Raw genomic sequence first — 115343 nt, 5'->3', positions numbered from 1 at the left:
TTCGCGGTGGTGTTCAAGAAGACACCTACATGCGCGACCTGGTTTTAAACGCTTATGACATCAATCAAGTAACGGTACCAAGTCGACAGGATAAAGCCCCCGAGGGTGAAAAGCGTGTCGAACTGCATTTGCACACTACTATGAGTACAATGGATGCCACTAACCCGATTTCGGACTACGTTAAACAAGCTAAGAAGTGGGGTCATAAAGCAATTGCTATTACTGACCATGCTGGTGTCCAGGGCTTTCCAGAAGCCTTTCATGCCGCGTCGAAAGCTGGTATCAAAATGATTTACGGGGTGGAAGCCAACCTCGTGGATGACGGTGTACCAATTGGCTATAATAGTGAACACCGGGCACTTGAGGGCGCTACTTACGTGATTTTTGACGTTGAAACAACGGGTCTGTCAGCAATTTATGACCGGGTCATTGAACTATCGGCCGTTAAAATGCAGGGTAAGGAAGTCATTGATCAGTTTGAAGAGTTCATCGATCCGGGCTTTCACTTGTCTGACCAAACGACGGAACTGACAAGTATCACCGATGATATGGTGCACGGCTCAAAAAGCGAAAAAGAAGTCTTTGAACTATTTCGAAAGTTTTATGGTGATGCCATTATCGTTGGGCATAACGTGACCTTTGATATTGGTTTTATGAACGCTGGTTATCAGCGCTATGACATGCCGGAGGTTTCCAACCCGATTATCGACACGTTGACCCTGGCCCGCTTTTTATATCCAGACTTACGTGGTTACCGGCTTAATACACTGGCGAAAAAGTTTCACGTTTCATTGGAACACCATCACCGAGCGATTTACGATGCTGAATCAACGGGTCATTTGAACTATCTCTTCTTAAAAGATGCTGAGGATCGTTATCAGATCAAGTATCATGACCAGTTGAACGATCATATGAGTGACAATGATGCCTTCAAACATGCTCGGCCATCTCACGCCATTATTTTGGCTAAGACTCAGACTGGTTTGAAAAACATGTTCAAGTTGGTTTCAATGTCGAACGTTAACTACTTTTTCCGGGTGCCACGAATGCCTCGAAGTCAAATTGAGAGGTTACGCGAAGGCTTGCTGATCGGTTCCGCCTGTGATTCAGGGGAAGTCTTCACGGCGATGATGCAAAAGGGCTATGCCGAAGCGCGGACGAAGGCTAAGTTCTATGATTACCTGGAAGTGCAGCCGTTAGCAGCTTATAAGCCGCTGATCGATTCAGGCCTGATCCAGAACCGTAAGAACCTTGAAGAGATTCTGACTAACATGGTTAAGCTGGGTGAAGAGCTTGATAAACCAGTTGTTGTGACGGGTGATGCGCATTACCTCAATCCAGAAGACGCCATTTATCGTAAAATTCTCATTAATTCTCAGGGTGGGGCTAACCCGCTGAACCGACAGGAGTTACCAGACGTTCATTTTCGAACTACTGACGAACTCCTTGATGATTACAAGTTTCTTGGTGAAGACAAGGCTCAGGAATTAGTTGTGACCAACACGAATGCCATTGCTGACGAGATCGACGATGTTCATCCGCTGAAAGATAAGCTATATACGCCGCGGATGGAAGGCGCAGAGGACGAAATTCGAGAACGGACTATGAATACCGCCCACGAGTGGTATGGTGATCCGCTGCCGGAACTAGTTCAGCACCGACTAGATCGTGAACTTAAAAGTATTATCGGTAACGGATTTTCAGTGATCTACTTGATTGCTCAGCGTTTAGTGCATAAAAGTAATAAGGACGGTTATTTGGTTGGTTCCCGGGGGTCTGTCGGTTCCAGTTTGGTGGCCACTATGACGGGGATCACTGAAGTTAATCCGTTGCCGCCTCACTATCGCTGTCCAAACTGTCAATACTCGCAATTCTTTACGAATGGTGAATACAGTTCAGGATTTGATTTACCCGAAAAGAAATGTCCTAAGTGCGGTACGTTGATGATTGGCGATGGCCATAACATCCCGTTTGAAACCTTCTTAGGGTTTACAGGAAACAAGGTACCTGATATTGATTTGAACTTTTCGGGTGATTACCAACCGATCGCTCACAACTATACCAAGGTGCTGTTCGGCGAAAAGAACGTTTACCGGGCCGGAACGATCGGCACCGTGGCGGATAAAACCGGTTATGGGTACGTCAAGGCCTATGAGCGTGATACCGAACAGAATTTCCGAAACGCTGAAGTTGACCGGTTAGCTAAGGGTGTCACCGGTGTTAAGCGTAATACGGGTCAACATCCAGCGGGGATCATTGTTGTGCCTGATTACATGGATATTTACGACTTTACGCCGATTCAATATCCCGCTGATGATCAAGATGCTGCTTGGCAAACGACCCACTTTGATTTTCATTCGATCCATGACAACATTTTAAAAATTGATATTTTGGGTCATGATGATCCGACGATGATCCGGACGTTACAAGATTTAAGTGGAATTGATCCCCAAACGATCCCAATGGACGATCCGGGTGTCATGGCGTTGTTTTCCGGGACAGAGTCGCTTGGGGTGACGCCCGAACAGATCCAGTCGAAAACCGGGACCCTTGGCGTTCCGGAATTTGGGACCCGTTTTGTGCGCGGGATGCTTGAAGAAACGCACCCTAAGAACTATTCCGAACTGCTACAAATTTCCGGCTTATCTCACGGGACTGACGTGTGGTTGGGTAACGCAGAAGAACTGATCAAGAACGGGACTGCCACCATCGCTAACGTGATTGGATGCCGAGATAACATTATGACCGACTTGATCCACTGGGGGCTAGATTCTGAGACCGCCTTTCAGATAATGGAGTCGGTGCGTCACGGTCGCGGTATTCCGGATGACTGGCAGGCTAAAATGCGTGAGGCGGAAGTGCCAGACTGGTACATTGATTCGTGCTTGAAGATCAAGTACATGTTCCCGCGGGCGCACGCTGCTGCGTATATTTTAATGGCGCTTCGGGTTGCTTACTTCAAGGTATACTTCCCACTGGTTTACTACGCCGCTTACTTCTCAGTCCGGGCCGATGATTTTGACGTTGTTGCGATGGCTCGTGGCAAGGAGTCGGTAAAGTCGAAAATGAAAGAAATCAACGACGAGGGCATGGACGCCAGTGCCAAGGATAAGAATTTGCTGACGGTGCTCGAATTAGCTAACGAAATGCTCGAACGGGGCTTTAAGTTCAAAATGATCGACATTGAAAGGTCAGCTGCTAGTGAATGGCTGATCGATGGCGATACGTTGATCGCACCGTTCAACGCTGCTCCAGGGCTAGGATTAAACGTGGCTAAACAAATCGTGGCCGCCCGTGAAGATAAACCGTTCTTATCCAAAGAAGACCTAGCCAAGCGTGGTAAGGTTTCGAAAACATTGATTGAATTTATGACTGAAAACGGCGTGTTGGATGGTTTACCGGACGAAAATCAGTTGAGTTTATTCGATATGATGTAGTTGATTGCCGCTTGGGTTACCATAACCACGGGCTTTCAAGTTTGCGTTTATGGTCCATTTGTGATATTATACGAAGTGTAGATATTTCGGAAAGGAGTGAGCAGCGATGCTCGCTCTTTTTAATGGAAAAATGTTATTGGAGGTAAAAGATTGGATAACGTCGTTGATATTGTTACGGCTCTGGCGAAACCGATTGTAGATGCTCATCATTTTGAATTGGTAGACGTTGAGTTTGTTCGTGAGGGGAAAAGTTGGTACTTACGACTCTACATTGATAAACCAGGCGGCATTACAATCGATGAATGCGCACTGGTCAGTGATGAAGTCAGTGAAAAACTGGACAGCTTAGATCCCGATCCAATTCCCCAAGCGTATTTCTTGGAAGTATCGTCTCCAGGTGCTGAGCGACCGCTGAAAAAAGAAGCTGATTATGAACGGGCGGTTGAACATTACATTCACGTTTCCCTCTACCAGAAACTGAATGGTGAAAAGGCATTTGAAGGGACATTGACCTCGGTCAGCGACTCAGAATTGGGACTTAGAGTTAACCTGAAGGGTCGCATGAAAGACCTGGTCATTCCACGAAAAAACGTTGCCAAAGCAAGATTAGCAATTAAGTTTTAATAGCTAAAGGAGACTACAAGTAATGAGTAAAGAACTATTAGGTGCTCTTAACACGCTAGAAACGGAAAAGGGTATCAAGAAGGAAATTGTGATCGACGCACTTGAAGCTGCCTTAACTTCAGCTTATAAGCGTAATTACGGTCAGGCACAAAACGTTGAGGTCACTTTTGACCAGAAAAAGGGTGAAGTTCACGTTTACGCCGTTAAGAAAGTCGTTGACCAAGTATATGACTCCCGTCTGGAAGTCAGTTTGGACGATGCATTACAGGTTAGTCGCGGCTACGAGATCGGCGATGACATTAAGTTTGAAGTGACACCAAAGAACTTTGGTCGGATTGCTGCGCAGACTGCTAAGCAGGTCATTATGCAACGGGTTCGTGAAGCAGAGCGTTCCTTGGTTTATGATCAGTACAGTCAGTACGAAAATGAAATCATCACTGGTGAAGTTGAACGTCAGGATAACCGTTTTGTCTACGTTAACCTAGGTAACGTTGAAGCGGTTATGAGCCGCCAAGATCAGATGCCTAATGAGACTTACCGCATGCACGATCATATTAAGGTTTACGTGACCCGGGTAGAAAACGCACCAAAGGGTCCCCAGGTCTTCGTAAGCAGAACGGATGCCGGTTTGTTAAAGCGCCTCTTTGAACAGGAAATTCCTGAAATCTACGATGGCACGGTTGAAATCATGTCGATCGCCCGCGAAGCAGGTGATCGTGCTAAGGTTGCTGTTCGTTCGAACAACCCGGATGTTGATCCTGTGGGGACGAGTGTTGGTCCTCGTGGGCAGCGTGTTCAAGCCATTGTTTCGGAACTGGACGGCGAAAATATGGACATTGTGGAGTGGACGGATGATGAAGCAAAATTCATTGCGAATGCTCTCAACCCCGCTGAAGTGATCGACGTGATCTTTGACGAAAATAACGAGCGTGCTTGCACGGTGATCGTCCCAGATTATCAGTTGTCATTAGCCATTGGTAAACGTGGTCAAAACGCCCGCTTAGCCGCTAAATTAACGGGTTATAAGATTGACATCAAGTCGGAGTCAGAAGCTGAAACGTTGTTTAATGACCGTTCAGATGATGATGCACCGGCGGATAATGGCGACGATCAAGAGGCCGCTACCGCTGATGATCAGGGTGAAACAGCGTCTGATGCTGCTGATTCAACGGATGATAGTGATGAGACCAACGAAACTAATGATGACGATGCCGCTTTAGATGAAAATCAAAGCAGTGATTCTGATACCGCTGAGGATAACGACGCAACCGATTAAGGAGGCCAGCACAGATGAAAAAACGTAAGGTACCAATGAGAAAAGACATTGTGACCGGTGAAATGGCGCCTAAAAAAGACCTTGTTCGAATCGTTCGTGACAAAGATAAGAACGTGTCGGTGGACCCAACGGGGAAAAAGTCGGGCCGTGGCGCCTACATTTCACTGGACGTTGACATTGCTAAGAAAGCACGCAAGGAACGCACTTTTGATAAGGTTTTTGAAACTAAAATCGATGATCAGTTCTATGACGATTTGGTGGACTACGTGGACCATCAACAGGCGCGCCGTGAGTTATTCCAAGATGGCAAGGCCTGACGCTTTTTTACAGCTTTTAGGGTTGGTTCGGCGTGCTAACCAGTTGGTCAGTGGTGAGGAATTCGTCTTAAAAGCCATTCGCGCCCAGAGTATCTCAGTTGCCGTCGTGGCAAGTGATACTGGTGCAAGCAGTTTGAAAAAGTTACGTGATAAGGCCACGTTTTACCATGTCGACTTAATTACCACGTTTTCAAAGGAACAACTAAGCCAAGCAACCGGGATGAATCGCACCGCCTATGGTGTCAAAAACCCTGGATTTGCTCGGAAACTAATTGAACTAGTTAATGTAAAAGGAGAGTGAAGTTATGGGCAAAAAGCGAATTTACGAATTAGCTAAAGAACTTAACGTATCGAGCAAAACAATTATCGATAAAGCCCAAGAAAAGGGCTTTGACGTGAAGAATCATATGTCAACGCTAGGCGATAATGAGGAACGTCAACTTCGAGAAAGTTTCTCAAATAAGGGCAGTAAGACGGCTAAGCCCGCTGCTAAATCAGCTCAAGCTACCCAAGCTGCTGGTCAAAAGAGCCAGTCAAACAGTAGCTCAGCAACTCAGCGGAATCGGACGCATTCAAATGGCAGTGCTCAATCGTCAAGTCAGACCAATAATCGTGGTCAAAACGGCCACCGTAATCAGAGTTCAAATAACCGTAGTCAAAGCAATAACCGTGTCCAAAGCAGCGAAAACCGCAGTCAAAATAGTGGCAATCGTAACCAGGGCGGAAATCGCAGTACTCAAAGTAATAACCGCACTCAAAACGGTGGCAACCGGACGCAAAGTCATAACCAAGCTAACCATAACCAGAATAATGGGAACCGGAGCCAAAATAATAACCGGTCACAAAGCAATAACAGTAACCGGTCACAAAGTAGCAACAATAATCGTTCACAAAGCAATAACAGCAACCGGTCACAAAATAATAATCGCACTCAAAACAACAGTAACCGGTCACAGAACAGTAACCGAAATCATAGCGGTTCAGGACGCTTTGGCGGCAGCCTGAATAACGGGGGCGGAAACCGCAATAACAACCGCAATAACCGCAATAACAATCGGCGTCGGAACAATAATCGTAAGTACAACAAGAAGAACCAACGAATCAAGGAAACAAATCAGCATAAAGGGGCACCAGAACGGAAAAATAAGGCACTCCCAGAAACGTTAGTTTACCAGGTTGGAATGAATGCTCAAGACCTGGGGAAACTGTTGCATCGTGAACCAGCTGAGATCGTTAAGAAGTTATTCATGCTGGGTGTCATGGTCAATCAAAACCAGTCACTAGATAAGGATACTATCGAGATCTTAGCTTCTGAATACGGAATCGATGCCAAGGAAAAAGTCGAAGTGGACGTTTCTGATATTGATAAGACTTTTGAAGAAGAAGTTAACAATACGGAACACCTTGAAACGCGGCCACCAGTAGTTACAATTATGGGACACGTTGACCATGGTAAGACAACTTTGCTAGATCATCTACGTCATTCTCATATTACGGCTGGTGAAGCTGGTGGGATCACGCAAGCTATTGGTGCCTACCAGGTTAAGCATAACGGCAAGACGATCACCTTCTTGGATACTCCAGGGCACGCCGCCTTTACTGAAATGCGGGCTCGTGGTGCTGATATAACTGATATCACGGTGCTAGTCGTTGCTGCTGATGATGGTGTCATGCCTCAAACTGTTGAGGCGATCAACCACGCCAAGGCAGCCAAGACACCAATCATTGTTGCGGTCAATAAGATTGATAAACCAGGCGCTAATCCGAACCACGTCATGGAACAACTAACTGAATACGGTTTGATTCCAGAAGATTGGGGCGGCGATACGATCTTTGTCCAAATTTCAGCGAAGTTCGGTAAGAACATTGATGAATTACTGGACATGATCCTGTTGCAAGCTGAAGTGATGGAATTAAAAGCTAACCCACAGCAAAATGCCGCTGGGTCAGTGATTGAAGCTAAACTGGATCAGGGTCGTGGTTCGGTTGCAACGCTGCTGATCCAACAAGGAACCATGAACGTTGGGGATCCAGTCGTTGTTGGGAACACCTTTGGTCGGGTGCGGACAATGGATAATGAAAACGGCAAGGCTATCAAGCATGCTAAACCGTCGACACCAGTTGAGATCACCGGGTTGAACGATGTTCCGGAAGCTGGCGACCGTTTCGTTGTATTTGACGATGAAAAGACCGCTCGTGCTGCTGGTGAAGAACGGGCTAAGAATGCTTTGATGGAAGAACGGCGTAATAAGAATACCGTCACTCTTGATAACCTCTTTGATACCATGAAGGAAGGGGAAATGAAGGAAGTTGACGTGATCATCAAAGCCGACGTTCAAGGTTCTGTTGAAGCTTTGGCTAACAGTTTAAATAAGATCGAAGTTGAAGGTGTTCGAGTCAACATTATTCATACTGCTGTTGGTGCCATTAACGAAAGTGATGTCACACTGGCTGAAGCAAGTAACGCCATTATCATTGGCTTTAACGTTCGTCCAACACCACAAGCAAAGTCACAGGCTGACCAGGATAACGTGGATATTCGATTGCACCGAGTGATTTATAATGCAATCGACGAAATTGAACACGCCATGAAGGGTAAGCTTGAACCAACTTATGAAGAAGAAGTGATCGGCGAAGTTGAAGTTCGGGAGATCTTTAAAGCCTCTAAAGTGGGGACAATTGCCGGTGGAATGGTCACTGATGGCCACGTTTCAAGCGATAGTGACGTTCGTTTGATTCGTGATTCAGTTGTGGTCTATGAAGGTAAACTAGGCAGTTTGAAACGCTTTAAGGACGATGTAACCGATGTGAAGCAAGGTCATGAATTAGGTTTGACCATTGAAAATTACAACGACATTAAAGTTGGCGATGTGATCGAAGCTTACGTCATGAAGGAAGTTCCAATCGAATAAAGAGCTAAGGCGGTGTGAAATAGATGGCACATTATCGTGTTGGACGGCTTGAACAAGAGATTCAGCGTGAAGTCAATGATATTTTGCTTAAACGGGTCCGTGATCCGCGGGTTCAAGGTATCACTGTGACTGGCGTTGAGGTGACGGGTGATCTGCAGCAGGCAACAATCTATTACAGCATCTTGTCTGACAAGGCATCCGACGGTGAAAAAGCTGCTCGAGGATTGTCAAAAGCAACCGGCTTGATTCGGAGTGAATTAGGCTCCCGTTTAAATATTTACAAGACGCCAGAATTGACCTTTGAACGTGATCAGTCCGTTAAGTATGGCAGTCGGATCGATGAGTTGTTGAATAAGCTGCATCAAGAAGACTCTGATCTTTAGTCAGATGATCACATGGTCGTTTCAAGTTTCAAACTAAAATAAGCGAAATTTTCAGTGATTCAAACTGAGAATTTCGCTTATTTTTGTTTAGAATCGATTGATTAAAAGTGCATTTATAAGCTCTTTTTGTTATTTATTTAAAGAGAATAACTGTAATTAATTTGCCAGCCCCTTTTTAATCTTTAGTCAATTGCCCGTGGCGTGATATAATGTCAAGGTTAGACAGTTTATACGAAATGGAGTAGTTACTAATGGACGGCATTATTCCACTATATAAAGAGCGCGGGATGACAAGTCACGACTGCGTGAACCAAATTCGCAATATTTTGCACATGAAAAAAGTTGGCCATTCAGGTACTTTGGACCCCAACGTCGATGGTGTACTGCCAATCTGTGTGGGCAGCGCGACGAAGGTCGTTGATTACTTGATGACCCATCGCAAAGTCTATCGAGGTAGTGTGACGCTAGGATTTTCAACTGAGACTGAGGATTTAGATGGTCCGGAAATTGATCGGGTAGTGATGGATAAACCGGTTGATGACGCTAAAATTGATGCTGTGATGGCTAAGATGGTGGGGGAACTTAAACAGGTTCCGCCGATGTTTTCTGCGGTCAAAGTTAATGGTCGCAAACTTTATGAGTATGCACGGCGGGGTCAAAGTGTAGAACGGCCCGTTAGAACGGTAACGATTTCAGCTTTTGACCGGACTGCTCGATCCCACTTTGACGTTGAGACCGGGACGCAAACTTTTGATTTTGAAGTGGTCTGTTCCAAAGGGACTTACGTGCGAACATTGGCGGTTGAAGTGGGCGCTAAATTAGGAGTACCAGCCGTTATGTCAGCTCTGACTAGAATCGAAAGTGGCGGGTTTAAGCTTGAAGAAACCATCTCATTAGCTAAGGTTAAGAGTCAGTTCGAACAGGGCAGCGATAATTTCTTATATCCGATCGATCGCGTGCTTAGTGAATACCCGACCGTCGAGATCGCTGATGACATCTGGGCGGTCGTTCAACACGGTGTTTGGTTGCTACCGGATGAAGTGGGTAGCTCAGCACCAGTGATTTCGCTTAAGTACAATGGGCAGATCAAATGTCTCTATCAACTAGTTAAAAATCGCTATAAGCCCTTAAAAATGTTTAGTATTAAATAGAAAGTTGAGACGATATTATGCAAGTGATTCAAATTCATCACCCCATGACCGCCAGTGACGTGGTTGATCAGCCAGTTGTCCTAGCCATGGGCTTTTTTGATGGCGTCCATCGGGGGCACCAGGCGGTCATTAGGCGAGCCCGGGCAATTGCTGACGAGCGTGGACTGGCGTTAGCCATTCTGACGTATGATCACCACCCAGCAATCGTGTACGAAAAGCTGAGTCCAAAACGAAGCCGCTATTTAACGGTGACTCCAAGAAAATTAGAACTGTTCAAACAGTTGGGTGCTGACATTGTGTATCAGGTCAATTTTTCCAGTCAATTTGCTGCTCAGTCGCCCCAAACTTTCGTTGATCAATACCTTGTCGCTTTTCACCCCCAAGTCGTGGTGGCGGGTTTTGACCATACATACGGTCCTAAAGACGTTGCTACCATGGTTAATTTACCAAAGTTTGCCAAGGGACGTTTTGAAATCGTGACCGTGAGTGAAGCCGATATTGAGGCTCGAAAGATCAGTTCCTCCCGTATTCGACGGAACCTTGATGACGGTGACATTGCCACTGCTAATGAACTGCTAGGTTATCGCTACAAGACCACTGGAACCGTGATTCACGGGGAAGCCCGTGGGCGAACACTAGGCTACCCAACGGCAAATGTCAGTCACGATGCCAAGTACTGGTTGCCTGGAATCGGAGTCTACGTGACCCGTGTTAAGGTTGGCAACCAGTGGTATCCAGCAATGACTTCGATCGGTCGCAACGTGACTTTTGGGACTGGTCGACCGGTAACTGTGGAGGCGTACCTTCTAGACTTTCACGACGCCATCTACGGAGAAGTGGTCACTGTTGAATGGGATTATCGACTTCGGGGCGAGATTAAATTTGATTCCGTTGATGCATTAGTGAAACAATTGAATCAGGATGCAAAGGACACTCAAACATACTTTAAAGCGCATCCAATTAAAAAATTAGCACTCGAATGAATTAATTGCTAAAAAAATTGCCTGAATGCTTGACTTAAAAAACCGCGTTTGATACATTATATATGTGTCTTAGCACTTGGATAACGTGAGTGCTAAAAAGAGGTGATGATCACGTTAACGGACAGACAGAAAATGATTTTGAAGGCAATTGTTCGTGACTATACGAGCAGTGGTGTTCCTGTGGGTTCCAAAGCGCTGGCGGCTCAGTTACCGCTGCATGTCAGTTCGGCGACGGTCCGTAACGAAATGGCAACCCTGGAAGACTTAGGTCTGATTGCTAAGACCCATTCCTCTTCGGGACGGATTCCTTCGGTGAAGGGTTATCGCTACTATGTCGATCACCTAGTTCAGCCGGATCCAATCAAGCCTAACGACATTGACATTATCAAATCTTCACTGGACGGTCAGTTTTTGAAAATTGACGAGATCATTGAAACTTCGGCTCGAATTCTTTCAAACCTCACTTCTTACACTGCATTTACCTTAAAACCGGAACTTAAAGAAAGTCGTTTGAGTGGCTTTCGGTTGGTGCCGCTGGGTAAACGACAGGTAATGGCGGTTCTGGTTACCGACAATGGTGACGTGGAATCACAAACGTTTAACATTGCACCTGGTATTACCGGTGACCAGCTTGAAGCGGTGGTTCGTTTGATCAATGATCAGTTGGTTGGCAAGCCGTTGAAAGATGTTTTGCAGGCGCTGGAGACCGATATCCCAATGCAGGTCACACAGTATTTACAAAAGCCGGAGGGGTTCTTAAAGATTTTTGGTGACGTTTTGACGCAGGCTGCTAAAGAGCGGTTCTACGTTGGTGGTCGCTTGAACCTGCTGAACTTCTCCGATGCCAATGACGTTGACGAGTTGAAGTCGTTGTATACGCTGATGGATCGGACTGATGATATGGCGAGTGTGCTTGGTCAGCCAACTGATCATGTTCAAGTCAAGATTGGTAGTGAAATCACCAACGACATTTTGAAGGACTACAGCTTAATTACTGCCACCTATGAAGTTGGCGACCATGGTAAGGGTGTGATTGCACTGTTAGGTCCCACCCGAATGCCGTACTCACGGATGATCGGTTTAGTTGGTGCCTTTAGGCAGGAACTGGCCCAGCGTCTAATTGATTATTATCGATATTTTGATCAGTAGTAAAGGGGTGTTAGAGTGGCTGAGAAGAAAACGAACCAAGCGACAAATCAAGACGCAGATGATAAAAAGGTAAAAGCATCGTCTGCGGGTAAGCAAGCACAGGCGAGTCAGAAACAACCAGAAGCCAATCCGTCTAAGGTGGCTGATCAAACGGCGTCAACAGCGAAAACGACGTCGACTGACCAAAAGCAACCTGCTGAAGATTCGGAGTTAGTGAAAGCAAAAGCTGAAATTACGAGTTTAAAACAGCAGCTAGATAAGGTTTCTGATCAGTATTTGCGGTCCCAAGCGGAGATCCAAAATATTCAGAATCGAAACAAAAAAGACCAAGCGGCTTTGATCAAGTATGATGGTCAGCAACTAGCGCACGATATTTTGCCCGCTTTAGACAATCTGGAACGTGCTCTCAGCACACCTGTTGAAGGTGAGCAAGCAGAGTCGCTGAAAAAGGGAATTGAAATGGTTCAAAAGCACTTGATGGACGCGTTAACTAGTAACGGTGTCACGGAAATCAAGGCTGAGGGTGAAAAGTTCGATCCGAACATTCATCAGGCGGTTCAGACGGTTCCAGCAGAATCGGAGGATCAAAAAGACCACGTGGCAAAGGTGCTGCAAAAGGGTTACCAATTGAAGGATCGCGTTTTGCGGCCGGCAATGGTAATGGTTGCTCAGTAATCAACTGAATTTGAATCTAACTTTTAATAAAGAAGGTAAATCATACATGGCAAGTAATAAAATTATTGGTATTGACTTAGGTACAACGAACTCAGCAGTCGCAGTTTTGGAAGGTAACGAACCAAAGATCATTCCTAACCCAGAAGGCGGCCGGACAACACCGTCCGTTGTTGCATTTAAAGATGGCAAGCCATCCGTTGGTGAAGTTGCTAAACGACAAGCAATCACCAACCCGAACACGGTTTCATCGATCAAGAGTCACATGGGCGACGCCAACTACAAGGTCAACATTGAGGGTAAGGATTACACCCCGCAACAGATTTCAGCCATGATTTTGCAGTACATCAAGGGCTTTGCTGAAGATTACATTGGTGATGAAGTCACTCAGGCAGTGATCACGGTGCCTGCTTACTTCGATGATTCTCAACGTCAAGCTACTAAGGATGCCGGTAAGATTGCTGGCCTAGATGTTAAGCGAATCATCAACGAACCAACTGCTTCTTCGTTAGCATACGGTCTTGATAAGCAAGACGCTGATGAAAAGATTCTGGTTTATGACCTTGGTGGTGGGACCTTTGATGTTTCCGTCCTTGACTTAGGTGATGGGGTCTTTGATGTTTTGTCAACCAACGGTGATACGCACCTTGGTGGTGACGACTTCGATAAGAAGATCATGGATTGGCTGATTGCCCAGTTTAAAGCTGATAATGGCATTGACCTGTCAAAGGATAAGATGGCCATGCAACGGCTGAAGGAAGCTGCTGAAAAAGCTAAGAAGGACCTATCTGGTGTCAGTGAATCACAAATTAGTTTGCCATTTATTTCGGCTGGCGAAAACGGTCCACTGCATTTGGAAACCAGCTTGACTCGTGCCAAGTTCAACGAATTAACTGCTGACTTGGTTGAACGGACTCGCGTTCCAGTTGAAAATGCTTTGAAGGATGCTGATTTATCAGCCAGTGACATTGACGTTGTCATCCTGAACGGTGGTTCAACTCGTATTCCTGCCGTTCAAGAAGCCGTTAAGAAGTGGACTGGTAAGGAACCAAACCACTCAATCAACCCTGATGAAGCCGTTGCTTTGGGTGCCGCTATTCAAGGTGGTGTCTTGACCGGTGATGTTAAGGACGTTGTTTTGCTCGATGTAACGCCACTTTCACTTGGCATTGAAACCATGGGTGGTGTCTTCACTAAGCTCATCGATCGCAACACGACTATTCCAACCAGCAAATCACAAGTCTTCAGTACGGCTGCTGATAATCAACCAGCCGTTGATATTCACGTACTGCAAGGTGAACGTCCAATGGCCGCTGATAATAAGACCCTGGGGAATTTCCAACTGACAGACATTCCTGCTGCTCCTCGTGGTGTTCCTCAGATTGAAGTGACCTTTGATATTGACCGGAATGGGATCGTCAACGTTTCGGCTAAGGATAAGGGAACTGGTAAGGAACAAAAGATTACCATCAAGAGTTCCGGTGGTTTGTCAGACGATGAAATCGATAAGATGATGAAGGAAGCCCAAGAAAACGAAGAGGCTGACAAGAAGCGTAAGGAAGAAGCCGACTTGAAGAATGAAGTCGATCAACTGCTCTTTACGGTTGATAAGACCTTGGACGAAGTTAAGGGCAAAGTTTCTGACGATGAGATCCAAAAGGCTAAGGATGCGCGTGATGCATTAAAGAAGGCTCAAGAGGATAACAACGTTGAAGAAATGAAGACCAAGAAGGATGATTTGAACAAGATCGTTCAAGATTTGTCCGTTAAACTCTATCAACAAGCACAACAACAAGGTGACGCTAGTGGTGCCGATGGTGCTAAAACTGGGGCTGCAAGTGGTGACCAATCAGGCCAAAATGGCGATGGTAACGGTAACGACAAAGGTGGCAACGGCCAAACCTTTGACGGTGACTTCTCAGAAGTTAATGATGATGACAAGAAATAATCATTAATTTGCTCGTAAGCAAAAAGTCAAGGCTCAAACGCGGGCTTTGGCTTTTTGTTTAGGTCAAATTATGCTATTCTACTGGAGTGAACATTTTTTTGTGAAGTAACGTCACTCTGTTAAGCTGTGACAACTTTGATTGAGCCAAATGTGTCGTTGTGGGTATTTTAACGATTCAGCATTTAGGACAATGAACTCACTAGACACTTATTTTTTAGGAGGTTAACATGGCTGACAAAGATTATTACGAAGTGCTTGGTGTATCAAGAGATGCATCACAATCTGAAATTAAAAAGGCCTACCGACAATTATCTAAGAAGTACCATCCCGATATCAACAAGGCGCCTGGTGCGGAAGAAAAATTCAAGGAGATCACTGAAGCTTATGAAGTATTGAGTAACGAGAAGAAACGTGCTAATTACGATCAGTACGGTTCAGCTGATGGTCCGCAAGGCTTCGGCGGTGCCGGTGCCGGTGATGCTGGCGGCTTCGGCGGCTTTGGCGACGCTGGTTTTGGTGGCGGTGGCTTCGAAGATATTTTCAGCCAGTTCTTTGGTGGCGGGAGTGCTCGGCGTAATCCAAATGCGCCGCAACCTGGTCGTGATCTGCAATACCAAATGACACTGACTTTTGAAGAAGCAATCTTTGGCAAGAAGACCAAGATTAAGTATAATCGCGAGGCACAGTGTCATACCTGTCACGGCAGTGGTGCTAAGCCTGGTACTTCGCCGGTCACCTGTTCAAACTGTGGTGGCTCCGGTTATGTGACCAGTGAAACTAACACGCCACTGGGACGCATGCGTAGTCAGCAAGTCTGCCCAGTTTGTCACGGTACTGGCAAGGAAATTAAGGAAAAGTGCCCAACATGCGGCGGTTCCGGTCATGAAGAAGAACGGCATGAAGTTGAAGTCAACATTCCAGCCGGTGTTGACGACGGTCAGCAGATGCGTCTGCAAAATCAAGGTGAAGCTGGTGCCAATGGTGGTCCTTACGGTGATTTATTCATTGTCTTCACCGTTAAGCCAAGCAAGGTCTTTACCCGAAATGGGGCTGATATTTACTTGGATAAGGACATTAGCTTTACACAGGCGGCCTTGGGCGATGAAATTAATGTTCAGACTGTTCATGGTGATGTCAAATTGAAGATTCCAGCTGGTACGCAGACGGGCGCTGTTTTCCGCTTAAAGGGTAAGGGTGCTCCTCGCTTACGTGGCAACGGAACTGGCGACCAACGAGTTACGGTTCGGATCGTCACGCCAAAGAACTTGAATAAGGCTCAGCGGACTGCTTTGAAGGCTTTCGCTGAAGCTAGTGGCGAAAAAGTTGGGACTGGCAAAGGTAATTTTTTTGACAAGATGAAAGATGCGTTTGATAATTAATGTGTCTGAAGGAGTTCGGAATGTATTTTCCGAACTTTTTTATTAGCCTCAAGGACAGCAGGGGCCTAGTGTTTCTGTTATAATAGCTAAGATGTTTGAAAATAAAAGGTAGGAGAATGCAAATGGATCTTGAACAAATGAAGGCGCATCAACGCGATATCCGGAACTTTTCAATTGTCGCTCATATCGATCATGGTAAGTCGACGCTAGCTGACCGCATATTGGAACTGACGGATACTGTTGATAAGCGCGATATGCAAGACCAAGTCCTAGATAATATGGATCTTGAGCGGGAACGCGGGATTACGATCAAGTTAAATGCCGTTGAGCTCACTTATGATGCTAAGGACGGCCATACCTACGAGTTTCACTTGATCGATACGCCAGGACACGTTGATTTTTCGTATGAGGTCTCTCGAAGCCTAGCTGCTTGCGAGGGCGCAGTTCTAGTTGTGGATGCCGCTCAGGGTGTTGAAGCTCAGACCTTGGCTAACGTATACCTAGCACTGGATGATAATCTTGAGATCCTACCGGTGATCAATAAAATTGACCTGCCCTCTGCAGAACCGGAAAAGGTGCGTCAAGAAATTGAAGACGTGATTGGGATCGATGCGTCAGATGCGGTTTTAGCCAGTGCTAAAAAGGGCATCGGCATTGAGGACTTGCTGGAACAGATCGTTCATAAGATTCCCGCCCCGGATGGTGATTTACAAGCGCCGTTACGGGCGTTGATCTTTGATTCCAAATACGATGATTACCGTGGCGTTGTGTTAAGTGTCCGGTTGTTTGAAGGCACCGTTAAACCAGGTGATAAAATTCGGCTGATGAACTCTGGGACGGAATATGAAGTAACAGAAGTGGGTGTGAACTCGCCTAATCCGCTTAAACGCGACCAATTGATTGCGGGTGAAGTTGGTTACATTACTGCTAGTATCAAGGACATCACCGATACGCGAGTGGGGGATACGGTCACTAACGCTGATGACCCAGCAGAAAAGCCTTTGCCAGGTTACCGTGAAATGTCACCAATGGTTTATGCGGGACTTTACCCCACAGATAATGCGAAGTACCAGGATTTGCGTGAAGCACTGGAAAAACTGAAGCTCAATGATGCGGCATTGGAATTCGAACCAGAATCTTCGCAGGCGCTTGGGTTCGGTTTTCGTTGCGGCTTTCTTGGAATGCTCCACATGGATGTGGTGCAGGAACGTTTGGAACGGGAATTTAACCTGAACTTGATTACGACGGCTCCTTCAGTGACGTATCGCGCTAATTTAACTGACGGAACGGTCAAAGAAGTGGAAAATCCGTCTGAGATGCCGGAAGTTTCCGCCGTTAAAAGTATTGAGGAGCCCTACGTTAAAGCCACAATAATGACGCCTAACGACTATGTTGGACCGGTGATGGAACTCTGCCAACGACGGCGTGGACAATTCATTACAATGGAGTATTTGGACGATTACCGGGTCAATGTGATCTATAAGATGCCGTTGTCGGAGATTATCTTTGATTTCTTTGATAAGTTGAAGTCTTCTACGAAGGGCTACGCGTCATTAGATTACGAGCTGGATGACTATCAACAAAGTGATCTGGTTAAGATCGATATCTTATTGAACGGGGACAAGGTCGATGCTTTGAGCTTTATTTCTCACCGTCAATTCGCAGAGAAACGGGGTCGAGACATTGCCACAAAACTCAAGAAGATCATTCCACGGCAAAACTTTGAAATTCCAATTCAGGCGGCGATCGGGGCAAAGATCATCGCCCGAACAACCATCAAAGCTTACCGAAAAGACGTGACCGCGCGAATTCATACTGGTGATCCGGACCGCCGTGCGAAATTGCTGGAAAAGCAAAAACGTGGTAAGGAACGGATGAAGTCAGTCGGAACGGTGGACGTTCCCCAAGAAGCATTCATGGCCGTTTTGCAGACGGATGAGGATGAGAAACCAAGTAAATAGCAGTCAAAAAAATCCAACTGGCCTTAATGACTAGTTGGATTTTTGAATTTTAGTTGACCTAAATTCGAGGGATAATTTGTTTTCGAATAAAACTTAATAATTGCTGGTACTCATCCTCGCTCTTAGGTGTTGGAAACTGTGAAAAGTCGAATTTTGGCTGCTCTAAATCCTGATTAAGTCGAGTGACAAAGGCCTGCCGCGAAATAAAATCAGTATCACCTTTGGATCCAATTGAGAAAAAATTCATGTGTGTTCACTCCTTGTCAGAACTAAGCGGCCATTGCTCCCAGTCATAATCCCACAGCAGTGCCATGGTTCCCGCACCAACATGAACGCCAATCACGGGACCAATTTCACTATGGGCAATTTTCACGTCCGGAAATTGTTTAGCAAGATCATCTGACCACTGCGCTTGCAATTCCGCATTATCGGCGTCAATCACAGTTAATCGAATTGGGTACTGTGCTTGACCGTAAGCTTTCTGAAATTTTTGCTTGATTCGCTGGTAAGCATGACGCATAGTGCGTTCCTTTTCAATCGCTACTATCTGGGCATTCTCGTTAAAGGTTAGGATCGGTTTAATGCGCAACAACCCCCCAACGATGCTAGAAGCGTTTGATAGGCGACCTGTGCGAACCAAATGAGACAAATCATCGACAACGAAATAAGCGTCGATTGTATCTCGAAAATGGGTCAATGCATCAATAATTCTTTCGGGCGTAAAACCCGCTTCAACAAGCCTAGCTGCCAGCATGACCAGGTCAGCTTCGCCGGCAGAAGCGATTCTAGAATCGAACGGAAAGACTTTAATATTTGTCACACTAGGCAAGAAGTTGACCAGGTTACTGTAGAAACTAGTAATGCCAGACGAAAGGTGAATACTGATCACGGCGTCATAGTGGTCAGCTGCCAACTGGTCGTACATGGCCTTCATTTGCCCAAGTGTGACCTGCGTCGTGGTGGGCAACTGGGAGTCGGTTTTTAGACGCTGGTAGAATTCACTGGTGGTGATCTCCACGTTATCAAGGTATGGCTGACGGCCAAAGATGACAGTAATTGGAACAACATGTATGTTATGATCAGATACTTGTTCAGGTGTCAGGTAACTAGCCGAGTCGGTAACAACAGCAATTTTCATTTGCAAGCATTCCTCCAAATCCATTTAAATGAGTCGCTATGAGCATACCAAAGCGCAACTGGTAATTCAATTGATGAAGCTTTTCTTTACTCAAGTTTATAACTGATGGTGAACTTTGAAGAACAAAAGCAGCCAGCCAATTAGGAAAATTGATAAGATGACAACAAAAATCCAAGCATCGTTGACCGTTTCAAAGGGTAACTTTACGTTCATGCCAAAAAAGCCGGTGACGATCGTCGGCACAGCCATAGTTAGAGACCAGATCGTCAGAAATTTCATGGTGTCGTTCAAATTATTATTAATGATACTATCAAAGGTATCGGTAATCCGGTTAACCACCTGTTCTTCATTTTGAATCATGTGCTGAACTTGATCGGATTCAATTGAGACGTCTTCCAGTAAGTCATTTTCATAACTGGTGGCGTTTACGCCAAAGTAGGTTCGCGGAATACGCGTGAATAAATCGTTATTTGATTCAACAGCGCTGTTGAAAAAGGTTAACGTTTGCCCTAAATAAGATAGTGCCATTAAGTTGGCATTCTTAGGGCTGCGATTTAACAGTTTATCTAACTGGTTGCGCTGTTTAGTGACGTATTTGACGATTGGAATGTAACTATCAATTAGGTCAAACATCGAACCCAAGATGAACGTGGCTGTTGAATTCGTATCGGGATCCACAGCCACGGTTGCAAAGGCTTTGGTCACGAAGTTCAATCGGCTTTCATTAAAGGTAAACAGCACGCCTTGATGGATCAAAAAGCCTACTGGACGCGTAATATAGCGTGGCGATTTGGTGTTTTTAAGCTGGTAAGGCACCAAGACGATCATTAACTGTTGATTATTGGCAGGATCGTAGACGTAATTGGAGGTTTCATCTTTATCGGTAACGTAAGAAATAATATCGTCAGTAATGCCGTAATCAGCCATCAGTTTTTGCTGTTCATCCTTGGTTAGGGCAGTTGTTTCGACCCAGTCAAAGCCTTTAAGATGTTTGATTGGTTTAATCATAAATTAAACTTCCTCTATTTTTATGGAATTATGAGCCTGCTTCAAGAATACTATTTTGAGGGTCAAAAGCAAGGTTGTTTCAGCGAATTTACCTTTTCTGAGAAAGCGGCTATCAACCCGTCTGACGGTGGTATGAATACGACTGTATTTTACAGAAATGCTTGGCAGATGATTTTAAATTGGGATGAAATTAAACCGTGATTAACTCTTGTCACACCAACTGATCACTGAAATAATGAAAATCTAACGTGACTTTTATGAGAAAGTGTTAATTGATTCATTGACATTTTAATGAAAGTCCGGTAGTATAGTCTTTTTAAAAGCAGAGTGGACTGGTTTTCTGTTGATTATCGGCTAAGTATGCTATCATATAAATAATAGTGAATTACGAGATATGTAGTAACCGTTGGGAGGTGATTACCGTGCTTAATCGAACAAAACAATATCTAAGAAATCGGCAGTACAAATATGAAAAATCTTATATTCGTCCACTGATGACGCCAGAAAGCGTGTACGTTTTCAAATTTGGCCGTGAAGCGCTGAATAATCGGGTAATCATCCGATACAGCCACACGTGGACGGGTCGTCAACGGATCAACGAGATTGATTTAAGACTACACAAACAAAAGCACCCAAGAATTTTTAAAACTGAAAGCGAACTCTTGGAGTATCTGGAGACCCACTTACCGCAACGGGAACGTAAAGAGCGGGAAAAGCTGAAGATCAAAGAAGAGCAGGAAGAGAACGCAAAGTAGCGTTCTCTTTTTTGAAATCAAAGATAACACTGAATGTTTTGTTTCAATATTAAAAATGATGTGAGGAGATTTTGCATGGACTGGACAGCAGTAACCGTCAAGACAACGAATGAAGCAGTGGAAGCCGTCAGTAATATTCTAATGGAACATGGTGCCTCAGGCGTTCAGATTGATGATGCAAAGGACTATGAACAGCTTGAAAAAGTTGATTGGGCTAAAAAAGGTGAGATCGTCAACGTTGACGAGATCCCACACGTGAAAAGCGGAGCAGACGTCACCGCCTATTTTCCAGCAACTATTTTCGTGCCGGAAATTGTTCCCGAAATTAAACAGCAGGTTGCCGAGTTGGTTAAATTTGGGTTAAATACTGGTGCTGGTACAGTCAACACTGATAAGGTTGACGAAGCCAATTGGGCTACTGCCTGGCAAAAATACTATCATCCAGTCCGGGTAACCCGGTTCTTAACCGTCGTTCCCAGCTGGGAAGACTATCAGCCTAAAGTAAAAGACGAACGGATCATTCGTTTGGATCCCGGGATGGCGTTTGGTACCGGGACTCACCCCACCACTAAATTGTCGTTGCAGGCATTGGAAATTATTTTACATGGTGGCGAACGGCTGATTGACGTGGGAACAGGTTCCGGGGTCTTAAGCATTGCGGCTAAGCAGCTTGGTGCTGGTGACATTCGAGCGTTTGATCTTGATCAGGTGGCCGTTGAGTCAGCTGCCAAAAACTTAGCCTTGAATCCGGTTGCCAAAGACGTCAAGGTTACCGCAAACAATTTGTTGACGGGAATCAGTGGTGAAGCTGACGTTATCGTGGCTAATATTTTGGCGGAGGTGATTTTGCCGTTAATTCCACAAGCTTGGTCACTATTGCCAGTCCACGGGTATTTCGTGACGTCTGGTATTATCGCTGAAAAAGTTGACAAAGTGGTCGCCGCCCAGCGCAAACAGGGCTTTAAGATCATACAGACCTTAAAAATGGGTGATTGGTACGGTGTGATTGCTCAAAAACCGGGAGAAGACGATTAAATGCAGCGTTATTTTGTAAAACCAATTTTAAAAACTGGCATGACCTTTGACTTAGATGATAATACTGCCAAACACTGGCTGCAGGTCATGCGTGGTGAGCCGGGTGATGAAGCGGAGTTTGTAGATGGTCAAGAAGACCTGTACCTTGGGCGGTTGAATGAAGACCATCGCGTGCAAGTTGAAAAGGCGCTTGAAACGTACGTGGAACTGCCGGTTCAAGTCACGATTATATCCGGATTGCCTAAGCAGGAAAAGGCCGAATGGATCGTGCAAAAGGCAACTGAAATGGGCGCTGACACGGTGTGCTTTTTTGGCGCCGATTGGTCAGTAGCTAAGTGGCAGCCAAATAAAGTGGGGAAAAAACTGACCCGGCTGCAAAAAATTGCCCAAGGCGCTGCTGAACAGGCACACCGAACGCACATCCCAAGCGTGCATTTTTTTACGACGCTGAAGCAAGCGTTGTCCGAGTTATCCGCTGACCATTTGGTGGTTGCTTATGAAGAAGCGGCAAAGCAGGGTGAACAAGCTAAACTGGTGCAACTATTACATCAAGTGCAACCAGGAGAAAGTATTGCAGCGGTTTTTGGGCCTGAGGGCGGTATCTCACCTGCTGAAGTGCAGTTACTGAGTGAACATCACGCGACGGTAGCCGGTCTCGGTCCACGGATCTTGCGGACCGAAACGGCGCCCCTGTACTTTTTAGCGGCGGTTTCAACGATGCTTGAATTACAGTGATGCAATGCTATCCATACGGTGTAAATAATGCTAAAATATAAGTCATTCATTAAATAAGAGAGTGAAGACTATGACAACGATTTTAAAACGGTTGGGCTGGCCTTACTGGTTACTCAGTCTGGTCCTCGGAATTGGATTTCCAATTATGTTACGCAATCTGGCCATCGGCGGCATGTGGCGTTCTGGGATTATTTACGGGTTGCTTTATTCGGTGATTGCCGGTGTCCTGGGATCCCTGGTTAAACGGCGTGGTGACGCTTGGTGGTTACTGTTTGTGTTACCAATTTTATTTGCGATCGGGGTCTTCTTATCGGGGCCACAGTACGCCATTTATTTTGCAGCGGTTTATTTGTGCATCGGCTATTTATCCTATGGTCTAACCACTAAAAAGGGGGAGTGATCGAATGTCAAGAGAACAAACGTGGACGGCAGAAGACGTTATCGCTGCCGTTTCAAAATACATGAATAAAGATCACGTGGCCATTGTTGAGCGTGCTTATAAGTTTGCCGCGGTTGCTCACCGTGACCAGGTTCGCCAATCTGGTGAGCCCTACATTATGCACCCAACTCAAGTGGCCGGGATCTTAGCTAATCTACGGATGGATCCAACCACGGTCGCTTCAGGGTTCTTGCATGATATTGTTGAAGATACCGGCGTCACTTTAGATGATGTCCGTGAATTATTTGGTGATGACGTGGCGATGATCGTCGACGGGGTCACTAAACTTGGTAAGATCAAGTATAAGTCAAATAAGCAACGGTTGGCAGAAAACCACCGGAAATTGCTGCTAGCGATGTCTAAGGATATTCGGGTCATGATCGTTAAACTGGCTGATCGGTTGCATAATATGCGCACCTTGCAGCATCTGCGGCCTGATAAACAACGGCGGATTGCTAACGAAACGTTGGAGATCTACGCGCCGCTAGCTGATCGATTAGGGATCAGTACGATCAAGTGGGAACTAGAAGATATTTCTTTACGTTATCTGAATCCGCAACAGTACTACCGCATCGTTCACTTAATGAACTCTCGGCGGGATCAGCGGGAAGCCTACATTGCGGAAGCCATTGATGACATTCAAAAAGCAATTGCTGATTTGCACATTGACCCTGAAATCTACGGCCGGCCAAAGCACATTTATTCGATTTATCGTAAAATGCGGGATCAGCATAAACAATTTAGCCAAATTTATGACCTGTTAGCGATTCGGGTCATTGTGAACAGTATTCGCGACTGTTACGCCGTTTTAGGTGCTATTCATACGAAATGGAAGCCGATGCCTGGGCGGTTTAAAGATTACATTGCCATGCCAAAAGCCAATATGTATCAATCGTTGCACACCACGGTTATCGGACCAGAAGGCCGCCCGCTTGAAGTTCAGATTCGCACCGAAGAGATGCACCGGGTCGCTGAATATGGGGTTGCCGCTCACTGGGCATATAAAGAAGGCATGACGGATAAGGTTCGCGAAACCAATTCTGGCAATAAGTTGAACTGGTTCAAGCAAATTATCGAGTTACAAGAAGATACAGATGACGCTGCCGACTTTATGGACAGCGTTAAGGGCGAGCTGTTTGGTGACCACGTATACGCCTTTACGCCAAAGGGTGATGTGCTAGAGTTGCCTAAGGGTGCTGGTCCGTTGGATATGGCCTACCAGATTCATACCGAGGTTGGCAACCATACTACTGGAGCGACGGTTAACGGCAAAATTGTCCCGTTGGATTACGAGATCAAAAACGGTGATATTGTTGACATTAAAACCTCCTCGAACTCAGCGGGGCCAAACCGAGACTGGTTGAAACTGGTTTCAACTCGGCGCGCTCGCAATAAGATCAAACAGTTCTTCCGGCAAAAAGACCGCCAAAAAAACATTGAACAGGGACGGCAAATTATTGAACAGCAATTGCGAGACTTTAAGTTTGATCCGAAAGCTTTAATGACTAAGGATCAGCTTCAAAAAGTGGTTGACAAGATGCACTACCAACACATTGATGACTTGTTTGCAGCAGTTGGGTTTGGTGACCTGCAACCAGTTGGAGTGGCCAACCGCCTGACTGAAGATGTTCGTCACCAACGTGAAGAACAGCGGCAGCGCCAAGAGGAACATGAACTGTTAGAGGAACATCAGTCGATCGATAACACTGAAACTGAAACCGGTTCGCAGCGCAAGCGTAAGTTGAAGCCTAGTGAAGGTGTGATTATCGAAGGCGTTGACAATCTGCTAGTTCGATTGAGTCACTGTTGTGCACCGATTCCGGGTGATAAGATCGTTGGCTATATCACTAAGGGCCGTGGTGTGTCTGTCCACCGGTCGGATTGCCCTAACGTGGCGCATGCTGAAGCCAATGGCGAACGCTTAGTGGATGTTTACTGGGATAACCCCCATGACACCACGGCAATGTTCAACGCTGACCTCGAGATTCAAGGGTACAACCGAAACGGCCTTTTAAACGAAGTTTTGCGGGTCGTGAACAGTACCACCAAGCAACTGAACGTGGTCAACGGCCGGGTTGACCATAATAAGATGGTGACCATCTCGATTTCACTGGGGATTCGAAATGCCGAACAGTTAGAGCGTTTGATGGATAACCTAAAGAATATTCAAGACGTTTACGTTGTTAAACGCCCATTTAGATAATCATAGAAATGAGTATCGAACGAGACTTGTAAGCTGGACAAAATTAATTTGGTGTGATCAATTTAGTTTGTCCATTTAAGACGCGGTTGAACTCATTTTTAATACATAGGAGGATTAACTTTGAGGATTGTATTACAACGAGTGGCCTCAGCACAGGTCACAATCGATCAACGGGTTGTTGGTCAGATCAAGCAGGGCTTTTTGATTCTTTTCGGTGCGGCCGACACCGACGGGGAAGATGAACTGGACTATTACGTGCATAAAATTAGTCATTTACGAATTTTTGCTGATGAAGCTGGCAAGATGAACTTATCGATCAAAGATGTTGGTGGTGAAATTTTATCGGTCTCACAGTTCACTTTGTACGCCGATACTAAAAAGGGCAACCGACCCAGCTTCACTAAGGCTGGCGCTCCAGACCACGCTAAGCAGATCTACGAACGGTTTAACCAGAAGCTTCGAGAGGCTGGTTTGACGGTTGCCACTGGTGAATTTGGTGCCGACATGCAAGTTAGCTTGGTCAATGATGGTCCAGTCACCATTTTATTTGATAGCGATGAGCGCTAAAAAAGAGTACTAAGGAGTAGCAAACATGAAGTACAAGGCATTTTTCTGGGACTTTGACGGAACGCTATTTAATACTTACCCAATTATGGTGCAAGCCTTTATGCAGGCACTGACCATGCAACGCGTTTCGGAAATCGAGCTCGATGAGGTCGCCATCTACGAAACGATGCGACGGCATTCCTTGGGTGCAGCACTAAAGCAGTTCAGCGCGGAGTTTAGCATCGACTCTGAGCGTTTAAACCGCGATTACCGCGCTCTTGAAGCACCGATGATCAAGGCGGCTAAACCCTTCGAGGGGATCGTGCCGCTGATTCAGCAACTTTACGATAACGGCGGTCGGCATTATTTACTGACTCACCGTGACCGCAGTTCGGAACGGTTATTGATAAATGCAGGAATCAAAAAACTGTTCACTGATGAAATCACCAGTGAACAGCCCTTTCCAAGAAAACCGGCTCCAGATTCTTTAAACGCACTGATTGCGCGCAACCATGTGGCCCGTCAAACTGCAATTATGATTGGCGACCGCACGTTAGATGTGGATGCCGGGCATAATGCTGGCATTGCGGGGGCCTTATTTGACCCCGGGCACTTGATCGATGCGACGGCCAGTCATCCAGAAATCAGTGTCACAAACGTTTCTGGACTTGCCGAGGCCCTGCTTCAATAAGCACTCAAAATGCGGTCAACGGAGCCACCGTAAGATTCCCCAAACAGGTTTAGGTGAGCCATCAAGTAGTACAGTTGATACCATGGTAAGCGCTCCTGAAAACCAGCTGCGATCGGGTAGGTGTCGTTATAGCCTTGATAGAATTGTTCGCTAAACCCACCGAAAACGGTCGTCATGGCTAAATCGAATTCCCGGTCGCCATATAACACGTCGGGATCGATCAGCGCTGGTTTACCGTCAGCCGTAAACATCACGTTGCCAGCCCACAGGTCGCCGTGAAGCAAACTTGGTGTGCTGTCATGAGTTTGATAATAGTCGAGAATTATTTGGCAGAGCCGCTGAAAGTGGTTCTGCCGTTTTTGATTCCACAGACCATGGTCACTGGCTCGCTTGGCAAGAACTTCTAGTCGCTGATGAACGTAGAACTCACCCCAGTTTGTTTGCCAGGTATTGATTTTAGGCAGCTTGCCGTCCACGTCATGATCAAAGCCGAAACGGTCGTGATGGATCTGGTGAACGTGAGCGACTAACTGACCGAGGTCGGATTGACTACCACGGCCACTTTCCAGCCAGGAGAGAAGGAGGTAAGCGTCGCCCTCAATTTGACCAGATGCAATCACTTGCGGTACTAGAGCAGCTTGAGAAAGCAGTTTTAAGCCCTCAATTTCATGCTGGTAGAATTGCTGATTCTGATTTGGTTGAACCAGTAAAAAGTAATCTTTAGTTGTGGTTGTCACTTTAAATGCTTCGTTGATATCGCCGCCAGAAACGGGTGTTACGTTAGTGATTGAAGAAATCGGTAACTGTTTTAACCATTCTTGATTCATTTTGTCATAACCTTTCAGAAAAAATCAGGAGCTATTTAGAACTGAAGTAAGCCGCCAAACCGTTGGTAACGTCTTTTGCAACCTGATTTTGATAAGCTGGATCTTTGATCGCTTTAAAATCTTTTGCGGTATTAATGTAGCCCATCTCTAATAGTAACGCCGGCCGCAAATTATCGCGAATCACTTCAAAATTACCAACTTCAACGCCCTTATTAGTTAGTGGCAAACCAACCAAGTGTGAATTGATCGTTCGCGCTAATTTCAGTGAGGTATTGGCGTGATAATAATAGGTTGTAAACCCGGATCCGATATTGTTGCCCGGACTGGAGTCAAAGTGAAAACTGATGAAGGCATCAGCGTGGTTATCGGTTGCCATCTCTGGTCTGGCTCCTAAAGAGACACTCTGGTCACCCGTACGCGTCATAATGACGTGAGCACCGCGTGCCAGCAATCGGTTTCGAACCTTCTTTGCTAGTTGCAAGGTGTAGGTTTTTTCATCGTGTTTTTGGTCAATGGAAAGGGCACCAGAATCACTGCCACCGTGGCCAGGATCTAACACGATCGTTGCTTCCGATAGGTTAGTCGCTGTTTTTAATTTGGCCGTTTGATTGATCAGCCAGCTGGCCACCCACCCAAAACGGTGGTCGTCGTAGCGAATTTTATACCAGTTATCAGTTTTTTTAACGATGTAAACAGATTGCCCCTTTTTCAAAACGGCCTTGGTCTTGTAATTGATGTTTGGTCCCGTGCGGACGTTGATGTTAGCAATGGGGGTTGTCAGTCGGTCTTGGCGAACCGTTTGAAATACAGCGATACCAAGCGTGAGTACGATTGCTAGAGCAATCACGATTGGCGGCCAGTGTTGTTTTAAATACTTCAAGTGTGTAGCCTCGTTTAGTTTTTTTCATTATTATAAAATACTTTGTCACAAAGTTACAGGTTGCAATTGAAAACGTGCTTGACTTTTAAGGTTGAACTGAGTAGTCTTATGGGTAGTTAAATATGTGAAACACCGATGAAAAAGATCAGTAAATGACCCGTGACTTTCAGAAAGTACCTGGATGATGAAAAGGTATAGCAGGCGGGAAGTTGAAGACACTTTTGAGGTGAATAAGTGATTATTCGTGTCCAACGTTATGGATGAGTAAAATTAAGGTGGTACCGTGCCAAGCACCCTTGTGGAAACAAGGGTGCTTTTTATTTTCTTTAACCGTACCGAAAATCAGAAAGGAAGTTACTATGCGTTATCAACGACCAAAGGGTACTGCAGATATTCTGCCGGGTGATAGTCAGCACTGGCAATACGTTGAGTCGGTGGCTCGTCAGGTGTTTAGCAAGTATCGTTTCGAAGAGATCCGGACCCCGTTATTTGAGAACTTTGAAGTTTTCTCAAGGACGTCCGGAGATACTTCCGATATTGTGACCAAGGAAATGTATGATTTTAAAGATAAGGGTGACCGCCACATTAGTTTGCGGCCTGAGGGCACTGCTGGCGTTGTGCGAGCCTTTGTTGAAAACAAGCTTTACGGACCGGAAGTTCAAAAGCCGTTTAAGACCTATTACATGGGTCAGATGTACCGCTATGAACGGCCGCAGTCTGGTCGTCAGCGGGAATTTCATCAGATTGGTGTGGAGGCTTTTGGGTCGGACGAACCGGCCTTAGATGTTGAAGTGATTGCCATGGGGATGGACCTCTTCAAGCACTTCGGCATTTCTAACCTTCGCCTAGCAATCAACACGCTGGGCGATAAGGAGACACGGGATAATTATCGGCAGGCACTGATTGATTATCTGGAACCGCACTTTGATGAGCTGAGTAAAGACTCTCAGGTTCGCTTGCACAAGAATCCGTTGCGAGTGCTTGATAGTAAGGACGAAGAAGACCAAAAGTTTGTGGCTAATGCGCCCTCGATCTTAGATTATTTAACGGCTGATGCTAAGCAGCATTTTGAACGTGTCAAGCAGTTACTGGATGCTCTAGGCATCGACTACGTGGTCGACTCGACAATGGTTCGTGGCTTGGATTACTATAACCACACGATTTTTGAAGTGATGGTCAACTCCAAGGCTCTTGGTCATGGTTATACCACCGTTTGTGCGGGTGGCCGCTACAATGGCCTCGTCAAGGAATTAGGTGGGCCAGAGGTTTCCGGTGTGGGCTTTGGCCTGGGCATGGAACGGCTGCTTCTTTTAATGGAATCAGAAGGCGTTGAATTTCCAGAAGAACACCATTTAGATGCCTATGTCGTGGGGATTAGTGATGCCGCTGACACCGTTACTTTAAAGGTTGTGCAAGCTTTACGGCAGCAAGACTTTTCGGCTGACCGTGATTATTTGGCACGGAAACCAAAGGCTCAGTTCAAAACGGCGGACCGTTTAAATGCCGCATACACACTGACAATCGGTGAAGCTGAGATAGCCGTTTCAACGATCCACGTCAAAAATATGGTTTCCGGAAATGAAGTTTCCGCACCACTAAATGATGTTATCAATGATTTTGCCGGCGTTATCAAAGGCATTGACTAAAAGGCGTCACTTATTAGTGGTTTGATTTAGGCATAATCGCTGTTGTGGCAGTCAATTTTTCAAGTGGCTACCACAACTGCGAGAATCATCTTGCGTCAGTATTTTGCACTGAAAGCTCGAACACAGAAAGAAGGAAGATCTGCTACTGGTTTAAACTAGCCAAAACAGAGCAGGAAGTGCAAGGTTTGAAAGACTGAATACTTTGAACGTTTAAAGTCTGTACCGGCGGCTAACCGGGAATTAACGCTTGTGGACTATTAGGACACTGAAATCGTCAGTCATTGATGGATGGGATAGGAAGAAGCAAGAAGGATCTCTAACAATTTATAAGTTATCAGTAGCAGATAACAGGATGAAGCGAACAACATATGCCGGCCTGGTGGACGAACAGTATTTGGATCAGGATGTCGTCCTCAAAGGTTGGGTTCAAAAGCGTCGTGATTTAGGTGGTTTAATTTTTATCGATTTACGGGATCGGGAAGGTATTGTCCAACTCGTGTTTAGCGAGGAATTCGACAAGGATGCCTTGGCCGTTGCCGACCAGCTTCGAAACGAGTACGTGATCGAGGTTCAAGGTCACGTGGTGCCACGGGCTAAAAACGAAGTGAATACCAAGATGCGAACGGGTAAAATCGAAGTTCGGGTCAGCAAGATCAACTTGTTGAATAAGGCTAAGAACCCGCCATTTTACATTCAAGATGGGATCAACGTATCGGATGAATTACGGTTAAAATACCGTTACTTAGACCTTCGGCGGCCAGAAATGCAACGTGGGCTGTTGATTCGTAACCGCATCACGCAATCCGTTCACAGTTATTTTGATTCTCAGGGCTTCATTGATATTGAAACGCCTGACCTAACGAAGTCAACCCCCGAAGGCGCACGGGACTACCTGGTGCCTTCACGGGTCTATCCGGGTCACTTTTACGCCCTGCCACAGTCCCCGCAACTGTTTAAGCAGTTATTGATGGGTGCCGGTTTTGACCGTTACTACCAAATTGCCCGTTGCTTCCGGGATGAGGATCTACGTGGTGACCGCCAGCCTGAATTTACTCAAATCGACATGGAAACCTCATTTCTTGATGCTGAAGAGATTCAAGATCTCACCGAGGGCTTGATTGCCAAAGTTATGAAAGATACCTTAAACATTGATGTTAAACTGCCATTCCAGCGTCTTGACTGGGATGATTCAATGGCTCGTTTTGGGACTGACCAGCCGGATGTGCGCTTCGGAATGGAACTAAAGGACCTGGGCGATCTCGTTGATGATCTGGGCTTCAACGTGTTCAATAACGTGCTGAAGGACGGCGGTCAAGTGAAAGCCATTGCCGTTCCTGGTGGTGCGGATAAGTACTCACGTAAGGATATCGACAAGTTCGTTGAACACATTGACCGTTTTGGGGCTAAGGGTTTGCCATGGCTCAAAGTGACCGAAGATAACTTTACGGGTCCAATTGCTAAGTTCTTCAAGGATAACGCTGAGCTGTACAAAGCGATCACTGAGCGAACCGGTGCTAAGCCTGGGGACCTGTTACTGTTTGCCTGCGACTCCTCACGGGTGGTTGCGCAAACTTTGGATTACCTGCGTCGGACAATTGCCGAGCAGCTTGGCCTGATCGATGAATCGAAATTTGCCTTTTTGTGGATTGTTAACTGGCCATTATTTGACTACGATGTTGATCTAAAACGTTGGGTACCAGCTCACCATCCATTCACCATGCCAAAGGCTGGTGATGAGCACTACCTTGATGAGGGTGAAGATCCACATAAAGCGTACGCTCAAAGTTATGATATTATCTTAAACGGTTTGGAATTAGGCGGTGGGTCGATCCGGATCCACACCCGTGAACTGCAGATGAAGATGCTCAAGGCTCTTGGGTTTACTAAGGAGCGGGCTGAAAACCAATTTGGCTATCTGCTAAACGCCCTGGATTACGGTTTTCCGCCTCATGGTGGTCTGGCGATTGGGCTGGATCGTTTTGCTCGCTTACTGGCTAAGCGCGGAAACATTCGTGATGTGATTGCCTTTCCAAAGAACTCAAAAGCTGTTGAACCGTTAACTTCAGCACCAACCACCGTTTCTGACAAACAACTTCAAGACCTGCATTTATTTGTCACCAAGGATGATGACGAAAAATAGTCCGAGTCGTTGCTGAACCGGCTAAGTAGACTGTCGTTTGTAAGATGGTCAGAAAATAGGATTACAAGCCTTTTTTAAAATCGAATGAAAAACAAGCGATACCAACTGCATTTCCCAAATGGATTATGTTGATATCGCTTGTTTTTTAATTGAGAGCTAATTATTTCACTGCTGACCTCTGAGAATATGGCCTTAGATTCTAGAAAGATTTAATCATCATTAGTCTAATTCAACCTTATTTAATGGCTTTTTTATCGGTTTCAGGCCCCCAAATCAGGATCACAAAGGCGGCAATTATGGCAAGGACTGCAATGCCATAGTAGAGGAAGGCGGCTGAAAAATTGGTGATCACCAACGCCACAATGGTCGGCATCAAAACGTTTAGTAACTTTGAAATGCCGTTGGCAATCCCTGAACCGCGAAAACGATGACTCGTTTCGAACAGTTCATTGGTATAGATACTAACAACAGTTGCAACTAGGATATAAATTGCAACGGTCAACAGGAATCCGTTTAAAATGATTGCCCAAGTTGCTGTTTCATAAGCGTAGGCAATACCCAGAATGGCCACTGCCAGGAAGCTAATGAAAATTAAGCGTTTACGGCCGGTTCGATCGACTAGCAGTGCGCCGATTGCTGAACCAATTGGTGCTCCGATCATCATAATCGCCGAAAAACCGATCGAACTAACGATACTAATGCCCTGCTTTAGCAGCAGTGTCGGAACCCAAGTGGTGAAGGTGTACTGACATAATAAGGTTGCACTAACGGCGATAATGGCAATTGTCAGTCCCTTAGCAAAACTGATGTGACTGACGGGTTCGTTTTGATCCTGTAATTCACCGTTTTCATAAAGTCCACGAGAGGTCAGTTGTTTAATAATGGCGTTGGCCTCTTCAGTACGTCCCTTTGACAATAACCAGCGTGGCGATTCCGGGAAGTGACGGCGAGCGAACCAAAGAATGATTGCTAAAACGCCAATCAGTAGAAACATTGACCGCCAACCCAGTTTCGGAATCAACAAGGTGGCAATCAAAAGGGTAATCGGTGCGCCACTGTTAGCTACGATAGCGGTCATGCCAGACCAGTGGCCACGCCGCTTGATGGGGGCAAATTCGTTCACGATCGCATAGCTCGTTACGATTTCCGCCCCCAAACCAGTGGCGGCAATTAGCCGAAAAATAATGAGGGTGATCATGTTTGGTGCTATGGCCGACAAAAGGGTAAAGGTTCCAAACAGTAACAAGTTATACTGATAGGCCTTCTTGCGGCCGTAAAAATCGCCAATGTAGCCTGCTAACAGGGACCCCATGAAGAGACCAAGAAAGCCAGCTGATAAAAAGATTGACCCTTGTGAGAGGGTTGCAAAGTGGGTGGCGAGCAACGCACTATTGACCGCACTTGCTATGTACACATCGGCAGCGTCTAACATGATACCGGCACCTGCTAAAGCAAAGACTTTATAAAATAACGGGGTTTCTCGAGCTGAATTCAGTTGCGTTTCCAAACTTAATGCGTTAGAAGCCATAAGCATATCCTCCTTGATATCATTTTCGTCGTAAAATCATGCGTTCGTCATGTACTTGGTCATCTTTTCTGGGGCGTACTTGGCATCCCGTGCGTTGACCTTGTCCAAGCCGACAAACTCATTAAAGTGCGGGAAGGTGATCATGTGATCTTTGTAGGCCTTGGTCGTACCATCCCGTTGCAGCGTTTTGATCAACTGTTCTTCGGCGTAAGTTTGCGTGTAGGTCATGGCATTCGGGTAAACAACGATGTTGAAGCCCAATTTTTGCAGCTCTTCCGGTTTGGTCAGCGGTGTTTTGCCATCTTCAATCATGTTGGCCATCATCGGCGTATTTGGAAATGCTTTGTGGATCGTTTCTAGTTCTTCGCTGCTTTGCGGGGCTTCGATAAAGATCAGATCGGCTCCTGCTTCGTGGTATTGCTTGCTGCGGCTGATTGCTTCGTCTAGCCCGTAAACGGCACGGGCATCAGTCCGGGACATGATCAAGAAGTCATCGTGTTTTCTGGCGGCTTTAGCAGCCCGCAGTTTAGCGACTAAAACTTCGGTCGGTTCGACCTTTTTACCGTCCATGTGACCGCAACGTTTTGGCCAGACTTGGTCTTCAATGAAGATGCCAGCAGCGCCAATTGCTTCGTAGCTCTCAACGGTTCTTTTGACGTTTGCCAAGTCGCCATAACCCGTGTCAGCATCGGCAAATACGGGAATATCGACGGCGTTAACGATTTCTCGGCAACGTTCCAATGCCATGCCAAAATCACTGATGCCACGGTCAGGCATCGCCAGAGTCGAAGCACTGGTTGCATAACCAGCGCTAAATACAGCTTCGGCGCCACATGATTGGCAGATTTTAGCAGCTAACGCGTCCGGTGCGACCATCATTTTAACGATGTTGCCACTCATAACTTCGGTTTTAAATTGGTGTCTCATTCGTTCATTTTTCAGCATATTGAATTGCTCCTTCTAATAGTTTGTTTAAGGCGTCTTGCCGTGCTGTTTGGGCCTGTTGAGCCAAGTATCCCGTATCAAGCCAGCCGGCGAGTCCTGTGATTGGCTGAGTGTCAGGCGTCCAAGTCGCTAGAAGCGGTAGTTTCGAGTGCCCATCTAGTAACGCCTGTAACTGTTCTGACTGATAATGACTAATAATGATGGCATCAGCACCTGCATTAGCCAGGTAAGTGATTCGATTTTGAGCTTCCTGGACGCCGTATTCTTTGATTCCCTCTAGTTTGATCCATAATTCGGTAGCGGGATTTTCTAAGGCGTCCTGTGCAGCGCGAGCCTTTCCTAGCAGATCTTCGGCACTGGTTGTGGCCGGGTGATTGGTTGAATGTGACGGATATTTTTGATCATTTAAGAGCAGAATATCAGCGCCTGAACGTTCTAGATCCTGAGCCGCATAGTAGGTGTTTAAAGGGCTGCCGAAGCCTGATTGCAGATCTGCAATCAACTGGCCATGTTTTCTGAGTTGCATATCCCGTAAGAATTTGGCGTATTCAGACTCTGTCAATAAGCCCTGATTATCCTGCGCTAACAGCGTTTTTGCGCTTAGTGTCCCGTCTAAAAGGATTGCCGGGAACGCGGACTGGCTTAATAGCGAGAAAGTTTCACCATCGCCAGCTGCTGGAATGAGTCGATTAGGTGTGGTTGCTAAATTTGTTAATAATGTCAAAATAAAATCCCTCCTGAAATATCATTTAAATTAAAAAGACGCCCTTCGAAAAATTCGAAGGGCGCATATTGGATGCACGGTACCACCTTGTTACGTTGTCGTTTGACAACCTCCGCGAACTCGAAAAACTCGAAGTCGCTGGCCAAATAATGGTGGCTACCAATGGACACTCAAACATCGCGTCCATAGCTCGAAGACTACTTTCAGTTCAAATCACTATCCGCTTTCACCAACCGCGAATTCGCTGTAAATTGAGTTTGAACTTACTCTTCTTCTCATTTCTTTCTAATTACTTTTTAATTTATATGTATACTAGCGGAAATTTTGGCGAATGTAAAGGGCTATTTTTGAAAAAAGCGAACTTGCCGATTTGAGACAGCGTGCAGAACTTGCTTGGAGCCTGATGGGATGGTTAATTGTGCGCTAATTACTTGTGTCGTTGGCGCAAAAGCCATATACTTGGTATTATTAATTTTAGAGGTGAATAAAATGAGTGATAAAAGAGAAAGTGCGATTTTTGCAGGTGGCTGTTTTTGGTGCATGGTCAAACCATTCGACACCCAACCAGGAATCGAAAAGGTGATTTCCGGCTATACTGGCGGTCACGTTGCCAACCCCACTTACGAGCAGGTCAGCAGTCATACGACCGGCCATACTGAAGCGGTCAAAATTATTTTTGATCCGGAAATTATGCCGTATGAAAAATTAGTCCAGATCTATTGGCAGCAAACTGATCCGACCGATGCGATGGGTCAGTTTCAAGACCGGGGAGATAACTATCGTCCTGTGATTTTTGTGAAGGATGAAAACCAGCGCCGTATCGCTGAAAAATCGCGTCAGGATCTAATTGACAGCGGCATGTTTGACGATCCAATCGTAACTAAGATCGAAGATGCCAAGCCGTTTTACGAAGCTGAGGAAGAACATCAGGAGTTCTACCGTAAAAATCCGGCCCGTTACGCCTTGGAAGAGTCAGGTGGTCGTGAGCGCTTTGTTAAAGAACACTGGCAAAAAACGGATACAAAGTGAAGTTCTGTTTAAAATTGTTTGATTTTGCTGTGTTAATTGACCGGTTATGCTAGGATGAATGTTAGGGTAATTAAACTTTAACAAAGAGGGTTCGTTATGGATGATGTACAGCGTTTGATCAAACGCCATCAATCAATTGGGAAAATTTCAACTGCATTTATCTATGCCATTCTCGTTTCCGTTGCGATGAATTTTTTCTGGACGCCGGGACACATTTATTCGTCTGGAATCACTGGACTGGCGCAACTGGTTACCACCGTCACACAGCGGCACCTACCGTTTGTGATTTCTACTGCGCTTGGTCTTTTCTTATTGAACGTTCCGCTGTTCGTTTTGGCTTGGCGGCAAATTAGTCATAACTTTACGGTTTATACGGTTATTTCGGTTTTTCTGGCAAGTTTGATGATCAAGCTGCTTCACCCGGTCCACCTGACGACTGACCCGATTATTTGTGCTTTGTTTGGCGGTGCCGTGAATGGGTTTGGTACGGGTCTAGCACTCAAGAACGGTATCTCCACCGGCGGACTAGATATTTTAGGGTTGGTGATCCGGCGTAAAACGGGCCGATCCATTGGTACAATTAATATTGCGTTCAATTCACTGATCATTTTGGCAGCCGGTTTCATGTACGGCTGGCCATACGCGTTTTATTCTGCCATTGGCTTGGTGGTTAATGCGCGAGTGATGGACATGACGTATACTAGGCAGCAATTGATGCAGGTGATGATCATTACTGACCGCCCGAAAAAGGTGATCGATTCGATTCAAAATCATATGCGTCGTGGCATCACCATTGTTCACGATGCAGAAGGGGCTTACCATCACGATACGAAGACAATTTTGTTTACCGTGATCTCACGGTATGAAATGAATGATTTGGAAGAAGCAATGGATGAGGCGGATTCCAGTGCCTTCGTCAGTATTTCAGAAATTTATAAGGTTTTGGGGCACTTTTACGAGCCGAAACTTTGATTTTAGAGTGCGTTCATTTTAATAGTCGATCCTAATAACGTAGGCGAGTTGAGTAAACTGGTCTACGTTTTTTGATTGAATCGTTGGTTTGAATAGCGATTGCGCTTTTTGGACAAGGAATTGTGCTTGAATAGCTGGTTGGTTTTCCACGCCCGTGAACGAATGATTTCTTAAAATCTCGTTAAAGAGCGTTACGCAAAATATGAATGTGGTATAATACCATGTTGTGCGTTGCAAAGGCGTCAAGAAAGCCTTGTAACACAGGAGAAAGCATAGAATTGGTGGTCTGTTGTGAAAGTTATTTATATCTGGCTGGTGCGATTGATTTCAGCACTGAATTATTTTCGGAAAAGTCGGGTTCAGCCCGTTATTTACCTCATGAGTTTTGGTAATAATTTAAAATTCATTCTGGCATTGGCGGCTCAGCTGCCAGCCAATCAGCACCTCGTGGTGTATTACCGCCCCGATGTGGAAGTCGAAGCAACGCGGCTTGCTGCGTATGGCATTCAAGTAGTCGTTTTTCGCGATAATTTACACTTTGTTTTTACTGGTGTACCGGTTCTGATGCGCTCACACTTGATTTTTTGCGATAATTATTACGCGTTTTTGGGTGGACTTAAGCATCCACGACGAGCCAAAATCGTCCAATTATGGCATGCTAATGGTGCTATCAAGCGGTTTGGTTGGGGTGATCCTAAAACCAAGACTAGGTCGAAGGCTGATCAACGCCGGTTTCAAAACGTTTATAATCAGTTTGACGATTACGTGGTGGCCTCAGATGCGATGGGAACCGTGTTCGAGGATAGCTACCACGTCCCACGCTCGCGGATGAAACTGCTAGGGTATCCGCGGTCGGACCGCTTTTTTTCCACTCAGTGGCAGCAGGCAGCCATGAACCGAATTAATCGGCTGGCACCTGATTTAGCTAATCACCGGGTGATTTTATACGCACCAACCTACCGCGACTCGATGACCTTTGAGTTGACAGCCGAGGTCAAACAAGCCTTAGTTGCTGATTCCAACGCCATCGTGGTGGTTAAACTGCACCCGTTGTTACAAAAGTACGAGCAGGAATTCAGTCAGGTCACAACGGCACAAGTTCGGTTTTACCCACAGCTTTCGACGACGGACCTTTTGATGGTGACTGAAACGCTGATCACCGACTATTCGTCGATTGCTTTTGATTACAGCTTGTTGCCCCATGCACACAGTTTATTATTTTACATGGCGGATCTAGAAGCGTATCAGCAAAATCCGGGCATTCAGACCAATTATTTGCAGTGGCTGCCAACAACTCCGCTCACGACGCCTGAGGCACTAAAAAAGGCAATTTTAGCCGATCAGCCCACGGATTTTACTCAGTTCAATCACTATTGGAATACTTATAATGATGGATACGCAACGCAAAGAGTTGTTCAATATTACTGCCACTATCTCGAAAGTTAGTCGGTTTAAAGGAGTGTTTACCTTTGAAAGAGGTTGAAACCTTATTTAAGGAACAGTTTCAAAGTCTGGGAATCATTTTCCGAATTTCCGGTTATGAAGATCGGGCTAGTTATCAGAGTCATTATTTAGGCCTTGTCTGGGAGTACTTGTACCCCTTGATTCAAATCTGTATTTACTGGTTAGTTTTCGGTGTTGGGTTAAAGCACGGTCAAAGTAATGGTGTTGATTACCTGCCGTGGATGGTCATTGGGATCACCCCATGGTTCTTCATGAACCGGGCAACCCTAGATGCGTCTAAGAGTATTTACCAGCGGGTCGGGATGGTTTCTAAAATGAAGTTTCCCGTTTCTGCGCTGCCAACAATTAAGATCGTATCTAATTTGAGTTCATTTTGGACAATGTTGGTCGTTTCAATAATCGTTGGTCTGTTATATGGCATTCATCCTAGTATCTACTGGCTCGAATCAGTTTACTATTTCTTCTGTATGATCATGTTCCTGATTGCGTTTGGGATCTTTAATTCGGCCGTGTCCGTGCTGGTTCGTGACTATCACGTGTTATTGCAATCTATTATGCGGATGTTATTCTACATTTCAGGAGTGCTGTTTAATTTTGAATCAGGCGCTTTTCCACCATTGGTGATCCGTTTACTACAACTAAACCCGTTCTTCTACATCGTTTCCGGTTTTCGTGAATCGATGCTTGGGCAGGGCTGGTTCTGGCAACGCCCAACGCTGACGATTGAATTTTGGTTGATCGTTCTGTTCTTCCTATTAGTAGGATCACATTTGCACTACAAGTTCCGTTCACGGTTTGTTGATTTGATTTAGGACTAATAAGGAGGAATTACGAACATATGGCCAGCTTTAAAACACAATTGATTCAGGCTGTTAAAATCGTAATTCGCTTTGGACTCATCGTGTTAAACGATGGGTTTATTTGTCTTCGTTCTAAAAAAAGCCTCATTATATTCGAGAGTTTTAACGGCAACGACATTAATGATAATCCAGCGGCTATCTACCAGGCCCTGGTCAAAACTAAACCTGAATTACGACCAAGCGCGTATTTTGGCGTTAAGCCCAAACGATACCGGGCGCTACACGCCAAGTATCCCGAGATCAAACTGGTCAAGCGTTTTTCGTTTAAATGGGTCTGGCTCATGGCGCACGCAGGGTACTGGGTCTTTAACTCACGGCTACCAAACTGGTGGCGTAAAAATAAAGGGACGACGTATATTCAAACGTGGCATGGGACGCCATTGAAGCACTTAGGCGTTGACATCGAACACGTGGCCATTCCTGGAACCAAGACTGAAGATTACTACCGACAATTTACTCGTGAAGCGTCTCGTTGGGACTATTTAATAGCACCAAATGATTATTCAAAACAGATTTTCCGGTCAGCCTTTCAGTTTCATAATCAGTTTTTAGACATTGGATATCCCCGAAATGACGTGCTGTATCAACAGAATCAGCCAGCAATTATTCGGCAGTTAAAACAGCAATTGGTGGGTGATGCGAAGGCGACGGTGGTCACCTATGCGCCGACTTGGCGCGATGATGATGCCATTAAGACTGGTCAATATCACTTCGAACTGCCGTTTAACTTGCAGCGCTTTTTTGAGCAGGTCGATGACCGAACTATTTTGGTATTGCGGCCGCACTATTTAGTTAAGGACCACATTGATATCCATGGGTTTGAAGACCGAGTCAAGATTATTGCCGACGAAGATATTGCCAAATTATATCTGGTTTCAGACTTATTAATTACGGATTACTCCTCGGTAATGTTTGATTTTGCAAATTTAAATCGGCCGATGTTGTTTTACGCTTATGACCTAGAACATTATCGAGACCAGCTGCGAGGATTTTACTTTGACTATCAAGCTGAGATACCAGGTCCCTTAGCGACAAATGAGCGTCAGTTTGATAAGTACCTTAAGCAGTTTTCTACTTCACACGATTTTCAAAATTATCAGTCCCAGATGGCGGGATTTAACCAAAAATACTGTGTCTGGGAGGATGGTACAGCTTCTCAAAAGGTGGCTGATTTAATATTAAGGGGGATTTATAAGTGACTTTTTTAATCGGTTCACACGTTAGCATGAAGGGTAAGGAGATGCTGCTGGGATCTGCACAGGAAGCGGCAGGTTACGGTGAAAACGTCTTTATGATTTATACGGGCGCACCACAAAATACCCGTCGAAAGCCCATTGAAAAATTAAATATTGAAGCGGGGCAGGCGTACATGGCTGACCATGGTCTTCGACAGATTGTTGTTCACGCACCGTACGTCGTTAATTTAGGCAATACAATCAAACCAGAAAATTTTCCCTTCGCAGTCGATTTTTTGCGTGAAGAAGTTAAACGGGCGGATGCCATTGGTGCGACTCAGATCGTTTTGCATCCTGGCGCACACGTTGGTGCCGGTCCAGATGCTGCCATCGCACAAATTGCTAAGGGACTTAACGAGGTCATTGGGCCTGATCAAAAAGTCAAGATTGCTTTGGAAACAATGGCCGGTAAGGGGACCGAGGTTGGTATCACCTTTGAGCAACTGGCCCAGATTATTGACCAGGTTTCAGACAACGATAAATTATCCGTTTGTTTTGATACCTGTCATACAAGCGACGCCGGTTATGATATTAAAGACGACTTTGATGGCGTGCTGAAACAGTTTGATGACGTGATTGGTTTAGAGCGTTTGCAGGTCGTGCACCTGAACGACTCCAAGAATCCTCGTGGAAGTCATAAAGACCGTCACGAGTTACTGGGCAAGGGGACCATTGGCTTTGATGCCCTGAATGCGGTGGCTCATCATCCTAGTTTGGTTAACGTGCCTAAAATAATGGAAACGCCATGGGTTGCAGTCGATAAGAAGCATAAATTGGCGCCTTACGGTTACGAAGTTGAGATGTTGAAACAGCAGCACTTCAATCCCAAAATTGAAGAGGACATTCTGGCGCAAAAGCCATTTAATGCCAATTTAGGTTTTGATGAATAAGGGCTGAATCTAAGCCACGATAAAAAGCGATCAATTCTAGTGCTTGACCTTTGTTGCCTTAACAGCAACTGGGTCGAGAAATTGATCGCTTTTTATTTTCTTCATTGGGCATTGCAACGTTAAAAGTCAGCTGCAAACCTGAATCAGTCGTTAGGGGCTACCAGTGACGCATATTCAAGGTGCTTTTCTAAAAAGGCGTCGGCGTAGGTACACTCAGGGATAATCGTCAAATGGTAAATTTGGGCAAAGCGGATCACCCGCAACATCAGCTGTTTGGCAATTCCTTGCCCCCTTAAACGCTCATCAACAAAGGTTTCCGTGATGGCGATGCGGTGATTTTGACGATCCTCAAAAATAATGTTGGCTAGTGTTGAGCCAGTGTCATCATTAGCGTAAAAGCGGCCAGGTTGAAAGTTTAGCTTCAAGGTGGGAGTAGGCCGGGTTGGAACTGCGGCCAGGCGAGCGTGTAGGGAAACGAAGGCGGTGACAGCGGATTGCAAAAAGGCAATCACATCTGGATTAGTTACCAGATCTTGATCGTTAAACAGATGGTTGACGTGACCCAGATAAACCTCTGGTCGTTGCACAGGATTAACGTTTAAAGTAACTAGAACTTGTCTTAAATGATGATTGGCACCAAAACCGCCGGTAGCCTCTGGCGAACTGGAAACCACAAGTGCCGTTTTGTATTTCCAATGATTACGCGGTTTTGATCCCACGTCCAACGCGTTTTTTAAGGCTCCAGTCATTGAGCGGTTATATTCGGGGGTGACAAAAATCAGGCCAGCAACCTCATCAAGTTGACGACGAAAATCATCCCACGCGGCTACTTGCTGATCCTCTAAATCAGCGTTGTACAGTGGTAATTTGTCGATGGGAATAAATACAGGGGTCAGGTCATTAGGCAGCAAGTTAGCCAGTAGGTTAGCAATTTTCTTCGAGTAGGCGGCCTTTCGCAGGCTTCCGGAAATGAGACCAATTTTAGGCATGCTGATCACTCCTTCTATGCTTGTGATAAACTTAACAGATTCTTTTGAAACTAGTGTACCGCAAAACAACGTCTACGGGCAATCTAATCGAAGTAAAATGGACACTAGTCCTTGATCGTGTCAACTTCTGCCGGTTCCAAATTCAAACTTTCTAAGATCAAAGTAGCGGTTTCTTCAATTGATTTATTGGCAACATTGATCTCCAAGCAACCCAGTTTTCGGTAAATGTCATCAGCATATTTCAGTTCAGCTTTGATTTTTTCAGTATCTGAATAAGCCCCCCCAGCCGGCAAACCGTAAGAAATCATGCGTTGCTGACGAATACGGCGGAGCACTTTTGGACTGTTAGTCAAACCAATAATTTTAGACTTATCTACTTGCCAAAGTTCGTCAGGAATTTGCGACGTTGGTGACAGCGGTAAGTTCGCAACTTTGATCCCTCGGTTAGCCAAAAAGAGGGACAGCGGTGTCTTGGAGGTCCTGGAAACACCAAGAATCACCAGATCAGCTTTTAACAGTCCTGTGGGATCCTTGCCATCATCGTAAGCGACCGCGAATTCCATTGCGCCGATCCGGTCAAAGTAAGTATCAGTCAGACTGTGGTTCATACTTGGAATCGAAGCTGGTTTGACGCCGCTTCGGTTGGCTAATACCTGCATCGCCGGCTGAATGCAGTCAAACGACTGCAGTTGATTTGCTTCGGCAAAGTCGTTAACTTGATCACTCAGCGAATGCGTCACCAATGTATAGTAAATGACGGCATTATGTTTGGCCGCCAGCTTCAAGATCCCACCAAGGATCGATTCAGTTTGAATAAAGGGAAACCGCTGGTATTTAACCTTTAAATCAGGGAATTGTGCGACCGCGGTTTGAGCCACAGTGAGCGCAGTTTCACCAGAGGAATCTGAAATAATAAAAATCTCGATTTCTGAATTGTCAGCCATATGAATGCCTCCGTAAAAATGTATTTGCATTAATTTTATCACAGGTGGAAGCGCATGCACTTCAAATGAATTTATTGATGCAAAAGTTAGTTGAAATGATTGACGGCTCTGTGTTTGGTAGGTATAATTAAAAAGAACTGTTGGAATGGGCTTATTTTGTTGTTTCATTTCAGGCGGTTACTATTTGAGCTCGGAGGGAGGGATTTACATGACAAAGACAGTCGTTCGCAAAAACGAGTCTCTTGACGATGCTCTTCGGCGCTTCAAACGAACCGTTTCTAAAAGCGGTACTTTACAAGAATACCGTAAACGTGAGTTTTATGAAAAGCCAAGTGTTAAACGCAAATTAAAATCAGAAGCAGCAAGAAAACGCAAGAACAAGAAGCGATTCTAGTTGCAGCTTCTAGTTGCTGGGGGCTCCTGTTTTGACAGGGGTCTCTTTTTTGAGTTTGAAATTAAATGAATCCGGTTACCTTAGGAGGGCAATAAATATGTCATTATCAGACACACTTACAGAAGATTTAAAGACCGCTATGAAGGCGCATGACAAGGTTGCATTGAACGTGATTCGCATGATCAAGACTTCCCTGACCAACGAACGCATCAAGTTAGGCCACGATTTAACCGATGACGATGAACTGACAGTGCTATCACGAGAACTTAAACAACGAAAAGAATCTCGAGAAGAGTTCGCCGCGGCAGGTCGTCAAGACCTGGTGGATGGTCTCGATGCGGAGATCAAGCTGGTTGAAAACTATGCACCTAAACAGTTAAGTGAAGATGAAGTGAAGCAGATCGTCACTGATACGGTCAAACAGACAGGTGCCAGTTCAATGGCCGACTTTGGTAAAGTTATGGGTGCTGTGATGCCTAAACTTAAGGGTCGCGCAGATGGCTCAGTGGTCAATAAGACTGTGAAGGCTATGTTAAGTAAATGATTCCAGATTAATGTGTGAAGTCATTAAAAGGCTCTAGAAACGGTAAATAATCCGCTTCTAGAGCCTTTCTGATTATTTCATGAATACGCTAAATGTTGTAAGCTGGCTGTTAAAACTAAAATTCCAGTCTTTAAATCTTCCAAATGAGTAAATTCAGCAGGAGCATGACTAATTCCCTTAACACTTGGAACGAAAATCATGGCGGTCGGGACTGCCTGATTCATCACATAACTGTCGTGCCCTGCGCCTGAGGGCATCATAATTGAACTATAGCCCAGTTGACGAGTCAGTTTGACGTTTTGATCAAGTATTTGACGACTGAATTTTGCTGGAAGATCTTTGACCCAGCGGTGTGCTTGACACGTTAGTTGAGAAGCCGAAAAGAGGGTCAATGAGCGGTTTAGTGCAGTCTCAAAGGCGTCAAGAATAGCGTTGTTAGGGTGCCTAACGTCCACTGAAAACGCGACTTTGCCAGGGATCACGTTGGGTGTATTTGGCAAAACGTTCAGTTGACCGACTGTAAACGTTAAATCAGGACTCAGTTCGCTGGCTATCGCATGCAGGTGTTTGATCAGGTCAACGGCAGTTAAGAGTCCATCATGCCGCTGAGTCATCGGGGTTGTTCCAGCGTGATTGGCGACGCCTTGAACTTGAATTTGCCAACGTCTTTGACCCACAATTCCTGATACGAGACCAACTTGGCGATGTTCGTTTTCTAGGCGGGGTCCCTGTTCGATGTGCAGTTCAGTAAAGGCGCTAGGCAGTTTGGGTCGTTCGTGAATGACTTGAGGCAAAGCTAGAAGTTGTGAGGTTGCGGCTTTTCGTGCCTGATCAAAACGATTGCCATTTTGGTCGGTTAGATTTTTAACTATTTGACCATGAACGTAGTATTTCGAACCACTGAAGGTAGTTGGAAAACGGCTGCCTTCTTCTTCGCTAAACGAAATTAGTCGCAGGGTATGCTGAGGCCTACCGAACTGATTCCGTAAGTTAATGATGGCTTGCAGCCCACCCAGAACCCCATAAAGACCGTCAAAGCGGCCACCATCAACAACCGTATCCATATGTGATCCAGTGGCGATGATCTGATCATCTTGGCCAGGAAAGTCGAGGTAGACGTTGCCATAGTCATCCACAGTGACCGTTAAACCAGCTTGTTGACCAAACTTGATTAGGGCAGTTTGGGCATCGACCCAGTTCTGGGAGTACACAAGGCGATTTTGGCCAGTCTTGGCTGCACTAATTTCAGTGATGAGATCAAACTGCTGTTTAAAAACCGCCCAAGTGGGGTCATCGGCTGTCATTTACTTAGGCCGGTGAGTGGTGATGAGGCTACTGCACCGCGTTCAATAATTCGACCTGGTCCTGCCAAGTAGGCTTTTCGACCAGCTTCGACCCCTAAACGGAAGGCTTCTGCCATTAACGGAATGTTTTTGGCGGTTGCCATGGAGGTGTTTGCCATGATGGCGTCGGCGCCCATTTCCATCGCTGCAGCAGCTTCACTGGGACGGCCAATACCAGCGTCGATGATGATTGGAACGTCAATTTCATCAATTAAAATTTGAATCAGGTCTTTAGTAGCTAAGCCCTTGTTAGTACCAATGGGAGCAGCTAAGGGCATAACGGTAGCGGCACCGGCATCAACCAGCCGGCGTGCAATGTTCAGATCGGGCAGCACGTAAGGCATCACAATAAAGCCTTCCTTTGCCAGGGTCTCAGTTGCTTTGACGGTTTCATCGTTATCGGGCATGAGATACTTTTTATCGGGGACAACTTCTAATTTGATGAAGTCACTGCCACTGAGTTCACGGGCAAGGTGTGCAGTTCTCACTGCTTCTTCAGCGGTGGTTGATCCCGACGTATTGGGCAGGATCGTGACGTCTTCAGGGATAAAATTCAGAATGTTTTCTGCTGATGATTCGGTTCTTCGAAGGGCCATGGTAATAATTTGTGCTTTGGCATGGTTGACTGCTGAATCAATGAGATTGTAGGAATACTTACCCGAGCCGAGAATGAACCGGGAAGTGAACGTGTGACCACCAATAGTGAGTAGATCTTGCATTTTAAAAACCTCCTAGATTGTGGGTTGTCCAAGGATTAAACGTGTGACCATGTTAGCTTCATGACCCGCGGCAATCATGACTCTGGGTGCCATTAAGCCTTCTGCTCCAGTAGAAGTCCCGTCACCAGCGATGTACAGGTTAGGTCGAACTTGTTTGGAAATAATGCTATTGGAGCTATGAATGCCGGCCATTCCGGTGGCCATTACGATTGGCTTGGACGGAAAGGCTTCACTGGCGGCATCAAGCAGCATGGCTTTTGCGCTGGGATCATCAAACGCTTCGCAAATAATATCAGCCGTTTCAAATAGGGTTGCGACGTTGTCGTGATCAATCTTTTTTGCGACCGCGTCGATGGTAACAAACGGGTTGAACTCTTGCAGATTTTGTTTGAGTGCGACAACTTTATCCATTCCAACCTGACTGAGCTTAAACTGCTGACGGTTTAAATTACTGAGCTCCACCTGGTCAAAATCGATCAGGGTTAAGTGGCCCACACCAATGCGTCCTAATGCAATTGCAATGTTTGAGCCAAGGCCACCAGCCCCAGCAATCGTGACGTGGGCATCAGTCAGCTTAGTGGTTGAATCAGCGACGTTTCGGGCTTTCATTCCTTGATAGACATCATCGATCGACATTCCTTGAATGGTTGGTTGCATGTCTTGCGTCCCCCTTAACGACCGCCGCCGACAAACGTGATCAGTTCAAGTTTGTCGTTCGGACTGAGTGTGGTGTTTTCAAATTCTGGCCGATGAATAATGTGGCCGTTTAGTTCAACGACCACGTGATCAACTGGTGTTTGTCGCTGTTCTAAAAATGTCTGGATGTTGAGACCAACTGCCTCAGCTACAGGTTCGCCATTTACAATAACCATAAAAAAATCCCCTTCCAATTTGACTACCAAAGGAAGGGGTGAGCTTAATTGCCGCGCAGTTAACTTTTGGGCGGGAAAGGCTCGAGACAAAATATCATTAGTTAAAGTTGTCTTCCTTCGGTAGTACAAACTACATCAGGTTCGATGGGTATGATCTCAGCCAAAGGGCACCCCAGACGAACTAACGTGATTAAATTATTTGAGTCCATGGACTCGATGCTTATATTTATAAAGCAGTTTATTGTTTTAGTCAAGTAAAATTTATTGTGATTCGTCCCTGTTTTGAATAAATACAGGGTGACTTTTCGTCGGCATTCCGGTACACTTATTCACGATATTAATGCCAGTCGATTTAATTAACAGCAGAGCTGATAGGGGGATTTCACATGCAACTTATTAACCGGCCGTTGTACTTGGTAACTGATTCGCTAACTTATTCCCAAACCGCTTTTTTGACTCAGATCGAAGCGGCGTGCCGTGGTGGGGTTGACATTGTTCAACTGCGAGAAAAACAGCTCAGTTCTAGAGATTACTATCAACGTGCACTTGCTGTAAAAGTAATCACCGACCGTTTTGAGGTCTCTTTGATTATCGATGACCGTTTAGACATTGCTCAAGCAGTCAATGCAGCCGGCGTTCACCTTGGCCAACAAGATCTATCAGTTGCCATTGCGAGAAAAATATTGGGACCAGATAAGCTGATTGGTGCCACCACTAAGAGCGTTGAACAGGCGCTTGAAGCCGCTCAGCAAGGAGCTGATTACCTTGGTGTAGGAGCCATTTTTCCGACAACCACACACGTTAAAACCGTGCACACCAGCGTTGAAACTCTAACTGCAATCAAAAAAGCTGTTCGCGTACCAGTGTATGCCATTGGCGGGTTGAACGCCCAAAATGTTTCAGTGATTCAGCCCGCCCAAGTGGATGGTGTGGCGGTTGTGTCTGCAATCATGAAGGCCGACGATCCGTTACTGGCTGCCCAGCAGTTACGAGCGAAAATTGTTGCGGTAACGGCAAAAAAATAGCACCTCAGAAGGTTATCTCAGATGCTAAATGTATGATACAAATTAATAATTGCTATCTGCAATAATGCTTAACGACGGCGATGTTTTACAACGGTGAAAAAATGTAAGATGCTGGCTAGTAAAACGTAGAAGATCAGGACAAAAGTAATGTATGTCAGCCAAAAAGTACCTGGTGTGATCAAGTGAAACAGAAATTGGATACCCATCGTTAGAAAGGCCATTACAGCAATCATACAGAAGAGTTCAATATAGCGCTTCATAGTGTTATCATCTCGTTTCGGTTTAGTAATTAGTTTGGCGCCTAACTGCTGTGCTTGAGAAAGTTTTTGCTCGGGAATTTTATCCATCAGTAAGGTTCCTGGTAAAACCAGTTCTTTAATTTTGATCAACCCGGCTGCTGACATCACTTTGTCGATGGTGCGAAAACTGTTGTCGGTAACGCCCGTCACCCAGTTTTCAATCGTACTAGCGTAGCAGCTAGTGATACTCATGTAATGTTTATTTTTAAAACGGTCCGGGTGCGTGCCACCTTTGTGATCGAACCGGACTAGGCGACCACGCATACAATCTAAAAAGTCCTTCATTTTTCCGGCTAGGCCACCCCAATATGTTGGCGCAGCTAACACCCAGACATCGCTTTCTAGTAGTTTGGCGGTTAACTCATCAAGTACTGGATCGCGCTGACCAACCTGATCGGGCTGAAAATGGTAATCCTCCAAGTAAATGGTTTCGACCGTGTGCGGGGTTGGCACACCGGCGAGTACTGCAGCCAACATTTGCGCAGTTAGACCGGTTTGCTTGTGGGCCCCCAGAATGCCTAAAATCTTCATTTACACCACTCCTATCTTAGGAATATCATACCTCAAAAATGGCATATTTGGCATGATAATTTTGTTATATAGTGATAAATGAAAACGTCAATTTTGGACGCTTTAACAATCATTTTGGAGTTGGCCTATCGCTTGTGTAACACTTGTTCGAGCTTTTATGTGCGCTTTGTCGTATAATGGTTTTTGGAAGACTAATTTAATAGTAAAGGAGTCAATTATATTTGGCTGACAATTCTCAAACTGAAAAAGAATATATCTTAGCAAAACCAGAGCAGGAAGTAGCTATTTTGGGCGCTCAAGACCAATTTGTTTCCCTTCTTGAAGAGGGACTTGAAGTGTCTGTGCGGCCATTTGGTAACTCTATTAAAGTCTCTGGTGCACCTTTTCAAGTTGAAAAGGCAATGGCAATCTTAAAAAATATGGATCAGCTGGTGCAAAAGGGCATTCAGTTAAATAGTGCAGACGTGGTCAGCGCAATGAAAATGGCTGATCGCGGTACCCTTGATTACTTTATGGATCTCTATACGGAAACGCTGATCAAAGACGCTAAAGGGCGGGCTGTGCGAGTCAAAAATTATGGTCAACGGCAGTATATTGATGCCATTCGGCACAATGACGTGACGTTTGGCGTCGGTCCAGCTGGGACCGGGAAAACCTACTTGGCTGTGGTCATGGCAATTGCGGCTTTGAAGCGTGGCGACGTTGAAAAGATTATTTTGACACGGCCGGCTGTTGAGGCGGGTGAGAGCCTGGGCTTCCTACCTGGTGACCTCAAAGAAAAGGTTGATCCGTATTTGCGGCCAATTTATGATGCTTTATATGCTATTTTAGGTGCCGAACACACAAATCGATTGATGGAACGTGGCGTAATTGAAATTGCACCGTTGGCCTATATGCGTGGGCGAACTTTGGATGGCGCGTTCGTTATTTTAGATGAAGCGCAAAACTCAACCAATTCACAAATGAAAATGTTCTTGACTCGACTGGGATTTGGTTCAAAGATGATCGTTAACGGTGACGTAACGCAAATTGATTTACCGCGAAATAGTCAGAGTGGGCTGGTTCAGGCCATGAGTATTTTGAAGGATGTTAACCATATCGAATTCGTACAGTTTACGGCTGATGATGTGGTTCGTCACCCCGTGGTTGCAGCAATCATCAACGCTTATGATGCGGTTGAAAATAATTAAGGACGAGTATAAAAATGGATCTAGAAATATACGATGAAACCAAGAATGGTGTGCCTGAAGAACACGTTCAGCTTGTCAAGGACGTTCTTGAGTATGCGGGCAAATACATCAAACTTAAGGAAAATACCGAGATGTCGGTGACGTTTGTCAATAACGATTGGATTCAAGAGATTAACCGTAAATATCGCGGGGTTGACCGGGCCACTGACGTTATCAGTTTTGCAATTGAAGATTCTTCAGACGAAGATGCGGAATTTCCACTTGTGATGGATGATGAACTAGCTGCTGAGATTCCCGAAAACATTGGTGATATTTTTGTTTCGGTGGACAAAGTCGGTGAACAAGCTGAGTATCTGGAACACTCGTACGAACGCGAACTGGGCTTTTTAGTGGTACATGGATTTTTGCATTTAAACGGTTATGACCATATGAAACCAGAAGACGAAAAAGTGATGTTTAAATTACAGAGGGATATTCTCGATGCTTATGGGCTTAAACGATAAACAGCTTAATAAAAATAAGTCTTTTTTACAGTCTGTGATTCACGCACTCAGCGGCGTTTACAGTCTGATATCTACGGAACGTAATTTTCGTAAGCACTTAGTGATGGCACTAATGGCTATTTTACTGGGTATTTGGCTTGACCTGAGTATCACAGAGTGGCTTTGGATCACGCTGGCAATTTTTGTGGTCGTGGTGGCGGAAGTGTTGAACACGGTGGTGGAGTCCATTGTGGACTTGATCGTTGGTCACCACTACGACAAGTCAGCTAAAAAAGCCAAGGACGTGGCGGCTGGTGGGGTTTTGATCGCCGCCATTTTTGCCGTGATTATTGGCTGTTTAATTTTTATTCCAGAATTGATACAACAATTTCACATCGGAGGTAATTAAATTTGGATAATCCAAACTATCGGAGTGGGTTCGTGGCCATCGTCGGCCGTCCCAACGTGGGAAAATCGACGCTATTGAACCGTGTGGTGGGTCAAAAAGTGGCCATTATGTCGGATAAAGCACAAACGACCCGCAATAAGATCCAGGGAATCTACACAACTGACTCGGCTCAGATCGTTTTTATCGATACGCCAGGGATTCATAAACCGAAGACCGAGTTAGGCGATTACATGGTTAAGTCAGCGCTATCATCACTAAATGAAGTGGATGCTGTTCTCATGATGGTCAACGCTGAACAGAAGCGTGGTGCGGGCGATAACTTCATTATTGACCGTTTGAAAACCGTCAAAAAACCTGTTTATTTGATTATTAATAAAATCGATCAGATTCATCCTGATGATCTGCTGGTCGTCATTGATCAGTATAAGGACGCACTACCATGGCAAGAAGTGATTCCAATTTCAGCGTTGGAGGGTAATAACGTTGATGAATTAATGGAAGAGTTGACTGGCAAGTTACCCAAGGGGCCTCAGTACTACCCCGATGATCAAGTGACCGACCATCCTGAACGCTTTATCGTTTCTGAACTGATCCGCGAAAAGATTCTTCAGCTTACGCGTCAAGAAATTCCTCACTCTGTCGCGGTGGTGGTCGATAAAATGAGTCGGCAAAACGAACAGAAAATTCATATTCAAGCAACGATTATTGTGGATCGACCTAGTCAAAAGGGCATTTTAATTGGCAAGGGCGGTTCAATGCTTAAAAAAATTGGGACGCTGGCCCGACAAGATATCGAAAATCTACTGGGAGACAAAGTTTATTTGGAGCTGTGGGTCAAAGTTGTCCAAGGCTGGCGTGATAAGTCTTCTGCCCTTCAGTCATACGGATATCGAAAAGACGATTATTAGAATGTGGTGATGGTAATGGCTGGACAAATCATGGATTTTCACGGTATCGTCATGTATCAAAAAGAATACCGTGAGCGTGATATGCTGGTGAAGTTTTTTACTCAAGAAGCGGGTAAGCGGATGTTTTTTATCCGCGGTGCCAAAAAACGCGGGTTTAAAATGACGGCTGACCTGTTGCCCTTCACTTTTGGCGAGTATGTCGGCGATATCCGTGATGGCGGACTATCGTACATTAATGCGGCCAAGGACACGACTAATTTGACCCATATTTCAGAAGACATCATTAAAAACGCTTACGCCACTTACATGATGTCGTTGCTGGACTTGGCAATCCCTGATAATCAGCTATTAGGCGGCTGGTACTCGCGTTTATTTCACGGTTTATCACTGATCAATGATGGTTTTGATGAAGCCATTATTACCAACATTTTCGAGGTGCAAATGATGAGCCTGTTTGGGGTCCAGCCTAATTTACGCGGCTGCGTGATCTGTGGGCGAACGGATCTACCATTTGATTATTCGGAGTCCTACGGCGGTTTGCTTTGCCAACAACATTGGCATCTTGACCCCAACCGGCTGCACTTAGACCAGCGCACGATTTACTATTTGCGGCAGTTTTCAGCTGTGGATCTTACCAAATTGAAAACGGTGACCGTGCATGATGAGACGAAGAAAAATTTACGCCGGGCACTAGATATGATCTATTCGGATACGATTGGCGTTTATCCAAGGAGTAAACGGTTTTTAGATCAGATGTTGACTTGGAATGGGTCTCGTCCTACCAGCAATAAATGATCAATGCTGCTGACCAGTTAACGCGTCAGTAGTGTGGCACAAATGGTTAATTACTTTTTAAAATCAATCAAAACGGCTGTTGCCGACGCTTAACGTCAGCTAACAGCCGTTTTGATGTTGACTGAGAGGCTTAAACGATCGAGGCTTCAAATCACAATAATCAGCCATTTCAAGTTATAATCATGCCAATAAGAGTAGCATTGGGGGTTGAAATGATGAGTGAAGTGGAACCACGGCGCTGGTGGATCCTGCTTTCAATTGGGATCTTCGCCTTTATGAGTAATTTGGACTTTAGCATTGTAAACATTGCCATGCCAATCATGGCCAAACAGCTTGATATTCCCATGAATCAAATTGAGTGGGTAGTCTCGATCTATTTGATTATTGTGAGTGCGCTCCTTTTGTTTTTTGGTAAGTTAGGCGATATGTATGGCAAAATTAAAGTCTTTCGGATCGGAACGGCGATTTTTATTATTGGTTCTTTTTTATCCGGTCTGCAATGGACCTTTAGCTTTTTGCTTCTAGGTCGAATTATCCAAGGAATCGGCTCTGCCATGACCTTGTCAAATACTTACGGAATCACCACCGCGACCTTTTCGCTTAAGGAACGGGGGCGGGCAATGGGTTTGATTGGCACTTTCGTGGCCTTCGGCGCCGTGGCTGGTCCTGGGATTGGCGGCTTAGTACTGTCCCGGTTGAGCTGGGGATACATTTTCTGGATCAACGTACCCTTAGGAATCTTTGCCGTGATCCTTGGTCAAATTGTCTTACCCAAATCAAAGCCTCAGTCTACAAACAAGGGGATTGATTGGCCTGGATTTTTATCCTTCGCGTTACTGATCGTCAGTTTTTTTCTCGCCATTTTCTGGGGTCAAGAAGTTGGGTATTTAAAACCGGTTCCAATCATTGGTTATGTCATTGCAATCCTGTCGCTAATTTGGTTCATCCGAGCAGAAAAGCGTAGTTCGTCTCCACTAATGCCGTTAGGAATCTTTAAAATTAAGGCTTTTTCGTACGGTGTTGGCGCAGCCATTTTAATTTTTCTGTCTAATTTCTTTACCGTTGTACTGATGCCGTTTTATTTGGAAGATGCTCGACAGCTAAGTGCGGGTCAGGCCGGTTTGTTACTGGTGATTTTTCCAATTGTGATGATGGTCATCGGTCCCGTTGGCGGCGTGTTAGCCGATCGTTTTAACCCGGCTAAAATTGTGGCTTTAGGGTTGAGCACCGTCGCACTATCTCAATTAGGGTACTGGTTCTTAGATTTGCGCAGTCCGCTTTGGGTCTACGTGGTGATCACCGTTATCATGGCGGTCGGAACTGGTTTATTTCAATCACCTAACAGCGACATTGTGATGTCAGTGGTCGGTAAAGATCAGTTGGGTAGTGCAGGCAGTATTAACGCGTTAGCGAGAAACGTTGGGATGGTCTCCGGTACGGCGCTGTCAACTTCAGTCCTGTTTACCGTCATGAGTCTAATTGCGGACACTAAAGTGACCACCTACCTGCCCAGTCGCCCAGAATTATTTATATCCGGGATGCACGTTGCATTTACCGGCTCATTTCTACTGATCCTTGGTGCCATTTGGCTCTCGGCAAAGCAGGGTTCAGTCAATCTAAAATAGTGGTTGGTTAGGTGTTAAATACCTGGTTCAAGCACGGTTTGACATTTGCTGGTCAGACGCTTAGAATAATGAAGAATTAAATAGTGATCGGCAATGAAAAAAGAGGGTTGATTCCGTAATTATTAAGCGACTTCAGGGTTGGTGCAAGCTGGAGTGATTGGGAATCGATTGGCACTTTTAGAGCTGATGTAAACGAAGCTGCTGGGACTTTCCCAGAAGTAGGGTGGAACCGCGAAGATATTTTCGTCCCTATGTATGTCTATCAGACTACATTGGGGCGTTTTTTTGTGCTTATCTTGACCCACATTGTCGTCACAAATAGGAGGATTTTGGTTTATGACCAAGAAATTGTCAATGCAACAAATTATTTTGACCTTGCAACAGTATTGGTCCGCACAAGGTTGCATGCTAATGCAGGCCTATGATACGGAAAAGGGTGCCGGAACGATGAGCCCCTATACGTTTTTGCGAGCAATTGGTCCAGAACCCTGGAACGCTGCTTATGTAGAACCTTCACGGCGACCTGCAGATGGCCGTTACGCGGAAAACCCGAACCGGTTGTATCAGCACCATCAGTTTCAAGTTGTTATGAAGCCGTCACCTGAAAACATTCAGGATCTTTACTTGAACAGTTTAAAGGAATTAGGGATCGATCCCCTAGAGCATGATATCCGGTTTGTGGAGGATAACTGGGAGAACCCATCAATGGGATGTGCCGGAGTTGGTTGGGAAGTTTGGCTGGACGGTATGGAAATTACCCAGTTTACGTACTTTCAAATCGTTGGCGGTTTAGAAGTTGATCCTGTGACTTCCGAAATTACTTACGGTTTGGAACGACTTGCTTCCTATATTCAAGACGTGGATAGCGTTTTTGACTTGGAATGGGGCGACGGCGTCATGTACGGTGATATTTTCCGTGAACCCGAAATTGAACACTCGACCTATAGTTTTGAAAAGAGTAATCAAAAGATGCTGTTACAGCTTTTTGATGATTACGAGTCGGAGGCTAAGCAACAGATCAAAAACGGCTTAGTCCACCCAGCCTATGACTATGTTTTGAAGTGTTCACATACGTTTAATTTGCTTGATGCGCGGGGGGCCGTCTCGGTTACTGAACGGGCTGGTTACCTTTCTCGAATCCGTAATATGGCGCGCAGCATTGCCCGTGCTTTCGTTGCAGAGCGTAAGAAGTTTGGCTTCCCGTTGATCAAGGATGAAGCTAAACGGCAGGCATTATTAGCAGACGGGGAGGATAAGAAGTAATGGCACATACCTTTTTACTTGAAATTGGACTGGAAGAGATGCCGGCACACGTGGTGACCCCTAGCATCAAACAACTCGTTCAAAAAACCAAGCAGTATTTGAAGCAACAACGAATCAGTTTTGCTGACATTAAGTCGTTTTCAACGCCACGTCGATTAGCTGTTCAATTGACTGGTTTAGCTGATAAGCAGCCGGATATCGATGAAGAAGTCAAGGGGCCAGCTAAAAAGATCGCTCAGGATGCTGACGGCAACTGGACCAAGGCTGCTCAAGGCTTTACTCGCGGTCAAGGTGTGACCGTTGATGATATCACTTTCAAAGAATTGAAGGGCACCGAATACGTTTACGTTGAAAAGCACATTGCTGGTGAACCTGTGGAATCCGTTTTGGCTGGTTTGAAAGACGTTGTTACGGGGATGACTTTTCCAACCATGATGAAGTGGGGCAGTTACCACTTCGAATACATCCGACCAATTAAGTGGTTGGTAGCCCTGTTAGATGACAAGGTGATCCCGTTTGAAATCTTGGATGTGTCAACAGGCCGTGAAACTCGGGGTCACCGCTTCCTAGGCAAAACCATTACGCTAGAGCAAGCTTCAGATTATGAGGCCGCATTAACCAGCGAATACGTCATTGCTGACGCGGTTAAGCGAAAGGCTCAAATCAAGAAGCAGATCGATCGAATTGCTGAACAAAATCACTGGGTGGTTAAAGTCAATCCGGACCTGCTGGAAGAAGTGACTAACTTGGTCGAATGGCCAACGGCATTTGCGGGTGGCTTTGATGAGAAATACCTGACGATTCCAGACGAAGTGTTGATCACTTCAATGCGTGATCATCAGCGCTTCTTCTACGTACTAGATGAGAAGGGTAAGTTGCTGCCACACTTTATTTCCGTGCGAAATGGGAATGAAGCTCACCTTGAAAACGTGGTGGCCGGGAATGAAAAAGTGCTGGCCGCTCGTTTATCGGATGCCATGTTCTTCTACCAAGAAGATCAAAAACAAACGATCGATGAATACGTAGAACGGCTGAAATCAGTTAGCTTCCATGATAAGATCAGCACCATGTATGAGAAGATGCAGCGAGTAGCAGTGATTGCCAAACAGCTGGGGCAAACTCTGGGCTTAAATGATGCGCAGATCAAAAACCTTGTCCGCGCTGCTCACATTTATAAATTTGATCTGGTCACCGGTATGGTGGGTGAATTTGCTGAATTACAAGGCGTGATGGGTGAAAAGTACGCCCTCTTGAATGGTGAAAATGCTGAGGTGGCACAGGCCATCCGGGAACACTATATGCCAATTTCTGCCGATGGTGATCTGCCTGAGTCAACGGTTGGCGCGGTACTGGCAATTGCCGATAAGCTGGACAGTATTTTAACCTTCTTTGCCGCTGGCATGATTCCAAGTGGTTCCAACGACCCTTACGCATTACGTCGTCAAGCGACTGGAATCGTCCGGATCATTCGTGAGAATAACTGGCACTTTGACCAGACGATGGTTGAAAATGCCATTCAGGCCGAAACTAGTGAAAACGTGGCACCTGATTTAGACCAGAATGCACAGATCAGTGATGTTGAAGCCTTCTTAAAGGACCGGATCAAGGTGACCTTACTGGGTGAAAAGGTGGAACATGATATCGTCGATGCGGTGATTCAGGGACCCAATACTGATCTTTTAGATAATTTTGCGGCTGCTAAAGTTTTAAGCGATCATCAAAATGATGAAGACTTTAAGGGGACGATTGAGTCCTTAACTCGAGTCTTGCGGTTAGCACAAAAAGCGGATCCTAATCAAATTGCACCAGTGGATCCAGCACTATTCAACAATGACAGTGAATCGAAACTTCACGAAGCTGTTGACGGTGTTGCAAAGCAAGCTGCCGAACTTGATATTCCAGGCTACTACAGTGCCTTAGCAGCATTGAAGCCAATTATCAATAACTATTTTGAAGCTACGATGGTGATGGACAAAAATGAGCAGATCAAAAATAACCGTTTGAGTCAACTCAAACAGTTATCTGATTTGATTTTACGGCTGGGTGATTTGAATCAATTAGTTGTGAAATAGTTTTTTGGTTAACTTGAATTCAATTTTCAAGGTCGCATAGACTTAGTCTTGATTTGAGTTTATTGGATAGTTCTATATGTTGAAAAACATTTTAAATCGATAATGAATAGTGCCACTCGACAACCTATTGAATAGTGATATAATATGGGTATGCTATTAATGAAACTGTAATCAAATACCAGCTCTGAGCGCCGGAGGCTCAAGCTGGTTTTTTGTGTCTTATTCGATTCTGCGGAGTTTGGGCGCTTTTAAGGTCAGGTGCCTGCAGGTTTAAATAGCACAAATTAACGCCAAAGCGAAAAATGAAGTTCAAAAGGACGGAAAACCAAGCTACTGAGAGTGAGACAAAACTGGTTAGATTCTAGAATGACAGCAAAGAGCGCCGTGGATTCCTGATTTGGAATCTGCGGCGCTCTTTATTTGCATAGACGGGATCTGAGTTTTAACGCACGTTTAGGTCATGTACAGTCTCGGGGATGAGTGATATTTTTAACGACCTCTGCGTTAAGATATCAGTTCGATACTTACCAGTACTAACTTTTGGCCACTCTTTTTTTGTGGCTTAGAGTTGATCATCATTTGATGGTTTCATTTTTAAGCTGTCGTCTGTGAGCCACTTGGCGATTCTTCTTCAGTATGTGCCACTGCGGTCGACCGATGAGGATGCCAAACGGGGGTACTTTGTAGCAGAACCAAGCAACGATAAATGAAACACCGATCACAAAAAGGTAGCTGATCGGCAGTGCCCAAAAGAAAGCCCAATCGGGAGCTTTGATCAGCATCAAGGCCCGATCCAAGATATTGAGCCCTAGTTCCTGGTCAAGGTAGATGCCAAAACTGATCAATGCACCATTTTTAATAAGCGTTTCCGCCCATTGCCAGATGCCGTGTTGGCGCCAGTAAGCATACTTTCTGCCCAGCCAAAAAACCAGGATGATCATCATCGTATCATAAACCAGCATGTAAGGCTGATGCGGGGAAACGGATTGGCCTTCACTCAATCCAAGTACTGATTCGTTATACCACAGAAAGTAGGGAATTGTCCCCAGGCCTAACCCAATCGTGATCAATGCAATTGCCTTGATGTGTTTTTGGATCCAGGCTGAGACCTCCTGATAGTGCAACATGGTATAGGCTCCAAAAATGAAATAAAACTGGTATGTAAAAACATTATCGCCATAGTTATTGAACCACCAGAGCCAGTGAGACCGATCAATGCGTGACACCCAGTATTTAATGAGAAACATTAGCATCATTTGGATAAAGAAGCTACTGACTAAGATCAAACGATGGTGGTTCACGGTTTTAAAGAGCTTCACGATTAGAGGGAAAATGACGTAGAGCTGTAACGTGATCAAAATGTAATAGAGATAAAAACGATCCCCGTGGATAATGGCATCCCAGTAAGTCTGTGAGAATACGGACAGGTTGGCTAGGTGAGGATCTGAGAACAACATCATCGCAAACAACAGTAGAAAGTTCCACAATAAATAGGGCCAGCCAGAACCCGCAAACCGCTTCTTAAAAAAAGTGGGCCAGGCGTTTCGATTATAATAACTAAGGGTCAAGACGAGACCAGTCATGAACATGAAGCCCATCCGTGTAAAATGGAGCATTAAATGGGTGGAAATCAGTGTCATGTAGGGCCAACCATTTTTGTCCACCATCCGGGTTAGAGAACTGGTCGTTGTATGGTTCAGCAGCACACCACATATGAAGAAGATGCGCATAAAGTCGACGCCGTAAAGGTGCGGGCGCTTCTGAGTGGCACGATTAACCAAAGCAGGTTGTAACTGCAACTCTATCACTCCAATCGAAATAATCCTTGATTTTACTAGCTTAGCAAAAGTAACTTAAAGGCGACTTAATTCACTATATGCCCTGAAACAGCCTTTAATTTGCGGGTATTTACCCTGTTTCCAAATCGCTTTTGAGCGCCAGTTAAACGCTGAATGACCAATTAAAATGGCTGTACACTATAAAATTGCATACAGCCACTTATTTATTATAATGATATTGCTTTAACACTCAGTGATTGGTACTGATTAATTGAGATAAACTTTAACCGGCAACTTTAGTAATCGGCCTAACGCTTTTAAATCTTCAACGTAGTCGCCATAAGCAATTGCAAAGTGGGATTCATAACCGTTTTCGACCAAGTCATCCACTAATTTAGTCACGTTTTCTTCCATTTGAATGCGGCCTGAAGCACCATTGAACTGCGGTTTAGTGTCTAGAACTGTCCCGCGTGAAACAGCTAGTGAATACCCGTCCAATTCGGTGTAGTGGACCCGCAGCAAGGTCACTTGGCCAGGCTTCAACGACATATTAGGACTGACCGGCATCTTTCGGTTGGGATGCACGCTAGCTTCGACCCCGTACTTCGGGTTTGCTAACGAAAAAGCGCCATAGTCGTGCCAGGTGGTTAGAGTGTTATCGGTTGGGTCCATACTTGCAAGGTCGCCCAGAAAGATGGCGTCGTGATCAGCTGTCATTTCCTGGAGGATGTACATGGACAGGGCACCATGAATATCACATTCCATGGCGGTTGGTAACAGCTGGTCGCAGAGTTGTGACCAAACGGCACCCGGTGCACTGTGATACTTATCAAAAAAGTCTGGCCAGCAACGCGAAGCGAGGGCCCCTAAGTGATCGGTTGCTTGATACTGCTGCATCAGTGTGGCAAATTTTACGTAGCGAATGGTCTCTTCCGCCTCTGGATTTAGACCTGTAAAATGAGCATTAGCGTAGTCGAGTTGTTCAGCATACACGGCTGGGGCTAAGGCTAAAGCACGTTCAAATGCATCGTCGATGTTGTAGTGAATTAAGGTTGCGCCAAAGCGTACGTGAAGTTCGTGAGCGTTGGCATCTGAGAAGAAAAAGCCGGGTGGATAAGTGCCAACGACACCAATGTTTAGATGGGCGAGCGCATCTTTTACGGTAGCAGCTTTCACAAAGCTGCCAATTTGGCTTCGAACAGCTGGCTCGTCAGGGTTACCATAGACATGGTTAAATTGATGGTGCTGACTGGCTAAATAGTTGCCAGAACTCATCAGGCCGGTGAGTGCGTTTAAGCGTAACCACCCACCAACGCTAGGTTCGTGCGGAGCCAGGAGTAGGATTGGCGTAGTCGGATACCATTCGTGGACCAGTTTGATAAATTCAGCATCCGTAAAGGTGGTGTTGTGAAAAATAATGCCGGCAATTTGTTCATGCTGAACCGAACTTAAATAATGACTCAATTCCGTAGGGTCACCAAGTGCTGATTCTGGTGTGAGCACTTCGTATGGCTTTAGCTGCTGGCGCGTTGCCTGCATGATTTTTTCAGCAGTATCAGCGTCAAACTTTCGTCTAACAACGGGAAGATAGATGATTTTACTCATAAATAGTTGCCTCCGTAACTGGGTTAATGTAATAATTCTCGCCTGATAAACCGACGAAAGCGCCTTTGTTGACCATTTGCTGGTTATCAGGATGGGTCAGTAACCATTTGTTGTGCTGAAATAGCAGGTCGTCTGGTTGACGCTGACCTTTCAGTGGGCTATTGGTCTGTGCCGTCAGAATAACGAGGCACTTGAAGCCACTTGCTAACACCCGGTTAGGCGCAAAGTGCAGGGTGGTGGGATAAACTTCGATTGCCGTGCCATGCGGGACAAAGAAAGCTCGGGCATAGGCAGTACTTGTTTGATTGTTCACGAGGTTTCGACGGTGGGTGAGCCACAGAATCAGGTCTGTACCTGCCAGGTTAAGTTCAGAGCAATTATGGAATTCAAAAGCGTTGATTCGATTGCTATTGCCATTGCAGTAGCCGATCTCGATCGGTTGTTCACCGTAAAAATTTCGGCTGATGATCTCACGTTGGCCAGTTAATAAAAACTGTGAATCATCACGCACGTAAACGTTATTTTGCTTAGGGATTTCAGTTCGATCAATCAGTATCCGGTTAAGTTCGGTTTGGTAAGGTAATTGAATGACGCGTCCATAATTGGCGAAGCTTAAATCAGTGACGCTTTGTATCTGAATCTCTGGGTTTTCTAAACGAATTCGGTCAAGAATGGTCAAATTAATCCCCCGTTTCTGTGTGATCCCAAGCATTTTGAAAAATTTGCAATCCGAGGTCAGTATAAGGATTACGAAAACTATTTTGATAAACCGCTAGCGAGCAGGTGACAATATCAGCACCGTAGATGGCTGCTTGTTGAATCTGCGTAGCGTTGCGAATGGCAGCCACAATGATTTCGGTGTCAAAGCCGTAATTATGATAAATCGTCATGATATCTTTCACGTAGCTCATGCCATCATCGCCATAGTCTTCTTTCCAGCCAACGAATGGTGAAACGTACTTAGCGTGAATCTTGCCAGGCATGATTGCTTGGGCAGGTGAAAAGACCAGCGTCATATTGGTTCGAATTCCAATTGCCTCCAGGTGGCGAGCCGCTTTGATACCTTCGGGATTAGTGGGAATTTTAATCACGAAATTGGGTGAGATCTGGCTGATTTTAGTGGCCATAGCTACCATGTCGTTAGCCGTCTTCAAATGTGGATCGATCTCAACGGAGACTGGAAAGTCGGGTTTATCAGCGACGTAGTTAGCGATATCTTGGATCGCTGTCATAAACGACTTGCCACTGGCCATGATGTGCTTTGGATTGGTGGTCACACCATCAAAGCCGTAATCTTCGTAAGCAATTTTGATTTCATCTAACTTGGCACTGTCTAAAAAGTATTTCATCGGAAAGACTCCTTTAATTTAATTGGTTTCCAGCCGTTCGCTGCCACGTTTTTGCAGTAACTCGGCAACGATCCGTCCGTAACGTTGATCAGTCAAAGAGTAAGCATAGTACATCAGCACAATAGTGGCGATCGATAGAGCCGCAGAATACAGAAACATCAAACCGCGGATACCTAACAGGGCTTGAGCTGTCTGGGTCTGACCCGGCGCGTAACCCACCCAGGCCAAAATGATTCCCGGGACAAAGCCAGCGATGGCCTGGGAGAGTTTTCTAAAGTAAGTAAAGAACGAGTAGACCATGCCTTCCGAACGGATACCCGTTTGCCACTCGCCGTACTCGACACAATCGGAAACTAACGCCCAGTTCAAAGCGCTGGTAAAGCCATCCCCTAAGTACGCTACAGCAGTGAAGAAGACAAATAACAAGGTGTTGTTAGCAAAGAAGAAACCTAAAATATCTGCGATCGCCCAAATCGCACAGCCCAGCATGTAGACGTATTTTTTATCGAACCGCTTAGTGAGAATGGGTGCTAATAGAACCGAGACGAAGACCATGCCAATACTGAAGAAGCCAAGAAGGGAGACGGCTCCTGTGTCCTTCAAAATGTACTTGGCATAGTAAACTTGGACGGTCAGCTTTAAGTTAAAGGCTGAAAAAGTAAAGAGGTTCACTAAGCTCAAGGTCATCAGCGGTTTATTTTTTAACAGGGCTTTAAAGGAGGCCTTTAAGGTCTTCCGTGAGACTTTATCACGAGCTGGCGAAGAGTAATTTTCCTTGATGTTGGCGTAGGAAAACCATTGGGAAGCTACGCCCAGGATGGCAAAGATGACCACTGCGATGGTATAGCCGGTGCCTTCGTTAGTGAAACTGTTGACGATTGGCATAAAACCAATCGTGGCCAGCATCAGTCCCATGTTTGACCCGGCTTGCCGCCAGGAAGCCAGTTCGGCTCGTTCCTGACTGTTTCGAGTCATGGTTGGAATCATGGAGCCAAAGGGGACGTTGGAAATACTGTAACAAGTGCCGAATAGCATATACGCAATATAGGCCCAAATTAATTTACCCGTCACCGAAAAATTGGGCGTGGTAAAGTTAGCAATCAGTAACATGGCTAACGGAATGGCGGCCCACAGAAGAAACGGGCGAAACTTGCCACGCTTGCTAATGTTGGACCGGTTGTCGATCCAAGTTCCGACCCCCATGTCTGCGAAACCATCCCAGATTTTTGCAACCAAGAAGACGGTACCGGCTGCGGCACTTGGCAGTCCTGCTTGGTCAGTGAAGTAGTTCAATAAGTAGAGCTGTCCCATGTCAAATAAGAAGTTATTTCCCATATCGCCCACAGCGTAAGCAATTTTATTTCGAAGCGTTACCGTTCGCGGTGCATCCTGGTTTTTAACGGTGGCAGCTTTGGTTTCTGAAGTCTCCATCAAATGCCTCCTTAATTTTTGGTGCCCTTAGCAATCATTTTTTCATTGGCAAATTCATACAGTGCCAAATCACTCATTTCACGGCCGTAACCCGAATTTTTAACGCCACCAAATGGCAGCTCCGGATAGCCATTAGAAGGCTGGTTGATAAAGATCTGCCCAGTTTCTAACCGTTGTGCTACGGCAAAAGCTTCGTCAGTTGAGCCAGCATAAACGGATCCGGCTAGACCATATTGGGATTGATTAGCCCGCGTGATCGCTTCTTCAGTCGAATTGACCACCTCAATCTGACCAACTGGCCCGAAAAATTCCACATCGTACATCGGGTTGTCAACCGTTAAGTTGGTTAATAGGGTCGGTCGAAATGCATTTCCTAACACATCGCTATCAACACCGCCAGCAACTAACTCTTTGGCGCCGTTTTCAAGCGCAATTTTAACCTGTGTCTGCAGTCTTAATTGCGCAGTTTTTGACGATAACGGGGCAATGGTTGTGGTATCAGCCATGGGATCACCCATAACCTGGGATTCAAAAACCCGAGTCATTTTACGGATAAATGTTTCGGCTACGGCTGCCTGGACGATGAAGCGCTTCGCTGAGGTACAGACTTGCCCAGCGTTGCGTAACCGTGATGTGGCCCCATCTTTGACGGCCTGATCCACGTTGGCACTGTTCAGTACAACGAAGGCGTCGTTACCACCCAGTTCCAACGTGGATTTTGTCAGTGATGCGGCAGCTTCAGCGCCCACAGTACGGCCGGCTTTGGGTGAACCGGTCAGCGCAACACCTTGAATCCGTGGATCAGCAATCGCTGTAGCAACCTGGTCGTTAGATAAGAATAGGTTTTGGAAGGCGCCATTTTCGACGCCAGCCGACCAAACTAGTTTTTCAAATAAACTGGCACATCCGGCTACTATAGCTGCGTGTTTTAAAATGACCGGGTTGCCCAGTAAGAAGTTCGGTGCAAAGACGCGCATAACTTGCGTGTACGGAAAGTTCCAGGGCTCGATAGCTAACACGATTCCGGTGGCATCGTATTCGAGAAGGGCTTGCTTGCCATTTTGATAGGTGTAAGGTTTGTTTTGAAGGGCTGTGGCACCGTGATTGACGTAGTACTGGGCGATTTTAGCGGCGGCCTTTGCTTCACCCAAGCCCTCGCGATAAAGCTTACCCATGTTGGTAGTGGCGGTTTGAGCAAGCTCAACCGTGTGTCCCGCAAAGGTATTCGCGATATTTTGCAATTGCTGTCGCCGAACTTCTAAGGGCTCACTATAGTGGCTATGGTAGTAATCATCACCAACGTGCAGGGCGACTTCTAATTGGGCGTCTGTCGTTTGAGGATATTCAGCAACCCGCTGACCGGTATAGGGATTAATGACTTGATAATTCATTGCAGACCTCCTAGAGTTTGAAATAATTTGGTATATGGCGATTGTTGACGGTAGAAAACGGGTGGCTGCCCAAGCGGAGCCGCAACCTGATGAGTGCCACTGCCATATGCTTTACCAGACCAGAGATGAACCCATTGATCGTCTGGCAGAAATACCGGCCAAGTTTTCTGGGCTGGTTGGGCAACGGGCGCTACTAGCAGGTCCCGCCCAAACAGGTATTCGGACTGGCAGCGCATCGCCTGTGAGTCGTCGTAATACATCATTAGCGGCCGCTGAGCGGGTAAGCCCAGCTTAACGGCGTCGCGAACCACGGCCTGGCGATACGGACTAAGGGTCACAAACCAATCAGTGCATTTGGCCAAATGATTCATGGCCTCCGGGTCATCATAGACTTGGAAGTTCTGATCAGGCCGGTTGCCTTCATGGGTTCGCATGATTGGCGTAAAGGCCGCCATTTCAGCCCAGCGCATGAAGAGTTCCTTGGTTCGGACGTTGCCATACATACTGGTATAGCCGCCAATATCGCTGTGACTGAGGCTATTGCCGATCAAACCACTGGAAAGTGCTGCTGGGATGGTGAAGATCAGCCCATCGTCACGGCTCCAATTCACACTTTGATCCCCGGCCCAGAGCAATTGGTTATAATGCTGGCTACCAGTGGCTCCAGCACGCATGAAGTAGAGGAGCTGATCGGCGTTGGGGGAAGCACGGACTGCCTCATAGTTGCATTTAGCCCACAGTACCGGCCACTGATTATGCCGCGCCATGGGGTCAGAGTGGTCGAAAAGGACCACGTCGGTGGGTAAGTATTCACCAAAGTCAGCCATCCAGCCGGCGAATCCTTCATTGATCAATCGTTGCTGAATCAGCTGCTTGAACCATTCAAAGGCGGTTGGATTTGTAAAGTCCACTACGCCGCAGTTGAATTCCCCGAAATCCACTAGATAAACGTCGCCAGCTTTGTTTTTGGCAAAGTAGCCGTTGTGAGTACCAATTTTAAATAAGGCTGAATCCGAGGCCACGTATGGGTTGATATAGCCTAGAAAACGGATACCGGACTGGCGCCAAGCGTTGATTTGATCCTTCAGGTTCGGATAAAGAGAAGTGTCAGGCTGCCAGTCCCAAAATAAGCGTTTCCCAAAGCTAGTCATACGGACACCTTCCCAGTCTTGGCACCAGAGACCCGCAATTTTAACGCCGTGAGCTTCAAGACGGGTCTTAATTTCGTTGACCCGTTTGGTACCCCCTTGCAGCCCCAGGATGACACCGTTATTCGTCCAATCAGGCAACCCACGAGTCCGGCCTAATAACCGGCTTAATTTAGACGTTAAACTTTCAAAATCAGTTGCGGTTTCAAACGTCAGCTTAGTTGGGATCCCCCAAAACTGCAGTTCGTGGTGATCAGGAGCTCTAAAGTCAAAATCGGCGTAGGTATATGTATCCGCGTGGCAATAATACTTTTGACTTGAAATAAAGGTTGCCTCCGGATAGTTTGTAGTGTAGTAATCACCACCGGCATGTTCTTGGTCCGCCTGGAAAGTCGTCAAGGTGTGTTTATTGCGGCCAATACCAGGTTCTGACGACCATAGCGGAAAGTGGTGACCCCGCAGATCAAAATAGGATAGTTGCTCGCCGCAACCATATATCTGTTCGTTGGCTTGCGCGTTCAGACGCAGCCAAAGTCGATTCCAATTGCCTTTAAGGATGGTTGGGGTGACGACGAGTCGATCTTGTGCCGAGAGTAAAAATTTTAATGAGAGATAAGCGATACTTTCATGCCCAAGTAACAGAGTCCAATCGGATTTATTTTGGGTGATCTTGATGGTTTGGAGAGGAATCTTTTCACTTAATGTATCTCTCATCTCAAAGTTTCCCCGGTGCATCTGAACGGATGCGGTACCGCGACCCAGAGAGGCAAGCGGGAACGAAGTGAGCTGGTTAAACAAAACGATCTGGTGGTATACCAGCTTATCTTGAATAATGTTTAATTGCTGCAATTGATCAGTAGTCATAGAATTCCTCCGTTTACTTAATCGTTAATGGTTCTGTGGAATGGAAACTCAAACGGCCTAAACCATTTAATTTAAATATATGCCAATAATAATTTAAGTGCTAAAAAATGCATAAAATAAGCTGTTTAATAACTATACCAATTCAAAAATTATTTTTGTGATAATAAGTATACCATTAGTAATTAATAAATCAATATACTGTTATAAGCACCGAATAATTAGTATCCGTGCTTTCACAAATTAGCTATACCATTTGAAAACAAAAGCTGAGTTATCCGAGGACTAATTTATCAGGAGGCGTTTTAAAATGAATCACGAGACTTATTTTCAAAAGAAATTTGTTGAACTTTCATTTAGCATGTCATTTAGAACTAAAGCGTTTAATCCATAACCGGTTAAGTTTGGTTTAAGGCCATTAAAAATAGTTGAATGCGGTCAAATCTTCGTACCAGATCCAGTTCAGTGTCATTTTTAGTGTATTTTGCGACCATTATGTTTTCGGCTGAAGGGTGTCAAAACGCTCTTCGAAAAGCTATCAGCGATGTGAACGTTTCAACGACGATGTTAGGACAGTCATTAACGATGTTCATGAGAGATGATTTTGATTATCAAGCCTCTTTGTCAGCTTGTTTTTTCATTAACAGTTCCCTCAATTTCGGGCGTAAGACTTTACCGGTAATGTTACGCGGAAAACTCGGCAAAAATTCGACTCTGGTAGGAGATTCAAAACGTGCTAAGTGGATTTTGCTGTAGTCAAAGATGGCTTTTCGCTGAGCATCCTCATTTTGACCTGGCGTGGTGGAAACAACGACCGCCGTGACTTCTTCACCGTAGAGATCATCAGGCATACCAATTACGGAGATTTGCTCGATAAAGGCGAGTTCACTCAACGTATTTTCTACTGCCGCTGGAGCCACCTTTTCACCACCGTGGGAGATGATTTCTTTTTTGCGGCCCTTGACGAATAAATAGTTATCCTCGTCTAGGTAGCCTAAGTCACCGGTTAAGAACCAGCCGTCCTTAAAACTGTCCGGGTTAGGATCCATATAGTGGGTGATAATGTGATTACCGCGCACTGCGATTTCACCCATAACGTGCGGGGCTTTAGTTAAATGACCATCCACCATTAAACTCAGCTCCGTACCAAATGGTTTACCCGCTGAACCAATTTTGGGAGCGTCAAAGGGATTGATGGTGCATTGACTAGCAGCTTCAGTCATGCCATAGCCTTCGATGATTGGTGCTCCAAAACGGTTTTGGAAAGCCTTAAGCCGTTCTTCAGCTAGCGCAAATGAACTGGAACGAATGTAACGCAGGTGAATGCCGTCTTTTAAACGGTTATAGGCCGCATTAGCCTTTTCGTTTAAGAGCAGAAACGACACGATGGTGGGTACGACCGACACCCAAGTGACGCCATTATCATAGATCTGTTGCCAAAAATGGCTGGCGGAAAACTTTTGGGTGACAAGCACTTTACCGTCCGATACTCTAGTTGATAGGGTGGTCATGACCTGGGCATTGATATGAAACATCGGCATCGTCACCATCGCGACGTCGTTTTCATCCATGTGGTTACTGATTGCATCGTTGGTAGCAGCGTTTAACATCATTTCATGGGTGAGGCCAACACGCTTGGGTTCGCCCGTAGTTCCAGAAGTATTTAAAATCAAACCGAGGTCTGAGTCGGCTACCGGGGTCCGATCGGCGGGTGCAGCGGTTAAGTGCGGATCAGCCAGAAAATCAAGATGGGGGCTGGTATGTAACGGAAGTTGTGTATGGTGCCAGTCATCAGTGTCCCAATTGTCTAGCAGGGTTGGCGCAAGTAACATCGCTGGGTATTGGTGTTGCTGCCAGTCTTCACGAAGTTTAGCAATCGGCGTCGACGGTGAAATGGGGTGAACAATGATGCCAAGATCCCAAGCTGCCTGATTGATGACTGGAAAAACTGCAGAATTTGGTAAGCAAACTAGAATTTGGTCGCTGTGACCAAGATTGCTCTTGATAAAGGCTAGTTTAAACGTGTCAACGTCTTCTTGGAGGTCGGCACCGGTGAACCATTTTCCCATGGCATCGTCTTTAATGAGGTTGTCGTGTCGGTGTCTAATCAGCTGATTCGTTAAAATAGTTGTCAATTTGGTTGTCATTAGCATGCTCTCCTTAAGCGGTTATAGTTTGATAATTGAAATCAGTTTAGCGATGACATCTTAAGCAAGACTTAAAGACGTTCAAATATTTGTTCGGGTAGAAAATAGTTAGGCCTTTTTGATTTTGCCTGTTAAACGGTCGATCAATGGTTGGATCTCGAATGGTGGCGTCCTGCAAATTTTTGAGTGAAGAAATTTTTAAAAATGCAAAATCAGCAGAGTTTGAGCATCGCTAAAAACCGCCTATCGACAAGATAGACGGTTTTTGTGGACTTTCGATTTTTAAAAGGGAATCTAGGTTTAATTAGTAATGATCGGAATCTCGATTCATATTCACGTTTAAAATCATGATTGTTGACTAGTTAAATAGCTTAGTAGATACTAATCTCTAAGCAAAAGTTATGATTTTACGGTTACGCCACCTGAGAGCTGACAAAGTACTTGTTGATGACAAACTGGTGATGTTGATTAAAATGGCCGTAAAGTGCAATCCGTGATTCTGCATGCGCTCGGTATAAAAAGTCCAAAGCGTGCTGGATAACTAAGCAGTGCAGTTTCTGTCCAGTTGTGGTCATGATGGGCACATAGAGCATGGTTGGAAATTGTTTGATCACTTTCGGTTCAGCCTGTACAACACCCGTGAAATTATTGAAGTGAGTCATTTTATCACCGCCTTTGAATGATTAAGTTGATTATACAAACATATGTTCGGATAGTCAACGCCTTTTCAGTTGCGTTCAATTCATGAAACTCAGGCGTATTAGTTGCACCTTTACATCAAACTTGATATTATATAACTACGTACGCTATACATGCAGAAGAGAAAGATATTTACTATGTCATCAATCGTTCTGATAGTGTAATGCGCCCATTGCTGAATGTTTTTAGTTCAGGTCAATTACTTTCCGTTGTTGATTTATATATTGAAGGGGGTTGCGCCAGTGGCGAGAATACCCGAAGCCGTGATTGAACAAGTCCGCGATGCAACCGATATCGTGGATTTTATTAGTCAATACGTCCAATTACAGAAACAAGGGAAAAACTTCTTTGGCCTTTGTCCGTTCCATGAAGAGCGAACGCCTAGTTTTTCAGTCACGGAGGATAAACAAATTTTTCACTGCTTTAGCTGTGGTCGTGGGGGCAACGTTTTCAAGTTTTTAATGGAGCTTGAAAATTTAAGCTTTCAAGAAGCAGTGGTTAAAGTCGCAGAATTCTCTCACGTCCCACTTGATGAAAAAATCGTCAATGCTGCCACTGGTGCTGGTCAGTCTGGGGATCCACAGTCACCAACTAACCAACTTATTAAGCTCCATCAAGATGCGGCAAAGTTATACGCCCACATTTTGATGAATACCGAAATGGGACAGCCGGCACTTGATTATCTTCATCATCGCGGGTTAACTGATCAGACCATTTCAGACTACGGTTTGGGGTTCGCACCTGATCGTCAGCTGCTGAAACCATTCTTTGATGAACGTCAGATTGATTACCAGATGTTGCGGCATTCTGGACTGTTTATTGAAAACCAGGATGGTGATTTGCGTGACCGGTTCGTGAACCGGATCATGTATCCGATCCGTAACCAGTCAGGACAAGAGATTGCGTTTTCGGGTCGAATTTTGAAACAGGCGCCTGATCAACCGAAGTATCTCAACAGTCCTGAAACTGAGATTTTTAATAAGCGACGGGTTTTGTTTAACTTCGATCTCGCCCGCGGTGCGGTACGCAAACAGGGTAATCTGATTTTGTTTGAGGGCTTCATGGACGTGATGTCAGCTCACCAGTCTGGGGTTGATAATGGTGTTGCGTCAATGGGGACTAGCTTAACTGAAGAACAGATTTATGCGATTCAGCGGATCACCGGTCAGGTCTTTGTCTGCTACGACGGCGATACACCCGGTCAAAAGGCGACCCAGCGGGCACTGACGATTCTGCGCGATAATTCGAGTTTAAAACTGGGTGTCATTCAGATGCCTGAAGGTTTAGATCCCGATGAATACCGGCAACAGTATGGTGAACAAAAGTTAGCCGACGCTTTGGAGTCCGCGCGTGAAACACCGGTGGCGTTTGAAATGCGCTACTTAAAAACGCAGTATGATGTGGCTACGGATGCCGGCCGACTTCAGTACCTCGACGAGATTTTAGCAATCTTAGCAACGGTTCGTTCACCAGTTGAGCAAGATGTGTATCTTACCCAGCTTGCAGACACGTTTGAGCTTGATAAAACTAGTTTGCGTCAGCAGTTAGCCATGGTTAAACCGGTGCCTCGAACCGTTAAAAAGCCGGCAGTGACTTCAGGAGTTACTGACGGGCAGAATTCGGCTGAACCGCAGCAGCGTCAAGTTGTGAAGTATTCGTCAATTGAAAAGGCTGAACGGGCGTTATTGTTTCGGATGTTACACGACCGTGACGTTTGGCTACGGGTCACCGGAACGCCGAACTTCAGTTTTGTCGACGATGATTACCAGCTGATTTTTACCTTAGCACAGGGGTATTTTGAAACGCATCAGGAATACGCACCAGCCCAGTTCATTGATTTTATCCGCGATGATCACTTACAACGCTTGGTGGTTGAACTGGAATCACTACAGTTAAGCGATTCGATCGGTGAAGGTGAAATTGACGATTACATTCAGTTGATTATGCACGTTGCACCGCTAACCAAACAGATCAAGGCAACTGAGCAGGCTTTGCAAGAAGCACGACGGTTAGGTGACAACGACCAAGTGCGCAAGTTAGTGATCGATTATATTAAGTTGCAACAACAAAAGCAGTCTCAAAAACAAGCTTAGGGGGCTTTCGAATGGCAAAAGAAACAAACAGCAAGACATTTGATCAAAAGGGTTACGATAAAGCTGTTAAGGACCTAGTGAAAGATTTTAAGAAAAAGGGTCAAGTTACCTATGATGAGCTCTCCGATAAAATTGCATCACCATTTGGCTTAAACGCGAAAAAGATGGACGGGTTACTTGAAAAAGTTGAAGACGCTGGGATCAGCGTGGTCGATGAAAATGGTGATCCAGACTCACGGGCAGTTAAGGCTGCTAAAAAAGTCAGTGCCAGTGAATTAAAGGATACGTCTGCGCCTTCCGGTGTCAAGATCAACGACCCAGTTCGGATGTATTTGAAGGAAATTGGCCGGGTTAAGCTGTTAACTGCCGATGAGGAAGTCGCCTTAGCACTTCGGATCGAGCAGGGTGACGAGGAAGCCAAGCAGGAATTAGCCGAAGCTAACTTACGGCTGGTGGTTTCCATTGCTAAGCGGTATGTTGGCCGGGGCATGCAATTTCTTGACCTGATCCAAGAAGGTAACATGGGTCTGATGAAGGCCGTTGAGAAATTCGATTACCGTAAAGGTTTCAAATTTTCCACTTACGCCACTTGGTGGATTCGTCAAGCCATCACCCGTGCAATTGCCGACCAGGCACGGACCATCCGGATTCCGGTGCACATGGTGGAAACCATCAACAAACTGATCCGGATTCAACGTCAATTATTGCAGGACCTTGGTCGTGAACCAACGCCTGAAGAAATTGGTGCTGAAATGGATATGCCAACGGAAAAAGTCCGTGAGATCTTGAAGATTGCTCAAGAGCCCGTTTCGTTGGAGACGCCAATTGGTGAAGAAGACGATTCTCATCTGGGTGACTTCATTGAAGACGATGATGCCACTAGTCCAGCTGACCATGCCGCTTATGAGTTGTTGAAGGAACAGCTTGAAAGTGTTCTGGACACGTTGACTGATCGAGAAGAAAACGTTTTGCGGCTTCGTTTCGGTTTGGATGACGGCCGGACGCGGACCTTGGAAGAGGTCGGTAAGGTCTTCGGCGTTACGCGCGAACGGATTCGTCAAATCGAAGCTAAGGCGCTTCGCAAGTTGCGTCACCCATCACGGTCGAAGCAACTGAAGGATTTCTTGGAATAAATCGATTTAAATAAAGTTTAAGAGCCGGGCTCGCTTGCAAATGCAGGTGGGTCCGGTTTTTTGATGCCCTTTAATCAGCGTCAGTTTGTGGGTGAAAAGGTAACTAGAACTAAAGGATTAAGCGATGAACTCGGTATTTATTAAAAGTTTATTAATTTTAATGCTCAAAAAACCTTTACTGCACATAAATGGAGACTTATAATTATTGGTGTTAAACAATGTATGAATCAGGAGAAGTACAAGTTTGATACGCCAAAGGTTGTCTATGACGTCTTTGAGAGGTTTTAAGAGGGATTAAATTTTTTACAGTGGTTAATTGACAGTTTATGGATTTAGTTAAGGGGGAACACTATTTATGGTTGGAAAAAACAATCGAATTAGGTTGGTAAAGGCTAATTCGCGGGAACATTATAAGGCATATAAAGCTGGAACGAGATGGTTATATGCCAGTTTAGCTAGTCTAGCTTTAAGCGCGGGGTTATTATTCAGCTTGAATCCCACTGCAGTCCATGCTGATGCTCAAGGTTCAAGTGATCATGCGCAGTCGGTTAATGTGCAGACCAAAGTTCCGTCCGCAACTGATTCGACTAGCAAACAAACTGTGCTACATACCAGTCCGAGTGCAGCAAATGATGTGCCAGCAAGCGTCGCTGCTAGATCTGCAAGCACTTCTAATAGCACTGCTAGCGCAACTTCTGCAGCGTCATCTTTAGTCGAAAGTCAGAGTCAGTCGGCACTACCCGCTAGTAATTCAGCTGTAAACGAACCTCAGTCTTCTACTGCTGACCAGTCTAGCAATCATCCGTCCGTGCAGTCATCAACTGCAGCCAGTTCGGAGAGTCAAACAGGGGACTCAAAGACTTTAGTGGATCCAACCCAAGCTCAACTGAATGAGGCCAAAGCAAGTGCCAAACAGGTTTATGAAGCGACCAGGCAAGCCCAGCAAATCACCGCTGCTGCAAGTGATCCGGTGACTGAGTCGACTGGCACTTTAAGCCTTTCGGCGACTAAGGTGGGGTACAAGACAGGTGAAGGCAATCAGTTAACGCTAACGTTACAAGCGAATGCTAAGGCTGGTGACGTTTACGCGATTACGCTGCCTGCTGATTCGGGGGTCTATCAATTTTCATCGGTCAATCCGTTAGACGCTTCAGCGGGGACTACAACAGTCACTCACAATGTTGATAAATCAGAGACGGTGACGGATACTTTTGCAGCGGATACGACCACGACTCAGTTGATCTCGTTTAATCTAAACAACAACTATGTCTACGTTGACGACGGCATGAATGACGTCGGCAAAACAGTGACCAAAACGGTCGGTTTTTCAATCAATGGTGTTAAACAGCCAGGCGTGACATTTACCCAAACGATTCAGCCAACTACCAATTTGTCATCGGTATCCATGGTTTACCCTGATGCCACGAAAGTCACCAAAATTTTACCCGATCAGGATTACGTCTTTTCACTAAATGTCAATGAAACTGATGGTGTTCAGGATGACAGCTATCCTGTGTCACGGGTTCACAGTGGTGATAACTATGGCGGAACAACCATTACCATTCCCGTGCCAACAGGTTTTGTGTTAAATGCTGCCAGTACAAAGCAAATTAATGCTTTTGGAGATGCAACAACGATTACTCAGCCCGGGGGCAAGGGAACTAATGTTGTGATTAACGTGCCTGCTAAGTCGGGTGCTCAGTACGAAAGTTCAAATGCCCAGGCTGGCTACAAACTTATCGGTGATTTCGATGTTGCACAGACAAATGAAGATCAGACGCTCACAGCAAATGGCAACACAACGTTTTCTCAGGTGATCAATTCAGACGGCGATACGTTAACCGATTCTGCCAGTCCTTGGAGCGTGATCATTCAAGCGACTGGTCAGCCGAGCCAAGTCAGTGCTACTCCGACAATCAAGGGTAATTCCGGAGCTGACGCTTCCAAACTCGTACTAGATAATAATACTGATGACGATCCAGCTTACATCGATAGTTTTGGCTTTGCCTTGAATGATGCAAGTCCGGTGGATCATTTTCAGATTCAAGTTACCATTCCAGATGGTCTGGATGCAACGGAAATTAAGGTCCCTGTCCAAGATGTTAGTCCATCGGGTTATCTGCCAGATACGAGTAGTTGGGCCTATACGCTGACACTTGCGGATGGCAGTACGGAAACTGGCACCGTCAACGCCGGCGGTACGGCTACACCAACAGCAGATTCACCCATTCGTTCAGCAGTCTTTGTTCCGAATAAAATCGCCGTTGGTACCTATGCAAACAATTTGGGCACAGCTGATAGTTTTGAAGTTCTGGGGCACCTTTCTAATACCTATGATAACGGCACAAAGGCGGTTGTAAATGGTGATCAATTGACCTCGACTGCTTCAGTTAGCCTTGACGCTAACGGTGGCACGCCGACTGCTGACTCGTCCGTTATCCAGCAGGTTACGGAAGGCTTGGCGCTCGCTTCTAATTACACGGTCGTTAGAAGCTCTGATCCAGGCAATTCGAATGCGGGGACACTTGAGGTCCGCTATTTGGACAGCATTGGTCAAAATACAAATGACGTTTATGAACCCACATTTTACTTTGTCATTCCTAAGACGACCACGGTGGCGTCAATTAATAGTCTGCCGTGGTACACAGATGTGCCAGGATCAACGACTGGGATCCCAATAACTCCCGATGGTTCTCAATTAACCGAAACAACCCACGCCAAAGTTTCTGAATTTACAGCTGATGATGGTCAGACAGTGGTTAAGATTGATTATTCAGGTACTGGGGAAACGGTCGATTTTAGTCAAAAAACTGGTTATTGGGGTGCTGTCACACTGGCTAACGACCCCGACGCTCTTCCAGGGAAATACCCCTATGCTGTTTACATTGTGTCACCAACCACTAAGTTAAAAAATACCACTCAACCAAGTGACCTTTCATTTGTTGAAGGTCATACGGATGCTTACTTGATGGATAGTGAAGTTGATGACCCGGCATGGCTGTGGACGATCGCCACTGCAAGCTCGTTTTTCACCACTTCGATGGCCAAGGGCAACCAAGGCACTCAGGCGAGCAAGTCAGGTGCCAGTGGCAATCATGGTTCGCCAGACATGACCTTCTACGATTCCATTGTCTATACGGCTGTTGACGACAACGCCGCCGACAGTAATGCGTCAGTCGCGATTAACTTACCAACAATTGGTGATTCAAAGGGTTCTACGTTCACCATTGACCTTACCGGACCAATTGAGATGCCAACCCATTATACCCTTGCTAATAGTACTGGTGATCCGATCAAGGCCACCGTACTTTATTCCACTTCACCGCAAGTCTTTTCCGCCACGGACACCGCACCAAATACGACTGGGTACGTGACTGCAGATCAAGTGTCTGACTGGTCAGCTATTCGGTCGATCATTATTCAGATCAGTGGCATCAAAGCGAATAGCTCAACGGGCCGGATCGCAATCAACGGTCAAGTTGCTAATCAAACGGTCGGTGATCAGACGATTACAATCGAGAAGATGGTTGGCGACACCGGAACATTGCAGACCGCATTCTATGGCAACGGTGGTAAGGTCAACATTAGCTCGGACGATGCTTCGATTAACATTGTTGGTACTGCCATCATTCCGGCACGTTATCACTATGTAGATGCCACTGGCACTGACAAATATGTTGATTTGACTGATTTACAACAAACGTTGAAGGATGGTGACACGTTCACCAACAATTACCCAACACAATTGTCCGACTTTTCTGCAGCTGATCAGAAGTTATTGCCGGCCGGATATGAATTAGTCACTGATTCAACTGGTAAAGTGACCCCAACTATTGTCGACAGTACAGGGGATGGTGCCGCTGCTTTCGGTCAACCCGTTGACAATACTTTCGATGGTGACTTCGTTCAATACGAACTTGTCGCGCAGCAAAGTGCCAAAATCGAGTATGTAGATGATGATAATAACGGTGCCATCGTGGACTCAAAGACGGTTAATGGTGATACCGGGCAGGCAATTGGTTGGAACACGGACGGGATGACATTACCTGCCGGTTATCAACTTGCTGATGGGGCGACTGCTAGTGGGACGTATACCTTCACGGCTGAGTCAAATCAAGTTGTGCCCGTCCACGTTATTCACGCGGTTAAGGACAGTCAGCAAACAACGACTCGGACGATTCACTACGTGGTTAATGACCCCAGTTTTACTGGTAAAGTGCCAGCTGATAAGGTACAAACGACGACTTGGAATATTACCACCGATGAAGTGACCGGTGAAAGTATTGCGACTCCCGTCAATGGCTATTTTGCAGTCACTTCACCAACGCTTGCGGGCTATACGCCAGATCCGGACACTGTCGCGCTTGAGGCTTACAAGCCAGGAACAACGAGTGCAATGCCAAAGAATGAAACGGTGACAGTAACTTATTCTTTAGCTCCGCAAAGTGTGACCGTGGAATATGTCGATGACGCAAATAATGGCAATGTATTAAAAACGACAGCTACGATCACTGGAAAAACGAATGGGACAGCTTATTGGAATACCAATAATTTACCAGCTGGATACGTTCTAGCAAAGGGCCAGGCTGATAACGGCACCTATACATTTACGGCCAATGCGAATCAAGTTATCCCAGTTCACGTGGTTCACGCAGTAAAGAATAGTCAGCAATTCACAACTCGAACCATTCATTACGTTGTCCAAGGTGCAACTAACACTGGCTTAGCACCAGCTGACAAAGTACAAACGACGACCTGGAATATCACCACCGATGAAGTAACCGGTGAAAGTATTGCGACTCCCGTGAATGGTTATTACGCAGTGACTTCACCAACTGTTGCGGGCTATAGGCCGGATCCAAGCAGTGTTGGTAAGAAAACTTACCAGCCAGGACTAGCGAGTGCAATCCCGCAAAACGAGCAGGTTACCGTGACGTACACAGCTAATAAGCTGACTGTGAGTGTCACTTATGTCAATACCAAGACTGGTCAACCAATCAGCACAATTCAACTCACTGGAAACACTGGCACGGCAATTGTGGTGCCGAATCTACCCGGATATATCTTGGACCGGACTGGTGATCCAACGTCATTTGAACCTGATTTAACACACTTTAACGTTCCCGCCACACCAGTTAATCCCGGTAATCCAAGTAATACCGGCACCCAAGGTAATCCCGGTAATCCTGGTAATTCAGGGAATTCAACTGTACCGACAAAGCCTAAGGGTCCTCAGACGATAACGGGTCAGGGTAATTCTGGTAAAAAGACGAAGCCTAATTCACCGAAAACCCCAACAGTACCTGGTAAGTCATCCCGACCGGTTAAAGCAAAGAAGCCAACTACTTCAGGCTCAAGCCAGTCGAGTGATGTCACTTTCGGCCTTCGAAAGGGTCAAATGAATGCTGAAGCAAATGGTTCATTTGGTAGGGATTCTGCTAATGGCAGCGTCGCCGATGAAAGTGCATTTGCCAAGAACCGCGCCGTTACCCTTGAAAGTCAGAATGCAGTTTCCGGTCATGCAAACTCCGATTCAACGGTTGAACAGAATCGATTACCCCAGACGGGTGAGCAGGATTATGAAGCTGGTGGCTTGTCGCTGTTAGGTTTGATCACTGGGTTGTTTAGTTGGCTCGGTTTCAGGCAACGTAAGCGGCACGAAGATTAAACGATGCTAGTTTTGAAAATGATGATAGTTAAAATGGTTAATTAAATTAAAATCTGTAAAAAAATAGTTAACAGAGGCTCAAGTGACTTTCCAAGCACTTGTGCCTCTTTTTTTAATTTTTGAAGCATTTCTTTTAAAGTATGTGTTTATATCGGTTTAAATTATCTATTATAACTATCTAAAGAGAATTATAAATTTATATTATAATTTTAATTTACCCAATTTAATTAGCTAATATTATAAATCACCATCTTTCCTTTTATACGGGAAATTTTAGCATTATAATGTGCTTATGGGCGATGGAAGAGTAAGTTCGAAATAAGCATTTATTTAAATCTATTATTGAGGTATCTGGTAATGTGTTTGCTGATACGGAGATAAAATAATAAGCCCATGGGGAAGGGGAAAATCAAATTGGTAGGAAAAAATAATCGAATTAGAACTATCAAGAATAATTCTAAGGAGCATTACAAAGCATATAAAGTTGGCAAAAGGTGGGTTTACGCCAGCCTTGCAAGTTTTGCTTTGGGGGCAAGTCTGCTATTTGGTTTTAATTTAAATGTCCAGGCTGATACAACTGCTACGGAGACTGAGGCACAGTCCAGTTCCGTAAGTAATGAGCCAAGTCAAGTGTCAAATCAGAAGAATGCGGTGCTCAAAACAGTACCGTCAGTTGCTGGTCAATCGGATGCTAACCAGGTGAGCGATGCCACAACCTCCAAGGAGTCAGCTCAGGTAGCTTCAAAACCAGCCGAAAATGCGAACACTTCTAAAACTAGTAGCAGTGCTGCTGCAAGTGTCACTAAAGCGGCTACAAAAGCTGACTCAACTACGATAACCAGTACCCAAGAGACCAATTCAGACCAAAATGGCTCGGCTAACACTGCGAGTGCTAGCAACCAAACGAGTTCTGCAAACGCTGAACAAACGGTCTCGAAGCAAGCCAATACTAAGCAGTCTAGCGCTGCTCAAGAGGCTTCAAATCAGACTAGCACAACTAAGACAAATTCTAATCAGACCACTGCAACGCCATCAAGTGTGCTGCAGTCAACAAGCAATCAGTCAAACGCTGATCATCAAACGGCCACCCAGGTTGATACAACACCGGTCAGTGTCGCACAGTCAGGTGCAAGCCAAACGCAAGCACCGCTAACGGCGGATGTTCAAACGCTGATTGATCCAAGCAGTGTGGACATTACTAATGCTGAAAATAAGGCGCTTCAAGTCTATGCGCAAACGCTGCGGCCACAAGAAGTGGATTCATTAGGTGATCCGACGGCGGATGCGACTTTAACCTTGTCTTCGAAGACTGTCGAAAGTGGGACAGATATTACAAATTTAACGGCCACTCTGACAGTGACGGCTAAGGCTGGCGATAAATACGTGATCGTTGTTCCATCTGACGAGCTCGTGAGTTTTGATTCCGTTGAACCATTACCAGCTGATGTTGGGACGACAACCACTGTCACAAGCGCGGATAATTTATCGACAACGATCACCGATGTCTTTAAAACGCCGTCGATAACGACTCAACGAATTCAATTTGCAATTGTTCCGGGTGTTAGTGCACCATTGACCCACATGGATAAGGAAGTTACTCAGACAATTACGTGGTCTGAAAATGGGGTTGACCAGACGCCAGTTTCGTTTGTTGAAAAACTTGTTCCTAGCATCAAAATAACACCGGTCCAAATGGTTTCTCCAGATCCAAAGGAAGTCTCTAAAGTTGTTCCTGGTCAAAACTATGTGTTTGAGACGACGATCAGCGAAGATAGTGGCATGCCAAATGCCAGTTTCGGTACTGGGATGGTTAATGCATTGTTCAACTATGGTGGCACAACGGTGACAATTCCAGTGCCGGCTGATTTTAAACTTGATGCGGCCGATACCAAGTTGATCGATGGTTTTGGTGACCAGACATCGATTACGCAGCCTGGTGGCGTTGGTACAGCTATCATTCTTAGCGTGCCGGCTGGCAGCGGGATGCAATATAAGGATAATTACGGCCAAACCATTCCATATAAATTCATTGGTTCCTTTAACGTTACGCAACCGGAAACCGATACTGACTACAGTGCCAGTTCTGGTACTTCGCTTAGCCAAATCGTCAATCCGGATGGCAGTCAGGTGACTGCCAGTGCTGATGCTTGGAAGGTTAGCATTTTAGGCGTTAATTCTGGTGGTACGTCAATCGGCGATCCTGAAGTTGTTGTGACTGCTAAAGCTGCTTATAATGAAGAATCAATATCACTTGATAATGATTCCACAAATGATTCGATTAATCTGACTAATTTTGGTTTTCAACTAAATTCGATTACCGATACTAGTGGTGCTCAGCTTTCATTCAAGATTCCAGACGGCTTAAACGTTACCAGCATGGAAGTGCCAAAAAGCGGTGTCTCACCGTATCAGTATCTGCCTGGAACGACCAGTTATGGATATACAGTTACTTTAGCTGATGGTTCAACGGAGACTGGAACGGTCGCGGAAGGTGGGATAATCAAACCAACGAATGCTTCGCCGATCAGATCAGTTGTCCTGACACCTAATTACCTGGCTGCAGCCGCTTATTCAGGGACTAGTTTTGGCACGTATGGCAATGTGTCACATACCTATGATGACGGTTCGGCAGTTAAAATTGGAGATGCATTAACTTCAAGCGTTAGTTTGACGTTTGCAGACGGCCAAAACGCTGCTTCAGCCTCGACAACTCAAACCGTCACCGGTGTGTATTCGGTCGCGCCCGCTGGTTACACACAGTTAAGCTCGGCTCCTGGTGCAGCTGATGCTGGTTTTATGTGGATCAGAAGTGGCGATTACGGTCAGAAAACAGATCAAATAATTGAACCCACCTTTTATTATGTTTTGCCAACATCTATGGCCGCGACTAGCGTCACTGCTTTGCCAAGCGCAAAAATCAGTAGTTTCAAGTCAGATGACGGTCATACGGTCATTAAAATCGATTACTCTGGAACTGGTACCGTCATTAACACCGCTGATGATAAAGCAAACGCAACGGTTTACTTAGCAAACAATCCAGATGCTTTGCCAGGTGACTATTCTTTCTATATGTACATTGTGTCGCCTCAAACGCCGTTGCTCAATCCAGAGAAGGTGGTCGATACCTCGTATACAGAGGGCAATGCTAATGCCTACTTGCTTGAGTATGGTTCCGGTAGTTGGCCAATTGTGACTGCTAGTTCCTTCTATAATACTTCTCTTGCACAAGGGAATAGCAATCCGGATCCCGTAAAGGCGGCCACTAGTGATGACAAAGGTGATCCAACACTATCGTTTTATGATGACGTTGTTTATACGTCAACGGCAGCAGATGCTAAAAATAGTAAAGCGGCCGTGGCGATCAACTTGCCAACGTTGGGTGATAGCAGCGGTTCTCAATATACCTTTAATTTAAATGGACCGATTACCGTCCCGACCAATTATACGATTCCTGGAGGCGCAGCTGGCACTGGTGATCCCATGTCGACGACCGTTCTCTACTCAACGGAACCGCAAACGATCACAGGTAATGAAACGGCCCCAGATGAGACTGGTTATGTGCCTGCATCTGAGGTGACAGACTGGACGGCGATCCGTTCGGTGATCGTTAAAGTGTCAAATATTAAGGCTAACTCCGAAACGGGCCGGATTCAGTTAACTGGGACGACGGCGGATGACTTTCACCTGGACACTGGTAAAATTGGTTATTTACAGACGGCCTTTTATGGCGACAACAGTAAAGTCAGTGTGACAGCTAAATCAGATGAACCGTCGCTCGAGATCACTGGGACTTCGACCATTAAGGCACGTTACCACTATGTTGATGCAAATAGTCACAATCGGTACATTTATTTGGATGATTTGTCACAATCGGCAACCGACGGTCAAGGCAAGTTTAATAACATCTATCCAACCACAGCAACCGGCTTTTCAGCCACGGATCAGGCTTTGGTTCCTAAGGGCTATCTGTTAGTTACTGATGATTCTGGCAATGTTACCCCGACTATTATGAGTTCACCTGCAACTAAATATCACGATTCAGTTACACCAACATTTGGTTCGACTGTCAATTACACTTTTGATGGTGCTGCCGTTCAGTATGAGTTGGCGGCTCAGGTTAGTGCTACAGCTGAATATGTGGATGATGATGCCAATGGCGCAATTGTTGGCACACCAGTGACGATTTCTGGAGAGTCAGGTAAGAGTGCATCATGGAACCTTGGTAGTGTTCCTACTGGTTACGTTTTGGCAGCGCCATCGACAACCACTAGTGGCACCTACACGTTTACAAATGGTGACAACCAAAAGATAGAGATTCATTTAAAGCACCATGTTTCAACAACTAACAAGACAACGACCCGAACGATCAATTACGTGGTCAATGATTCAAAGTTTAGTGGCACGGTGCCAGCTAGTCAGATTCAAACGATCAACTGGACGATTACAACTGATGAGGTCACGCATCAAACCACGGTAGTGCCAGCGGAAGCGAGTTATGCTGGCGTAGTTTCCCCGATCATTGCGGGTTATACCCCCGACCAACTGGCGGTTCCTGTGCAGACCTTCAATCAGACAACGGCTTCCAATCTGCCGAATGACAGTACCGTCACAGTCACTTATAGCGCTGCACCGCAGACGGCCGTCACCCAATTTGTGGATGATGATGCTGGTGGTGCTGTCGTGGGTACACTAGGTAACTTAACGGGTCACACCGATGGTACGGCAAACTGGGATACTGCTAACCAGATTCCGGCCGGTTATGCTTTGGCACCCGGACAAGCAGCCAGTGGCACCTACACGTTTACTGCTGCTCAAAACCAGACGGTCAAGATCCATCTGGTTCACCAGCAAACAAAGACCACTGCGACGACGACGCGGACGATCAATTACGTAGTTAATGATCCACATTACACTGGCACGGTGCCAGCTAGTCAGATTCAAACGATCAACTGGCAAGTCACTACCGATAACGTGACTCGCGAGGGTACGGCAGTTCCAGATGGTGGCTACGCAGCCGTGACAGCGGTGCCAGTCATTACCGGCTACACGCCGGATCAAAAATCGGTACCAGCGCTGTCATATGGCAGTCTCAGCGCTAATGATGTGCCGCGAAACGTGATTGTTACGGTCACCTACACGGCAGCTGATCAAACCGCAGTCGCCCAGTTTGTGGACGATGACAACGATGGTGCCGTGGTCGGCAAGCTGGCTGACTTAAGCGGTCAGACTAACAGTACAGCTGACTGGAATACGGCGGATAAGATCCCCGCTGGATACGTGTTAGCGCCAAATCAAGCAGCCAGCGGCACCTATACGTTTACAGCGGATCAAAATCAGACGATTGACATTCACTTAATTCACGGAACAACGATTGGTTCAGCGACTACTACCAGAACGATTACCTACATCCTTGCTGATGGCGACAAGTCAAAGACACCGTCGCCAGTCGTTGAAACGATGAATTGGCGCACCGTCAAAGATAACGTGACTGGAAGCACTTATGCCACACCGCTAAATGATTATGCCGCTGTGCCAAATCCAGTTGTGCCGGGTTACACTGCGCACACGCCAGGCAATGAAGTGCCGGAATTATCTGCAGGACCGATGCTTGTCAGTCAGCTGGGTCAAATGAATTCTAACCGAATCGTCATTTACACGGCCGACAAATTAACCGTGACCTACACTTACGTCAACACCGTCACTGGTGAACCAATTAAAACCGTGACAATCACTGGTAATACTGATGACCCAATTACAGTACCTGATTTGCCAGGTTATACGATCGATCGAACAGGGTTACCAACTCAATTTGAGTCAGGATTGACCCACTTTGATGTCCCAGCAACGCCAATTCCTGTGAATAATGGCGGCGGTAACCCAGGGACAACCACTGGCACACCGCAACCAGGTACCGCTACTGGTACACCTGGTACGACTGGGCAAACAACGGTGCCAGTGCAACCAGGCGGTCCAATGACCACAACCCACTCCAATGATCGAAGTACTGTCCCAGGGCAAGGTAAGGGTTCAGGCACAAGCAAGAGCGTTGATACGACAACTACTACAGCACCTGCAACCGTTAAATTGAATGCTAGAACGAGCGCTTCAAGGACAACAGCAACCCATGTTGAAGCTAACGCCGTTGTCGCTAAGTCTAGTCGCAAGCAAACTGCCAATCAGGGCCAGTTACCTCAGACTAATGAACAATCTGATCAAGCAGCCACGCTTTCAATTCTTGGCTTAATGACTGGGATGCTTAGCGTACTGGGTATCAAGCGTCGTAAACGGCACGACGATGACTAATTGGACGGTAAAAAATTAATCAGCTCATTGAATTTAAAGGTATGAATTCACTAGAATTGGCCTTTGAATCCACCAAAAGGTGTGAGAAAAACAACCATCAGGATTGTTATTTCACGCCTTTTTTGGCGTCTCGAGTTGTGTTGCTACCAGCAGTTAGCCTATAATAAAACTACGATTATGATGACAAAGGAGATTGAAAATGAACGGAACGCACTTGTCACAACGGCTCCAAACGGTGGCTGATTTTGTCCGACCGGGGGCGCGGCTGGCTGATATCGGCTCCGATCATGCATACCTGCCAGTGTATTTGGCTAAAAATGGCGTCATAACTGCGGCTATCGCTGGTGAAGTGGTGACCGGGCCCTTCGAAAATGCAGTTCGAGAGATTCGAGACGAACATTTAACGGGCGTGATCGTCCCGCGAAAAGCGGACGGATTGGCGGCAATTAAGCCGGACGACAACATCGACACCATTACGATTGCGGGCATGGGTGGTACGCTGATTGCCGAGATTCTTGAGCAGGGTAAAGCACGGCTGACCCACCGGGAACGGCTGATTTTACAACCGAACGTTGGTGAGGATAACGTTCGGCGTTGGTTACAAGCTAATCAGTATGGCATCGTTGCGGAACGGATTTTAGCCGAAGACGGGCATATTTACGAAATTATTGTGGCTGACCCGCTAGATGAACCGGTGCAATACTCGGCTGATGAACTGACATTTGGTCCGTTTCTCCTGCGAGAAAAAAGCCCCATTCTTAAAGATAAGTGGCGTCGTGAACAGATGCGTCTTGACGAAGTGATCAAAACGATGCAGCAGGCTGACCACGCACCGGTTGATAAGATTCAAGAATTTAAAGCACAACGACAACGAATCCAGGAGGTTATTCTCAATGAAAATTAGAACTTTAATTGAACGATTTGAACGGTTTGCACCTCAAACGATTGCCGAGCCAAAGGATCCAGTTGGGCTGCAGCTCGGGTCACTGGACGCCGATTTTCACAAGGTGTTAGTTTCTCTGGACGTCCGCCCAGAAGTCGTCGATGAAGCGGTGGCAGTGGGGGCTGACTTTATTTTTGCCCATCATCCAATGATGTTTCATCCCGCACGCAATCTGGACTTGAGTGATCCACAAAATCAAATGTATGCGACCTTGTTACAGCATCACATCACGGTTTATGCCGCCCACACGAATTTGGATAGTGCCAACGGCGGGATGAACGACTGGCTGGCAAGCGCCTTAGGACTGTCAAATACCATTGGGATGGTCGACGGTGTCCGGGAAACGACTTATTTGCTGACAACTCACATTCAATCGGTGTATGCGGATGCGGTGCGCCTCGCCATGGTCGGTGCTGGTGCTGGCAACATTGACCACTTTTCCGGGGCCAGTTTTGAATGGAGTGGGACCACTTGGTTTACGCCGCTTCAAGGCGCGGATCCCAAGCTGGGGGCAGTCGGCGAACGCAACCACCAAGAAGAGCTGAGTCTGCAGACCCAAGTACCAGCTTCCAAGCTCCAAGCCGTGATCCAAGCCATTACCGAAGTTTACCCGGGCGGTCAGCCGGCCATCGAACTGACCCAACTAGCCAATAGTGGCCAGCAGTTTGCGATGGGTCGCATTGGTGATCTGCCGAATACAATGACGGTCCGCGAATTTGCTGAACACTGCAAGCAGGTCTTTCACGTTAAGGGCTTGCGGGTGGTTGCAGACGATATGAATAAACCGGTGCAGCGAATCGCTGTGCTGGGCGGTGACGGCGGTAAGTTCTTCAAGATTGCTCAACGAAAGGGTGCTGACGCATACGTGACTGGTGATGTTTACTACCATACCGGCCATGATATGATTGCTGCCCATTTTCCGGTGATCGATCCTGGCCACCACATTGAAAGTATTTGTAAGCCACAGCTGACGGCACTGTTTCAACAGTGGCAAAAACAAAATGACTGGCAGTTTGAGATTCAGCCATCAACACTGAACACTGATCCGTTTACCTTTATTTGAAAGGATGAAGACCTAATGAAATATGCAAACTTAATCCCGCGATTTTTAAAATACGTTCAAGTTGAGACCCGTTCTGATGAGACCAGTAAGACGATTCCTTCCACTCAGACACAGGTGGCGTTTCTAAAAGATTTAGCGAATGAACTGACCGAAATCGGTATGACTGACGTGCATGTCAGTCCCGCGAGCGGCTATGTGTTCGCCACTTTGCCCGGCAATATTAAACAAACGGTGCCTACGATCGGCTTTATTTCCCACGTTGATACTGCGGATTTTAACGCTCATCACGTGCAGCCCAAAATCGTTGACCAATACGACGGCCATTCAGTGATCAAATTGGATGCAGAGGGTCAATATACACTGGATCCAAAGGTTTTTCCAAGCCTGCGGAAGTATCAGGGACAAACCCTGATCACCACGGATGGTTCAACCCTTCTGGGCTCAGATGACAAGTCAGGGGTGGCAGAGATCATCACCGCGATGGACTACTTGGTACAGCATCCAGAGGTTAAGCACGGCACAATCAAAGTCGGACTGGGACCAGATGAAGAAATTGGCACTGGCGCTGACCATTTTGACGTTGCCGATTTCGGTGCTGACTTTGCTTACACCGTCGATGGGGGTCCACTTGGTCAGTTGGAGTATGAGACCTTTAACGCGGCGGATGGCCGGGTGCACATTACCGGTACCAACGTTCACCCGGGGGATGCCAAAGACACAATGGTCAATGCCAATCAATTAGCAATTGATTTTCACAATGCTCTGCCCGCGCATGACCGACCCGAAAAAACGGCCGGTAGAGAGGGCTTCTTCCACCTTTATAAAATTAGTGGTGACGTTGATACGGCTGATCTCGGTTACATTATTCGTGACCACGACCGGGACCGGTTTGAGTCACGAAAAAAACTGTTTCAAGGAATTGCGGACCAAATGAACCGACAGTATGGTGATGGCACAGTTAAGGTCACTTTGAAGGACCAGTACTATAACATGCGTGAAATTATTGAAAAGGATATGAGCGTGGTCGAACTAGCAAAACAAGCCATGGAAGATTTGGGAATCAAGCCGGATATTGCGCCGGTCCGTGGTGGTACTGACGGCTCCAAAATCTCTTTTCTGGGGCTGCCAACTCCCAATATCTTTGCCGGGGGTGAAAACATGCACGGCCGGTTTGAATACGTTTCAGAACAAACGATGGAAAAGGCAACGGATGTCATCTTAAAGATCATCACATTGAACGTTAAATAGCGTTTAACAGGGTTGATAAAGAGCTTTAGCAGGGGCCCAATGCCCAGCTAAAACTCTTTTTAACCAGATTTTGTGTCAAAAGGAGTATCACAATGACGGATTACGCGATTTTATGCGAAAAAGCGAGTGCCGCTAAGAACTTTGCTAACGCGCTGGGCGGAACCAGTGGTGAATTTGCCGGTCACAGCTACCGAATCGTTCATTCCCATGGTCACTTAATGGCGTTCGTGGATCCCAAGGAACAGGTGCCAGCAGAAAAGGCATCGCAATACCGTTCTTGGAAACTCGACTATTTGCCCTGGCAGATTGAAGACTTTAGCTGGGAAAAAGCGCCGATCGTTGCTAAGAATCCACGAACGGGCCGCCAAAAATCGACTAAGTCGGATCTAGCGGCGATCAAACGAGACGTTCAAGACTGTGACACGCTGGTGATCGCCACCGATGTTGATCCTTCCGGCGAGGGTGAGTTGCTGGCATGGGAGATCATTAACGCCATCAACTGGCAAAAACCGGTTAAACGACTGTATTTTGCCGACGAAGAAGCGCGTTCGATTCAAGCTGGTTTTCGACAAATTAAACCATTGACTAGTCAAATGCAGGATGGTGACTACCTTAAGTCGGACGCGCGCAGTAAGTGGGATTTCCTGTCCATGCAGTTGACCCGGATCGCCACCACGGTGACCAAACAAGCCGGTTATCCGGTCAGAGTTGTCCGTGAGGGTCGACTGAAATCGCTCATGGTCCGCCACGTTTACGAACAACTTTTAGCGATTAAGAACTACCGCCGGACGCCCTTTTACGAGGTCAAATTTCAGGACCAAAATCAGCACGTTTTTGCCCGTAAATTTAAGGATCAAGAAGAAGCAGCTAGATGGCGGCACACACAAGGGCAGGCCGCCGAAACTGAAATGGCTGAGTACCATGACAGTGCAATTACTAACGTGAAGACCAGTCGGCGACATTCGGCACCGCCGAAGTTACTCGACCTGTCAAATTTGGCATCGATTCTGGCACCAAAAGGTTACGGTGCCAGAGAAGTGCTGAGTACTTATCAAAAAATGTACGAGGCTAAGATCGTGAGCTACCCACGGACGGATGATAGCAAAATTTCCCTAGCTCAGTTCCAGCAGTTATTGCCATTGGTTCCCAAAATTGCAAACGTGGTGGGCGTTGATTCCAAGCTACTAACGCACCGGCAGCCACGGCGCACCCACGTCACCACAGGAAACGTTGACCATGGGGCTAACCGGCCGGGCGAAAAGGTACCAGCCTCGCTGGCGAGTTTGAGCCGCTTCGGAAAGTCTGGGCCAGCGATCTACTCAGTCGTGGCCAAAAACTATTTAGCGATGCTGGGTGAAGATTATCAGTTTGACCATACCACAGCCCAGTTGGCGGACTACCCAAAGTTTAAAACGGCTTTTGACGTCCCGGTGGCGCTCAACTATAAATTGATCTTTGATAGTACTAGGCAGATCAGTGATGATGAAGGTCAGTCGGCAGCCAAAGCACAGTTAGGCAAAACTGCTGCGCCGTTTATTTTTGAGGGTGCCAATAAAAAACCGGTTAGACCGACAATGAAATGGCTGATGAACTACTTACAACAGCATAATATTGGTACTGGGGCGACGCGGGTCTCCACCTTGTCTGATATCACCTCGGGCACCATGGCACTGATGCGAGAACGTCGCGGTGCACTGTCGATGACCAATACGGGAACGATCTCAGCCGTTTTGACTGAGGGTACCATCATTAGTAGTACCAACGCTACGAAACGGCTCATGAGCTTAATGGAAGAAGTCGGTCAGTTTAAGCTGGCACCAGACCAGTTGCTTACCACGGCGACGCAGACGGTTGAGCACGACCTGCCGATCATGGTGGCCAACGCTGAAAAATTGGCAACTACCGTGGGTAAACCTGAAAAACTAGTTAAGCACTATCCGAAGAAGGCTAAGGCGGTCGGACAAACTCAGCAGGGCGAAGAAGTTAACTTTAACCAGGTCTGGGGAGGTCATCAATTTTCTGAACAGGAAGTCAGTGATCTTCTAGCTGGTAAGGAGATTGCCTTTCAAATCAAGACTAAACGTGGTAAAGAAATGGCCGTTCACGGCAAGCTTGCGAAGCAAACCTATCGGGGGCATCAGTTCTGGGGGTTTAAACCAGCAGGAGACGTCTTTACTAAGCGAACCCGAACCAATCGGAAACGGCGTTAAAATAATTTGGTCAAGAAAGGTCAAATTATTTTTTAAAGGCCCTCAGCTATGCTAAAATGAAGCAAGTAAATTGATCTTCGTGCCAATGATTGAAGGAGAATGTTGCTATGAACCCAGATATTTTAACGCAATCGGTTAGTGATGCCATTGCGGAAGCCCAACAAATTGCCGTCAACCGGAAACAACAATCGATTGGGGTTGCCCATCTGTTCAAATTTTTGATCCAACCTGGGCAATTGGACCGGCAGATCTTTAGTGACTTGGGGTTAAACCTCGACCAGTTAAACGCTGAACTGGACCATGAGATCGATTTGATCAGTGAGGTAGCTGGTGAAAACGTTCAGTACGGTCAAAATTTGTCACCTGATATGTATCGGTTACTACAGAAGGCTGATGAAGTCCGCAAAGAGCTGGGTGACGACTATGTGGCCAGTGACACACTGGTGATTGCCATTGTGCAGATGACTGGCAGTCGATTGGGCGATTATTTGACCCAGCAGGGGCTGACGGTTCAGCAGGTTAAAAATAAAGTTGCTGAGATTCGCGGAGGTGAAAAAATCACGTCAAAGAACCAAGAGGAGGGTTTTCAAGCCCTGGAAAAGTACGGCACCGACCTAGTAAAGGCCATGCGCAGCGGCGAACGGGATCCGATCATTGGTCGCGATGAAGAAATTTTATCAGTGACCCGGATCCTATCGCGAAAAACCAAGAATAATCCGGTCTTGATCGGCGAGCCCGGTGTGGGTAAAACGGCGATCGTCGAGGGGCTGGCACAGCGGATTGCCCGCGGTGATGTGCCGGAAAACCTTAAGGATAAATCGATCTTTTCACTGGACATGGGTTCTTTGATCGCCGGCGCAAAGTACCGTGGTGAATTCGAGGAACGTCTAAAGGCCGTTTTGAACGAGGTTAAAAAGAGCGATGGCGGTATTATCATGTTCATCGATGAGATCCATAACATCGTGGGTGCCGGCAAGACCGAAGGCAGTATGGATGCTGGTAACTTGCTCAAGCCAATGCTGGCACGCGGTGAACTGCATTTGATCGGAGCTACAACCACCGACGAATACCGCAAGTACATGGAAAAAGACCGGGCACTGGAGCGGCGTTTTCAAAGAGTCCTGGTGGAGGAACCCTCCGTTGAGGACACCATCACGATCCTGCGGGGATTACGGGAACGCTTTGAAATCCACCATGGGGTTCGAATCCACGATAACGCGCTGGTTGCCGCTGCTAAACTTTCAGACCGTTACATTACCGATCGGTATTTACCAGACAAGGCGCTAGATTTGATCGATGAGGCGTCAGCTTCGATTCGGGTGGCCATGAATTCCGCGCCGACCGAACTTGACCAGGCTCGTCGTCAGCTGATGCGACTGGAAGTTGAGGAGGCCGCCTTAAAGCAGGAAACCGACGACGCTTCAGAAAAGCGGTTAGCGGAGGTTCAAAAAACCTTAGCTGATGTCAAGGAGAACGTCGCCAACCTTAACGCCCGCTGGGAAGACGAAAAACAGGCGTTGGACGCGTTAAGTCAAAAAAAGACTGAATTGGATAAAGCAAACCGTGAGCTGCATGATGCCGAAGCCCAGTACGACCTAGATAAGGCGGCGGTGCTGCAGCACGGGACGATTCCGCAATTGAAAAAGGAACTGGCTGCCATGGAACAAAAGGACCATTCTGGTGACTGGCTAGTAGAAGAATCAGTGACCGCGCAAGAAATTGCTGCCGTGGTGGCTAAAATGACTGGGATTCCGGTTAACCGGTTGGTGGCTACTGAACGGGAAAAACTCCTGCACTTAGCTGATAACCTTCACCAGCGAGTGGTTGGCCAAGACGAGGCGGTTCAAGCCGTTTCAGACGCGGTTTTGCGATCGAGAGCGGGACTGCAAGACCCGAGTAAACCACTGGGATCGTTCCTGTTTCTAGGTCCAACCGGCGTCGGTAAAACGGAGCTGGCAAAGGCACTGGCCGAATCGCTGTTTGATTCCGAAGATGAAATGGTTCGAATCGATATGTCCGAATACATGGAAAAGGAATCAGTCTCACGGTTAGTTGGGGCAGCTCCAGGCTACATTGGTTATGAAGAGGGTGGCCAACTGACCGAAGCGGTTCGGCGACACCCGTATTCAATTGTTCTTTTCGATGAAATTGAAAAGGCCCATCCAGACGTCTTTAACGTTTTACTGCAGGTCTTAGATGACGGCCGTTTAACGGACAGTCAGGGACGGACGGTCAACTTTAAAAATACCTTACTGATCATGACCTCCAACCTTGGGTCAGATATTTTACTGGAGGGTACCAGCGATCAGGGCGTGATCTCCGACGATGCTAAAAAACAGGTTGCCACACTGCTACAACGGTCATTCAAACCGGAATTTCTTAACCGGATCGATGATACGATCATGTTTAAACCACTGACGATAGCGGATGTGGAACAAATCGTGGGTAAGCTGATTGCCCAGTTATCTAACCGCTTAGCGGAACAGCAAATTAAACTGACGATTACGCCTGAAGCGACTAATTGGATCGCCCAACGCGGTTATTTACCGGCATATGGTGCGCGACCGCTACAGCGGACAATTACTAATATTGTGGAAACCCCGTTAGCGAAACTGATCATTAAGGGTGATGTGAGCGCTGAGGATACCGTTGAATTGGCCTTAAACGATGCGGGTGATGGCTTGATTTTTAACACCCAGCCAGCCCCGGCAGTCGAAAAATAGCATAAAAAATAACCGGTCATTTCCTTTGGTTTGGAAATAACCGGTTATTTTTTCAAAATTTATTTGCTTGTTTTCGTGTCTGAGGCGGAAACCAGCTTGATGCCGTTGACAAAAATTAGACCAACGATGGCTGCAATGATGCCAATCGACATCGGGCTGTACGTCATGACTTCCAGGGCGCCGCCGATGTAGCCAATTACTTCACCGAAAATCACGGCCCAGAAAATGACAACCAGATTTGCTTCTAAAGTTTTCAATGTTGACACCTCACAATCAATAGAAATTTTAGCATATTGACAGCCAAAATGGAAGCTTTCGAATGGAAGTCTCTGTTATAATGTAGGTTAGCATTTACGAGAAAGGAAGCCGGATGACGATGGGATTTGTTCCGCTACAAGTCATGAGCAGCTATAGTTTGCTGCAGAGTACCAACCAGTTAGATGAGCTGGTTAAAACGGCGGCCGAGCGAGGTTATCAGGCTTTAGCACTGACTGACCGAAACGTGATGTACGGGACCGTCGCCTTTTATCAGACTTGTTTGAAGTACCACATTCAGCCAGTGATCGGTCTAACCGCACAACTAGCAGGTATTTTTGCAACTGAGCAGACGTTTCCAATGGTTTTACTGGCTAAAAATCAAACCGGTTATCAACATTTAATGGCGATTTCATCGTTCATTCAGACCCGCACTACCAGTGAACCGGTTACCGTGGCTCAGATTCAGGCCTGGCTGAGTGATCTGATGGTGATCCTGCCCAGTGAAAGTGAATTGCAATACTGGCTGGATCAGGGACAGCAAACCAACGTGACTCAATTGCTGGCCCAACTCAAAGCGTTGGTGGATACTGACAGTTTGCTTATCGGTGTTGCCCTTAACCAGTCCGCTGCTGTCCGTCAGTTGCTGACAAAATTGGCGGCTGATGAGCGGGTAAAGCTCGTTGCGCTGCCAGAAGTGCGTTACTTGAACGCCACTGACCGCTTTGCCGTCAGTGTTTTGCAGGCCATCAAAGATGGCACCACGATCAGCAACCTTTCTGAGGCGCAGACCAAGACCGGCCAATACTGGCTTCGGCCGGCTAGCGAGTACGAAAGCCTTTACACTGAACTCGGCTTAAAAACTGCGGCTCAGTTAACTGAGTCGGTGGCGGCAGCTTGTCAAATCGAGCTTAAATTTCAGCGCCCAAGGTTGCCAAAATACCAGACACCGGATGAACAACCCGCCAAGCAGTATTTGAAGGCTCAGTGTGCCACCGGATTGACTCGGCGATTAAGGGAAAATCAAATCACGGATGCAGCACCATATCAAAAGCGGCTCACGCACGAACTGGACGTTATCGACCGAATGGGATTCGACGATTATTTCCTGATTGTTTGGGACGTCATGCAATTCACCAAAAAAGCTGACATTCAAACCGGGCCTGGTCGTGGTTCCGCTGCCGGTTCGCTGGTGGCTTACGTACTGGGAATTACCGATGTTGATCCGTTGCGCTATAACTTGCTGTTTGAACGTTTCTTGAACGAGGAACGGGCTCAAATGCCTGATATTGATCTGGATATTCCAGATAATCGGCGTGAAGAAGTCCTGGAATACGTCCACCAGACGTACGGGCACGAACGAGTTGGCCAGATCATTACCTTCGGCACACTGGCTACTAAGCAAGCCATTCGAGACGTTGGCCGGGTGTTTGGATTACGTCCTTACGAATTAAACGAATGGAGCAAAACGATTCCTAACGTGCTGCACGTGTCCTTGAAAGAGGCCTACGATCAGTCGCAGCCGTTACGAAACTTAGTTGCAGATTCACCGCTGAACAAGTTGCTGTTTCGGACAGCTTCTCAATTGGAAGGCCTGCCACGGCACTATTCAACTCATGCGGCTGGCATTGTGCTCAGTGACCAACCGTTGACCCAGATCGTCCCGGTGCAAAACGGCTCCGAGACGATGCTAATGACCCAGTATACCAAGGACTATGTCGAACAAGTCGGCTTGCTCAAGATGGATTTTCTTGGGCTCCGTAATTTGAGCTTGCTGGCGGCAGCCTTAAAGTACGTCCGTGTTCAGACTGGTAAACCGTTAGCTATCAGCCGCATCGACCTCAATGATCCGGCCACTCTAGCACTATTTCAGTCTGGAGATACTAACGGAGTGTTCCAATTTGAATCCAGCGGCATTAAGAACGTGCTGCGGCGTCTGCACCCTGATGATTTTGAACTGGTTGCGGCCGTGAACGCCCTTTATCGACCGGGGCCGATGGAAAACATTGACCACTTTATCAAGCGGCGGTTGGGACAGGAACCAGTGACTTATCCGGATGACTCGTTAAAATCGATTTTAGCGCCGACCTACGGAATCATCGTTTATCAAGAACAGGTCATGCAGGTGGCAAGCACCATGGGTGGTTTCACCCTTGGTCAAGCCGATTTACTGCGGCGGGCGATGAGTAAGAAAAAGCGGGCTACGATGGACGCCATGCAAAAACGCTTCATAGACGGTGCAGTGGCCAAAGGGCATGATCAAAAGGTCGCCGCTGCAACCTTTGATTACATCGACCGCTTCGCCAACTACGGGTTTAATCGTTCACACGCGGTCGCCTACAGTAAAATGGCGTTTGAACTGGCGTATTTAAAGGCTCATTATCCAGCGGCCTTCTTTACTGCTCTGTTGAATTCCGTCCTTAATAATAGTACGAAAACCAAACTTTACCTAATGGAAGCAAAGCGTCATGATGTCAAGATCCTAGCACCAAATATCAACGCCAGCGGCCCGTATTTCCGCCTGGAAAAGGGTCAGATCCGCTTTGGTTTAGCCTCGATCAAAGGCATGCGTCGAGATATGCTGCAAAGTATCATCGAGGAACGGAAAACTAATGGGGCCTTCAAATCCTTTCACCAGTTTTTGCTGCGCCTAGATCCTAAATGGCTCAAGTCCGATTTGATCGAAGGGCTGATCTATGCCGGGGCGTTTGACGGCTTTGGTAATAACCGGGCCGAGCTAATTGCTAGTTTGCCCGAGTTTTTAAGCAGTGTGGAACTAAGTGGCAGCAGCCTAGACCTGTTTAAAGCCTTAGCACCTAAAATCGTTTCTAAGCCGGATTTTTCGCTGAATGAACGGCTGGCAAAGGAAAACGAATATCTGGGTGCGTATCTATCGGGTCATCCTGTGGAGCAATACGCCGATTTGGCTCGGGATCGCAACACCGTTACAGTTGCCGACCTAAGTGTGAATGAGCAGGTCAGCATGTTGGTTTACGTGACGCGAATTCGTACCATCCGTACTAAACATGGCGATCAGATGGCCTTTTTGACCGCCAGCGATCTGACTGGCGAAGTCAGTATCACTGTATTTCCAAATACGTATCGACAAATTGTCACCTGGCTCGAAAATGAGCAAGTCCTGTTGGTGATTGGAAAAACTGAAGCCAACCGTGGCAGCGTGCAGGTAGTTGCCAATTCAGTGGTCTCAGCAGCCCAACTGGCATCAAAAAAGCCGGCTTCGGCGTCTTCGCCAGCCGCCCGCTGGTTCTTGCGACTAACGCCCGACACCGATACGTCGACCATCCGTGACCAGCTAATGCGGTTTTTAGCTGAAAATGCAGGTCAGACTCCGGTCATCATTTACCGGGTGGCTGATGATAGTAAGCGGGTGCTTAAACGGCAATATTGGTTGCCCGAAAATGAGCAATTAGTTCAGCCATTAGAAAAAATTTTAGGCGACCATAATGTGGTTTTGCAGGCTAAAAATTAAATTTCACTGTTGATTTAGACTGAATAAAACCCATGAAAACGCTTTTATATCAGAAAAGAGCGGATTTTAGGAAAACACAGCAGACAATAAAAATGAAAAGTGATAGAATAACTATCGGAATCCAAATTGGCCGTTTTTGATGTGGTAATCATCACAAGGTGACACTGCAACTCAATCGGTCTCAAACTCAAAGGAGAGATTTTTCTTATGAAGAAAACCAAGATCGTAAGTACACTTGGTCCTGCAAGTACCGATGTCGATACAATCGTAAAGCTGATCGAGGCCGGCGCAAACATTTTCCGGTTTAACTTCTCTCATGGGGATCACGAAGAACACTTAGGTCGTCTTCAAAATGTCCATGAAGCAGAAAAGATTACTGGCAAGACAGTCGGTATCATGCTTGATACCAAGGGTGCCGAGATTCGGACCACCGTTCAAAAGGACGGTAAGATCCAGTATCATACTGGAGACAAGCTCCGCATTTCAATGGATGAATCCTTAGAAGGTGTTAAGGATAAGATCGCGGTTACCTATCCTGGGTTATTCGATGACGTTCACGTTGGCGGCCACGTTTTGTTTGACGATGGTCTGCTTGACATGGTCGTTGACGAAAAGGACGAGGCTAACAAAGAATTAATTGGTACCATGCAAAACGATGGTATGCTTGGTTCACGGAAAGGTGTTAACGCACCTGGCGTTTCAATCAACTTACCAGGGATCACTGAAAAGGATGCCTCAGATATTCGTTTTGGTTTGGATCACGAAATCAACTTTATCGCTGCTTCATTTGTTCGGAAACCACAAGACGTGATGGATATTCGCGAACTGTTGGAAGAAAAGCACATGGAACACGTTCAGATCTTCCCTAAAATCGAATCACAAGAAGGAATCAACAACTTTGACGACATCATCAAAGTCTCCGATGGTTTGATGGTTGCTCGTGGTGACATGGGTGTTGAAATTCCAACTGAAAACGTACCGTTGGTTCAAAAGCATTTGATTCGTGAATGCAACATTTTGGGCAAGCCAGTGATTACCGCTACTCAAATGCTTGATTCAATGCAAGAAAACCCACGTCCTACCCGTGCCGAAGCATCTGACGTTGCTAACGCCGTCTTTGATGGCACCGATGCAACCATGCTTTCTGGTGAAAGTGCTAATGGTGAATACCCTGTTGAATCAGTCGCAACCATGAACCGGATCGACTTGAAGGCTGAAAATGCTTTGAAGGACTTCGGTACTGATCACGTTGATTTAAAGGGTGGCGACGTGACCGAAGCCATTGGTGCTTCAGTTGCTCGTGTTGCCAAGAATTTGGGTGTTAAGACGATTGTTGCAGCCACTGAATCTGGTTACACTGCACGGATGATCAGCAAGTACCGTCCCGATGCTGATATTTTGGCCGTTACGTTTGACGACCGTACTCGTCGTGGCTTAATGGTTAACTGGGGTGTTTACCCAATCGTTGCTGAAAAGCCAGCTAACACCGATGAAATGTTTGATCTAGCTGCAGCCAAAGCGGTTGAAACTGGTTTGGCCAAGGAAGGCGACTTGATCTTGATCACTGCCGGTGTTCCCGTTGGCGAACGCGGTACGACTAACCTGATGAAGGTTCAATTGATCGGTTCAAAGTTAGTTCGCGGCCAAGGTGTCGGTGATGACACGGTGATCGGCAAAGCGGTCATTGCAAGCAACGCTAACGAAGCAAACAGCAAGACTACTGAAGGTAGTGTCTTGGTTACTAAGAACACTGACAAGGACTACTTGCCAGCCATTGAAAAGGCTAGCGCAATCATCGTTGAAAACGGTGGGTTAACTTCACACGCTGCCGTAGTTGGTATTTCCATGGGAATTCCAGTTATTGTTGGTGCTGAAGGCGCAACTGACAAGATTTCTGACGGTGAATTGATCACTGTTGATTCGCGTCGTGGTGTTGTTTACCATGGTGCTTCAAACGCACTGTAAACTTAATTTACGATTCAAGAGCTCGGCATTTGTGCCGGGCTTTTTATTTTCGTAAAAGTTGATCTGTAGTTATCGATCCACCTAATTGTTTGATGTTATTTGATGTTACCAAGTACCGAGCGGAGAATTGCAATTGGAATTGTGTACTAACGACATTCAAAACTTAAGCTTCATGATAAAGGGTAGCCAGAACTGAAATCACTTAATTTATACCTAGCTCACAAACCGCTACCACCTGATGTCAATATGTGCGATAATATCATGAGGTATGTTAACTTAAATGAACGGAGTTACAAGGATGAATAATGAAGGAGAACAGCTACTTGGCCGACTAATCAGTGGGGAAGTAACTGATGAAAATGATAAGGAATACTTTGTGCAGGTCAGTGGACTGACTTTTCAATTGGATAAGACAGAGATTAAAAAGCCACTCAAGCATGGCAGTCATTTCACTGGCTTCGCGTATGAAAACGAAGGTCACCACCTGCAAATGACGCGTAACGCCCCCAAAGTGATGGTGGATCACTACGCTATTGGTGAGGTGGTACGTGTCCAGCATGGTCTAGGTGTCTTTGTCAACATTGGGTTACCTAATAAAGACCTAGTTGTTTCACTGGACGACCTGCCAGAAATGGCATCGTTATGGCCACAACGGGGTGACCGATTGATGCTAGCCATTAAGCTGGATAAAAAGGGCCGGATGTGGGGCGATTTAGCTGACGAAGGCTTATTTCGCGTCATTGCACAGCCGGTCACTAAGAAGATGAACAACCAAGACGTGGTGGCGACTGCTTACCGGCTAAAGTTGGCTGGGACAATGGTGATCACCAGTGATTATCACCTGGGCTTCATTGACCCGTCTGAACGGGATCAAGAACCGCGCCTGGGGCAGCAGCTTCAGGCTCGCGTTATTAGTCAGTATCCGGATGGTACCTTGAAATTGTCCTTGCGTCCACGGGCGTACGAAGCCATTGGTGATGATGCGCTGATGTTACTGGCAACTTTACAGCACGCTCCTGAGGGCAAAATCAATTTTACAGATAAGAGTGCCCCGGAGGACATCCAGGATTATTTTGGGATCAGCAAGGGGCAATTTAAGCGTGCCGTTGGCCATTTGATGAAGGAACGGTTCGCTGCACAGCACGACGGTTACTTATGGTTAACAGAAGCGGGACGTGATCACGATGGACGAACTGATTGAGGATTACCTGCACGATTTAAAGATCGAGCGTGGTTTATCAGCCAACACCATTGCGTCTTACCGACTGGACCTGCAGGAATTTGCGGTTTTTTTGAAGCAGCAAAAAATCAGTCAGATCAAGCAGGTCGATCAGCTGACGATTCTAAACTTCCTTAAACAACAGCAAGCTGCGGGTAAAGCGCGTAGCAGTGTGACCAGAATGGTGTCCACGTTACGTCGCTTTTTCCAGTATCAGGTTCAAAATGAACGGCTTCAGGTGGATCCAATGGCCGAGGTTAAGGCGCCCAAGAAGGGTCGTCCTTTGCCGCAGGTCTTAACGGTTGCAGAAGTGACTGCCTTACTGGCTGCACCGGATACCACTAACAAATACGGAATTCGTGACCGAGCGATATTAGAAGTCATGTATGCGACTGGTCTGCGGGTCAGTGAACTCGTGCATTTAAAAATGGGTGAATTACACCTGGAAATGGGGCTGATTCAAACCATCGGTAAGGGCAACAAAGAACGCATTATTCCAATCGGTGACGTAGCCATTGACTGGATCAACCGTTATTTGAACCAGAGTCGACCGTTCTTACTCAAGCAGCGCACCTCACCATACCTATTTTTAAATGCCCATGGCGGTGGCTTGAGCCGTCAGAGTATTTGGCAAAAAATTCAAACTTACGTGAGTGTTGCGGGGATTCGAAAGCACGTGACGCCGCATACACTTCGTCATTCATTTGCCACCCACATTTTGGAAAACGGGGCGGACTTACGGATCGTGCAAGAACTTCTGGGGCACTCAGACATTTCGACCACTCAGATCTACACTCATATTTCTCAAAAACGCTTAGCAGAGGTTTATCGGAAAGCCCATCCACGGGCATAAAGTGACAGGAGGGATCAATTTGTTACTTAAATATCGAGCAGATTATGAAAAAGTGGCAATGGGACTGCTCTCCTTTGTACCAACGTTGAAGAAGATCGATCGCTTACAGGCAGAATTGCAGTGGTATCAAGATAGTGATGCGCGCCAGTTGCTGCTTTGGAAGGATATGAACCAGGATTTTTCAGGAATCGTCGGCGTTGAGATTCGGCCCAAGTTTGTCATTGTGCGGCTGATTGCTTTAACGCCGGCCGTCAGAGATGAGAATCAGACCAACACGATCCTCGATGAACTGCAGGACATGTACCCTGATCAGCGCATTATGGGGACGTTGGAAAATACGGCGGTGATTGCCAGATGGGAGGCTCGACATGAGTGAACAGCCAGTGTTGATTCACGTTCAAAACTTTGAAGGGCCGCTGGACCTGTTACTGCATTTGATCAAATCCGCCTCCATTGATATTTACGATATTCCAATTGTGGCGATCACTGATCAGTACATGAAAGCCTTACGGCAGATGCAAGACCATCAGCTCGATGTCGCTGGTGACTACTTTGTAATGGCCGCGACGCTCATGAAAATGAAGGCCAAGTTATTGTTGCCGGAACCAGAAGTACCAGCTGATGATGACGATGAACCCAGCTTGGCTGACATGCAGGATCAACTGGTCAGTCAGCTGATTCAATACCAGCGCTACAAACAGGCAGCCAGCTGGTTTAAACAGCAATCTGAGGCGCGGCAAAAGTTTTTTACGCGTCCTGAGATGGCTGTTCCTGCCGGTATTCGTTTAGGTAAGCTTGCACCAGGTCTAAAGATTTCTGATCTTCAGCGGGTGCTGGTAGATCTGCTGCAACGACAGCGTCAGCCGGAATTACCGATGCGGCTGATCCATGCTGAACAGTATACTGTCAAAACCCAGATCAAAAAAATTCGGTTCAAACTAAGTCAAGTTAAGGTGGCAGTGCCATTTGGTCAGTTATTTGATCAGCAACCGGATAAGGAAGAACTAGTGACCACCTTTTTGGCCCTACTAGAAATGACGAAGCAGCATGAGGTGGCTATCGATCAACCCAACCGGGTGCTGCCAATCACGGTCAAACCGGCAAATTTGGGGGCTCAAGCATGACAAAGATTCAACAATTAGAGGCGCTGCTTTTTGTGAGTGGCGAATCTGGTCTGACCATTCAGGAATTAGCAACGTTGACGGGTTCGATGATCCCCGCGGTCAATCAGTCATTGACAAAGCTCAATCAAAAATACGCTAATGACCAAGATTGCGCGCTAGTTATTTTAAAGAGTGGCGATCGGGTTCGTCTGGCAACAAAGGAAAGCCTCGCCAATACGGTCAGTCAGTATTTTGAAGCACCGAGTTCCACCGGACTTTCTCAGGCCTCTCTGGAGGTTTTGGCGATCATTGCGTATAACCAACCGATCACGCGAATCGAGATTGACGAGATTCGTGGGGTTCAAAGCTCAGGGACGCTTAATAAACTGCTCCTTCGACAGTTGATCACGGAAGCGGGCCGGCGGAAAACTCCTGGGCGGCCGAAACTTTATAAGACAACGGACTACTTCATGGACTACTTTGGTTTACATGATCTGTCTGACCTACCACCGTTGCCCGAGGCCCAAACCTCAGAGGAAGAAGTTACTTCTGGCGACCTATTTATGAAACGATTTAATAAACAGCTTAATGCGGAGGAAAAATAACCTATGGAACGATTGCAAAAAGTCATGGCGCACGCTGGTGTTGCGTCCAGACGAGGTGCCGAAAAATTAATCACTGCTGGCCACGTGAAAGTCAATGGTGAGACGGTAACTGAGTTAGGAGTCAAAGTTGGTCACCACGACCATGTGACCGTGGATGAAGTGCCGATTCAAACCGAAGCGCCAGTCTATATTTTAATGAATAAACCTCGTCAGGTCGTGTCAACGGTATCGGATGATAAGCACCGTAAAACAGTGATCGACCTCCTCAATGACGAGGTTAAAGAACGGGTCTATCCAGTGGGTCGGTTGGATTACGACACAACTGGCCTGCTGTTACTAACAAATGACGGTCAGTTGGCTAATCAGTTGACCCATCCGCGATACGAGGTTGATAAAACTTACGTCGCAAAAGTCCAGGGCATTCCTACTAATGACGAGCTGAAACACCTTCGTCAAGGGGTGACTATCGAGGGTAAAGTTACAGCACCGGCAAAGTCAAAACTTTTATCAAGTGATCAACAGAAACAAACAGCTATCGTTTCAGTTACGATCCATGAGGGTAAAAACCATCAGGTGAAAAAGATGCTGCAAGCGGTTGGCCACTCGGTGATCAAGTTAAAACGGGAAAGCTATGCCTTTTTGACGCTAAAGGGTGTCCAGCCGGGTGACTTTCGCGAATTAAAGGCTGACGAAGTTAAGGAACTGAAACGACTAGTGAAGCTAGACAAATGACTTGCAATTTGTAAGTAAACCCCTTACAATTATTATTGTAAATTAAATAATAAGGTTTCATCTTCAGGGCAGGGTGCAATTCCCGACCGGCGGTAAAAGTCCGCGACCTACTTTGTTAAGTAGTTGACTCGGTGTAATCCCGAGACCGACAGTAAAGTCTGGTATAAAGAAGATTGGGTTAACGCAAATAAATTGTGCGACCGAATTGGTTTTTTCTCTGGAGAAAATTAATTCGGTTTTTTGTTTGGGTTTTCGGATGAAGATGGCCGCCTTTTGGGAGGAATTTCTAATGGAACATAGTCAAACATTCAGTATTCGTCAAGTTGTGATCATGTCGTTATTTGCTGGTATTTCGTACTTGCTCTACTTTATTTCGTTTCCGATAATCCCGATGGTCTCATACATGAAAATTGATTTTTCTGACATTCCGATTCTTTTAGGAATGGTCATGTTTGGCCCGGTAGGAGGCATTTTAATTGCCGCGATCAAGGGTCTGTTATACTGGCTGATCACTGGTGTCGGCCTAGGTAATTTAATTGGTGTCGTTGCTAATTTCATTGCTTCAGTCAGTTTTATGATGCCAATCTACCTGGTTTTGAAGCACGTTACCGGTAAAAAACTTGTGACCAGACTTGTTTTAGGGGTTGTGGGTGGAACGATCACTTTGTCAATTGTGATGGCACTGTTAAACTGGCTCGTTTTGATTCCGATGTACATGGCTGTTTTGGGCATGAAGATCACCGTGCCATTGGCGCAACTGGTATTGTTTGGTGTAGTACCATTTAATTTGATCAAGGGCGTTGTGGTTGGGCTGGTATTTGTGTTGTGCACCGACCGAATGAAGCACTTCTTGCGTCAGCAGTCAGATCTGCTGTGAGCGTAGTAATTAAAACTGAATTTAATCCATTTTAGACGAAAATGAAGGAAGATCTGCAGCTAAACGGCCGTGGATCTTTTTAATTGTTAGCTGTTGATCGTCACTAGACAGTCCTTGCTGCGTGTGGGAAAATGAGAACAGACTTTTGTGGAGTCCAGTGGTGGTTTGCAAACGGACTTTGATGGTAGGTGAAGAAACGATGGATGCGGCAGAACTGATTGGTTACTTATCGCCAACCAAACCACGGCGTCTGCGAGTGATTGAAAATATTTTAATCGGTAAGCGGACGGTTTCAACTTTGTACTGGGGCATGCGTTACCACCAGCTAGCATGGCTGGGATATGATAAGCAGCTGACGCGTCAAACAATGGACGGCCACGTTGAACGCTTGGTGCATGACGGTTTGCTGTCAGTAACAGACACGAACGCGGTGTTGACTAAAAAGGGAGCTGAGCGACAGCAAGTGCTCAGACAGACTCGGTATCAGCCGAAGGCACTGCCGGTTCGGCTGACGGTTGACTTAGACACCTTTTGGCAACGTTTTTTATTGGCTACTCAAGTGGTATCAGAGCAGAGTTATCAAACCCGAAAGTATTATCCGTTGCAGGTTGCCTGGCCAGTTAAACAGATGATCAAGAAGTGGTACCAGCAATTTTATAGCGCCGACTTAAGTGCTGAATTCAATGCCGTACTGACTCGGTTTTTGAAGCAGTTGGCGGTGCGTGAGGCCACCTTTTTTAGTCGCTTGCTGGTTGGCCATGATCGACCAGGCGAAACTCTGCTGCAGTTAGCCCAGCAAAATGGGCTTTCAAGTAGTGAAGCGCACCTAATGTTAACTGATCTAGCGTGCCAGTTCGTGCACTTTTTACGCGCTCAGTCAGACTCTAGTGTTAAGGCATTGTTGGCGGGTCTATCGCGCCAACCAATCAGCGAAAGTGCACTGAATACTTTAAACCGGTTTCAGGCAGGTCAAGCACTCGAAGAAATTGGTCATCAGCGCCGTTTGAAGGTCAGTACGGTTAAAGAACATCTCTTGGAAGCCGCAATTATGCTACCAGTCGATCAATTTCCGTATGAGAAACTCTTAACACCGCAGTTGCAAAACGAGCTATCGGATCAGTTTGCCACTCAGAACTTAGACGACTGGCAGTTCAACCAGTTGTCCAACACGCAAGTGGCATTTTGGCAGTTTCGATTATTTGAAATATTAAGGAGTAAACAAACGGATGATCAGCAATGACCAATTCTATCAAACACTACGACTCCGGTTTGGTTTTGACAGCTTTCGACCGGGGCAGCTGGAAGCTTTGACGTCGCTTGCCAGTGGTCAAAACACGTTAGCAGTACTGCCAACTGGTGCGGGGAAAACACTCATCTATGAACTGTACGGTGCGGTTACTCACCAGTTAGTGTTAGTGGTTTCACCACTCATTTCACTGATGCAAGACCAAGTGATTTCTCTGAATGTCCGGGGTGAAAAGCGCGCCGCGGCGTTGACCTCTCAAATGAGCCGATCAGAGCACCAGTGGGTCGTGAATCATTTAAAGTTTTACCGCTACTTATTCGTGTCGCCCGAAATGTTGAGTCAACCACAGGTATTAGCAGCAGTCAAAGCGGTTAAACCCGGGTTATTGGTCGTCGATGAGGCGCACTGCATCTCAACTTGGGGGCCCGATTTTCGTCCTGAATACTTATTGTTAGGCCAGATTCGCCATCAACTTGGTGACCCGCTGACGTTAATGACGACGGCAACAGCGACGAACCGTGTAAAAGCAGATATTAAACGAAAAATGCAGTTGTCGAAAGCAGCTGAGATCATTCAACCAGTCGACCGGCCAAATATTTTTTTGGATGTGGAACGTTTTGAAGCCGCAGACGATAAAGACGCCCGTTTAGTTGAACTGGTCAGTGAGCTGCGAACTCCCGGTGTGATCTACTTTTCTAGCAAGAAAAAGGCCAATGAAATGGCTGAATTGCTGAATGCCAAAACGTCCTGTAGAGTGGCTGCTTATCACGCTGATCTAGATGCGGAAACGCGCTTTAAAGTTCAGCAGCAGTTCATGCAGGATCAACTGGACGTTATTTGCGCCACAAGTGCATTTGGCATGGGGATCGATAAAAATAATATCCGGTTTGTGATCCATTACCACCTGCCTGGGGATCTGGAAAGCTACTGGCAAGAGATTGGCCGCGCTGGCCGTGATGGACAGCAAAGTGTGGCGATCCTGCTTTATTTATCTGGTGACGAGCAGCTGAGTCAGTTTTTAAGTGACGCAACGGTGCCCCAAGATGATGAGATCAGTTATTATTTTAAGCATCAGCCACAAGAAAACAGTGCCGAAAAGGCCAATCTGATCTGGTTTTACAAACAGCATGGTTACCGTGAAGAGCAGATCAAGTTGGCGTTTACTAAGCGACGTGAACAGCGGGCCTTGGCACTGAGTCAACTGATGACTTACGTTCGAATACCGACGTGCAAGCGCGCCTTTATTCAGGGCTATTTTGGTCAACCGATAGCTTCCAAGGTCTCGCAATGCTGTGTGAATGATTCGGAAGGATTAGATCTTCAGCAACTGGGATTGTTAGTGAGCACCCCAGTCTCATCAGGGACTCAACAGGCTGACTGGCAGACGATCATTGCACAATTATTTAATTTCTCATAACCTTTGCTAACCGGTTTTAAAAAAATTACCACTCGGTGATGAGCTATGGTACAATTTCTTATGAAAGTTTTTGAGGAGGTAAAATGAGATGGATCCAAAGAAAGACGATCAATCGAATGGCACGAAGCCTTGGGATCAATCGTTTGCGGACGATCGAGACGACCAGGGCAATCTGTCTCGAACTAAACGGCATCGCCAGAGTCATAATAATCGGCTGGTCACCATTATTTTAGTTGCAATCATTATTATTATTGCGGTGGGCTCATTAATTTATGGCCTGGCACGTCAAAGTGCGATGAATAAGCCGGAAAGTTCAATGAGTGTTTCCAGCGAACAGACTAGTTCACAATCATCAGTTTCGCATAAAAAAGCCGCTAAATCAGCGTCGGAAAAGGCATCGTCTGTCAGTGCTGCCTCTTCTTCCAAAGCTGCTGAATCCGCTTCGACGTCGTCTGTTAAAGCGGCAAGAGTGGCACGTGCGAGTTCCAAACAAGCCGCAAGTGCAGCTCAGCAGCAAACTACCCAGGCTAGTTCAACTAGTCAAGCGACAAGCAGTGTTAAGTCTAGTACTGCTTCATCAGCGAAAAAGTCGACCAGCAAGGCCTCTGGGTCTAGCAGTCAATACGCGACTGTCGGTCAAGGGCAAGGCATGTATCGGGTGGCTGTTAATAACGGTATTTCGGTGCAGCGACTTAAAGAGCTGAACGGGTTATCAGCTAACGCAACTTTAACCCCGGGACAAAAATTACGCGTTAAATAATTAGTGATATAGGTGGTTAGGATGTCAAAAAAAGAATTACAAGTCGCAATTGACGGCCCAGCTTCGGCTGGTAAAAGTACGGTGGCAAAAAAGATTGCACACCGTTTTAAGTATGTCTACTGTGATACGGGGGCAATGTATCGCACGGTAACTTTAAAGGCCATGCGTGAAAACGTTGCCCTTGATGATCCCGAGGCATTAGCTAAAATGTTAACAAAAACCGAAATTACCTTTAAACCTGGAAATCCCGAACAATTAGTTTTTCTTGATGGTCAAGAAGTTACGATGGCTATTCGGCAGCCTGACGTGACCAATAACGTGTCAACAGTAGCGGCACAGGGCACTGTGCGCGCTGATTTGACGAACCGTCAGCGACAAATTGCCGAAGCGGGTGGGATCGTCATGGATGGTCGTGACATTGGCACCTCGGTACTGCCCGATGCCGAAGTTAAAATCTTTTTGGTGGCCAGTGTTGAGGAACGCGCTCAGCGACGGTTTAAGGACAATGCTGAAAAGGGAATCCATACACCGATCGAGACCCTGAAAAAAGAGATTGAAACCCGTGATCATAAGGATTCGACGCGGGCCATCTCACCACTGACCCAGGCTAAAGATGCCATTCGTTTGGACACCACTGCACTGTCAATTGACGAAGTGGTGGCTAAGATTAGTGACATAATTGTACAAAAACGAAAAGAAATCGAATAAATGTGCGTCATGCTACTGGTATTATTAACAGTTTTCGGATAAAATCTATATTAGAGTTGTCGCAAGGAGGAAAAGTTCGTATGAGTGAAAACAATAACAATGAGAACAACGATTTATTAAATGCTTTAAACAGCATTGAAACGGTGAATGTTGGTGACGTCGTAAAGGGTGAGGTTCTCGCCATTGATGACGACAAGCAAGCAATCGTTGGTATCGAAGGCACCGGTATCGAAGGTGTGGTACCACAAAAGGAACTTTCAACAAAGCCCGTTTCGGATATCAATGATGTCGTCAAGGTTGGCGATACTCTTGATTTGGTTGTTATCTCAAAAATTGGTAATGACAAAGAGGGCGGCAGCTACCTGTTATCTGTTCGTCGTCTTGAAGCCCGCAAAGTTTGGGACGAAATTCAAAAGAAGTATGAAGCTGGTGAAAACATCGAAGCACCTGTTACCCAAGTGGTTAAGGGTGGCTTAGTTGTTGATGCTGGGGTGCGTGGCTTTGTGCCTGCCTCGATGATCAGTGACCACTTTGTTGAAGATCTGAACCAGTTTAAGGGCCAGACAATGACCTTTAAGATTATTGAAATTGAACCAAGTGAAAACCGTTTGATCTTGTCCCACCGTGCCCTGGTTGAACAAGAAAAGGCTGCTAAACGTGAAGAGATCATGAGTACTTTAAAGGCTGGCGATACGGTTGAAGGTAAGGTTGCTCGGTTGACCAACTTTGGTGCCTTTGTTGACCTTGGTGGTGTTGATGGTTTGGTTCACGTTTCTGAAATTGCTTACGAACGGGTTGAAAAGCCTTCCGATGTTTTGAAAGTCGGTCAAGAGGTTAAGGTGAAGGTCTTATCAGTTGATCCAGACCGTAACCGGATCTCCCTTTCAATCAAGCAAACATTGCCTGAACCCTGGGATGGGATTGAAGAAAAGGCGCCAGAAGGGGCTGTTCTTGAAGGAACCGTTAAGCGTTTGACCAGTTTTGGTGCGTTTGTAGAAGTCTTCCCTGGCGTTGAAGGATTAGTTCACATTTCTCAGATTGCCCACGAGCATATTGCCACACCAAATGATGTCTTATCCACTGGTGAAAAGGTTAAGGTCAAGGTCTTGGAAGTTCATCCAGACGCTCACCGTTTGGCACTCTCAATCAAAGCATTGAAGGAGAAGCCGGCTGGCAGCAATAATAACAACGATGAGCAGCCAAAGCATCGTGCACCTCGTAAGCAATCGGCACCTAGTCAGATGTCAACTGATGATGATGACTCTGGCTTTACGTTAGGTGATTTGGTTGGTGACCAACTGAAAAACGCCCAAAAGGGTTCAGATTCAGATAACAACTGATCAAACGTTAAGTTTCAAAACCGAAATTTGTGATTAAATAAAGAATGTCATTTTGGAACGGAATGCCAGTTTCAAGATGACTTTTTTATTGCTATCATGATAAGTAAAATGATTATGGAAAAGAGGGATGTTGTATGAGTATGCCAACAATTGCCATTGTCGGCCGACCAAATGTAGGGAAGTCAACGATTTTTAACCGAATTGCTGGTGACCGCATCTCAATCGTGGAAGATACACCAGGGGTTACGCGAGATCGAATTTACGCCCATGGTGAGTGGCTAGGAACGACTTTTAGTCTGATCGATACCGGTGGTATTGATATGGGTGACGAACCGTTTTTAAAACAAATCACTCAGCAGGCTGAAATTGCCATTGATGAAGCAGACGTCATTGTATTTGTCGTTAGTGTTCGTGAGGGGATTACTGACGCCGATGAAAAAGTTGCCCAGATCCTATACCGAGCTAATAAACCGGTGGTCCTGGCCGTTAATAAGGCTGATAATCCTGAACTACGTCAGGAAATATATGATTTCTATTCACTGGGATTCGGTGATCCATACCCCATTTCTGGTGCTCACGGACTCGGACTAGGTGACCTACTGGACGCTGTGATCAAAGCCTTTCCTGATAAAACGGGTGAGCCTGATGACCAGAGTATTCGTTTCAGTTTAATTGGCCGGCCAAACGTTGGTAAGTCCTCGTTAGTGAATGCGTTACTGGGAGAAAATCGGGTCATCGTTTCTGAAATTGCGGGGACGACCCGTGACGCCATTGATACAAAATTTGTGGCTGATGGCACTGATTTTACGATGGTCGATACCGCTGGGATCCGAAAACGTGGTAAAGTTTACGAAAATACTGAACGTTACAGTGTCATGCGCGCAATGAAAGCCATTGATAATTCTGACGTGGTCTTATTTGTGTTGAACGCCGAGGAAGGCATTCGGGAACAGGATAAACGGGTGGCTGGATACGCCCATGAAGCTGGCCGCGGAATCATTATTGTGGTCAACAAGTGGGATACACTAAAAAAGAATAACCAAACCCTCCATGATTTTGAGGTTCATGTCCGCGAAGAATTCCAGTATCTGGCCTATGCACCGATTGTTTTTGTGTCAGCCAAGACCCATCAGCGACTCAGTGAACTACCAAAATTAATTAAAACAGTTGCGACTAACCATGCTAAACGCGTTCAGTCATCAACCTTAAATGACGTTTTAATGGACGCAATCGCCATGAATCCAACCCCAAATGATAACGGTCGGCGTTTGCGGGTTTACTTTGCGACTCAGGTGGCAATTCAGCCGCCAACTTTTGTCCTTTTTGTGAATGATCCAGAACTGATGCATTTTTCATATGAACGTTATTTGGAAAATCAAATTCGGGAACACTTCGATTTTACCGGCACACCGATTCACATTATTGAGCGTCATCGAAAGTAGTCGGATGCTTAATCTATCGTGGTTTTCCGCCTCTTTTTCAGGTTTGTACGAGAAAAATCGCGTTTTTGGCATAATAAATGCTTATAAACGGCAAAAAACCTTGCCCTGATAGGCTTTGTGTGCTATCTTGGAAACAGAAATGATGCGGGAACCCGTTATTATTTCATGGCCTGATTGACTTGTTGATCGGCTAGATGAGATGAACGTGTACTCATCATATTTTATCCAAGGAGGCGAATCATTCATGGCAAATAAAGCTCAACTTGTCAACGATGTTGCTGCTGCAACCGGCTTAACTAAGAAGGATGCAACTTCAGCAGTTGACGCAGTATTTGATTCAGTTCAAGCAACTTTGGCTAAGGGCGAAAAGGTTCAACTGATCGGCTTTGGTAACTTCGAAGTTCGCGAACGTGCAGCTCGTAAGGGTCGTAACCCACAAACGGGTGCTGAGATCCAAATCCCTGCAAGCAAAGTACCAGCATTTAAGCCTGGTAAAGCTTTGAAGGATGCTGTTAAATAATTTGATTATTAACAGTTTTAAACCAGTCCGATTTTTCGGGCTGGTTTTTTGATTACTGATCTTTTGAAACTATCGGTGTTTTGTTCTGGATAGCTGAACATTTTATCTGAAGGGTTACTGCTTGAGGTAGCGCCACTAACGTGCTAACATGGATTGTCATGAATAAGGATTGGGAGGTTCATATGAGCTATTCACAGCAAGCCCTTGACCAACTTGAACGCGGTCAGGTGGATGAATTTAAAAAAACATACGCGAGTGCTTTGCGCCATGATGATGACGAAACACTCTATAATTTGGCGGAAGAACTCTATTCTTTAGGGTTTTTAAATCAAGCACGTCGAATTTATGAAAAACTACTGGAACGTTATCCTGATGAAGATGATGTTAGGGTCAATTTGGCTGACGTCCTGATCGATGATGATCAAAACGATCGGGCATTAGAATTGCTGAACGAAGTATCGAAGGATTCTCCTGCCTACGTGCGGGCACTGATGGTGGCGGCGGATCTTTATCAAACTCAAGAGCTGTTTGAAGTGAGTGAACAAAAGCTGTTAGAGGCGCTGGATCTGGCTCCTGATGAGCCGGCAATTCAGTTTGCGCTGGCCGAATTATACTTTACCATGCGCGAATTCAAGCGTGCTATTCCGCTATATCTCGGTTTGATCAAGCAGGGGATTCCCGAATTCAGCAGTGTTAACTTGGTAGAACGAATTGGGGTTGCCTACGCTAACGCCGGCCGTTTTGAACAGGCAATCGGGTATTTGAAGCAAATTCATTCTGGTGATATGACACCTGATGTTAAATTTGAGACTGGTTTCACGTATTTGCAGTTAAAGGATTATAAGCCGGCCATTTCGCTGTTAGAAGAATTGAAGGATACCGATCCGCAGTACACGAGTCTTTACCCGTACCTAGGTCAGGCATTAGTGGCTGAAAATCGGCTAGATGATGCCCTGAAGACCCTTCAAGAGGGGTTGGGTGTTGACCAGTATAACGAAAAGCTGTGGTCTTACGCGGCAGATATTGCTGCTCGACTGGATAACGAAGAACTTACAGAAACGTATCTAAAAAAGGGCCATGACCTTGATGCGGAAGATCTAGACATTGTTATTAAGCTATCTAATCTCTACGTGAAGCAGGGACGTTTCCAGGAAAACGTTGATTTCTTGGCCGATTACGTGGGGCAGGATAATGTTGATCCCCAACTATATTGGAATTTAGCAGTTTCGGATACTCATTTGGAAAAATACGATGAGGCTGACCGCTATTATCAAGCAGCCGCACCGTACTTTATGGATCAGCCGGACTTCTTAAAACCAGCGATTTATTTCTTCCGTGAGATGGGTGAGCACGATCAAATGATGTCACTGTTAAAGGCGTACGTTAAAGTGGTACCTGATGATGTCGAAATGGCAGATATGCTGGCTGAAGAACAGTTGAACGATTTTTAATGAGTTAGATTTTAAAGACGAAGACTGTCGGCGAAGGTCGATGGTCTTTTTGTTATGTCTTGAAAGGAAAAATTCAGGTTGTCGTTAATGTTAGAGAATAATAAAAAGTTACTTTAACTTAAAAAACCAAAAACAAACCCACAACTAGCGGGAACGTTTGAAAATCGACCTTCTAGCGGGACGTGAATAAGTAAAGCCTTCACCAATCGCTTCGTTGACGTCAAAAATGGTCATAAATGCATTTTTATCGAGATCACTCACAATCATCTGTAAATCGTGCAGTTCACTTGGACTGACCACCACGTACAGGATGGGACGATCCTGATGAGAATAACCGCCTTCACCGTGTAAGATGCTAACACCGCGTTCCAAATCATCCATCACTTCATCAATGATTCGCTGGGACTCTTTGCTGACGATGAGCACGCCCTTGGCAGCATAAGTTCCACTTAACAAGAAGTTAACGATGCGCGAGAATACGTACGTGCAAAGCAGGGTATAGGCCATATGGCGAATATCGATGTAGACCAATGAGGCAAATAAAACGATCACATCAAGCCACAGCAGGGTCTGTCCCATTGGCACACCACGTAGGCGCTCAAATATTCGCGCCACAATATCAGTTCCGCCAGTGGTGCCGCCGTACCGATAGACCAAGCCGCTTCCAGCACCGCCGGTAATGCCAGCAGCCATTCCGGCCAAAAATAAGTCGTGATGCAGATCAATGCTGATTGGCACCCGTTGCCAGACCCACAAAAATACCGCTAGCATAATCGTTCCATAAAGCGTGTAGATGACTGATCGCCGCCCCAGGAAATGGTACCCGATCCAAATTAGCGGGATGTTAATCAAAATGGTTGAGTAGGCTGGATCAAAATGGAATAATGCGCGTAAAATCAGGGTCACGCCACTGATGCCACCGTCAGCTAACTGATTGGCAATGTTAAACATGATCAGTGCAAATGCATAGGCTGCACAGCCAATCGTGATCATTAATAAGTCGAACGGCCGAATTTTTTCTTCTACACTATTTGTCACATTGATCCCTCCCAACTGTATTTGTTATCTGCATGGCTATTCGTTCATTATCATATCATATTCAAATCGCTAGCAGTTGGTTCTGTTTCCGTTATCTGGTAAACTGAAATAGACTGAAAATTGAATCTAATTATCTAACTCAAATAAAGGGTCGATTAAAAATGAAAATTGAAACACTTCCAGAAGAATTTGTTAAGGCGCAGCCAATCATTGACACAATTGAAGCTGCCGGTTTTGAGGCCT

At 46.0% G+C, this 115343-nt stretch carries 93 protein-coding genes, 2 riboswitches and 1 other annotated feature (2 of these 96 running past the window's edge); of the genes, 67 read left to right on the top strand and 26 right to left on the bottom strand.

Annotation, left to right across the window (positions count from 1 at the left end):
- The 14 genes from GM612_RS01290 to lepA form a co-directional block, all read left to right on the top strand.
- Window positions 1-3437, top strand: partial view of a PolC-type DNA polymerase III gene (locus GM612_RS01290; protein ID WP_343031737.1) — the 3' portion only. 892 nt of this gene lie to the left of the window's left edge; only the last 3437 of its 4329 coding nucleotides appear in the window; the start codon falls outside the window, past its left edge; the stop codon is at window positions 3435-3437.
- A gap of 150 nt (window positions 3438-3587) precedes the next feature.
- A complete protein-coding gene (gene rimP, locus GM612_RS01285) occupies window positions 3588-4061 on the top strand; it encodes a ribosome maturation factor RimP (RefSeq protein WP_155430560.1) in 474 nt (157 codons plus the stop codon).
- 22 nt (window positions 4062-4083) lie between these two features.
- Window positions 4084-5337: a transcription termination factor NusA gene (nusA, locus tag GM612_RS01280; protein WP_155430559.1), complete on the top strand. Its 1254-nt coding sequence runs from the start codon at window positions 4084-4086 to the stop codon at window positions 5335-5337.
- 14 nt (window positions 5338-5351) lie between these two features.
- Window positions 5352-5654, top strand: a complete 303-nt coding sequence (rnpM, locus tag GM612_RS01275; RefSeq protein WP_155430558.1) for an RNase P modulator RnpM — start codon at window positions 5352-5354, stop codon at window positions 5652-5654.
- The gene (locus GM612_RS01270; protein WP_155430557.1) at window positions 5641-5955 is read left to right on the top strand and encodes a L7Ae/L30e/S12e/Gadd45 family ribosomal protein; all 315 of its coding nucleotides are present in this window, start codon (window positions 5641-5643) and stop codon (window positions 5953-5955) included. The genes rnpM and GM612_RS01270 overlap by 14 nt, the downstream gene beginning before the upstream one ends.
- A gap of 4 nt (window positions 5956-5959) precedes the next feature.
- The gene (gene infB, locus GM612_RS01265) at window positions 5960-8566 is read left to right on the top strand and encodes a translation initiation factor IF-2 (protein ID WP_155430556.1); all 2607 of its coding nucleotides are present in this window, start codon (window positions 5960-5962) and stop codon (window positions 8564-8566) included.
- Between the two features lie 23 nt (window positions 8567-8589).
- A complete protein-coding gene (gene rbfA, locus GM612_RS01260; RefSeq protein ID WP_155430555.1) occupies window positions 8590-8949 on the top strand; it encodes a 30S ribosome-binding factor RbfA in 360 nt (119 codons plus the stop codon).
- Window positions 8950-9200: 251 nt separating this feature from the next.
- Entirely contained in the window at window positions 9201-10100 is a 900-nt protein-coding gene (gene truB / locus GM612_RS01255) for a tRNA pseudouridine(55) synthase TruB (RefSeq protein ID WP_155430554.1), read from the top strand.
- 17 nt (window positions 10101-10117) lie between these two features.
- Window positions 10118-11083, top strand: coding sequence for a riboflavin biosynthesis protein RibF (ribF, locus tag GM612_RS01250; protein ID WP_155430553.1), 966 nt, complete (start codon window positions 10118-10120; stop codon window positions 11081-11083).
- Window positions 11084-11188: 105 nt separating this feature from the next.
- Window positions 11189-12232 carry a heat-inducible transcriptional repressor HrcA gene (gene hrcA / locus GM612_RS01245; protein ID WP_155430552.1) on the top strand — a complete coding sequence of 348 codons (1044 nt, stop codon included), beginning with the start codon at window positions 11189-11191 and terminating at the stop codon, window positions 12230-12232.
- A gap of 15 nt (window positions 12233-12247) precedes the next feature.
- The gene (grpE, locus tag GM612_RS01240) at window positions 12248-12907 is read left to right on the top strand and encodes a nucleotide exchange factor GrpE (protein WP_343031736.1); all 660 of its coding nucleotides are present in this window, start codon (window positions 12248-12250) and stop codon (window positions 12905-12907) included.
- Between the two features lie 46 nt (window positions 12908-12953).
- Complete coding sequence (gene dnaK, locus GM612_RS01235) at window positions 12954-14852, top strand: molecular chaperone DnaK (protein WP_155430551.1); 1899 nt, start codon at window positions 12954-12956, stop codon at window positions 14850-14852.
- Between the two features lie 227 nt (window positions 14853-15079).
- On the top strand, window positions 15080-16231 hold the full coding sequence (dnaJ, locus tag GM612_RS01230; RefSeq protein ID WP_155430550.1) for a molecular chaperone DnaJ: 1152 nt from the start codon (window positions 15080-15082) through the stop codon (window positions 16229-16231).
- A gap of 122 nt (window positions 16232-16353) precedes the next feature.
- Window positions 16354-18192 (top strand): translation elongation factor 4, encoded by a 1839-nt coding sequence (gene lepA / locus GM612_RS01225; RefSeq protein WP_155430549.1) that lies wholly within the window; start codon window positions 16354-16356, stop codon window positions 18190-18192.
- A gap of 58 nt (window positions 18193-18250) precedes the next feature.
- Here lepA and GM612_RS01220 read toward each other — a convergent pair whose 3' ends face one another.
- From GM612_RS01220 to GM612_RS01210, 3 genes are all read right to left on the bottom strand, one after another.
- Window positions 18251-18439, bottom strand: a complete 189-nt coding sequence (locus GM612_RS01220; RefSeq protein WP_155430548.1) for a hypothetical protein — start codon at window positions 18437-18439, stop codon at window positions 18251-18253.
- A gap of 6 nt (window positions 18440-18445) precedes the next feature.
- A complete protein-coding gene (locus GM612_RS01215) occupies window positions 18446-19330 on the bottom strand; it encodes a DegV family protein (RefSeq protein ID WP_155430547.1) in 885 nt (294 codons plus the stop codon).
- 96 nt (window positions 19331-19426) lie between these two features.
- Entirely contained in the window at window positions 19427-20338 is a 912-nt protein-coding gene (locus GM612_RS01210) for a magnesium transporter CorA family protein (protein WP_155430546.1), read from the bottom strand.
- A 413-nt stretch (window positions 20339-20751) separates the two neighbouring features.
- Here GM612_RS01210 and GM612_RS01205 point away from each other — a divergent pair, with 413 nt between their 5' ends.
- The 7 genes from GM612_RS01205 to GM612_RS01175 all read left to right on the top strand — a co-directional run bounded on the left by GM612_RS01205 (window position 20752) and on the right by GM612_RS01175 (window position 26742).
- Window positions 20752-21093, top strand: coding sequence for a hypothetical protein (locus tag GM612_RS01205; protein WP_343031735.1), 342 nt, complete (start codon window positions 20752-20754; stop codon window positions 21091-21093).
- Window positions 21094-21168: 75 nt separating this feature from the next.
- On the top strand, window positions 21169-22128 hold the full coding sequence (gene prmA, locus GM612_RS01200; RefSeq protein WP_155430545.1) for a 50S ribosomal protein L11 methyltransferase: 960 nt from the start codon (window positions 21169-21171) through the stop codon (window positions 22126-22128).
- Window positions 22129-22863, top strand: coding sequence for a 16S rRNA (uracil(1498)-N(3))-methyltransferase (locus tag GM612_RS01195; RefSeq protein WP_155430544.1), 735 nt, complete (start codon window positions 22129-22131; stop codon window positions 22861-22863). It abuts the gene before it with no gap.
- Between the two features lie 70 nt (window positions 22864-22933).
- Window positions 22934-23263 (top strand): hypothetical protein, encoded by a 330-nt coding sequence (locus GM612_RS01190; RefSeq protein ID WP_155430543.1) that lies wholly within the window; start codon window positions 22934-22936, stop codon window positions 23261-23263.
- 4 nt (window positions 23264-23267) lie between these two features.
- A complete protein-coding gene (locus tag GM612_RS01185; RefSeq protein ID WP_155430542.1) occupies window positions 23268-25505 on the top strand; it encodes a RelA/SpoT family protein in 2238 nt (745 codons plus the stop codon).
- A gap of 120 nt (window positions 25506-25625) precedes the next feature.
- Window positions 25626-26072: a D-aminoacyl-tRNA deacylase gene (dtd, locus tag GM612_RS01180; protein ID WP_155430541.1), complete on the top strand. Its 447-nt coding sequence runs from the start codon at window positions 25626-25628 to the stop codon at window positions 26070-26072.
- 25 nt (window positions 26073-26097) lie between these two features.
- A complete protein-coding gene (locus GM612_RS01175; protein ID WP_155430540.1) occupies window positions 26098-26742 on the top strand; it encodes an HAD-IA family hydrolase in 645 nt (214 codons plus the stop codon).
- Here GM612_RS01175 and GM612_RS01170 read toward each other — a convergent pair.
- Window positions 26736-27569 carry a fructosamine kinase family protein gene (locus GM612_RS01170; RefSeq protein ID WP_155430539.1) on the bottom strand — a complete coding sequence of 278 codons (834 nt, stop codon included), beginning with the start codon at window positions 27567-27569 and terminating at the stop codon, window positions 26736-26738. The genes GM612_RS01175 and GM612_RS01170 overlap by 7 nt on opposite strands.
- Before the next feature lie 31 nt (window positions 27570-27600).
- Window positions 27601-28449: an N-acetylmuramoyl-L-alanine amidase family protein gene (locus GM612_RS01165; protein WP_155430538.1), complete on the bottom strand. Its 849-nt coding sequence runs from the start codon at window positions 28447-28449 to the stop codon at window positions 27601-27603.
- Between the two features lie 359 nt (window positions 28450-28808).
- Between GM612_RS01165 and hisS the strand changes: the two genes are divergently transcribed.
- Together hisS and aspS are read left to right on the top strand one after the other, a co-directional pair.
- Entirely contained in the window at window positions 28809-30095 is a 1287-nt protein-coding gene (hisS, locus tag GM612_RS01160) for a histidine--tRNA ligase (RefSeq protein WP_155430537.1), read from the top strand.
- A gap of 352 nt (window positions 30096-30447) precedes the next feature.
- Window positions 30448-32235, top strand: coding sequence for an aspartate--tRNA ligase (aspS, locus tag GM612_RS01155; protein WP_155430536.1), 1788 nt, complete (start codon window positions 30448-30450; stop codon window positions 32233-32235).
- A 235-nt stretch (window positions 32236-32470) separates the two neighbouring features.
- Here the strand turns inward: aspS and GM612_RS01150 are convergent, their stop codons facing one another.
- From GM612_RS01150 to GM612_RS01140, 3 genes are read right to left on the bottom strand one after another with little or no spacing between them, the layout of a single operon-like run.
- Window positions 32471-33763, bottom strand: coding sequence for an MFS transporter (locus GM612_RS01150; RefSeq protein ID WP_425500319.1), 1293 nt, complete (start codon window positions 33761-33763; stop codon window positions 32471-32473).
- Between the two features lie 36 nt (window positions 33764-33799).
- A complete protein-coding gene (locus GM612_RS01145; RefSeq protein ID WP_173021181.1) occupies window positions 33800-34708 on the bottom strand; it encodes an isocitrate lyase/PEP mutase family protein in 909 nt (302 codons plus the stop codon).
- The gene (locus GM612_RS01140; protein WP_155430534.1) at window positions 34695-35432 is read right to left on the bottom strand and encodes an isocitrate lyase/phosphoenolpyruvate mutase family protein; all 738 of its coding nucleotides are present in this window, start codon (window positions 35430-35432) and stop codon (window positions 34695-34697) included. Before GM612_RS01140 ends, GM612_RS01145 begins: the two co-directional genes overlap by 14 nt.
- Window positions 35433-35486: 54 nt before the next feature.
- Window positions 35487-35720 (bottom strand) — a binding site (T-box leader).
- A gap of 201 nt (window positions 35721-35921) precedes the next feature.
- On the opposite strand from GM612_RS01140, the gene msrA reads away from it, so the two are divergent.
- The 6 genes from msrA to GM612_RS01110 all read left to right on the top strand — a co-directional run bounded on the left by msrA (window position 35922) and on the right by GM612_RS01110 (window position 41882).
- The gene (gene msrA / locus GM612_RS01135) at window positions 35922-36461 is read left to right on the top strand and encodes a peptide-methionine (S)-S-oxide reductase MsrA (protein ID WP_155430533.1); all 540 of its coding nucleotides are present in this window, start codon (window positions 35922-35924) and stop codon (window positions 36459-36461) included.
- Window positions 36462-36557: 96 nt separating this feature from the next.
- Entirely contained in the window at window positions 36558-37433 is an 876-nt protein-coding gene (locus GM612_RS01130) for a YitT family protein (protein ID WP_155430532.1), read from the top strand.
- A 291-nt stretch (window positions 37434-37724) separates the two neighbouring features.
- Window positions 37725-38879, top strand: a complete 1155-nt coding sequence (locus tag GM612_RS01125; RefSeq protein ID WP_343031734.1) for a CDP-glycerol glycerophosphotransferase family protein — start codon at window positions 37725-37727, stop codon at window positions 38877-38879.
- A gap of 23 nt (window positions 38880-38902) precedes the next feature.
- Entirely contained in the window at window positions 38903-39709 is an 807-nt protein-coding gene (locus GM612_RS01120; protein WP_155430531.1) for an ABC transporter permease, read from the top strand.
- Between the two features lie 26 nt (window positions 39710-39735).
- Window positions 39736-40956 carry a CDP-glycerol glycerophosphotransferase family protein gene (locus GM612_RS01115; protein ID WP_155430530.1) on the top strand — a complete coding sequence of 407 codons (1221 nt, stop codon included), beginning with the start codon at window positions 39736-39738 and terminating at the stop codon, window positions 40954-40956.
- Window positions 40953-41882, top strand: coding sequence for a deoxyribonuclease IV (locus tag GM612_RS01110; protein ID WP_343031733.1), 930 nt, complete (start codon window positions 40953-40955; stop codon window positions 41880-41882). Before GM612_RS01115 ends, GM612_RS01110 begins: the two co-directional genes overlap by 4 nt.
- A gap of 143 nt (window positions 41883-42025) precedes the next feature.
- Here the strand turns inward: GM612_RS01110 and GM612_RS12200 are convergent, their stop codons facing one another.
- Entirely contained in the window at window positions 42026-42871 is an 846-nt protein-coding gene (locus tag GM612_RS12200) for a GNAT family N-acetyltransferase (RefSeq protein ID WP_173021180.1), read from the bottom strand.
- A 104-nt stretch (window positions 42872-42975) separates the two neighbouring features.
- Window positions 42976-43815, bottom strand: coding sequence for a pyruvate, water dikinase regulatory protein (locus GM612_RS01100; protein ID WP_155430529.1), 840 nt, complete (start codon window positions 43813-43815; stop codon window positions 42976-42978).
- A 208-nt stretch (window positions 43816-44023) separates the two neighbouring features.
- On the opposite strand from GM612_RS01100, the gene rpsU reads away from it, so the two are divergent.
- Both rpsU and GM612_RS01090 read left to right on the top strand, forming a co-directional pair.
- Window positions 44024-44209, top strand: coding sequence for a 30S ribosomal protein S21 (gene rpsU / locus GM612_RS01095; protein ID WP_054659587.1), 186 nt, complete (start codon window positions 44024-44026; stop codon window positions 44207-44209).
- Between the two features lie 97 nt (window positions 44210-44306).
- Window positions 44307-44753 carry a GatB/YqeY domain-containing protein gene (locus tag GM612_RS01090; RefSeq protein WP_155430528.1) on the top strand — a complete coding sequence of 149 codons (447 nt, stop codon included), beginning with the start codon at window positions 44307-44309 and terminating at the stop codon, window positions 44751-44753.
- Window positions 44754-44830: 77 nt separating this feature from the next.
- Here the strand turns inward: GM612_RS01090 and GM612_RS01085 are convergent, their stop codons facing one another.
- Genes GM612_RS01085 through thiS form a run of 4 tightly spaced genes read right to left on the bottom strand, consistent with a single transcriptional unit; the run spans window position 44831 to window position 47687 of the window.
- The gene (locus GM612_RS01085; RefSeq protein WP_155430527.1) at window positions 44831-46057 is read right to left on the bottom strand and encodes a M20 family metallo-hydrolase; all 1227 of its coding nucleotides are present in this window, start codon (window positions 46055-46057) and stop codon (window positions 44831-44833) included.
- Complete coding sequence (locus GM612_RS01080; protein WP_155430526.1) at window positions 46054-46815, bottom strand: thiazole synthase; 762 nt, start codon at window positions 46813-46815, stop codon at window positions 46054-46056. The genes GM612_RS01085 and GM612_RS01080 overlap by 4 nt, the downstream gene beginning before the upstream one ends.
- Before the next feature lie 12 nt (window positions 46816-46827).
- Window positions 46828-47472: a sulfur carrier protein ThiS adenylyltransferase ThiF gene (thiF, locus tag GM612_RS01075; RefSeq protein ID WP_155430525.1), complete on the bottom strand. Its 645-nt coding sequence runs from the start codon at window positions 47470-47472 to the stop codon at window positions 46828-46830.
- Window positions 47473-47486: 14 nt separating this feature from the next.
- Entirely contained in the window at window positions 47487-47687 is a 201-nt protein-coding gene (thiS, locus tag GM612_RS01070; RefSeq protein WP_155430524.1) for a sulfur carrier protein ThiS, read from the bottom strand.
- A 95-nt stretch (window positions 47688-47782) separates the two neighbouring features.
- Window positions 47783-47872, bottom strand: a riboswitch (TPP riboswitch).
- 201 nt (window positions 47873-48073) lie between these two features.
- Between thiS and thiE the strand changes: the two genes are divergently transcribed.
- Window positions 48074-48712 (top strand): thiamine phosphate synthase, encoded by a 639-nt coding sequence (gene thiE, locus GM612_RS01065; RefSeq protein WP_155430523.1) that lies wholly within the window; start codon window positions 48074-48076, stop codon window positions 48710-48712.
- A gap of 68 nt (window positions 48713-48780) precedes the next feature.
- Here the strand turns inward: thiE and GM612_RS01060 are convergent, their stop codons facing one another.
- On the bottom strand, window positions 48781-49542 hold the full coding sequence (locus tag GM612_RS01060) for a flavodoxin family protein (protein WP_155430522.1): 762 nt from the start codon (window positions 49540-49542) through the stop codon (window positions 48781-48783).
- A 221-nt stretch (window positions 49543-49763) separates the two neighbouring features.
- On the opposite strand from GM612_RS01060, the gene GM612_RS01055 reads away from it, so the two are divergent.
- From GM612_RS01055 to glyS, 8 genes are all read left to right on the top strand, one after another.
- Window positions 49764-50732 (top strand): PhoH family protein, encoded by a 969-nt coding sequence (locus tag GM612_RS01055; RefSeq protein WP_155430521.1) that lies wholly within the window; start codon window positions 49764-49766, stop codon window positions 50730-50732.
- Between the two features lie 14 nt (window positions 50733-50746).
- Window positions 50747-51235 (top strand): rRNA maturation RNase YbeY, encoded by a 489-nt coding sequence (gene ybeY / locus GM612_RS01050; protein WP_155430520.1) that lies wholly within the window; start codon window positions 50747-50749, stop codon window positions 51233-51235.
- Entirely contained in the window at window positions 51219-51623 is a 405-nt protein-coding gene (locus tag GM612_RS01045; RefSeq protein WP_155430654.1) for a diacylglycerol kinase family protein, read from the top strand. The genes ybeY and GM612_RS01045 overlap by 17 nt, the downstream gene beginning before the upstream one ends.
- A gap of 2 nt (window positions 51624-51625) precedes the next feature.
- Entirely contained in the window at window positions 51626-52531 is a 906-nt protein-coding gene (gene era / locus GM612_RS01040; protein WP_155430519.1) for a GTPase Era, read from the top strand.
- A gap of 15 nt (window positions 52532-52546) precedes the next feature.
- A complete protein-coding gene (gene recO, locus GM612_RS01035; RefSeq protein WP_155430518.1) occupies window positions 52547-53326 on the top strand; it encodes a DNA repair protein RecO in 780 nt (259 codons plus the stop codon).
- A gap of 215 nt (window positions 53327-53541) precedes the next feature.
- The gene (locus tag GM612_RS01030) at window positions 53542-54951 is read left to right on the top strand and encodes an MFS transporter (RefSeq protein WP_246147456.1); all 1410 of its coding nucleotides are present in this window, start codon (window positions 53542-53544) and stop codon (window positions 54949-54951) included.
- Between the two features lie 336 nt (window positions 54952-55287).
- Window positions 55288-56214, top strand: a complete 927-nt coding sequence (gene glyQ, locus GM612_RS01025) for a glycine--tRNA ligase subunit alpha (RefSeq protein WP_155430516.1) — start codon at window positions 55288-55290, stop codon at window positions 56212-56214.
- The gene (gene glyS / locus GM612_RS01020; RefSeq protein WP_155430515.1) at window positions 56214-58286 is read left to right on the top strand and encodes a glycine--tRNA ligase subunit beta; all 2073 of its coding nucleotides are present in this window, start codon (window positions 56214-56216) and stop codon (window positions 58284-58286) included. The genes glyQ and glyS overlap by 1 nt, the downstream gene beginning before the upstream one ends.
- A gap of 575 nt (window positions 58287-58861) precedes the next feature.
- Here glyS and GM612_RS01015 read toward each other — a convergent pair.
- The 9 genes from GM612_RS01015 to GM612_RS00975 all read right to left on the bottom strand — a co-directional run bounded on the left by GM612_RS01015 (window position 58862) and on the right by GM612_RS00975 (window position 70658).
- Window positions 58862-60085: an acyltransferase gene (locus GM612_RS01015; protein WP_246147455.1), complete on the bottom strand. Its 1224-nt coding sequence runs from the start codon at window positions 60083-60085 to the stop codon at window positions 58862-58864.
- A gap of 246 nt (window positions 60086-60331) precedes the next feature.
- The gene (locus tag GM612_RS01010; protein ID WP_155430514.1) at window positions 60332-61669 is read right to left on the bottom strand and encodes a hypothetical protein; all 1338 of its coding nucleotides are present in this window, start codon (window positions 61667-61669) and stop codon (window positions 60332-60334) included.
- Window positions 61662-62348 (bottom strand): DUF4867 family protein, encoded by a 687-nt coding sequence (locus GM612_RS01005; protein WP_173021179.1) that lies wholly within the window; start codon window positions 62346-62348, stop codon window positions 61662-61664. The genes GM612_RS01010 and GM612_RS01005 overlap by 8 nt, the downstream gene beginning before the upstream one ends.
- Window position 62349: 1 nt before the next feature.
- Window positions 62350-63018, bottom strand: coding sequence for a transaldolase family protein (locus GM612_RS01000; protein ID WP_155430512.1), 669 nt, complete (start codon window positions 63016-63018; stop codon window positions 62350-62352).
- Window positions 63019-63036: 18 nt separating this feature from the next.
- On the bottom strand, window positions 63037-64449 hold the full coding sequence (locus tag GM612_RS00995; RefSeq protein WP_155430511.1) for a glycoside-pentoside-hexuronide (GPH):cation symporter: 1413 nt from the start codon (window positions 64447-64449) through the stop codon (window positions 63037-63039).
- An 11-nt stretch (window positions 64450-64460) separates the two neighbouring features.
- Window positions 64461-65840: an aldehyde dehydrogenase family protein gene (locus tag GM612_RS00990; protein WP_155430510.1), complete on the bottom strand. Its 1380-nt coding sequence runs from the start codon at window positions 65838-65840 to the stop codon at window positions 64461-64463.
- A complete protein-coding gene (locus tag GM612_RS00985; protein ID WP_155430509.1) occupies window positions 65837-67852 on the bottom strand; it encodes an alpha-glucosidase in 2016 nt (671 codons plus the stop codon). The genes GM612_RS00990 and GM612_RS00985 overlap by 4 nt, the downstream gene beginning before the upstream one ends.
- 608 nt (window positions 67853-68460) lie before the next feature.
- Entirely contained in the window at window positions 68461-69996 is a 1536-nt protein-coding gene (locus tag GM612_RS00980) for an AMP-binding protein (protein ID WP_155430508.1), read from the bottom strand.
- A 413-nt stretch (window positions 69997-70409) separates the two neighbouring features.
- The gene (locus tag GM612_RS00975; RefSeq protein ID WP_155430507.1) at window positions 70410-70658 is read right to left on the bottom strand and encodes a hypothetical protein; all 249 of its coding nucleotides are present in this window, start codon (window positions 70656-70658) and stop codon (window positions 70410-70412) included.
- Between the two features lie 279 nt (window positions 70659-70937).
- Here GM612_RS00975 and dnaG point away from each other — a divergent pair, with 279 nt between their 5' ends.
- From dnaG to clpB, 9 genes are all read left to right on the top strand, one after another.
- Entirely contained in the window at window positions 70938-72788 is a 1851-nt protein-coding gene (gene dnaG, locus GM612_RS00970) for a DNA primase (RefSeq protein ID WP_343031732.1), read from the top strand.
- Window positions 72789-72799: 11 nt separating this feature from the next.
- The gene (gene rpoD, locus GM612_RS00965) at window positions 72800-73921 is read left to right on the top strand and encodes an RNA polymerase sigma factor RpoD (RefSeq protein WP_155430505.1); all 1122 of its coding nucleotides are present in this window, start codon (window positions 72800-72802) and stop codon (window positions 73919-73921) included.
- 355 nt (window positions 73922-74276) lie between these two features.
- Window positions 74277-79589 carry a mucin-binding protein gene (locus GM612_RS00960; RefSeq protein WP_155430504.1) on the top strand — a complete coding sequence of 1771 codons (5313 nt, stop codon included), beginning with the start codon at window positions 74277-74279 and terminating at the stop codon, window positions 79587-79589.
- 414 nt (window positions 79590-80003) lie between these two features.
- Window positions 80004-85892 carry a mucin-binding protein gene (locus tag GM612_RS00955; RefSeq protein ID WP_173021178.1) on the top strand — a complete coding sequence of 1963 codons (5889 nt, stop codon included), beginning with the start codon at window positions 80004-80006 and terminating at the stop codon, window positions 85890-85892.
- A gap of 199 nt (window positions 85893-86091) precedes the next feature.
- The gene (locus GM612_RS00950; protein ID WP_155430503.1) at window positions 86092-86796 is read left to right on the top strand and encodes a tRNA (adenine(22)-N(1))-methyltransferase; all 705 of its coding nucleotides are present in this window, start codon (window positions 86092-86094) and stop codon (window positions 86794-86796) included.
- A complete protein-coding gene (locus GM612_RS00945) occupies window positions 86786-87898 on the top strand; it encodes a Nif3-like dinuclear metal center hexameric protein (RefSeq protein ID WP_155430502.1) in 1113 nt (370 codons plus the stop codon). The genes GM612_RS00950 and GM612_RS00945 overlap by 11 nt, the downstream gene beginning before the upstream one ends.
- A gap of 15 nt (window positions 87899-87913) precedes the next feature.
- On the top strand, window positions 87914-89146 hold the full coding sequence (pepT, locus tag GM612_RS00940) for a peptidase T (protein ID WP_155430501.1): 1233 nt from the start codon (window positions 87914-87916) through the stop codon (window positions 89144-89146).
- A 92-nt stretch (window positions 89147-89238) separates the two neighbouring features.
- A complete protein-coding gene (locus GM612_RS00935; protein ID WP_155430500.1) occupies window positions 89239-91356 on the top strand; it encodes a DNA topoisomerase in 2118 nt (705 codons plus the stop codon).
- A 107-nt stretch (window positions 91357-91463) separates the two neighbouring features.
- The gene (gene clpB / locus GM612_RS00930) at window positions 91464-94079 is read left to right on the top strand and encodes an ATP-dependent chaperone ClpB (RefSeq protein WP_155430499.1); all 2616 of its coding nucleotides are present in this window, start codon (window positions 91464-91466) and stop codon (window positions 94077-94079) included.
- Window positions 94080-94138: 59 nt separating this feature from the next.
- On the opposite strand, the gene GM612_RS00925 is transcribed toward clpB, so the two are convergent.
- Window positions 94139-94345: a YjzD family protein gene (locus GM612_RS00925; protein ID WP_425500318.1), complete on the bottom strand. Its 207-nt coding sequence runs from the start codon at window positions 94343-94345 to the stop codon at window positions 94139-94141.
- 110 nt (window positions 94346-94455) lie between these two features.
- On the opposite strand from GM612_RS00925, the gene dnaE reads away from it, so the two are divergent.
- From dnaE to GM612_RS00840, 17 genes are all read left to right on the top strand, one after another.
- The gene (gene dnaE / locus GM612_RS00920) at window positions 94456-97824 is read left to right on the top strand and encodes a DNA polymerase III subunit alpha (protein ID WP_155430651.1); all 3369 of its coding nucleotides are present in this window, start codon (window positions 94456-94458) and stop codon (window positions 97822-97824) included.
- Between the two features lie 207 nt (window positions 97825-98031).
- Complete coding sequence (pyk, locus tag GM612_RS00915) at window positions 98032-99789, top strand: pyruvate kinase (protein WP_155430497.1); 1758 nt, start codon at window positions 98032-98034, stop codon at window positions 99787-99789.
- 298 nt (window positions 99790-100087) lie between these two features.
- On the top strand, window positions 100088-100990 hold the full coding sequence (locus GM612_RS00910) for a CvfB family protein (protein WP_155430496.1): 903 nt from the start codon (window positions 100088-100090) through the stop codon (window positions 100988-100990).
- On the top strand, window positions 100974-101861 hold the full coding sequence (xerD, locus tag GM612_RS00905) for a site-specific tyrosine recombinase XerD (protein WP_155430495.1): 888 nt from the start codon (window positions 100974-100976) through the stop codon (window positions 101859-101861). The genes GM612_RS00910 and xerD overlap by 17 nt, the downstream gene beginning before the upstream one ends.
- 19 nt (window positions 101862-101880) lie before the next feature.
- Window positions 101881-102237 carry an N-acetyltransferase gene (locus GM612_RS00900; RefSeq protein WP_155430494.1) on the top strand — a complete coding sequence of 119 codons (357 nt, stop codon included), beginning with the start codon at window positions 101881-101883 and terminating at the stop codon, window positions 102235-102237.
- Complete coding sequence (locus tag GM612_RS00895) at window positions 102230-102985, top strand: segregation and condensation protein A (protein ID WP_155430493.1); 756 nt, start codon at window positions 102230-102232, stop codon at window positions 102983-102985. The genes GM612_RS00900 and GM612_RS00895 overlap by 8 nt, the downstream gene beginning before the upstream one ends.
- Window positions 102982-103569, top strand: coding sequence for an SMC-Scp complex subunit ScpB (scpB, locus tag GM612_RS00890; protein ID WP_155430492.1), 588 nt, complete (start codon window positions 102982-102984; stop codon window positions 103567-103569). The genes GM612_RS00895 and scpB overlap by 4 nt, the downstream gene beginning before the upstream one ends.
- Before the next feature lie 3 nt (window positions 103570-103572).
- The gene (locus tag GM612_RS00885) at window positions 103573-104301 is read left to right on the top strand and encodes a pseudouridine synthase (protein WP_155430491.1); all 729 of its coding nucleotides are present in this window, start codon (window positions 103573-103575) and stop codon (window positions 104299-104301) included.
- A gap of 55 nt (window positions 104302-104356) precedes the next feature.
- Window positions 104357-104479, top strand: a riboswitch (FMN riboswitch).
- 111 nt (window positions 104480-104590) lie between these two features.
- Entirely contained in the window at window positions 104591-105178 is a 588-nt protein-coding gene (locus GM612_RS00880) for an ECF transporter S component (protein WP_155430490.1), read from the top strand.
- 145 nt (window positions 105179-105323) lie between these two features.
- Complete coding sequence (locus tag GM612_RS00875; RefSeq protein ID WP_173021177.1) at window positions 105324-106418, top strand: helix-turn-helix domain-containing protein; 1095 nt, start codon at window positions 105324-105326, stop codon at window positions 106416-106418.
- Window positions 106405-107841, top strand: a complete 1437-nt coding sequence (locus GM612_RS00870; protein WP_155430488.1) for a RecQ family ATP-dependent DNA helicase — start codon at window positions 106405-106407, stop codon at window positions 107839-107841. The genes GM612_RS00875 and GM612_RS00870 overlap by 14 nt, the downstream gene beginning before the upstream one ends.
- 88 nt (window positions 107842-107929) lie before the next feature.
- Window positions 107930-108601 carry a LysM peptidoglycan-binding domain-containing protein gene (locus tag GM612_RS00865; protein WP_155430487.1) on the top strand — a complete coding sequence of 224 codons (672 nt, stop codon included), beginning with the start codon at window positions 107930-107932 and terminating at the stop codon, window positions 108599-108601.
- A 21-nt stretch (window positions 108602-108622) separates the two neighbouring features.
- Window positions 108623-109309 (top strand): (d)CMP kinase, encoded by a 687-nt coding sequence (gene cmk / locus GM612_RS00860; protein ID WP_155430486.1) that lies wholly within the window; start codon window positions 108623-108625, stop codon window positions 109307-109309.
- An 80-nt stretch (window positions 109310-109389) separates the two neighbouring features.
- The gene (gene rpsA / locus GM612_RS00855; RefSeq protein ID WP_155430485.1) at window positions 109390-110649 is read left to right on the top strand and encodes a 30S ribosomal protein S1; all 1260 of its coding nucleotides are present in this window, start codon (window positions 109390-109392) and stop codon (window positions 110647-110649) included.
- A 134-nt stretch (window positions 110650-110783) separates the two neighbouring features.
- A complete protein-coding gene (gene der, locus GM612_RS00850; protein ID WP_155430484.1) occupies window positions 110784-112091 on the top strand; it encodes a ribosome biogenesis GTPase Der in 1308 nt (435 codons plus the stop codon).
- Between the two features lie 244 nt (window positions 112092-112335).
- On the top strand, window positions 112336-112611 hold the full coding sequence (locus GM612_RS00845) for an HU family DNA-binding protein (protein WP_155430483.1): 276 nt from the start codon (window positions 112336-112338) through the stop codon (window positions 112609-112611).
- A 182-nt stretch (window positions 112612-112793) separates the two neighbouring features.
- Window positions 112794-114062, top strand: a complete 1269-nt coding sequence (locus GM612_RS00840; RefSeq protein WP_155430482.1) for a tetratricopeptide repeat protein — start codon at window positions 112794-112796, stop codon at window positions 114060-114062.
- A 144-nt stretch (window positions 114063-114206) separates the two neighbouring features.
- Here GM612_RS00840 and GM612_RS00835 read toward each other — a convergent pair whose 3' ends face one another.
- On the bottom strand, window positions 114207-115055 hold the full coding sequence (locus tag GM612_RS00835; RefSeq protein WP_155430650.1) for a YitT family protein: 849 nt from the start codon (window positions 115053-115055) through the stop codon (window positions 114207-114209).
- Between the two features lie 206 nt (window positions 115056-115261).
- Here GM612_RS00835 and GM612_RS00830 point away from each other — a divergent pair, with 206 nt between their 5' ends.
- Window positions 115262-115343 carry the 5' portion of a CCA tRNA nucleotidyltransferase gene (locus GM612_RS00830; RefSeq protein WP_155430481.1) on the top strand. The gene runs 1133 nt beyond the window's last position, so only the first 82 of its 1215 coding nucleotides appear in the window; its start codon is at window positions 115262-115264; its stop codon lies beyond the right edge, outside the window.

This window comes from Secundilactobacillus folii, assembly GCF_009720675.1.
Classification (GTDB): Bacteria; Bacillota; Bacilli; order Lactobacillales; family Lactobacillaceae; genus Secundilactobacillus; species Secundilactobacillus folii.
The sequence above is the reverse complement of the archived record's forward strand: the minus strand, read 5'-3'. Positions and strand labels throughout refer to the sequence as shown.

Coding starts and splice junctions, on each gene's coding strand:
- GM612_RS01090 (WP_155430528.1), top strand. CDS start 44,307: ATGTCATTATCAGACACACTTACAGAAGATTTAAAGACCGCTATGAAG.
- GM612_RS00865 (WP_155430487.1), top strand. CDS start 107,930: ATGGATCCAAAGAAAGACGATCAATCGAATGGCACGAAGCCTTGGGAT.
- GM612_RS01080 (WP_155430526.1), bottom strand. CDS start 46,815: ATGCAAGATCTACTCACTATTGGTGGTCACACGTTCACTTCCCGGTTC.
- GM612_RS01175 (WP_155430540.1), top strand. CDS start 26,098: ATGAAGTACAAGGCATTTTTCTGGGACTTTGACGGAACGCTATTTAAT.
- rbfA (WP_155430555.1), top strand. CDS start 8,590: ATGGCACATTATCGTGTTGGACGGCTTGAACAAGAGATTCAGCGTGAA.
- GM612_RS00990 (WP_155430510.1), bottom strand. CDS start 65,840: ATGAATTATCAAGTCATTAATCCCTATACCGGTCAGCGGGTTGCTGAA.
- GM612_RS01115 (WP_155430530.1), top strand. CDS start 39,736: ATGGCCAGCTTTAAAACACAATTGATTCAGGCTGTTAAAATCGTAATT.
- der (WP_155430484.1), top strand. CDS start 110,784: ATGAGTATGCCAACAATTGCCATTGTCGGCCGACCAAATGTAGGGAAG.
- prmA (WP_155430545.1), top strand. CDS start 21,169: ATGGACTGGACAGCAGTAACCGTCAAGACAACGAATGAAGCAGTGGAA.
- GM612_RS00845 (WP_155430483.1), top strand. CDS start 112,336: ATGGCAAATAAAGCTCAACTTGTCAACGATGTTGCTGCTGCAACCGGC.
- GM612_RS00980 (WP_155430508.1), bottom strand. CDS start 69,996: ATGACAACCAAATTGACAACTATTTTAACGAATCAGCTGATTAGACAC.
- GM612_RS00840 (WP_155430482.1), top strand. CDS start 112,794: ATGAGCTATTCACAGCAAGCCCTTGACCAACTTGAACGCGGTCAGGTG.
- ybeY (WP_155430520.1), top strand. CDS start 50,747: ATGGATCTAGAAATATACGATGAAACCAAGAATGGTGTGCCTGAAGAA.
- dnaE (WP_155430651.1), top strand. CDS start 94,456: ATGGGATTTGTTCCGCTACAAGTCATGAGCAGCTATAGTTTGCTGCAG.
- dnaK (WP_155430551.1), top strand. CDS start 12,954: ATGGCAAGTAATAAAATTATTGGTATTGACTTAGGTACAACGAACTCA.
- GM612_RS01215 (WP_155430547.1), bottom strand. CDS start 19,330: ATGAAAATTGCTGTTGTTACCGACTCGGCTAGTTACCTGACACCTGAA.
- GM612_RS00870 (WP_155430488.1), top strand. CDS start 106,405: ATGATCAGCAATGACCAATTCTATCAAACACTACGACTCCGGTTTGGT.
- GM612_RS01170 (WP_155430539.1), bottom strand. CDS start 27,569: ATGAATCAAGAATGGTTAAAACAGTTACCGATTTCTTCAATCACTAAC.
- GM612_RS01185 (WP_155430542.1), top strand. CDS start 23,268: ATGTCAAGAGAACAAACGTGGACGGCAGAAGACGTTATCGCTGCCGTT.
- msrA (WP_155430533.1), top strand. CDS start 35,922: ATGAGTGATAAAAGAGAAAGTGCGATTTTTGCAGGTGGCTGTTTTTGG.
- GM612_RS12200 (WP_173021180.1), bottom strand. CDS start 42,871: ATGCCTAAAATTGGTCTCATTTCCGGAAGCCTGCGAAAGGCCGCCTAC.
- GM612_RS01010 (WP_155430514.1), bottom strand. CDS start 61,669: ATGAGTAAAATCATCTATCTTCCCGTTGTTAGACGAAAGTTTGACGCT.
- GM612_RS01060 (WP_155430522.1), bottom strand. CDS start 49,542: ATGAAGATTTTAGGCATTCTGGGGGCCCACAAGCAAACCGGTCTAACT.
- GM612_RS00885 (WP_155430491.1), top strand. CDS start 103,573: ATGGAACGATTGCAAAAAGTCATGGCGCACGCTGGTGTTGCGTCCAGA.
- GM612_RS00985 (WP_155430509.1), bottom strand. CDS start 67,852: ATGACTACTGATCAATTGCAGCAATTAAACATTATTCAAGATAAGCTG.
- GM612_RS00960 (WP_155430504.1), top strand. CDS start 74,277: ATGGTTGGAAAAAACAATCGAATTAGGTTGGTAAAGGCTAATTCGCGG.
- ribF (WP_155430553.1), top strand. CDS start 10,118: ATGCAAGTGATTCAAATTCATCACCCCATGACCGCCAGTGACGTGGTT.
- pepT (WP_155430501.1), top strand. CDS start 87,914: ATGAAATATGCAAACTTAATCCCGCGATTTTTAAAATACGTTCAAGTT.
- GM612_RS00935 (WP_155430500.1), top strand. CDS start 89,239: ATGACGGATTACGCGATTTTATGCGAAAAAGCGAGTGCCGCTAAGAAC.
- rpsA (WP_155430485.1), top strand. CDS start 109,390: ATGAGTGAAAACAATAACAATGAGAACAACGATTTATTAAATGCTTTA.
- GM612_RS00945 (WP_155430502.1), top strand. CDS start 86,786: ATGAAAATTAGAACTTTAATTGAACGATTTGAACGGTTTGCACCTCAA.
- recO (WP_155430518.1), top strand. CDS start 52,547: ATGGCTGGACAAATCATGGATTTTCACGGTATCGTCATGTATCAAAAA.
- GM612_RS01195 (WP_155430544.1), top strand. CDS start 22,129: ATGCAGCGTTATTTTGTAAAACCAATTTTAAAAACTGGCATGACCTTT.
- GM612_RS01150 (WP_425500319.1), bottom strand. CDS start 33,763: ATGGCTTCTAACGCATTAAGTTTGGAAACGCAACTGAATTCAGCTCGA.
- nusA (WP_155430559.1), top strand. CDS start 4,084: ATGAGTAAAGAACTATTAGGTGCTCTTAACACGCTAGAAACGGAAAAG.
- dnaJ (WP_155430550.1), top strand. CDS start 15,080: ATGGCTGACAAAGATTATTACGAAGTGCTTGGTGTATCAAGAGATGCA.
- GM612_RS00895 (WP_155430493.1), top strand. CDS start 102,230: ATGAGTGAACAGCCAGTGTTGATTCACGTTCAAAACTTTGAAGGGCCG.
- thiE (WP_155430523.1), top strand. CDS start 48,074: ATGCAACTTATTAACCGGCCGTTGTACTTGGTAACTGATTCGCTAACT.
- aspS (WP_155430536.1), top strand. CDS start 30,448: ATGAAGCGAACAACATATGCCGGCCTGGTGGACGAACAGTATTTGGAT.
- GM612_RS00910 (WP_155430496.1), top strand. CDS start 100,088: ATGAATAATGAAGGAGAACAGCTACTTGGCCGACTAATCAGTGGGGAA.
- clpB (WP_155430499.1), top strand. CDS start 91,464: ATGAACCCAGATATTTTAACGCAATCGGTTAGTGATGCCATTGCGGAA.
- scpB (WP_155430492.1), top strand. CDS start 102,982: ATGACAAAGATTCAACAATTAGAGGCGCTGCTTTTTGTGAGTGGCGAA.
- lepA (WP_155430549.1), top strand. CDS start 16,354: ATGGATCTTGAACAAATGAAGGCGCATCAACGCGATATCCGGAACTTT.
- hrcA (WP_155430552.1), top strand. CDS start 11,189: ATGATCACGTTAACGGACAGACAGAAAATGATTTTGAAGGCAATTGTT.
- GM612_RS01190 (WP_155430543.1), top strand. CDS start 22,934: ATGACAACGATTTTAAAACGGTTGGGCTGGCCTTACTGGTTACTCAGT.
- GM612_RS01210 (WP_155430546.1), bottom strand. CDS start 20,338: ATGATTAAACCAATCAAACATCTTAAAGGCTTTGACTGGGTCGAAACA.
- rnpM (WP_155430558.1), top strand. CDS start 5,352: ATGAAAAAACGTAAGGTACCAATGAGAAAAGACATTGTGACCGGTGAA.
- thiF (WP_155430525.1), bottom strand. CDS start 47,472: ATGCAACCAACCATTCAAGGAATGTCGATCGATGATGTCTATCAAGGA.
- rpoD (WP_155430505.1), top strand. CDS start 72,800: ATGGCAAAAGAAACAAACAGCAAGACATTTGATCAAAAGGGTTACGAT.
- GM612_RS01030 (WP_246147456.1), top strand. CDS start 53,542: ATGAGTGAAGTGGAACCACGGCGCTGGTGGATCCTGCTTTCAATTGGG.
- glyQ (WP_155430516.1), top strand. CDS start 55,288: ATGACCAAGAAATTGTCAATGCAACAAATTATTTTGACCTTGCAACAG.
- thiS (WP_155430524.1), bottom strand. CDS start 47,687: ATGGTTATTGTAAATGGCGAACCTGTAGCTGAGGCAGTTGGTCTCAAC.
- GM612_RS00950 (WP_155430503.1), top strand. CDS start 86,092: ATGAACGGAACGCACTTGTCACAACGGCTCCAAACGGTGGCTGATTTT.
- hisS (WP_155430537.1), top strand. CDS start 28,809: ATGCGTTATCAACGACCAAAGGGTACTGCAGATATTCTGCCGGGTGAT.
- infB (WP_155430556.1), top strand. CDS start 5,960: ATGGGCAAAAAGCGAATTTACGAATTAGCTAAAGAACTTAACGTATCG.
- GM612_RS01100 (WP_155430529.1), bottom strand. CDS start 43,815: ATGGCTGACAATTCAGAAATCGAGATTTTTATTATTTCAGATTCCTCT.
- GM612_RS00995 (WP_155430511.1), bottom strand. CDS start 64,449: ATGGAGACTTCAGAAACCAAAGCTGCCACCGTTAAAAACCAGGATGCA.
- glyS (WP_155430515.1), top strand. CDS start 56,214: ATGGCACATACCTTTTTACTTGAAATTGGACTGGAAGAGATGCCGGCA.
- GM612_RS01045 (WP_155430654.1), top strand. CDS start 51,219: ATGGGCTTAAACGATAAACAGCTTAATAAAAATAAGTCTTTTTTACAG.
- GM612_RS01000 (WP_155430512.1), bottom strand. CDS start 63,018: ATGAAATACTTTTTAGACAGTGCCAAGTTAGATGAAATCAAAATTGCT.
- GM612_RS01130 (WP_155430532.1), top strand. CDS start 36,558: ATGGATGATGTACAGCGTTTGATCAAACGCCATCAATCAATTGGGAAA.
- GM612_RS00975 (WP_155430507.1), bottom strand. CDS start 70,658: ATGACTCACTTCAATAATTTCACGGGTGTTGTACAGGCTGAACCGAAA.
- rpsU (WP_054659587.1), top strand. CDS start 44,024: ATGACAAAGACAGTCGTTCGCAAAAACGAGTCTCTTGACGATGCTCTT.
- GM612_RS01145 (WP_173021181.1), bottom strand. CDS start 34,708: ATGCTGAAAAATGAACGAATGAGACACCAATTTAAAACCGAAGTTATG.
- pyk (WP_155430497.1), top strand. CDS start 98,032: ATGAAGAAAACCAAGATCGTAAGTACACTTGGTCCTGCAAGTACCGAT.
- GM612_RS01270 (WP_155430557.1), top strand. CDS start 5,641: ATGGCAAGGCCTGACGCTTTTTTACAGCTTTTAGGGTTGGTTCGGCGT.
- xerD (WP_155430495.1), top strand. CDS start 100,974: ATGGACGAACTGATTGAGGATTACCTGCACGATTTAAAGATCGAGCGT.
- GM612_RS01220 (WP_155430548.1), bottom strand. CDS start 18,439: ATGAATTTTTTCTCAATTGGATCCAAAGGTGATACTGATTTTATTTCG.
- truB (WP_155430554.1), top strand. CDS start 9,201: ATGGACGGCATTATTCCACTATATAAAGAGCGCGGGATGACAAGTCAC.
- GM612_RS00835 (WP_155430650.1), bottom strand. CDS start 115,055: ATGATCACGATTGGCTGTGCAGCCTATGCATTTGCACTGATCATGTTT.
- GM612_RS00880 (WP_155430490.1), top strand. CDS start 104,591: ATGGAACATAGTCAAACATTCAGTATTCGTCAAGTTGTGATCATGTCG.
- GM612_RS01085 (WP_155430527.1), bottom strand. CDS start 46,057: ATGACAGCCGATGACCCCACTTGGGCGGTTTTTAAACAGCAGTTTGAT.
- cmk (WP_155430486.1), top strand. CDS start 108,623: ATGTCAAAAAAAGAATTACAAGTCGCAATTGACGGCCCAGCTTCGGCT.